This is a genomic window from Pseudomonas sp. R11F (genome assembly GCF_050312575.1).
GTDB classification, from domain to species: domain Bacteria; phylum Pseudomonadota; class Gammaproteobacteria; order Pseudomonadales; family Pseudomonadaceae; genus Aquipseudomonas; species Aquipseudomonas palleroniana.
Genome location: NZ_JBNPJU010000063.1, coordinates 1 through 89,675, shown reverse-complemented (window position 1 = coordinate 89,675; position 89,675 = coordinate 1). Strand labels below are relative to the sequence as shown.

The following is an 89,675-nucleotide window of genomic DNA, read 5'->3' as shown; positions in this document are numbered from 1 at the left end:
GGTGTGTCATCCACCGCAAGCATCGTTGATAGACCGCTATCGGGAGCAAGCCCCCTCCCACAGGTCGGGTTGACAAGCTGGGGGGAGCGTAAGGATACTCGAGACAAGTCATACGACAACCTACAACAATAATGGAATCCACATGACCACAATCACCTCGCCCACACCCTTCAACCGCCTGCTGCTCACCGGCGCCGCCGGTGGCTTGGGCAAAGTCCTGCGTGAACGCCTGCGCCCCTATGCCCGGGTGTTGCGCCTGTCGGACATCGCCCCGATGGCCCCGGCCGCCGACGCGTCTGAAGAAGTGCAACCCTGTGACCTCGCCGACAAACACGCCGTGCATCAGTTGGTCGAAGGTGTCGACGCGATCCTGCATTTTGGCGGCGTGTCGGTGGAGCGCGCCTTTGAAGAGGTACTCGGCGCCAACATCTGCGGGACTTTCCACATCTACGAAGCCGCCCGCCGCCACGGCGTGAAGCGCGTGGTCTTCGCCAGTTCCAACCATGTGATCGGCTTCCACAAACAAGGCGAAATCCTCGACGCCCACTCCCCTCGCCGCCCGGACAGCTACTACGGTCTGTCCAAATCCTACGGCGAAGACCTGGCCAGTTTTTACTTCGACCGTTACGGCATCGAGACCGTGAGCATCCGTATCGGCTCCTCGTTCCCCGAACCGCAAAACCGCCGGATGATGCACACCTGGCTGAGCTTCGACGACCTCACGCAACTGCTGGAACGTGCGCTCTACACCCCCAACGTCGGCCATACCGTGGTGTACGGCATGTCGGATAACCTCGACACCTGGTGGGACAACCGCTACGCCGCGCACCTGGGCTTTGTGCCCAAGGACAGCTCCGAAGTGTTCCGCGCCCAGGTCGAAACCCAGCCACCCGTGGCTGAAAACGACCCGGCCAAGGTCTACCAAGGCGGTGCGTTTTGCGCGGCCGGCCCCTTCGGTGACTGAACCATGCCCGCTGAATTGATCGTCGACGCCCGCAACACCGTGGGCGAATGCCCAGTCTGGGTACCCGAGGAACAGGCGCTGTATTGGGTCGATATTCCCAACGGCGGCCTGCAACGCTGGAGCGCCGCCACCGGCCACCTCGCGGCCTGGAAAGCCCCGCAAATGCTTGCCTGCATCGCACGTAGCGACGCCGGCAACTGGGTTGCCGGCATGCAAACCGGGTTTTTCCAACTCACCCCGCACAACGACGGCAGCCTCGACACCACCCCCTTGGCGACCGTCGAACACCCGCGCGCGGACATGCGCCTGAACGATGGCCGCTGTGATCGCCAGGGCCGCTTCTGGGCCGGCAGCATGGTCTTGGACATGGGCCTTGGGGCCGCCGAAGGCACTCTTTATCGCTTCGCCGCAGGTGCAACGCCGCAGGCTCAGCTAAGCGGGTTTATCACCCTCAACGGCCTGGCCTTCAGCCCCGATGGGCGCACGATGTATGCCTCGGACTCGCACCCGTCGGTGCAGCAGGTCTGGGCGTTCGATTACGATCTGGAGAGCGGCACACCGTCCAATCGCCGCGTGTTCATCGACATGCACGCGCACCCCGGCCGCCCCGACGGCGCGGCCGTCGACGCCGACGGCTGCTATTGGATCTGCGCCAACGACGCAGGACTGGTCCACCGTTTCACCCCCGAGGGCCGCCTCGACCGCTCGCTCAGCGTGCCGGTGAAAAAACCCAGCATGTGCGCGTTCGGCGGCAGTCGCCTGGACACCTTGTTCGTCACCTCGATTCGTGACGACCACAGCGAGCAGTCCCTGGCCGGCGGCGTGTTCGCCCTCAACCCCGGTGCCCAGGGGTTACCCGAACCTACGTTTGCGTGTCGCAAGCCTGGGTGACGCTGGCACCTGTTGAGCGGCGTGGTCTCAAGGCGGGCTGTTTTTCAAGCGCCCCGCGGTGTCGATACTGACGACCACCGACAACCCCGGCCGCAGCCGCTCGCTCTCGGCCTGGTCGGGGTCGACCGTGATCCGCACCGGCACGCGCTGGGCGATCTTGACGAAGTTGCCGGTGGCGTTATCGGCCTGCAACAGGCTGAACTCCGAACCGGTCGCCGGGGAAATATGCTGCACAGTGCCATGAAACTTGCGGTGGTTCAGCGCATCCACGGTGAAGGTCACCGGCTGGCCGACCTGCACGTTGTCCATCTGGGTTTCTTTCATATTGGCGATCACCCACAACTGCGGGGGCACCAGGGCCATCAACTGCGCGCCGGAATTGACATAGGCGCCAAGGCGCACGCCAATCTGCCCCAACTGGCCATCACGCGGCGCGGTGATGCGGGTGTTGGACAGGTCGATGCGCGCCAGCTCCACCGCCGCCTCGGCACTGGCCACGGCGGCCTCCAGGGAACCGCGATTGACGATCACGGTTTGCAGATCCTGCCGGGCAATTTCCAGGCTGGCCTGGGCTTGGGCCACCGAGGCGATCGTCTGCGCGTTCGCCGCACGGGTCACGTCCAGCTCGCGCTTGGACACGGAACCGTCGCCGATCAGTTCTTCATTGCGGCGCAGGTCAGCAATGCTCTTGCGCGACTGCGCCTGGCTATCCGCCAACGCGGCCTGGCGCAGCTTGATGGTGGCTTCGGCGCTGTTGCGCTGCTGCACTACATTGGCCAACGCGGCTTTCTGTACCGCCAGTTGGGCCAGTGCCTGGTCGAGGCGCTGCTTGTAGATGCGGTCGTCCAAGCGCACCAGCAGGTCGCCGGCTTTCACGTACTGGAAGTCCTGCACCGGCACTTCGAATACATAACCGCTCAGTTGCGGGCCGATGATCGTCACTTGGCCGCGCACCAACGCATTTTCAGTGGTCTCCACGGCGCTGCTGAACGGCGGCAATTGCCAGGCATACAACACGATCAGCACACCGACGATGGCAATCGCGGCAAAGCCCAGCGAAGAGACGATGCGCACCCGCAACGAGCGCGGTTCGGTAATGGTCGAGCCCGGTGGGGTGCTGCCTTCCGGGGTCGAGGCAATGGCGTTGGTGGTCGTGGTTGTCGAATCGGTCATGAAGAAACGCCGCTGGGTTGAACGGGAGGAGTGGCTGCTCGGGTGGTGCTCATCAGCCATAGGCTGCGCAAAAAGATCCAGGTCATGGTCAGTATCGCGATGATCGCGATCAGCATGAAGACATCGTTGTAAGCCATTACGTTCGCCTCCCGGGTCGCGGCCGTGGCGAGGCTGCGGATGCCCATCAGGTTACGCAATTCCGGGTCGGCGACGATACCGCCATAGGCCGAACCGCCGCTCTGTACCCGTGCGGCCACGCGGGGGTCGAGCAAGGTCAAGTGCTCGACGATCATGCTTGAATGATACTTTTCGCGCACGATCTGGAAGGTGCCGAGCAACGCTGCGCCGATCAGGCCGCCGAGGTTCTGGCAAATGCCGAACATCACCGAAAAACTCACCAGGTTGCGCGGGTTGGTCAGCACGTTCTTCGTGCCCAGCACCATGGTCGGCCCCAGGAAGAACGTACCGCCAAAGCCCAGCAGGAACTGACTGATATACAGGTTCTGCGGCCGGGTCAGGTTGCTGGAAAAACTGTCCATCACCGACCCCGTGGCCATCAGCGCCAAGGAAATCACCAGCGGCATCAGCAGGTGCGCGGGGTTGATCGTCAACGCGCTGACCACCAGCCCGGCAATCGCTCCGGCCAGCATGACCACATACAGCGTGTGCATCTGTTGGTAGCTCATGTTCAACATCTGCATGAACCCCACCGCACCGGTGGACTGTTCGGACAGCACCATGCGAATCAGGATCACCGCCAGCGCCAGGCGAATCATGGTGCCGCTGCCCAGCCAGCGGGTCATCAGCATCGGGTTGGCGCGGTTATGTTCGATGGCCAGGCCAGCCATGATCAGTATCAGCGAGGCGGCCGAGGCGATGCCGATCCACGGCGCTTCCAGCCACCAGTCGATACGGCCCAGGGACAACACCGCGCACAGCAGCGCCACGCCGCTGGCGAGGATGGCGAAGGTGAGGAAGTCGAGTTTTTCAAAGGTCTTGAAACGGTCGCCCGGTGGCAGCTTGAGCAGGAACACGCAGCCCAGGCAGATCAGCGCCAAGCCCAGCTCGAACAGGTACAGGCCGCGCCACTCGGCAATCTGCAGCAAGTCTTCGGAGAACAGTCGCGCCAGCGGCAAGGCCAACTGCGCGGTGCCCAACCCCAGGACCAGGGCTTTGAGGCGCCACTTGGCCGGGAATGCCTGGATCATGTAGTACAACCCCAGGGAACTCAGCGCCGCGCCGACCATGCCGTGCGCCGCCCGCACCGCAATGGCCGAACTGAGGTCGTTGACGAACAAGTGGCCGAAAGTCACCAGCGCATACAGCACCAGGAACACTTCGGTGAACGCGCGCAGGCCGAACTGCTGGCGGAACTTCACCAGCAGCAGGTTCATGCACACGTTGGTCATCACATAGGCGGCGGGCAGCCAGGCCATTTCGGCGGTGGTCGCCCCCAGTGCGCCTTGCAGGTATTGCAGGTTGGCGATGACCAGAGCATTCCCCAGCCCCCCGGTGATTGCCACCAGCACGCCCACCAGCGCGAACAGCCAGCGTCTGTGGGTGGGGTGCAGCGGTGTCGACGGCGAACCGGGCAGGCTCGGGCGCTCGTGGGGTTCCCAGGTGTGTGGGGTGTATTTGTCCATTCGATGACCTAGATGAACCGACGGTTGAGGTCGGTAAAAGCACGACTCAGGGATAGTAAACCTGAGAGCCGCTCATCTTGCCATCTTGGGGTGGGGTTCCAGCCAGTCTGTGGCTGCTCGATGCCTATAAAGCGCACTCCTGATCAGATCCAGCCTAGCCAACTCCAGTAAGTCGCTGCAAATACCAGCATCAACCCATACCCCACCAGCGTTACCCAGACCCCGACCTTGGCGAATTGCCTGGCCGTAAACGTCGCCGTGCCCAGGCACACCATGTTCTGCGGCGCATTGATCGGCAGGATAAACCCATAGCTCATGACAAACCCCAGCAGCATGGTCATCCCCAACCGGTTGAACTCCCCCGGCAAGGTCTGCAACACCGCAATCAGGATCGGCAACAACGCCGAGGTCAGGGCCGTGGCGCTGGCGAAGCCTAGATGGATCAGGATCAGGAACGCGCCAAGAATCGCAAACACGCCCAGCGGCCCCACCTGATCCAACCCGGTGTGCGCCACCACCTGCGAACCCAGCCATTGCCCGGCGTGGGTGGTCAACAGCGCCGTGCCCAGGCTGATGCCCACGCCGAACACAATCACCGTGCCCCACGGAATGCGCGATTGCACATCCTTCCAGGTCATCACGCCCAGGCCCGGCAACAGCAGGCATACCAGCCCGGCGTAAGTGGTCGAGGTGGTGTCGAAATTGTGCAGGCGCCCTTCCGTGGCCCAAGCCAACAACAGCAATACCGACACGGCGAGCAAGCGTTTCTGCGGGCCGCTCATGGGGCCGATGTCCAGCAGCGACTGCGCCACCGCTTCTTTACCGCCGGGGATGCTGTCGGTTTCCGGCGGCAGCAGCTTGAGCACCAGGTACAACAACACGGCCGACATAATCAGCGCCCACGGCGCGCCGGCGATCAGCCAGTCGATCCACGACACGCGCTGGCCGAGCATCTTGTCCATGAAGCCGACGCTCAGCAGGTTCTGCGCCGCGGCGGTCTGGATACCGACGTTCCAGATGCTGGTGCCCTGGGCCACCACGATCATGATGCCGGCGGCGATGTTCGAGCGTTTATCCACGCCAAAGGCGGCGATCACCCCCATCATGATCGGCACCACACAGGCACTGCGCGCCGTGGCGCTGGGCACCACCAGGCTGAGCAGGATCGTCACGGCAATCGCGCCGAGCAGGATGCGCCGGGTACTGGTGCCGACGCGGCTCAGGGTCACCAACGCAATGCGCCGGTCCAGGCCGGTGTGGGTCATCGCCGCCGCAATGAACAACGCGCCCGCCACCAGCGCCAGCGCGGGGTTGGAGAAGCCGGTCAGCGCCATGCTGATGGCCGGGCTGGAGCCGATCAGCTGCGTCGGGTCTTGCAGCGAGGGTGCGGTGCCGAGCAAAAACGCCATGAGCGAGGTGATCATGATCGCGCTGGCTTCATAGGACACCGCTTCGCTGATCCACACCACCACGGCAAACGCGAGGATCGCCAGCATGCGCTGCCCAGCCACGGGCAGGTCGGCCGGCAGCGGCAACCACAGCACGCCGACCATCACCAATACGGCGACCACCAGGCCCAGGGGTAACTTGAAGGATGCAGCGGTTGTAGCAGGGGCGTTCATGGGCGGCTCCGGGCCTCTGGATCGGGCCTGGAGCATGAGGCAAAGCGTCGCGTGGCGTGTTGACAGGTATCAACACCCTAGGCCAATAACTGGCTCAACACTGCGCGCAACTTGCCCGGCTTGACCGGCTTGTTCAGCAACGGCGCATCCAGCCGGCGCAACGCGCGGCGGCATTGGTCGGTGCGGTCGGCGGTAATGATCACCGCCGCAATCTTCTGCCCGAAATGCTCGCGCAGGTGCTTGACCACCTCGCACCCCAGCACCCCATGGTCCAGGTGGTAGTCCGCCAGGATCAGCTCCGGCGCCCTGCCCTGCAACGCCAGCAATGCGCCCGCCTGGTCGGTGGCGGTCAGCACTTCGCAGCCCCATTGGCCGAGCAATGCACGCATGCTGTCGAGGATGCTCACTTCGTTGTCGATCACCAGTAAACGCCGCCCCGGCAGCGGGTTGCCGGTCGTCGCTTGCACCGGCAGTTGGCTGATTGCCGCAGGCATCTCGGCGCTCATCGGCACCTCAATACTGAACATCGAACCGCGCCCCGGCCAGGACCGCACCGCCACCGGGTGGCCGAGGATCTCGGCGATCCGCTCGACAATCGCCAGGCCCAGCCCGACGCCCTTGCGGTCCGCCGCACGGCCGACGTCGAGCTGGTTGAACTCCAGGAAGATCGCCTCCAGCCGGTCCGCCGCAATACCACGCCCGGTATCCCACACCTCGAGGCGCAGGCGATCGCCCCGGCGGCGCGCGCCGAGCAGGATGCAGCCCTCATCGGTATAGCGGCAGGCATTGCTCAAGAAGTTACGCAAGATGCGCGTCAACAACCGCAAGTCGCTGCGGATCGCATAGCGGCCGGTGTGCACCCGCAGGTTCAGCCCCGACGCCTGGGCCACCGACTGAAACTCCGAAACCAGCGGCGCAAACAGCTCATCGAGCCGATACACGGCCATGTCCGGCTTGACCGCCGCCTGGTCCAGGCGCGAGATATCGAGCAAGTCAGTCAGCAGGTCCTCGGCGCCTTCCAGCGCCTGGTGCGTACGTTCCACCAGCACCTGCTCGACGCTGGGCAACTGCCGTTCGCGCAACGTGGCGATCAACAAACGGGCGGCATTCAGTGGCTGCAACAGGTCATGGCTGGCGGCGGCGAGGTATTTGTCCTTGCTGCGGTTGGCGGCTTCGGCGGCGTCGCGAGCGTCGCGCAGGTCCTGTTCGATCCGTTCGCGCTGGGCGATCTGCTGTTGCAGGTTGTGGTTGGCTTCCAGCAGCTCATCGGTACGTGCGGCGACCCGCTGCTCCAGCTCGTCGTTGAGACGGATGTAGCGCTTGCGTTCGGCCTCCAGCTCATCCAGGCGTGCAGTGAGTTCCGGGTAATGGCTCTTGCGCGCCGACTGGTCGCCAAGGCCCAGCAACCCGGCGAGGGCGCGCTGCTGGTCGTCAGAGAGCTTCGCCATAGACGACCTCGACGTCACGCTGGCTCGACTCCCGAGGGTTGGTGAGGATGCAGGGGTCGTGCATCGCATGGCGCGACAGGAACGGAATATCCGCCACACGCACCCCATGCAGGCCCAGGGTTTCGTGGAAGCCAATCGCATGTTTCAGCGCGATCAGATGGTCCACCAAGCGCCCGCAGATCTGTCGATGGTTGAGCCCCCGGCAGTCGATCCCGAACGTCTCGGCGATCACCTGGAATCGCTCCGGCGCCGAGTTGTAATTGAACGCCACCACATGCTCCACCAGCACCGCGTTGCACAGGCCATGGGGCAAATCGAGAAACCCGCCCAGGCTGTGGGACATGGCATGCACCGCGCCGAGGATCGCATTGGAAAACGCCAGCCCGGCCTGCATGCTGCCGAGCATGATCTTCTCGCGCAGGGCGATATCGCCGGGGTTGGCGATCATCTGCACCAGGTTGCCGTTGATCAGGCGCATCGCTTCCAACGCGTGAGGATCGGTGAGCGGGCCGTGGCCGGTGGAGACGAACGCTTCGATGGCATGCACCAACGCGTCAATGCCGGTACAGGCCGACAGGAACGGGTCCATGCTGGCAGTGGTTTCCGGGTCGATCAGCGACACATCCGGCACCACCGCCTTGCTGACGATGGAGAACTTCATGCGCTCCTGCTGATTGGAGATGATCACGAACTGCGAGACATCCGCCGAGGTGCCGGCGGTGGTCGGAATCAGGATCAGCGGCGGGCTGGGCACGCGGAGGGTATCCACGCCTTCGAAATCTAGGATGCTACGGCCGTGGGCGACCACAATGCCGATGGCCTTGCCGCAGTCCATCGGGCTACCGCCGCCGATGGCGACAATCACGTCACAGTGGTGTTCACGGTACACCTCGGCACCGAGCATCACTTCCTCGACACGGGGGTTGGGCGAGACGGCGCTGTACAGGCAGTAATCGATGCCGAGCGCTTGCAGGCTGGCTTCGACATCGGCCACCCAACCGGCGGCAATCACGCCGGGGTCGCTGACCACCAGCACCTTGCGTGCGCCGAAGGTCTTGGCGTAATTACCGACGTTGTGCCGGCAGCCGGCACCAAAGATGATTTCAGGAGAAACGAATTTACGCAGCGGGCTCAGAGTCTGGCTCATGGGTAAGCCTGTTTTTATTATTCTGGAAGATGCGCTCCACACTAACCCATCCGGCTGCGATTGCAATCAGACCAAAGGGGCATCCTCCACACAGCACCGGCCAGCACAAGGCTGGCCGGCGGTGAATCAACGGCTGGCGAAGTACATGGTCACTTCGAAGCCGATACGCAGGTCGGTAAACGCGGGTTTAGTCCACATGGGCATGTCCTCTTGTTGTGCCGGAAGATCCCGGTGGGGTCATTAATGCATGGGGGGTGTGGGCGGCGAATGCTACTTTCGAAGTAGCGGCTGCAGTGCATTAGTCGCGGATGCTGGAAAATCAAAATGGGAGATGCAGAGCCCGCCATGACCCAATGCCACTACCCCGACCAATCCCAACATTGAAATACGGTCCATGTGGGAGGGGCGGTGCGACGATTCGACTTGCTCCCGATAGCAGTGTGTCAGTCAACACCTATGCCACTGACACACCGCTATCGGGAGCAAGCCCCCTCCCACCATGAATTGCATTGCAAATTTGAGGGTTAGAAGAAGCCCAGCGGATTGATGTCGTAGCTCACCAACAGGTTTTTGGTCTGCTGGTAGTGATCGAGCATCATCTTGTGGTTCTCACGCCCCACGCCCGACTTCTTGTACCCGCCAAACGCCGCATGCGCCGGGTACAGGTGATAACAGTTGGTCCACACCCGCCCGGCCTTGATCGCGCGGCCCATGCGGTAGGCGCGGTTGATGTCGCGGGTCCACAGGCCGGCGCCCAGGCCGAATTCGCTGTCGTTGGCGATCGCCAGTGCTTCGGCCTCGTCCTTGAAAGTGGTCACGCCCACCACCGGGCCGAAGATTTCCTCCTGGAACACGCGCATCTTGTTGTGCCCCTTGAGCAAGGTCGGCTGGATGTAATAGCCGCTGGACAGGTCTCCTTCCAGACGCTCGGCCGCGCCGCCGGTAAGCAGTACGGCGCCTTCTTGCTGGGCGATCTCCAGGTAGGACAGGATCTTGTCGTATTGCTGCTGCGACGCCTGGGCGCCGACCATGGTTTCGGTGTCCAGTGGGTTGCCGCGCTTGATCTTGACGATCTTCTTCATCACCTCGGCCATGAACGGCTCGTAGATCGACTCCTGCACCAACGCCCGCGACGGGCAGGTGCACACCTCGCCCTGGTTGAAGAACGCCAGCACCAGTCCTTCGGCGGCCTTTTCAATAAAGGCCGGCTCGGCGCTCATAATGTCTTCAAAGAAGATGTTCGGCGACTTGCCGCCCAGCTCGACGGTGGACGGGATGATGTTCTCGGCGGCGGCATGCATGATGTGCGCGCCCACCGGGGTGGAACCGGTGAAGGCGATCTTGGCGATGCGCTTGCTGGTGGCCAGCGCCTCCCCCGCTTCGCGTCCAAAACCCTGCACGATGTTGAGCACGCCCGGCGGCAGCAGGTCGCCGATCAGCTCGGCGAACACCATGATCGACAGCGGCGTCTGCTCGGCAGGTTTGAGCACAATGCAGTTACCGGCCGCCAATGCCGGTGCCAGTTTCCACGCGGCCATCAGCAGCGGGAAGTTCCATGGAATGATCTGCCCGACCACGCCCAGCGGCTCGTGGAAGTGATAGGCCGCAGTGTGCTCGTTGATCTCGGCGGCGCCGCCTTCCTGGGCGCGGATGCAACCGGCGAAGTAACGGAAGTGGTCGGCGGCCAGGGGCACGTCGGCGTTGAGGGTTTCGCGCACGGCCTTACCGTTGTCCCAGGTCTCGGCCACGGCCAGCACTTCGAGGTGTTGCTCAATACGGTCGGCGATTTTCAACAGCACCAAAGCACGATCCTGGGCCGAGGTTTTGCCCCAGGCATCGGCGGCGGCGTGGGCCGCGTCCAGGGCCTTGTCGACATCGGCGGCGCTGGAGCGTGGGAATTCGGCGATCACTTCACCGGTGACCGGCGAGGTGTTGGTGAAATACTCACCCTTGAGCGGCGCGACGAACTCGCCGCCGATGTAATTGCCGTAGCGCGGCTTGAACGTGACGATAGCGCCGGGGGTGCCAGGTTGTGCGTAGATCATGATGAGGCCTCTGTCGGGGTCCGAGCCTGTCGGTCAACAGGCGATGAACCGATGGTAAAGAGCCCTCGCTGCCGGGCGAATGCGCCGTTGGCAGGAGGGCCCTGATCATTTGGTCGTAGAACTAGTGCTTGGCCACCAACTCCTTGGGGAGCTTGAAGGTCCAGAGCATGCCGCCCTGGTTGAAGTCCTTGACCCGCTTGGCCACCTCGCCGCCCCACAGCGGCACCGCGCCGCCCCAGCCGGAGAGCACCGACACGTACTGCTCGCCGTCCATCTCCCAGGTCACAGGTGAGCCGAGCACGCCGGAGCCGGTCTGGAACTCCCAGACTTTTTCCCCGGTCTTGGCGTTGAAGGCTTGCAGGAAGCCTTCCGGCGTACCGGTGAAGACCAGGTTGCCCTTGGTGGTCAGTACCCCGCCCCACAGCGGCGCGAAGTTCTTGTGGCGCCAGACTTCCTTGCCGGTTTTCGGGTCGATGGCGCGCAGCACGCCGATATAGTCTTCATTCAGCGGTTTGATGGTGAAGCCCGCGCCGAGGAACGCCGCGCCTTTCTTGTAGGCGATGCCTTCGTTCCAGATGTCCATGCCCCACTCGTTGGACGGCACGTAGAACAGCCCGGTGTCGCGGTTGTAGGCCATCGGCATCCAGTTCTTCGCCCCCAGGAACGCCGGGGCGACAAACACCGAGGTGCCTTTGGTTTCGCTGCCGGGGGCGCCGGGGCGGCTGGCTTCGTTGTAGATCGGCCGTCCGTCTTTATCCAGGCCGCTGGCCCAGGTGATCTTGTCGACAAACGGGAAGCCGCGGATGAATTTACCGTTGGTACGGTCGAGCACGTAGAAGAAGCCGTTGCGGTCGGCGGTGGCCGCCGCCTTGATTTCCTTGCCGCCTTCGCTGTAGTTGAAGGAGATCAATTCGTTGACGCCGTCAAAGTCCCACCCGTCATGCGGCGTACTCTGGAAATGCCACTTGATGCTGCCGTCATCCGGGTTCAGCGCCAGGCGCGAAGAGGAATAGAGGTTATCGCCGGGGCGCAGGTGGGAGTTCCACGGTGCCGGGTTGCCGGTGCCGAACAGCAGCAGGTTGGTCTCCGGGTCGTAGTAGCCGCCCAGCCAAGGCGCGGCGCCGCCGGTTTTCCATAGGTCACCGGGCCAGGTCTTGCCCGGCGCACCGCCGGAAATGCCGTTTTCCACGGCCTTGCCGTCCTTGTACACGTAGCCCATATGCCCTTCTACCGTGGGCCGGGTCCACAGCAGGTCGCCGTTTTTCGGGTCATATGCTTCGATCTTGCCCACCACACCGAACTCGCCACCGGCCACGCCGGTAATCAGCTTGCCGTTGATCACCAAGGGCGCGGCGCTGATGGAGTAGCCTTCCTTGTGATCGGCGACTTTTTTACTCCATACCACTTTGCCGGTGTCTTTGTTCAGCGCCACGAGTTTGGCGTCGAGCGTGCCGAAGAACACCAGGTCGCCATACAGTGCCACGCCCCGGTTGATCACGTCGCAGCACGGGCGAATGTCATCGGGCAGGCGCGCGTCGTATTGCCAGAGTTTCTTGCCGGTGCGCGCATCGACCGCGAATACCCGCGAGTAGGAGCCGGTGAGGTACATGACCCCGTCCTTGACCATCGGCTGCGCCTGCTGCCCGCGTTGTTTCTCGCCACCAAAGGAAAACGCCCAGGCCGGGCGCAGGTCTTTGACGTTGTCGACATTCAGCGTATCGAGCGGGCTGTAGCGCTGGCCCTGGACGCCCAGGCCATTGGTCACGATCTGGCCGGGGTTTTTCGGGTCCTGGAGAATATCCTGATCGGTCACGGCGGCATGGGCCTGGCCGGCCAGCAGGAGGGCACCGAGCAACACACTCAAGGCGAAGGGTTGGCGGCGTGCGGGTTGGGTCATGACGGCTACCTCTGCGGTTTTTTGTTATACCCGGGAAATTTTCCCGGTCTGCCGGCGATTCTTGAGCGCAGCGGCCGCCGTCACAATTGACCGCTGTATCGAGATTGCTAGTTCCTTAGTAGCGGGGCCGGCGTGTCGACCCGTTGCAATTGCTCGCGTTCGTAACGCGGGTACAGGTGGCTGACGCTGCGGATCAGTTCGTAGCGGTTCAGGCTGATCGCGGCGAAACGCTCGGGGATCGGGCTGCGGATCAGCTCGGCCATCTCGCTGCCCTGTGCAGCGCCGTCGCGCAGCAGCTGGTCGAGCCAGGTCAGGTAGTCGCGCATTTGCTCAAGGGGTCGCGCATCGCCGGCGACCGGGCCGTGGCCGGGCACCAGCAGGGTCCAGGGCAAGGCCTGCAGACGTTCGATATCCGCCAGCCAGGCCGCCAGCCCCGGGCTGTTGGGAGTGGTGAGCGCACGTTGGTAGAACACCAGGTCGCCGGCGAACAGCACACCGGTCTTGCTGTCGAGGATCGCCAGGTCCGCGCCGGTATGCCCGGTGAACGCCAGCAAGCGCAGATCATGGCTGCCGACGCTCAGCACACCCGGTTCGAGCACCTGGGTAGGCAGCAGCACTTCGGTACCGCGCATCCAGTCACCGACCAGGCGATAGAGGTTTTCAGCCATGCCATCGCCCTGCTCGTGGAGCAAGCGCGTGGTGTCGGCCAGGGCGCCGATCGGCACGGACTTGAACGCCTGGTTGCCCAAGGCATGGTCGGGGTGATGATGGGTCAACAGCACCTGGATCACCGGTTTGGCGGTGACGCCGGCAATCGCCTGGCGCAGCGCTTCGCCGTAGCGCCTGGACGGCCCGGTGTCGATCACTACCACGCCAGCTTCGGTGACGATGAACGCGGTGTTGACGATGTTGCCGCCATTGGCCTTGTTGAAGTTGTCGGTGCTGCCTTCCAACAGCCAAGTGTCGTCGGCAATCAGACGGGGCTTGAGCGCGTAGTCGAAATCCGCCAGCGCGGGCAGGCTCAGGCACAGGCAAAACAGCAGTATCCAGCGCATACCGCGCTCCTTGAGGTCAGGGGATGGCGGCGTCGATCTGGTTGCCGCTGTTGTCCCGCAGCAGCAGGCGCGTCGGCCCCGCCCTTTGGATGTCGAATGCCAGGTTGGGGTTTTCGCTGACCGCCGGGAACAACTCAAGCTCCGCCAGTACCTGGTCCTGAGCGTCGCGCAGTTGGGCGTGGTTGAGATAAAACTCCGGGATACCGCTGACCAGGCCATTGTCCATCGGGTGTGCCACCTGCACGCGCACGCGGCTGAACTCACCACGCGGATAGCGCCCGCCCAGCACCTCGCCGATATGCTCTTCCCAGCCTGGCTGGGTGCGCACCACACTGGGTGCGGTGCAACCGCCACCGGCCGCGTCGATCAGGGCCGAGCCGACATGCCACACGCCATCATCGGTGAGCACCGCCGCGCGCAGCGGCGTGGCTTGTTCGATACGGATGCGGATCGACAACCACGGCAATACGCCGGCCTTGGGGTGGAAGTCGACGATCTTCGGCAACGGGTTGAGTTCGGCCCAAGCCAGGATGTTCACCACGTGGCCATTGAAGGCGCGGGCGTCAATCTCCAGTGGCACCTGCCGCGCATCTTCGGCAAACGGCGGTGCCAGCAGCTTGACCCGCTCGTCGAACACGAACGGTGCATCGCCCAAGAACTGCTGCTGATAAAACGCCCACATCACCGACGGCACCGGGTCCACCTGCGTGGCGTGGGCCGCAAGCGGCAGCCAGCACGCCAACATCAGCCTCAGGCGCCAGTTCATTGGTACATCTCGGGCACTTCATAGCGCAGGCCGTAATGCTGGTAGATGGCTTGCAGCGAGCCGTCGCGGATCAAGCCTTCCAACGCCTCCTCCACGGCATAGGCCAACTGGCGGTTGCTTTCATGCACCGCCATGCCGATCTCCCAGCGTTGTTTGCCCATATTGGGGTAGGCGTTTTCAGCCAAAGCCAGTTGCGGGTCGTGGGCCTCATGCACCTGCCAATCGATTTCACCGCGCATGGCCATCACCGCGTCGACCTTCCCGGCCTTCATCGCCGCAAAGGCCTGGGGTACGCCCGGGTAATGATGGGTCTTGCCGGCGAGCATGCCGTTGAACACCGAGGTGAGGTAGAACGACGGCACGCTGTCGACTTCGACGCCGATGGGGTGCTGTTCGAATACCGCCACACTGGCGACGCTGTCCAGGCGCCGACGGTCATAGGCCACCTGCCATTGTTCGTTCTGGTAAGGGCCGAACATCACCACCTGGCCGTTTTCCAGTTCGCCCTGGTCGTTGCGCCTTTGCGCATAGTCGTGATCGTAGGGCGCACGCAGCATCAGGTCGGCCAATTGATGATGGTGCAACGGGCTGCCGCGCCAGATGTAGTCGCGCAGGTCGTCGTCGAGCTTCTCCCCGGCGGGCGCCCAGATCAGCGTCAACCGTACGCCCAGGGCCTTGGCCAGCGCCTGCGCGAGTTCCACATCGACCCCGCGCGGCGTTGTGCCCTGTTCGAAGCTGTAGGGGGCGAAGTTTTTGTACACCGCCACTTTCAGCTCACCCGCGGCGATGATCTGGTCATAGCTGCGCACCTGCGCCTGGGCGATCTGGCCGCACAGCAAGCACAGGCCCAGCAGCGCTGCGAACAGGCGCATGGCTTACTCCTCGACGCGCACGGAGTCCAGGTAAGTGCGCACCGCCCACAAAGCCTCCTGGCTCAGGTAGTCGGCCATTTTCGGCATGTACACCCGCCCGTCACGCACTGCGCCATTGCGCACGCGCTCGACAAACCACTCATCCCCCGCCTCGCCGGCGTCCAGCAGGCGCAGGTCAGGCGCGATACCACCGGACTTGGCTTCCAGCCCATGGCACGCGGCGCAGTTCTGGTTGTAGGCGGAGGCGCCGATCTCCACGGCTTTATCGTGCTCGGGCGAGGTGCGATAAGGGTTCACGGCAGCCCAGCCGTCAGCGTCGACCGCCACCCCGGCATCCTTGATCGCCGTCAGCCCTTTGGTCTCCACCGCTTGCGGCACCACATTGCCATGGGCCAGCGCGGAACCGGCAGCGATCACACCGACCAACAGCCCGGCCACGAGCAAGGCATTGCGTTTTGTTGTCATTATTTTTGCCCTCAGGATTGCACGCAAAACCTCATGGTTCGAGGTTATGGCAGGCATCTTAAAAACCCTGGGCCACGGGCCGTATGCTGCTTTGGTGGCCGCGCCCTCCTCCCTTGGTAGTAGGGCTTGTGGGGCATGTCTGAAACAGCGGCGCTGCGGGACGTCTTGCCGGCCTCGGCGGACTTGCGGGCTACTACCTTGGTACTGGCTCAGCGGTACTTTCTGCATATTTGCAGGGGGAACGGGGCTTTCTATGCTGGCGCTACCTGTCATGGAGTGCCTTATGCGCCAGCTTGCCCCCTACGCCGTGATCTGCCTGCTGGCGATGGTGTGTGCCCCTGGCAGCCAGGCCGCCGAGGCCCCGTTGCCGGTGCCCATCGGTTACCTGGGGTATCGCCTCGACCCGGGGCCGTTGCTGTCCAATGTGATCGGCGAACCCGCCGACGCCGGGCAACGCGGCGCTGAATTGGCGATCATCGACAGCAACAGCACCGGCGCCTTTCTCAACCAGCATTACAGCCTCACCAGCGCCACGGTCGACACGCCCGAGGCCCTGCTCGCCGCCGCCAAGGCCCAGCATGACCAGGGCCTGCGCCTGTTCGTGGTCAACGCCCCCGCCGCCAGCCTGCGCCAACTCAGCGCCGCATTGCCCGACAGCCTGCTGTTCAACGCCGGCAGCCCCGATGACCGCCTGCGCAGTACCGACTGCCTGGGCAACGTACTGCACAGCCTGGCGAGCCGCGCGATGCTGGCCGATGCGCTGATGCAGTTTCTGGTGGTGCGCAAATGGCAACGGGCGCTGCTGATCGTCGGCCCGACCGAGGATGACCAAGCCTATGCCGCCGCCCTGCGCCGCGCCGCCAAGCGTTTCGGCGTGCGCTGGGTCGCGGAAAAAGCCTGGCGTTTCGATAACGATCAACGCCGCAGCGCCCAGGCCGATATGCCGCTGTTCACCCAGGCGGATGACTATGACGTGGTACTGGTGGCCGACGAGCGCGGCGACTTCGGCGAATACGTGCCCTACCAGACCTGGTACCCACGCCCGGTGGCCGGCACCCAGGGCCTGACCCCCACCGGCTGGCACAAAACCGTGGAGACCTACGGCGCTGCGCAATTGCAAAAGCGCTTCGAAGCCCTGGCCGGGCGCTGGATGAACGACCGCGACTTCGCCGCCTGGATGGCGGTGCGCAGCGTCGCCAGCGCCGTCAGCAAGCTGCGTCAGGCCGACCCCATGGCGATCCGTCAATTGTTGCTGGGCGAGCAACTGCCGCTGGATGGTTTCAAGGGCCGCAAGCTCAGTTATCGCCCCTGGAATGGCCAACTGCGCCAGCCGATCCCCATCGTGCAACCGCGTGCGCTGGTCAGTACCTCGCCTCAAGAGGGTTTCCTGCACCCCTTCAACGAAATGGACAGCTTGGGCTATGACCAGCCCGAGGTGACCTGCCGCTATCCCTGAACACATAAAACAATAAGGAATCCGCCATGCGCCGCACCCTGCTTTCATGCGCCCTGCTGCTTGCCGCCGGGCACGCCGTGGCCAGCACCGCCTGGGTCTCCAACGAGAAAGACAACAGCCTGAGCCTGATCGACATGCAGACCCTGCAAGTCATCGACACGCTCAAGGTCGGCCAGCGTCCACGCGGCCTCCTGCTGTCCCATGACAATAAGCTGTTGTACATCTGCGCCAGTGACTCGGACCGGGTGCAAGTGATGGACGTGGCCACCCGCAAGATCATCAAGGAGCTACCCTCCGGCAAAGACCCCGAGCAATTTGCCCTGCACCCCAATAACCGCTGGCTGTATGTGTCCAACGAAGACGATGCACTGGTCACGGTGATCGACACCGAAACTGCCAAGGTGCTGGGCCAGATCAACGTCGGCGTCGAACCCGAAGGCATGGCGGTCAGCCCCGACGGCAAGTGGGCAGTGAACACCAGCGAAACCACGAACATGCTGCATTGGATCGACACCCGTACCCAGACGCTGGCCGACAGTACCCCGGTGGACCAGCGCCCGCGCTTTGTCGAATTCAGCCACGACGGTGCGCAGCTCTGGGCCTCGGCGGAAATCGGCGGCACCGTGACGATTCTCGACGTGGCCAGCCGTGCGATCCTCAAGACCCTGACCTTCAAGATCAAGGGCGTGCACCCGGACAAGGTGCAACCGGTGGGCATCAAGCTCAGCGCCGACGGCAAGTACGCGTTTGTCGCCCTGGGCCCGGCCAACCATGTGGCGGTGATTGACGCCAAGACGTTCGAGATCCTCGACTACCTGGTGGTCGGCCGCCGCGTCTGGCAACTGGCATTCACGCCCGATGAGAAACAGTTGCTGGCCACCAACGGCGTGAGCGGCGATGTGTCGGTGATCGATGTGGACAGCCTCAAGGTGGTCAAGTCGATCAAGGTCGGGCGCTACCCATGGGGTGTGGTGGTGACACCATGAACGCGTTGGACGTCAGCCGGCTCAGCTTCGCCTATGGCCCCCGGCAGGCGTTGCAGGCGGTGAGTTTCAGCCTGGCGCCGGGGCAGTTTGCAGCGTTGCTGGGGCCGAACGGGGCCGGCAAGTCGACCTTGATCGCCCTGCTCACGCGCTTGTACGACTTGCAGGCCGGTACGATCCGGGTGGGCGGGCATTGCCTGGCCCAGGCCCCGCGTGCGGCATTGCAGCAACTGGGGGTGGTGTTCCAGCAAAGCACCCTGGACCTGGATTTGAGCGTGGAACAGAACCTGCGTTATCACGCCGCGCTGCATGGCCTGTCGCGTCGCGAGGCGGCCGCACGGGTCGACGCCGAGCTGGCTCGCCAGGCCCTTGGCGAACGTCGCCGGGAGCGGGTGCGCGAACTCAATGGCGGCCACCGGCGCCGGGTGGAAATCGCCCGCGCATTGCTGCACGGACCGCGCCTGCTGTTGCTCGACGAAGCCAGCGTGGGCCTTGACCCGGCCAGCCGGCTGGCGCTCAACCAGCATGTGCGCAGCCTGTGCCTGGACCAGGCCATAAGCGTGTTGTGGACCACCCACCTGCTCGATGAAGTGCGCGCCGAGGATGCATTGCTGATCCTGCATCAAGGCCGCTTGGTGGCCAACGGGCAGGTCGACACGCTGATACGCGGACAAGGCGGCGACCTGGGCAGCCTGTTCGCCCGCCTGACACGCCCCACGCTGACGGGAGCTTTGGCATGAACGCTTACTGGCAATGTCTGCGCGGCATCGTGTTGCGCGAATGGCTGCGCTTTGTGCTGCAGCGCACGCGGTTTCTCAGCGCCCTGGTGCGCCCGCTGCTGTGGCTGCTCGTATTCGCCGCTGGCTTTCGCGCCGCCCTGGGGATCTCGGTGATCGAACCCTACGACACCTATATCCCCTACGAGGTGTACATCATTCCGGGGCTGGCCTGCATGATCCTGCTGTTCAACGGCATGCAGGGGTCGCTGGCGATGGTGTACGACCGCGAAATGGGCAGCATGCGCGTGCTGCTCACCAGCCCGTTGCCGCGCACGTTCCTGCTGTGCAGCAAACTGATGGCGACCGCTTTGATTTCGTTGTTGCAGGTGTATGGGTTCCTGGCGATTGCCTGGGTCTACGGTGTGCGACCGCCGGCCATGGGCCTGTTGCTGGCGTTGCCGGCGTTGCTGCTGGTGGCCCTGATGCTCAGTGCCCTGGGCCTGTTGCTGTCGAACGCGATCCGCCAGTTGGAGAACTTCGCCGGGGTGATGAATTTTGTGATTTTCCCGTTGTTCTTCCTGTCGTCGGCGCTGTACCCGCTGTGGAAGATGCGCGACTCCAGCGAGTGGCTGTATTGGTTGTGCGCAGTCAACCCGTTCACCCATGCAGTAGAACTGGTGCGTTTTGCCTTGTACGAACGCTTCGCCCCCCTGGCCCTGGCGGTGTGCCTGGGGCTGACCCTGACGTTCGCGCTGCTGGCGGTACTGACGTTCAACCCTCAGCATGCGGCCCTGCGCAAGAAAGGCTGAAAACTACTACTTTGGTACTGGTTTTCGTGTCTATCGTCGCATTCCCAAGGGCTCGGGACTGGCGTGTAATGGCGGCATAACGATAAGGACTACCCTGCCATGCTGCCCGCTCGATTGCCCCTGTTGTGCCTGTTTGTCGCCCACGCCCAGGCCGACACGCCGCTGTTTTCCGCCGACGGCATGCGCATCAGCCTGTATCGCAGCCCGACTCCCGAGCAGGTGAACGGCGCAACGACCCTCGACACGCCGGCCCTGCAAGCCCTGCTCACCCAGACCCCGCCACCGGTGTTGATCGACGTTTACCGCCGCCCCTGGCTGCAAGGCCGCTTCATTGAAGACCAGCCTCACGCCAACCTGCCCGGCAGCCACTGGCTGGCCAATACCGGCGACGGCGACCTCACGCCTGAGTGGCAGGGATATTTCGTGCGCCACTTGTACCGCTACACCGCCGGCGACCTGACACGAGCGCTGGTGTTCTATTGCCGCTCCGATTGCTGGTTGAGTTGGAACGCGGTAAAACGAGCCGCCAACCTGGGCTATACCTCTGTGTACTGGTATCGCGACGGCCTGGACGCGTGGGAAGCGGCAAACCTGCCGGTGGCAACGGCACAACCAGAACCCTTCCAATAATCAGAATAAAAAGGTGAACGGCCATGTACAAAATCCTGATTGCCGACGATCACCCGCTGTTTCGCGAAGCGATCCACAACGTCATCAGCGATGGTTTCCCCGGCAGCGACATCATGGAAACCGCCGACCTGGACAGCGCCCTCGCCCTGACCCAGGACCACGATGACCTCGACCTGATCCTGCTGGACCTGAACATGCCGGGCATGCACGGCCTCAATGGGCTGATCAACCTGCGCAACGAGTCGCCGACCATCCCGGTGGTGATCGTCTCGGCCGAGCAAGACAAGCAGATCGTGCTGCAAGCCATCACCTATGGCGCGGTGGGCTTCATCACCAAGTCTTCGCCGCGCCAGCAAATGACCGAGGCAATCCAGCAGATCCTCAACGGCAACGTATACCTGCCGTCGGACATCATCCGCACCCAGAAAAACACCGGGCAACGACGCATGCACGACAACCCGGGCTTTGCCCCGGAATTGCTGCAGGCGCTGACACGCAAGCAATTGCTGGTACTGGAGCGCATGACCAAGGGGGAGTCGAACAAGCAGATCGCCTATACCCTGGAGATTGCCGAGACCACGGTGAAGGCCCATGTGTCGGCAATCCTGCGCAAGCTGAATGTGCACAACCGCGTCCAGGCGATCCTCAGTGCCGGGGACATTGATTTCGGCTCATACCTGCGCCGCTGACCTCACCCCACGCCAGGGGTTTCTTGTAGGAGCGAGCTTGCTCGCGAAAAACTCACAGGCGCCGCGTTCATTCAGGCAACACGCGTTATCGTTGACGTTTTTTTCGCGAGCAAGCTCGCTCCTACAGGGCCGGGCCGAGCAGGTGGCTCATGGCGGTCTTGAGTTTCATGGGGCGCACAGGCTTGTGCATCAACGTGTACCCCAACTCACGGATCTGCAGCTTCAACTCATTGCTGTAGTTGGCGGTGATCATCATGGCCGGGATCGCACTGCCGCGCCGGGCGTTGATGCGGGCCACGGCGTCCACGCCGTTCTGATCGTCGTCCAGGTGGTAGTCGGCGATCAACAGGTCGGCCTCGGCGTGGTAGTTATCCACCTGCCGCGCCAGGTCCTGCTCCGACAACGCCGTGATGACCCGGCAGCCCCACCCTTCCAGTAACGTGCGCATACCGGCGCAGATCGCCGCGTCGTTATCCAGCACCCACACCCGCGCACCTTGCAGGCGCTCCAGCAACGGTTCGCTCATCGCCACCATCGGCAGCGGCCTGGGCGCGGTAGCGCTGAGCGGCACCTCCAGCGCAAACATCGAACCCTTGCCCGGCCAGGACCGGACGCTGATGCGATGGCCGAGTATCCCGGCGATCTTTTCCACGATCGCCAACCCCAGGCCCAACCCCCGGTCCTGGTCCGGGCGCTGCACATCGCCGCGCTTGAACTCCTGGAAAATCTCCTCCAGGCGCTCCTCGGCGATGCCCATGCCGCTGTCCCACACCTGGATCGACAACCGTTGCGGGTGGCGCCGGCAACCGAGCACTACGCGGCCCTTATAGGTGTAGCGAAGCGCATTGCTCAACAGGTTGCGCAAGATCCGCGCAAGCAACTGGATATCGCTGCGTACCAGCGCCGAGCAGCCGATAAAGCGCAGTTCCAACCCTTCGGCGCGGGCCAACTGGGTGTACTCGGCAGCCAGGTTGTCCAGCAGTTCACTGAGGGCAAAAGGCGCGATGTCCGCCTTGATCACGCCGGCATCCAGCTTGGAAATATCCACCAAGGTGCCCAGCAGGTTCTCCACATCTTCCAGGGAGTTGCTCACGTTACGCACCAGGGTTTCGCTGGGGCGTTCGAGCAAGGCGCTGGTAAACAGCCGAGCGGCATTGAGCGGTTGCAGCAGGTCATGGCTGACGGCGGCGAGGAATTTGGTTTTCGACAGGTTGGCCTGCTCGGCCTCCAGCTTGGCTTCGCGCAGGCGGGTCTCCATGCGCCGCCGTTCATCGATCTCCTTCAACAGCTGGTCGTTGAGTGCGGTCAGTTCCGAGGTGCGCTGGGCGACGCGCTGCTCCAGATGTTGATAGGCCTGGTGCAAGGCTTCGGCCGTGCGGCGGCGCTCGGTGATGTCGCGGATCAGCACAAAGATCCCGACCACTTCGCCCGTGGCCAACACGTTCGGCACATAGGAACGCAGCATGTAGCGTTCCTGGTTATTGATATTGGTTTCGGCGAATTCGAAGGTCACGCTCTCCCCGGCCAGGGCGCGGGCGACATACGCGTCCAGCCGCTGGCAATGCTGCTCGCTGTGCACTTCGCGCAGGCTTTGCCCGAGCATCATGCCGCGCGGCCAGCAGTACCACTCTTCATACACCTTGTTGGTGAATTCGTAGACCAGGTCGGCGTTCAGGTAGCCGATCAGGGCGGGCACGTTGTCGGTGATCAAGCGAATCCAGCGCTCGCTTTCCTGCGCCTTCTGCGCCGCGACCTGTTCGCCGCGCAAGGTTTCGGCGCGCAGCCGGGCGTTGATCAGCAAATGGTTGCTGGCCTTGAGTTCGGCCATCGCCTGGTTGAGTGCATCGGTGCGTTCGCGCACTTGCTCGGCCAACACCACCGAATGCTGGAAGGTGGTGTAAGGGCTGTTGCCCTGGGGCAGGCCCGACTCGATGCGCTCGATCAGCGCCGCATTGATGCGCGCCAGCTTGTGGTTGTCCTGTTGCAACCGGGCCACCTGGGCGAGCAGTTCAGCGTCGGCCCCGGGCAATGGCGACCCCGGTGAAGGTCTGGTTGATGTGCATGCCATTGAACTGTTCTCCGTAGGTGTTGAAGCCCATCACCCGGTGGTCACGCAGGAACGTGCCGATCGGCTCCAGGTCGCCGTTGTCTTCCAGCTCCAGGCGGCGCAGGAAGCAATCGCAGCCAATGGTCAGCAGCAGCTCGCCGAGACGCGATTGCAGGCCGTCGAACAAGGTTTCCAGGTTGGGCAGGATCGGCCCTGGTGTCATCGCGGTGAGCACGATGCCGTTTTCCACCGCGCAGTAGAAACTCAGGCTCAGGTCGTCATGCACCTGCTGGATCGCGCGCACGTAGTAATAGTCGTGGATACGTACCGCCAACGGGTGCGCAGCGAAGATGCGGTGGTCAAGGTCGGCCACCGCGACGCCGATATGGCGCGCGTACTCTTCGGCGGCGGGCTCGGCGTTGAGCTCGAACACGCGACGCGACGGGCTGTCGGCGCCGGTCACCACCAGTTTCTCGGTACGCGGCTGGATGTGGTGGGTGGTGAACACCTCGAAATCCAGCCAGGTATTGACCAGCACCACCACCGCCGCTCCGCTGTGGAAGACGCCGTTGAAGTACACGTGGGTATGCAGGAAATTGTCGTCGCCGGCCGAGCCGCCGAAGTGCGGGATATCGCCCAGGGCGGCGCTGAGGGCAGCCAGTACCATTTCTTCGCGGCTAGACAGGCCGTCGAGCAAGGTCAAGGCGAAGGTGTTGCCCTTGATCGGCGCCAGGGTGTTGCTGCGACAGCCGCCGACCAGACGCTCGACCATGTCCTGGGCGTTGATCAGGCTGAAGTGTTCCACCTGGTCGATCAGTTCGGTGGCGATGGAGAAATGCGCGTGGTTGAACCCTATCGCGGTGATGCAGTTACGGCCGTAGCCCTGGGGCGTGATCTCGCCCGCGCTGGTGCACCCGACCACGCGCACCGTGCCGAAGCATTGCTGCAAGGCATTGCCCAACGCCTGCAGATCGTACGACGCCGAGCAAAAAAACAGCACAAACCCCAGGTACGGATGCAGCAGCTGTCGCGCCAACTCTTCGGCGGCCTGCCCGGCATCCATGGCCTGGGACATGGCACTGACTACGCCTTCACTGTTGTACATCGTGTGCTCCCCCTCTGAGGCATGAGTGTACGAAGGGTCGGGGGTGGCACCTATGCTACTTGGGTACTGGGTGGGGGGATGCGATGGGATAAGGCTTGCAAGCGCGCACGCTGCCTTTGGGGGCAAAGCGCGGGTGCTTTGGGCGGGCCACGGGTGCCCGGCAAGTTGGGTGTAAGACGGGCCCGGTCGCAGGCCCGCCACTCAGGACGTAAGACCGGCCTTGAACAACATGCCAACCGCGACCAGGACGCACAGGCCGGCAAAACCCACCTGCAAGGCGCGCGCCGGAACCCGCGCGCACAGGCGCCGACCGACCAGCATGCCGATGATACTGGCAGCGATGAACGCCCAGCCCAGCGGCTCTATGCGCACACCCGCGTGGAACGCGCCCGCCACACCAATCAGCGAGATCAGACTGATCACCATCAACGACGTGGCGACGATGCCGCGCATCTGCACATCGGTGAGTTGCTTGAAGGCCGGTACGATCAGAAAGCCGCCGCCCACGCCCAGCAGGCCCGACACCGCCCCGGTCACAGCGCCCAGCGCCGCTAGCGTGGCGCTGCACTTGGCGGTCCAGGCCAGGCGCCCGGTCTGTTGGTTGAGCATGCAGTTTTTCTGGCCCCAGGACGCGCTGCCATGATCACTCGGCCCGGCCGCGTTTTTTTCACGCTGCAACATGCGCCAGGCCACCAGCCCCATCAACCCGCTGAACAGCGCCATCAGCAGGTGTTCCGGTAGTTGATGGGCGAGGAACACCCCCAAGGGTGAAAACAGCCCGCCGAGCACCGCGATCAGCAACGCGGCGCGATAGCGCACCAGGCCATGGCGCAACCCATCGATCGCGCCGACGGCCGCAGCGGCGCCGACGGCGAGCAGCGATACCGGCGCGGCCTGGGTCATGCTCAAGCCCAGCCCCAGGACCAACGCCGGCACCCCGAGGATCCCGCCGCCCGCGCCGGTCAAGCCCATTACCACGCCCATCAGTAAGCCCAACACACTGGCCAGCAACATTCAGTCCACCTTGCTCAGGCGGGTCAGCCATTCACGGCCCTTGAGCATGCCGTTCCAGTAGAACCACGGCAGCAGGGTCGCCTTGAGGAACCACATCGAGCGCCGCGCCCGGGTCGGGTCGAGGGGAAAAGTCGGCAGCAGCTTGCCGCCGTAGCCGAATTCGGCCAGCACCACCTTGCCCTTCTCCACCGTCAGCGGGCAGGAACCGTAGCCGTCATATTTGAGCGGCAGCGGTGCCTGCTTGCGCAGGGCCAGCAGGTTTTCGGCGACCACCACGATTTGCTTGCGCACCGCCGCGGCGGTCTTGGCGTTGGTGGTGGAGCACACATCGCCCAGGCCGAAGATATGCGGGTAACGCAGGTGTTGCAGGCTGTGCGGGTTCACTTCGCACCAGCCGGCGGCATCGGCCAGGGCGCTGTGGCGGATAAAGTCCGGCGACACTTGCGGGGGCACCACATGCAGCAGGTCGAAGGTTTTTTCCTGGAGCGTGACGTTACCCTCGGCGTCTTTGACTTCGAACCAGGCCTTGCGGGCCGGGCCGTCGACTTTCACCAGGTTGGAATTGAACGCCAGCCGGGCGTTGTACTTTTCCACGTACTTCATCAACGGCGGAACAAAGGTCGCCACGCCGAACAACGCCGCGCCCGCCAGATTGAACTCCACCTCCAGGATGTTCAGGCGGCCCTGCTTGAGCCAGTGATCGCAGGACAGGTACATGGCCTTCTGCGGCGCACCCGCGCATTTGATCGGCATGGCCGGCTGGGTAAAGATCGCCTTGCCGCCCTTGAGTTGCTGCACCAATTGCCAGGTGTAGGCGGCATGTTCATAGCTGTAATTGGAGGTGACGCCGTTCTGGCCGAGGGTCGCTTGCAGGCCCTCGACCTTCTCCCAGGCCAGGCGCAGGCCGGGGCACACGATCAGGTTGTTCCAGGTCACGCGCTGGCCGCTGTCGAGCACCAGGGTCTGTGCGTCCGGCAGCAGTTCGGTGACGGCGGCCTGCACCCAGGTGACGCCATTGGGCAGCACGTCGGCCAGGGGGCGGCGGGTCTTTTTCACGTCATAGGCACCGCCGCCCACCAGGGTCCAGGCCGGCTGGTAGCTGTGGTGAGCGTTCGGTTCAATCAGGATGATGTTCAGCTGTGGGTCGCGCTTGAGCAGGCTGGCCAGCAGGCCGATGCCTGCCGAGCCGCCGCCGATGACTACGATATCGCCACTGATGGTTGGGCCACAGTGTTGGTCATTCATGGTCGATCGCCTTCTTGTTGCATGCACACAAGGGTCGCTGCCGGATGGCGTCACGCCCAGCTTTTCATGACCGCGCCGCAGTACAGCCCGGACAGGGTTTTCATCACTTGAATCACTTCGTGGCTGGCCAGGCCGTAGAAAATGTATTTGCCTTCCCGACGGGTAGCGACCAGCCCTTCATCACGCAGGATGCCCAACTGTTGCGACAGGGTGGGCTGGCGTACGCCGGTCATGGTTTCCAGCTCACCGACGTTGCGTTCACCTTGGGTCAACTGGCAGAGAATCAACAAACGATCCTCGTTGGCCAGCGCCTTGAGCAACGTGCAGGCCTTGGACGCCGATGCACGCAACTGGGCGACTTCGCCTTCACTCAACGTAGATTCCATTTGCCTCAGGTCCTTTGTGTCACTTAAGCTCAAAACATTATGTGTAAATGTAAAGTGATTGTAATCACTTTTTTCAGCATCAGGGACAGCCGTCATGTCAGCGTTGATTCAATCCTTTCTGGACGAGGCGTCGTCGACCTACACCTATGTCGTCTATGAAGCCGACGGCGGACCCTGCGCCATCGTCGACTCGGTGCTCAACTACGACCCCGCGTCCGGGCGCACCGATACGCGCCAGGCGGACAAAGTGATCAGCTTTGTACGGGAACACCACCTGCAGGTGCAGTGGCTGCTGGAAACCCATGCCCACGCCGATCACCTGTCCGCCGCGCCCTACCTGCGCCGGACCTTGGGCGGCAAGATCGCCATCGGCCAGTGCATCAGCAAAGTACAGGGCGTGTTCAAGAACCTGTTCAACCTGGAGCCGGAGTTTCGCGCCGATGGTTCACAGTTCGATCATCTGTTCGCGCCGGATGAAATCTTCTCTATCGGCGGGCTGAAAGCCCAGGCGCTGCATGTGCCCGGTCATACACCGGCCGATATGGCTTACCTGATCGACGAGCGCCTGATCCTGGTGGGCGACACCCTGTTCATGCCCGACGTGGGCACCGCCCGCTGCGACTTCCCTGGCGGCGATGCGCGGCAGTTGTATGCGTCGATGCGCAAGCTGTTGGCCTACCCAGCGGATACCCAACTGTATGTATGCCACGACTATCCGCCTGCCGGTCGGGAGGCCAAGTGCCTGACAACCGTGGCGGAACAACGCGCTGGGAATATCCATGTGCATGACGGCGTGGATGAAGCGGCGTTTGTAGCCATGCGCACCCAGCGCGATGCCGGGCTGGGCATGCCGACGCTGCTGTTGCCGGCGATCCAGGTGAATGTGCGGGCGGGCAACCTGCCGCCCGCAGAAGATAACGGTGTGGTGTACCTGAAGATTCCACTCAACCAGCTCTGACGCGCACTTACTCGAAGTACGACGCTCGGGAGGGTGCGAGCCCCGACCACAATTCGTCGACATGCTTGAAGCCCCAGTCTTCGGCGTTTTCACGGCCGATGATCTTGTCCGGTTGCTCAGCCAGGTTGACCACCGACTGAGGAATCGGCAAGCGTGAACGCACCGAAAAAAACACTTTGACCTTGGGCGCCAGCAGCGACTTGGGGCTTTGTTCGACCACCACGCCAATGCGACCACTTTCCAGGCGCACCAAGGCGCCAACGGGGTAAATGCCTACGCACCGAACAAACGCCTGGAACACCCGCGCATCAAAATGGCCCTTCCACTCCGCCATTCTCTGGATCGCTTCGGCGGGGCCCCAGCCTTGCTTGTAAGGGCGATCAGAGGTGACCGCGTCATACACGTCACACACCGCACCCATCTGGGCGAACAGACTGATCTGGTCCTGCGCCAGCCCATTGGGGTAACCGCTGCCATCATGTTTTTCATGGTGATGCAGGCACACATCCAATACCAAGGCGCTGATCTGCGGGCATAACCGTAACATCCGAGCGCCTTCCTCCGGGTGCCGGCGTACCGTGCCGAATTCCGTCTCGGTCAATTGGGCGGGCTTGTTCAAAATATCTTCGGGAATCGCCATTTTCCCGACGTCATGAAACAACCCCGCCAGCCCCGCTTCCTGGACCAACTCGGGCGAAAGTTCCAACTGCCGCGCCAGTGCGATCATCAAGCCACTGACGGCGACGGAGTGCATGTAGGTATACTCATTGGCCTTTTTCAGGCGCACCAGGCTGAGCAAGGCATGGGGGTGACGCAGCACGGAGCGGGAGATCTCCTCCACCAGGCTCGCCACCTGAGGCACATCCACCGCCTGCCCCATGCGCAGTTCGCTGAACATACGGATGACGGCACGTTTGGCGACCGCGCACACCTTCACCGCCCGGGCTATCTCGTCCTTCATGTCCACCGCAGTCGCCACCACCGGGCGCACTATCCTTGTGTTATTGAGGGTAACCGCAGCCGGTCGAACACGTGGTGGCTCATCGCAGCCCTTGGCCGTGTCGATCCAGACCCGCTGGACCTGCGATATCAGCAAACGCTGCAGGTCCTCCTCGCGCTCCAGTAAAAAGCTGCTTCTCCAGAACCCGTGGTCGATCCATGGGCCCTCCAGCTTATGAATGTGCATGCCCAGAATTACCCGTGAGCACGGAATGCACTTCAACATTTGTCCATCCCCCAACGCCTGACTGCCCCCGCAATCAACTCACGGAGAACTTCGCCACGATCTGTTTCAGATCCACTGCCAGTCGCGACAGTTCCTGGCTGGCGATGGACGTCTGGCCGGCAGCCGACGAACTCTGGATGGACAGGTCGCGGATGCTGATCAGGTTCTGGTCAACCGAACGCGCCACTTGGGCTTGCTGTTCCGAGGCGGTCGCGATCATCAGGTTGCGTTCGTTGATGTCGGTAATGGCTTGGGTGATCTGGGTAATGGCCACGCCGGCTTCATGGGCAACCTTCAAGGAATCCACCGCCTCGTCGCGATTGAGCGCCATGGACGCCACCGCCTCGCTCGAGCAGCTCTGGATCCTGGCAATCATCTGTTCGATTTCCTGGGTCGACGTTTGCGTCCTATGGGCCAACGCCCTGACTTCGTCGGCCACGACCGCAAAGCCTCGCCCCTGCTCCCCGGCCCGTGCGGCCTCAATCGCCGCATTCAAGGCGAGCAGATTGGTTTGCTCGGCAATCGAACGGATCACTTCGACCACCCGGGCAATGTCCTGGGCCTGCTTGGCCAGCCCTTCGACTTCCACCCCGGTCTGCTGCACCGTGGAACTCAACTTTTCAATCGATGCAATGGTTTGCGTCACACGCTCCTGGCCCACCTTGGCCGAGCGCTGGGAGTCCTGCGTCGACTGGGAGGCAGACACCGCATTCCTCGCGACTTCCTCCACCGCTGCGGTCATCTCATTGACCGCCGTGGCGGCCTGATCAGTCTCCATACTCTGGCGTTCAATGCCGGCGGTGGACTCGCGAGTGATCGCACTCATTTCCTCCGCTGCCGAAGCCAACTGGCCGGACGCTTCGGATATATGCTGCAGGGTGCTTTTCAGGTTCATTTGCATGGCGGCGGTCGACTTCTGCAGGTCGGTCAATTCGTCCTTGCCGCTGATGGCAATGGCCAGGCGCAGATCACCGTCGGCGATTTTGCCGGTCGATATCAACAACTCACGCACCGGGTGGATGATGCTGCGGGTAAACAGCCGCGCGACTACCACGGTGATCAGCACCGAGCAGACCATCAGCACCCAGGTAAACAAGCGGGCGATCTCATGTTCACGGGCAGCGAATTGCACCGTCGATGTAGAGCCCTGTTCATTGATCGCTATCAACTCGTCCAGGGCCTTCTGCGCCTGAAGCCCAATCGGGCCGTTGACGTCACGCAAGTACGCCGCCATCTGCTCAGGAGAAAAGCTGGAAGCCTGGGCCAGGAATTCATCCATTTTCTGGCTGTAGCTCTTTATGTTGCTGAGCACTTCGTTGTACTTGGCCTGCTCTTCAGGGCTCGTCACCCTGGTGGCATAGCTATTGGCAACTTGCAGCGCCTCATCGCGCACGGCCTTGACCTTCTCAAGGGAAGCGGGGTCCTTGGCGCCGTATTCCATGGCATAACGGCGCAAATCGAGACGTAGCTTGTAAAAAGCGGTGTCAATCTGGCCCGCCAGGCGAATGCTGGGAAGCCAGTTGGTATCTATTTCGACCGTCGACGAATACACCTGATCGACTTTTATGAGGGTCATTGCGCCTTGTATCAACAGCAGGAAACAGACCACACCGAAGCACAGTGTGGTACGAAAGTTCAGTTTCAAGGATCTCATGGACATGCGGCTCACCCTTCCCTTGGCCGCGTAGGACGCGGCCTGACGAGTACGACTGTGTACAAGTGAAGGTGAAAAAAGTGTGACTGTCCAAGTCGTTTTTTATTGAAACCGCCCAATAAAAAAGTGCGATTATTTACTTAGCTAAACATCAAAAAACCGGCTCTTGCGGTTATTAACCGTCACACCATCAGCCCATCCCGCGGCAATGGCAGTGCCGTTTTATACCGCACTTGTTTGAGGGCAAAACTGGAGCGGATATTGGCTACGCCCGGTACCTTGGTCAGAAAGTCCATCATGAAACGCTCCAATGACTGGATCGTCGGCACCAGCACCCTGATCAGGTAGTCCGGATCACCGGCCATCAGGTAACACTCCATCACTTCCGGACGGTCTGCAATCGCCCCTTCGAACTGCTGCAACGCCAGTTCATTCTGCTTTTCCAGGCTGACATGAATGAACACATTCACGTGCAGCCCCAGCAGGTCGGCGTCGAGCAACGTGACCTGCTCGCGAATCAGCCCCAGCTCCTCCATCGCCTTCACCCGGTTGAAACACGGCGTGGGCGACAGGTTCACCGAACGCGCCAGGTCGGCGTTGGTGATGCGAGCGTTCTCCTGCAATGCGTTGAGAATGCCGATATCGGTACGGTCCAGTTTGCGCATGAGACAAAATCACCTGTTTATTATGTTTATGTAGTTTTTTTATCCGCAAATGATCTCGGGTGCAATGAAACAGAGATAAATATTCTTCTACGCCACGCCTATGATTGTTGTAGGACAAGATTTCTCCTACCCGGAGTCTGACTGTCAGCTAGCGCGCCCACTACAAGAAATTCACAAGATAGAGCGTAGAAAGCCATGACCCAGCAGTACGAACCGCTGCGCCTGCACGTTCCCGAACCCTCGGGCCGCCCAGGCTGCAAGACCGACTTTACCTACCTGCGCCTGAACGACGCCGGCCTGGTGCGCAAACCCGCCATCGACATAGAACCCGCTGACACCGCCGACCTGGCCAAAGGCCTGATCCGTGTGCTCGACGACCAGGGCCAGGCGCTTGGCCCGTGGGCCGAAGACGTCTCGGTCGAGATCATGCGCCGCGGCATGCGTGCCATGCTCAAGACGCGGATTTTCGACAACCGCATGGTGGTCGCCCAGCGTCAGAAGAAAATGTCGTTCTACATGCAAAGCCTCGGCGAAGAAGCCATCGGCAGTGCCCAGGCCCTGGCCTTGAACATCGACGACATGTGCTTCCCCACCTACCGTCAGCAAAGCATCCTGATGGCCCGCGAAGTGCCGCTGGTGGACCTGATCTGCCAACTGCTATCCAACGAGCGCGACCCACTCAAGGGCCGCCAGCTGCCGATCATGTATTCGGTGAAAGATGCCGGTTTCTTTACTATTTCCGGCAACCTCGCCACCCAATTCGTACAAGGCGTGGGCTGGGGCATGGCCTCGGCGATCAAGGGCGATACCAAGATCGCGTCGGCCTGGATCGGCGACGGCGCCACCGCCGAGGCCGACTTCCACACTGCTCTCACCTTCGCTCACGTGTACCGTGCGCCCGTGATCCTCAACGTGGTCAACAACCAGTGGGCCATCTCCACCTTCCAGGCCATCGCCGGCGGTGAAGCCACGACCTTCGCCGGACGCGGCGTCGGCTGCGGTATCGCCTCGCTGCGCGTGGACGGCAACGACTTCATCGCGGTGTACGCCGCCTCCGCCTGGGCCGCCGAGCGTGCGCGGCGCAACCTGGGGCCGACCCTGATCGAATGGGTCACCTACCGCGCCGGCCCGCACTCGACCTCTGATGATCCGTCGAAATACCGCCCTGCCGACGACTGGAGCCACTTCCCCCTGGGTGATCCGATTGCGCGCCTCAAGCAGCACCTGATCCGGATTGGCCAGTGGTCCGAAGAGGAACATGCGGCGGTCAGCGCCGAACTTGAAGCCGAAGTGATCGCCGCGCAAAAACAGGCCGAACAGTACGGCACCCTCGCCGGCGGCCAGATTCCAAGCGCCGCGACCATGTTCGAAGACGTCTACAAAGAGATGCCGGAGCACTTGAAGCGCCAGCGTCAAGAGTTGGGGATCTGACATGAACGATCACAACAACAGCATCGAATTGGAAACCGCCATGACCACCACCACCATGACCATGATCCAGGCCCTGCGCTCGGCCATGGATGTGATGCTTGAACGTGACGACAACGTGGTGGTGTTCGGCCAGGACGTGGGTTACTTCGGCGGCGTGTTCCGTTGCACCGAAGGCTTGCAGAACAAGTACGGCAGTTCGCGGGTGTTCGACGCGCCGATCTCGGAAAGCGGGATTATCGGCGTGGCCGTGGGCATGGGTGCCTATGGCCTGCGCCCGGTGGCCGAGATCCAGTTCGCCGACTACGTCTACCCCGCCACCGACCAGATCATCTCGGAAGCTGCGCGCCTGCGTTATCGCTCGGCCGGCCAGTTCACGGCGCCGCTGACCATGCGCATGCCCTGCGGCGGTGGCATTTACGGTGGCCAGACCCACAGCCAGAGTATCGAAGCGGTGTTCACCCAAGTCTGCGGCCTGCGCACGGTGATGCCTTCCAACCCTTATGACGCCAAGGGCCTGCTGATCGCCTCGATCGAAAACGATGACCCGGTGATCTTCCTGGAGCCCAAGCGCCTGTACAACGGCCCGTTCGATGGCCATCACGATCGTCCGGTCACGCCGTGGTCGAAACACCCGCAAGCACAAGTGCCGGACGGTTACTACACCGTGCCGCTGGACGTGGCCGCCATCGTGCGTCCCGGCTCTGCCGTGACCGTGCTGACCTACGGCACCACCGTGTATGTGTCCCAGGTCGCCGCCGAAGAAACCGGCATCGACGCCGAGGTCATCGACCTGCGCAGCCTGTGGCCGCTGGACCTGGACACCATCGTCAAGTCGGTGAAAAAGACCGGCCGTTGTGTGGTGGTGCATGAAGCCACGCGCACCTGCGGTTTTGGTGCCGAGTTGGTGTCACTGGTGCAAGAGCATTGCTTCCATCACCTGGAAGCGCCGATCGAACGCGTCACCGGTTGGGACACCCCCTACCCGCACGCGCAGGAGTGGGCGTATTTCCCAGGGCCGTCTCGAGTGGGCGCGGCGTTGAAACGGGTCATGGAGGTCTGAATGGGCACGCACGTTATCAAGATGCCGGACATTGGCGAAGGCATCGCAGAAGTTGAACTGTCGGTCTGGCATGTGAAGGTCGGCGACCTGGTGGTTGAAGACCAGGTGCTGGCGGATGTGATGACCGACAAGGCGATGGTGGACATTCCCTCGCCGGTACACGGCAGGGTGATTTCCCTCGGTGGCGAGCCGGGCGAGGTCATGGCGGTGGGCAGTATCCTGATCAGCATTGAAGTGGAAGGTGCGGGGAACGCCAAGGACGCGCCGGCAGCGGCGGAGCCGGTCAAGGCGGCGCCCGCCCCCGTTGTCGAGGCCAAGCCGGCACCCGCTGCCGCTGAAACCAGGGCGGCGGCCAAGCCTGCGCCCGCGCCCGTCGCCCGCGAAGCCGGTGAGCGCCCCCTGGCCTCCCCTGCCGTGCGCAAACATGCACTGGATGCGGGTATCCAACTGCGCCTGGTGCAGGGCACGGGCCCGGCCGGCCGGATCCTGCACGAAGACCTCGACGCCTACCTGCAACAAGGCACGGCAAAGGCATCGACGGCCGCCAACCCCTACGCCGAACGCCACGACGAAGCACAGATCCCGGTGATCGGCATGCGCCGCAAGATCGCCCAGCGCATGCAGGATGCGACCCGCCGCGCCGCGCATTTCAGCTATGTGGAAGAAATCGACGTCACGGCTCTGGAGGAGCTGCGCGTGCACCTCAATGAGAAGCACGGCGCGACTCGCGGCAAGCTGACCCTGCTGCCGTTTATCGTGCGTGCGATGGTGGTGGCACTGCGCGACTTCCCGCAGATCAACGCACGCTACGACGACGAAGCCCAGGTCATCACCCGCCTTGGCGCGGTGCATGTGGGCGTCGCCACGCAGAGCGACGTGGGTTTGATGGTGCCGGTGGTGCGTCACGCCGAGGCGCGCAGCCTGTGGAGCACTGCCGAAGAAATCGCGCGTTTGGCCACCGCCGCACGCAACGGCAAGGCCAGCCGCGATGAGCTGTCCGGTTCGAGCATTACCCTGACCAGCCTGGGTGCATTGGGCGGCATCGTCAGCACCCCGGTGCTGAACCTGCCGGAGGTGGCGATTGTCGGCGTCAACCGCATGGTCGAGCGGCCGATGGTGATCAAGGGCCAGATCGTGGTGCGCAAGATGATGAACCTTTCCAGTTCCTTCGATCACCGTGTGGTCGATGGCATGGACGCGGCGCAATTCATCCAGGCCATTCGCGGCCTGCTCGAACAACCCGCCAGCCTGTTCCTGGAGTAAGGGCATGACTCAGACATTGAACACCACGCTGCTGATCATTGGCGGCGGCCCCGGCGGTTATGTGGCGGCGATCCGCGCTGGCCAACTGGGCATCCCGACCATTCTGGTGGAAGGCCAGGCCCTGGGCGGCACTTGCCTGAACATCGGCTGCATCCCGTCCAAGGCGCTGATCCATGTGGCCGAGCAGTTCCAGCAAACCGTGCACCACAGCCAGGGTTCGCCGTTGGGTATCGAAGTGGATGTGCCGACCCTGGACATCCGCAAAAGCGTGGAATGGAAAGACGGCATCGTCGACCGCCTGACCACCGGCGTCGCTGCACTGCTGAAGAAGCACAAAGTGCAGGTGATCCACGGTTGGGCCAAGGTGGTGGACGGCAAGACCGTCGAGGTGGGCGAGCAGCGTATCCACTGCGAACACCTGCTGCTGGCCACCGGCTCGAAAAGCGTCAACCTGCCGATGCTGCCGATTGGCGGCCCGGTCATCTCCTCCACCGAAGCCTTGGCGCCCACCCGTGTGCCCAAGCGCTTGATCGTGGTCGGTGGCGGGTACATCGGCCTGGAGCTGGGGATTGCCTACCGCAAGCTCGGCGCCGAGGTCAGTGTAGTCGAGGCGCAAGACCGCATTCTGCCGGCCTACGACGCCGAGCTGACGCAACCGGTGCACGAATCCCTCAGGCAGTTGGGCGTGAAGCTGTACCTCAAGCACAGCGTCACCGGTTTCGAGCACAACCGCCTGCAAGTGCGTGATCCGAATGGCGACACGGTGTCGCTGGAGACGGATCAGGTGCTGGTGGCCGTAGGTCGCAAACCCAACACCCAAGGCTGGAACCTCGAAGCGTTGAATCTGGACATGAACGGCGCGGCGATCAAGGTCGACCGGCATTGCCAGACCAGCATGCGCAACGTGTGGGCTATCGGCGACCTGAGCGGCGAGCCGATGCTGGCGCATCGGGCCATGGCCCAGGGTGAGATGGTCGCCGAACTGATCAGCGGCAAACACCGCGAATTCAACCCGGCGGCGATCCCTGCCGTGTGCTTTACCGATCCTGAATTGGTGGTGGTCGGCAAGACCCCGGATGAGGCCAAGGCGGCGGGCCTGGATTGCATCGTGTCGAGCTTCCCGTTCGCGGCCAATGGCCGGGCCATGACCCTGGAGTCGAAAACCGGCTTCGTACGGGTGGTGGCACGGCGTGACAATCACCTGATTGTCGGTTGGCAAGCCGTGGGGGTCGGTGTGTCCGAATTGTCCACGGCCTTCGGCCTGAGCCTGGAAATGGGGGCGCGCCTGGAAGACGTGGCCGGCACCATCCATGCTCACCCGACCCTGGGTGAAGCGGTACAGGAAGCGGCGCTGCGGGCCTTGGGGCATGCCTTGCACCTTTGACCGGAACGGTTTCCGTGGCGAGGGAGCTTGCTCCCGCTGGGGTGCGAAGCGCCCCCAAAAGCTGGCGACTGCTACGCAGTCGAGCGGGAGCAAGCTCCCTCGCCACCATCAGCCCGCTCCCACACACAGCCAGAATGCAGTATTGTTGTGCCCATTCAGAAAAAAACCGACTTGACCAGAGATTAGAGGGTGTCATGGGTAACGAGAGCATCAATTGGGACAAGCTGGGTTTTGACTACATCAAGACCGACAAGCGGTTTCTCCAGGTCTGGAAAAACGGCGAATGGCAAGAAGGCACCCTGACCGACGACAACGTGCTGCACATCAGCGAGGGCTCCACTGCCCTGCACTATGGCCAGCAGTGCTTCGAGGGCCTCAAGGCCTACCGTTGCAAGGACGGCTCGATCAACCTGTTCCGCCCGGACCAGAACGCCGCCCGCATGCAACGCAGCTGTGCACGCCTGCTGATGCCGCATGTACCGACCGACGTGTTCATCGAAGCCTGCAAGCAAGTGGTCAAGGCCAACGAGCGGTTCATCCCGCCGTATGGCAGCGGCGGCGCGCTGTACCTGCGCCCGTTCGTGATCGGCACCGGTGACAACATCGGCGTGCGCACCGCACCGGAGTTCATCTTCTCGGTGTTCTGCATCCCGGTCGGCGCCTATTTCAAAGGTGGCCTGACGCCTCACAACTTCCAGATCTCCAGCTTCGACCGCGCCGCGCCACAAGGCACCGGTGCCGCCAAGGTCGGAGGCAACTACGCCGCCAGCCTGATGCCAGGTTCCGAAGCGAAGAAATCCGGCTTCGCCGACGCGATCTACCTGGACCCGATGACCCATTCGAAAATCGAAGAAGTCGGTTCGGCGAACTTCTTCGGGATCACCCACGACAACCAGTTCATCACGCCGAAGTCGCCTTCGGTACTGCCAGGCATCACCCGCCTGTCGCTGATCGAACTGGCCAAGACCCGCCTGGGCCTGGAAGTGGTCGAGGGCGAAGTGTTCATCGACAAACTGGATCAGTTCAAGGAAGCCGGTGCCTGCGGTACCGCCGCCGTGATCTCGCCAATCGGCGGTATCCAGTACAACGGCAAGCTGCATGTGTTCCACAGCGAGACCGAAGTCGGCCCGATCACCCAGAAGCTCTACAAAGAGCTGACCGGTGTGCAGACCGGTGATGTTGAAGCGCCGGAAGGTTGGATCGTCAAGGTTTGAAAATGACCTGAACGTTCCGTTTCAGAAAAGGCCCGTTCCCCTCTTTCGGTGGATGGGCTTTTTTTATGTTGTGAAGCACTGGATACCTAATCACCTGTGAAGTCTGACAGTAGACAGTAAAAATCGCCGCGCCTAACTTGGGTCTCCCTTCTAAACCAAGCAGGAGCCTATTATGGCGATCTATGAATTACGCGTTTCGGCAGAGGATTTCGAGAACGACGGTAGCAAGGAAATCGTTATGGAAACGTACATTAACGGCGATCTGGATTGGGCGGTTTACGCGTCGTCCAGCAAACACGACGGTAACTACGACACCGCCTCGGCGCCGGATGACGTCGACGGCGATGGTGACTACGATGACGATGACAAGGCGCATTACCTCCATGTCGCCAACGCTTTCGCCAAAATGACAGCCTATGCCATGAAGAAACGAAAAAAGGCGAAAAAATAAATATCACCCGGCATGATCAGGTTGCCGTCGATCATGCGCCTCAACCGTTGATGTTTTCCGTAATCTTCTTGCCCATGCTGATCCTCGATTCCACCCCATACCCCAGCGCCTCGTAGAACCCCACCACCGCATCATTACCGCCGGTGATCTGCAGGTTGATCTTCATGCAGCCCAACGCCGTCAACGCCTGCTCCGCATGGCGCACCAGCGACGACCCCAGGCCATGACGCCGATAGTCCGCGTGCACCGCCACCGAATACAGCCAACCACGATGGCCGTCGTAGCCGGCAAGCACAGTCCCAATCACGGCCTTTTTGTCTGTCGCGACGAAGAACAACCCATCATTGACCGCCAGCTTCTTATCGATCGCCAGGCTCGGCAGGTTATGCGCAGTGTCATAGCCAAACGCCTCCTGCCACAACGCGATCACCTGTGCGCGGTGCTGACGGTCACGGTACAGCCCGATGGGGTGGCGTGATAACAGGGTTTTCTCCATCACCAGCGTGCGCTCGTTGCCGTGGTAAACGTCGCGCACCGTATGAAACCCCAGCTTGGTGTAGAACGGCTCGGCGGTCAGCGAGGACGGCACGCTCAGGGTCGTCACCCCGGCTTCGCGGGCACGCAGTTCGATTTCAATCATCAATAGCCGGCCAATGCCCTGCCCTTGCAGTGCCGGGTTGACGAACACCGAGCGCACCACATTGGCGTCGAGGGCAGCGGTGGCGACGATCATTTGATCCTGGACCGCCACCAGCACGACGCGGCGCTTGAGCAGCTCCAGCACGGCATCCGGTGTGAAGTTGCTCGCCACGCGAGCGATCACATCCGCCGGGTAATCCCGTGCATTGCTGCTGTGCAAGGCGGCGAGGATGACCTGGCTGATGCCTTCGGCATCTGAGGCTTGAGCGAGACGAACGGCGGTAGACATGATTCCTCCTGCCTGACACGGCTATGACAGACGCCACAATACCAATGTCGCACCGGCCCTCCCACCGTTTGAGCGCATTTCACTCCAACAGCCGATTCGGCTGCCACACCCCGCCTTTCAGCTTTCCCGGCTGGGCCACCTGGTTGTTTCAGCCGGGATTCACCCAGCACAACGCACAAAATAGCGTCACCGCTCACCCCATGGATTTCGTGCCCCCATGCAAACCACCAACACCGTCCTGATGATTCGCCCGGCGCGCTTTGCCTTCAACCCGGACACCGCGATCAACAACCACTTCCAGCGCCCACCCCTCGACCCATCAGGCGCGCAGCACAAAGCGCTGGAAGAGTTCGACGGTTATGTCGATACGCTGCGCCGGCATGGCGTGGAGGTACTGGTGGTGCAGGACACGCCGGCGCCCCACACGCCCGACTCGATTTTCCCGAATAACTGGTGGAGCAGCCACGCCGACGGCAGCCTGGTGCTGTACCCGATGGAAGGCCAGAACCGACGACTGGAACGCGACAAGGGTGTGTTGCAGATACTGGAGCAGCGTTTTGCAATCCACCACACCATTGACCTCAGTCACCTGGAACAACAGAACATTTTCCTCGAAGGCACCGGCAGCATGGTGCTCGACCGCCAGCACCGCATCAGCTACGCCTGCCACTCCGGGCGCACGCACCAGGACGCCCTGCGCCAGTTCGCCGAACGCCTCGACTACCGACTGTGCGTGTTCCACGCCGTGGACCGTCACCAGGCGCCGATCTACCACAGCAACGTGATGATGAGCGTCGGTCGCGACCTCTCGGTGGTGTGCCTGCAGGCCCTGCCCGACGCCACTGAACGCCAGGCCCTGGAACGCTCCCTGCGCGACACCGGCAAAGACATCCTCAGCCTCGACTTCGACCAGCTCGAAGCCTTCGCCGGCAACATGCTCGAAGTGCATGACCGTGACGGCCAGCCGCTGCTGGTGATGTCCGCCAGCGCCTGGGGCGCGCTGCAACCGGCACAGCGCCAGCACGTGGAGCGCCACACGCGCCCCGTGGTGGTGAACATCGACAACATCGAACGCATCGGTGGCGGCAGTGCCCGCTGCATGCTGGCGGAAGTGCACTTGCCTGCCCGCCCCTCATTTCAATAAGGAGTCTTGCCATGACCCGTTACATCGACGTCAACGACCTCTGCTACCTGGTCTCGCAGAAGGGCCTGCCCACCTGCATCAGCGAAATGGCCGAGTACATCCGCGCCGACTACCTGCGCTGGCCGGATTTCGAAAAATGCGCACGCCTGGCCAACCACTCGCCGGACGGCGTGATCGAGTTGATGCCGGTGTCCGACGCCTCGCTGTACGCCTTCAAATACGTCAACGGCCACCCGAAAAACACCCTGGCCGGCCTGCTCACCGTGATGGCCTTCGGTGCCCTGGGCGATGTGGATACCGGCCAGCCGGTGCTGCTCGCGGAAATGACCCTGACCACCGCCATCCGCACCGCCGCCACCTCAGCGCTGGTGGCGCGCTACCTGGCTCGCGACAACAGCCGCAGCATGGCGTTGATCGGCAACGGCTCACAAAGTGAATTCCAGGCCGTGGCGTTCCACGCCATGCTCGGCATCAATGAAATCCGCCTGTTCGATATCGACGCCCAGGCCACCGCCAAACTCGCCGCCAACCTCAAGGCGTTCCCGGCGATCAAGGTGATCCTGGCCGGCAGCGTGGCCGAAGCGGTCAAAGGTGCGGACATCGTCACCACCGTGACCGCCGACAAGGCCTACGCGACCATTCTCACCGACGACATGATCGAACCGGGCATGCACCTGAATGCCGTGGGCGGCGATTGCCCGGGCAAGACCGAGCTGGACCGACGTATCGTCGAGCGCGCCCGGGTGATCGTCGAGTACGAACCGCAGAGCCGCATCGAAGGCGAAATCCAGCAAATGCCGCAAGATTCGCCGGTCACCGAACTGTGGCAGGTGATCAACGGCCGGCAGCCAGGCCGCGAGAACGCGCGCCAGGTCACCCTGTTCGATTCGGTGGGCTTTGCCATCGAAGACTATTCGGCGCTGCGCTATGTGCTGGATGTGGCCAAGGCCCAGGAGGTTGGCCGTGAACTGGAGCTGGTGCCGGACCTGGCCGACCCGAAAGACCTGTACGCACGGCTGGCCCAACAACCGGCGGCACAGCAGAAAAAGCGCGCCTGAGACCGCTCTGGCCTGCCGCTTCACGCCCGAGGCAGGCGAGAATTCCAGCTTTGACAAGCCGATTCAGCCCGTGCAACAGCCGATTCCGCTGCATTGCACTTTTTAACAGCGCAATTTGCGCTTTATGCAGGGGGTAAACGACACAAAAAACGCACCACCATGGAGCATTCTCTGCGCCGACGAGAAGGATGTTTCAACTTTATGACTGCCCCTGACATCAATTACAAAACATAGGGACTCCACCATGACTTCACTGCGATCACTCTTCGCTGCATTGCTGTTGCCACTGTGCGCCACCGCCGCCCATGCGCAAGACTGGAAAGAAATCCGCTTCGGCGTGTTCCCCGAGTATCCCCCCTTCGAGTCCGTCGCCGCCGACGGCAGCCTGCAAGGCTTCGATATTGAATTGGGCAATGCGATCTGCGCCAAGCTCGAGGTCAAATGCACCTGGGTGCATAACGAATTCGACGGCATGATCCCGGCCCTGCGGGCGCGCAAGTTCGACGCAATCATGTCGTCCATGGCCGTGACCCCGGCCCGCGAGAAGGTCATCGACTTCAGCGACCGGCTGTTCCTCAGCCCGACCTCGGTGATCACGCGCAAAAGCGCCGACTTCGGCGACACCCCGCAATCATTGAAGGGCAAGCAAGTGGGCGTGCTGCAGGGCTCGCTGCAGGAAGCCTATGCCCGTGCGCAGTTGGCCAAGCTGGGGGCGCAGATCAAGGCGTACCAGTCCCAGGAGCAGAACTACGCCGACCTGCAAAACGGTCGCCTCGATGCCACCCTGACCGACAAGCTCGAAGCCCAGCTCAACTTCCTGTCCAAGCCCGAAGGCGCCGACTTCAAGACCGGCCCGGCCTTCAAGGACCCGACCCTGCCCCTGGATATCGCCATGGGCCTGCGCAAGAACGATCAGCAGTTGCGTGAGCTGATCAACAAAGGCATCGCCGCGGTGCAGGCTGATGGCACCTATGCGCAAATCCAGAAGAAGTACTTCGGCGATCAGGACATCTACCACGAGTGATGCCAACCCCGACCCTGTGAGAGAAGGCTTATGTGGGAGGGGGCTTGCCCCCGATGAGGACATGCCAGTCGACACATGCATTGACTGACCCACCGCTATCGGGAGCAAGCCCCCTCCCACAGAAGCCCGCTCCCACGAGGGTATGTCCGGGCCCTTTAGAGACCTCCCCCATGAACGAATTCCTCAATTTGCAGGGCTACGGCCCGATGCTGGCTCAAGGCGCGTGGATGACGCTCAAGCTGGCGTTCCTGGCACTGGCCCTGAGCCTCACCCTCGGCCTGATTGCCGCCGGCGCCAAACTGTCCAGCGCCCGATGGCTGCGCGTGCCGGCCACGCTGTACACCACGCTGATCCGCAGCGTGCCGGACCTGGTGCTGATCCTGCTGATTTTCTACAGCTTGCAACTGTGGCTCAACGACCTGAGTGAAGTGTTCGGCTGGGACTACTTGGAAATCGACCCGTTCACCGCCGGGGTGATCACCCTGGGCTTTATCTACGGCGCGTATTTCACCGAAAACTTTCGCGGTGCGATCCTCAGTGTGCCGGTCGGTCAGTTGGAAGCCGCGACCGCCTATGGCTTGAACCGCTGGCAGCGTTTTCACCTGGTGCTGTTCCCGCAGTTGATGCGCTTCGCCCTGCCGGGCCTGGGCAATAACTGGCTGGTGCTGCTCAAATCCACGGCGCTGGTGTCGATCATCGGCTTGTCGGATCTGGTCAAGGCCGCCCAGAACGCCGGCAAGACCACTAACGAACCGTTGTATTTCCTGATCCTCGCGGGCTTGGTGTATCTGGTGATCACCACCTTGTCCAACCGCGTCCTCAAGCGCCTCGAACGACGCTATAACCTCGGCATCAAGGGGATGGCACGATGATCGAACTGTTCCAGCAATACGGCCTGGCCTACCTGTTCAGCGATGGCACGGGCCTGTCCGGCGTGGCCATGACCTTGTGGCTGTTTATTGTTTCGGTGGTGCTGGGCTTTGCGCTGTCGATACCCTTGGCACTGGCTCGCGTTTCGGAGCACTGCTGGTTGCGATGGCCGGTGGAGGTCTACACCTACCTGTTTCGCGGCACACCGCTGTATATCCAACTGCTGATTTGCTACACCGGGCTTTACAGCCTGGAAGTGGTGCAGGACAACGCGCTGCTCAACCAGTTTTTCCGCAATGCGCTGAACTGCACCCTGCTCGCCTTCGTACTCAACACTTGCGCCTACACCGTGGAGATTTTCGCCGGGGCGATCCGCAATATTCCCTACGGTGAAATCGAAGCGGCCCGCGCCTATGGCCTGCACGGCTGGCGGCTCAATCTGTTTGTGGTAGTGCCGGCGGCATTGCGCCGCGCATTGCCGGCCTACAGCAACGAAATGATCCTGATGCTGCACGCCACCTCACTGGCGTTCACCGCCACCGTCGCCGACATCCTCAAGGTGGCCCGCGACGCGAATGCCGAGACGTTCCTGACGTTCCAGGCGTTCGGCATCGCCGCTCTGCTCTACATGCTGCTGTCCTTTGCACTGGTGGGCCTGTTTCGACTGGCCGAACGTCGCTGGATGCGCTTCCTTGTTTCTACCCGAGGCTAACCCATGAATCAGTCCGCACAGGCCCTGGCCGCTTACCCGCTCGATGTACCCGTTGCCACACCCGCAACCGCGGCTATCAAGTTGCAAGTCGAAGGCATCCACAAACGCTACGGCGAACACGAAGTGCTCAAGGGCGTGTCCCTCAACGCCCGCAACGGCGACGTGATCAGCCTGATCGGCGCCAGCGGCTCGGGCAAGAGCACCCTGCTGCGGTGCGTCAACTTTCTCGAACAGCCGGACGCCGGGGTGATCACCCTGGACGGCATCAGTATCAAAATGCAGCCCGGCCGCGCCGGCACCCGTGCGCCCCACCCGGCGCAACTGCATAACCTGCGCACACGCCTGGCCATGGTGTTCCAGCACTTCAACCTGTGGAGCCATATGACGGTGCTGGAGAACATCACCATGGCCCCGCGCCGGGTGCTGGGCGTCAGCGCTGCCGAGGCGCAACAACGCGCGCGTCTGTACCTGGACAAAGTCGGCCTGCCGAGCCGCGTGGCAGATCAATACCCGGCATTTCTGTCGGGTGGCCAGCAGCAACGCGTGGCCATTGCTCGGGCGCTGGCGATGGAGCCCGAGATCATTCTGTTCGATGAACCGACCTCGGCGCTGGACCCAGAACTCGTAGGAGAAGTCCTCAAAGTCATACAGACGTTGGCCGAGGAAGGCCGTACCATGCTGATGGTCACCCACGAAATGGGCTTCGCCCGCCAGGTGTCCAGCCAAGTGCTGTTTTTGCACCAGGGGCGGGTCGAGGAACAAGGCGGAGCCGACATCCTCGATCACCCCAGCAGCGAACGCTTGCAGCAATTTCTTTCCAACCGTTTGAAGTGAACTCATGGATACCAAGGCCAACGGACCCCATTCTTCCCCTGCGCTGGATCGCATCGATGAAGCGATCATCGATGTATTGCGCCACCAGGGGCGCATCACCTACGAAAAGCTCTCGTCGCTGGTGCACCTGACGCCCAGGCCCTGCCTGGAACGGGTGCGCAAGCTGGAGCGACGCGGGGTGATTCGCGGGTACGGGGCGATCATCGATGTACAGATGGTCTCGCCGGGGTTGTCGCTGCTGGTGCTGGTAGCCTTGTCCAACCAAAGCGGGCGCTCGGCGCAGAAGGCGTTCGAGGCCTGCGTCAAAGCCTGCCCGCAGGTGTTCGAATGCCAGTTGATCAGCGGACCGTTCGACTACAGCCTGCGCATGCGCTGCCGCGATATGGAGCATTACCGGGTGTTGACCGAGACCTGGTTGAACAACGATGAGTTGCACATCGACAAGTTGGTGGCACATCCGGAGTTGGCGGTGGTGAAAAACACCGCCATCGAGCTGACCTGATGTAGTGAGCGGGCTTGTCCTAATCCAGTCAGTTAAGGATTAATGCGGTCACTGTGGGAGTGGGCTTGCTCCCGATAGCGGTGGGTCAGTCGATAAACTGCTGACTGGCACACCCTCATCGGGAGCAAGCCCCCTCCCACAAGTTATTCATCGTCCGTTCTATCGCTTAACTGACTGGCATTAGGGCTTGCCCCGCGCTGGGGGGCGAAGCCGCCCCAACAAGGACGCCGTGGTGTTTCAGGAATACCCAGGTGTGCGGATTTGGGGCGGCTGTGCCACCCAGCGCGGGGCAAGCCCGCTCACTACAAGGCAATGCGTTTGCCGGGGCGGGTGCTGATCGGCGCGGCCTGTCCGTCCTTCTGTTTGCCCGTTCGCGCTTCGCTGATCAGTCCCGGTATCAATTTGCCCTCCGGCAGGTTCTTCCAGAACCGACTCGGCAAGTGCCCTTCCATGACTTTGGGGTTCAAGCGCGCCGGGTTGAAGATATGGCTGTAGTAGGTCAGCCACATGTCGCTGTGCGGGTCTTCGACAGTCTGCGCCAGTTGCCGCCACGCCTCGGGGCATTCGCGTTGATGAATCAACTGCTCGCCGTCGTAGTACACCCCGTCCAGAGGCGTGGCGATCATCCAGCGATGGCGCCCCATGCGTCCGATAAAATGCTGGCTGGCACTCTCGAGAATGTCATGGGCCGGCTCATGCCAGGCGACGTACTCCGGCAACTGCGGCCCCGCCTCGGCCGGCAGTGCAATGAACCGTACAAAGGCATGCAGGTGATGGGCTTCACGGCTCACCTGCTTGATCCGCCGCTGCAACTCGCTGCCCAACTTGTCCCCCGCCAGCATCGCCGTACGGTCACCATGGCTGACCCGCCATAGCACTTCGTACAGCAGGCTCCAGCGCTGGTCACCGTGGTAACGGGCCGCCGACTCCAGCAACACCAGCAGTGCCTTGGGAATGCGCGCCTGGAACGGCCCCAGCCCGGCAGGGATCGGTTCATCGGTGGCAAACAGGTCCGCCACCTCTGCCTCGCCCCAGCTCACCTGGCTCGGGTCGACCTGATGGCTGAGCAACCAGCGCGCCTGTTCGCGCCAGGTGCTGAACAGGTTGTCGCATTCCAGGCTGATCATCCCCATAACCCCATTTGTTGCGGCTGCGGACGGTCGCGCAACTGCTCGCGCAGCAGCACACTGCTGCTGTCGGCCTGTTGCGGGTGATAGTCACTGGTGATGAAGAACGGCTTGGCCTTGGCCAGCACGCACCGCATGCGCGCCAGGTCTTCGAAACGGATCTTGCGTTCACGTCGCAAGTCCACCAGGCGCTGGGTGGTGCGCAAGCCAATGCCGGGGATGCGGGCGATCAACGTGGGTTCGGCGCGGTTCAGGTCCAAGGGGAACACTTCGCGGTTGTCCAGGGCCCAGGCCAGCTTGGGGTCGATATCCAACGCCAGGTGGCCTGGGCCTTCAAACAGCTCGTTGGCGCTGAAACCGTAGCTGCGCAACAGGAAGTCGGCCTGGTACAAGCGGTGCTCGCGCATCAGCGGGGGTGCGGCCAGGGGCACGCTTTTCGGGCTGTTGGGAATGGGGCTGAACGCCGAGTAATAAACGCGGCGCAGCTTGAAGTTGCCATACAACGCCTCGGCGCCATGCAGGATGGTGCTGTCGTCAGTGTCATCGGCGCCGACGATCATCTGCGTGCTCTGCCCGGCCGGGGCAAAACGCGGCGCCCGGGGCTCATTGAGGACGGTCTGCTCGCCGGTGTAGATGGTGCGCATCGCCTGCTTGATCGAGCCGATCTGTTTCTCCGGTGCCAGGGTTTGCAGGCTGGCATCGGTGGGCAATTCGATATTCACGCTCAGGCGATCCGCATAGCGCCCCGCTTCGGCGATCAGCGCCGGGTCGGCTTCGGGAATGGTCTTGAGGTGGATATAGCCGCGAAAGTCATGCTCTTCGCGCAGCAGCTTGGCCACGCGCACCAACTGTTCCATGGTGTAGTCGGCCGAACGGATGATGCCGGAGCTGAGAAACAGCCCGCTGACGCAATTGCGCCGGTAGAAGTCCAGGGTCAGGGTGACCACCTCCTCCGGGCTGAAGCGTGCGCGGGGCACGTCGCTGGAGCGGCGGTTGACGCAGTACTGGCAGTCGTAGAGGCAGAAGTTGGTCAGCAACACCTTGAGCAACGACACGCAGCGACCATCCGGGGTGTAGCTGTGGCAGATGCCCATGCCATCGGTGGAACCCAGCCCGGCCTTGCCCTCGGAACTGCGCTTGGGCGCGCCACTGCTGGCGCAGGAAGCGTCGTACTTGGCGGCGTCGGCGAGGATGCTGAGTTTTTCGATCAACTGCATGGAGGGCTACCGATACTGGTTTTTTGTACAGTATCAGGAGCCGGACGGCGTTGCCAGTACCGTCTGTAGGAGCGAGCGTGCTCGCCCCTACGGCAGACGATCAGCTCGCGGTGGCGAGGAGCAGGTCCTGCACCGAACGTCCTGTGCCACGATGGCGGTCATGCTCGAACAACGAGCTCGCAATTTCGTCCGCGCGAATCGGCAGTACCGACAGCAAGGTATCGCTCAAGCCATGGCTGGCCTGGCTGAAGCCCTGGATGTAGACGCCCGCCTTGCAACGTTCATCGGTGATGATGCGGTAATCGCGGGCCACTTCGAAGTCGCCCATATAGGCCTGCAACGGCGCCAACAGTTCGCGGTGTTGCTGGCGCTCATACCCCGTGGCGAGGATGACCGCGTCGTAGTGGTTGACGCTGGTTACGCCGCTGGCGTTGTCGCGCAGGATCAGTTCAATGCCCAGCGCGCTGGCGCTGGCTTTCTCCACCACGGTCAGGGGGCGGAACGCCTGGCGGGCGATGCCGGAGACTTTCTGGCGGTAGAAGATGCCGTAGATACGCTCGATCAGGTCCAGGTCCACCACCGAGTAGTTGGTGTTCTGGTACTCGGCAACCAGCCGCTCGCGTTCGGCACCGACTTGCTGGAACACCAGGTCGGTAAAGGCCGGCGAAAACACTTCGTTGACGAACGGGCTGTCATCGGCGGGCTTGAGTGCCGAACCGCGCAGGATCATGTCGACCTGCACCGACGGGAAGCTGTCGTTCAAGTCGATAAACGCCTCGGCTGCACTCTGGCCACCGCCGATGATCGCAACACGCATCGCCTTGCCTTCGACACACGGCTGGGTGGCCATGCGCTCCAGGTAGTGAGAGTGGTGGAAGACACGGCCATCATCCTTGAGGCCCTTGAACGCTTCGGGCACGCGCGCGGTGCCACCAGGGCTGACCACCACGTTGCGGGTGGTGCGTACATGCTGCTCGCCCACCGCATCGCGGGAAATCACACGCAGCGCTTCAACCTGCTGCTGATGCAGGATCGGCTCGATGGCCAGCACTTCTTCGCCGTAGCGCGCCTGGGCCTGGAACTGCCCGGCGACCCAGCGCAGGTAGTCGTTGTACTCCATGCGGCACGGATAGAAGGTGCCCAGGTTGATGAAATCCACCAAACGGTCGTGGGCTTTCAAGTAATTGACGAAAGAGTAAGGGCTGGTGGGGTTGCGCAAGGTCACCAGGTCTTTGAGGAAAGAGATCTGCAACTCACTCTGGGTGACCAGGGTATTACCGTGCCAGCGATAGTCGGCCTGTTTGTCGAGAAACAGCACGTCCAGTTTGCCCTGGGCCTTTTCGCGCTCCTGCAGGGCGATGGCCAGCGCCAGGTTCGAAGGGCCGAAACCGATACCGATCAGGTCGTGAACCGCAGCCGAAGCAATTGCCTGTGTCATTCCAGTGTCCTCTGGATAAGCCCCTGGCGGTGGGGCGGGAATACCTTCGCGACCCGCACATCAGGTCGTGTGTTGATAGGAAACGAGGACAGTGAAATAAAATTTAACTGATCAGCGATCAGTGTGCTTCCCACTCGCGCATTCGCACCCGGCAATGCTTCATGGCATTGACGATGTGCTTTTCTACCAGGGCGCGGGAAATGTTCAGGCGCTCGGCGATTTGCAGGTGAGACAAGCCGTCGAGTTTGCGCAGCAGGAAGCTGTCGCGGCAGGCGGCCGGCAATTCGGCCAGGGCACGCTCGAGCATTTCCAGGCGCTGCCCGCGGTCGTGACTGATGTGCGGCGAGTCCGTGGCGAAACGCTCTTCGCTGTCCAGCACCTCCAGGGGTTCGGCCTGACGCAGGGCATTGCGTCGATGGCCGTCGATCACCAGGTTCAGTGCCGTGCGGTACAGAAACGCGCGCGGCTGCTCGATCGGCGTGTCACTGGAGCGTTCCAACACCCGGACATACGCGTCATGCACCACATCCTCGGCCACCTGGCGGTTGCCCAGCTTGGCGTTGAGGAAACACACCAGCTCGCGATAGTAGTTTTCCAACATGACTCCCGACAGACCCGTGGCGGCATTAGGTGCGCGCACCGGCAAGTGCGACTGTTCAGTGATAGCAGTTTGAGAGCGTGCAATTTATAGTAATTCTCATCTACTTTTAAACAGCTCTCGCCTCAACGGTCATTTTTTTTCTTCACCGAACCTGTAACTGCTTGTGTAACCGGCTAAATCTCCGGCCAATTTCCTCGTTTAACTGTCAGCTCTGCGCGACTGCGCCCCGATCTTGACTGGCTGGAACACAAGCATGAAACGCCCTCGACCTGCCCGACGCGCCCTGCTTATCGCAGCGTGCCTGATTCCCATCATCGCGGCCGCAGCCTGGCAGGCCCTTCCCCCGGGCCGTGACACTTACGCGACCGTCACCGTCACCCGCGGCAGTATCGAAAACAGCGTCACCGCCCTCGGCACCTTGCAACCCCGGCGCTATGTCGACGTTGGCGCCCAGGCTTCCGGGCAGATCCAGAAGATCCACGTAGAAGCCGGTGATCAGGTCAAGGCCGGCCAACTGCTGGTGGAGATCGACCCGTCCACGCAAAAAGCCAAGCTCGATGCCAGCCGCTACGCCATCGAAAACCTCAAGGCCCAGTTGCAGGAACAAACAGCCCAGCATGCCCTGGCACGCCAGAAGTACCAGCGTCAGCAACGCCTGGCCGCCGGCAACGCCACCCGTGAGGAAGATGTGCAAACCGCCCAGGCCGAACTGAGTGCCACCCAGGCGCGGGTCGAGATGTTCCAGGCGCAGATTCGCCAGGCCCAGGCCAGCCTGCGCAGCGACGAAGCCGAGTTGGGTTACACGCGGATCTTCGCGCCGATGGATGGCACCGTGGTCGCCGTGGACGCACGCGTCGGCCAGACGCTCAATGCCCAGCAACAAACACCCTTGATCCTGCGGATCGCCAAGCTGTCGCCGATGACGGTGTGGGCTGAGGTTTCAGAAGCCGACATCGGCCACGTCAAGCCCGGCATGACGGCCTACTTCACCACGCTGAGCGGCGGCAATCGACGCTGGACCAGCACCGTGCGACAGATCCTGCCGATCCCGCCCAAGCCCCTCAATGAGACCAGCCAGGGCGGTGGCAGCCCCAGCAGCACGAGCAAAAGCGGGAGTGGCCGTGTGGTGCTGTATACGGTGCTTTTGGATGTGGACAACGCCGACAACGCGCTGATGGCCGAGATGACCGCCCAGGTATTTTTCGTCGCCGGCCAAGTCAAGGATGCGCTGACCGTGCCCGTTGCCGCCCTGCAAGGCACCGCCAGTGCCGACCGGCAGATCGCCCGGGTCGTGGCGAAAAACGGCGCTATCGAGGACCGCGAAGTCCGCCTGGGCATCAGCGACCGCCTGCGTGTCGAGGTGCTGGACGGCTTGCGCGAAGGCGAGCACCTGTTGATCGGCCCCGCCGACAGCAACGGGGGCTGAGTTGAGCACGCCCCTGATCGAACTCAAGCACATCCGCAAATCCTACGGCGGCGGTGACAGCCCGCAAGTCGACGTGCTGCGCGGCATCGACCTGTCGATTCATGCCGGGGAGTTCGTCGCCATCGTCGGTGCGTCCGGTTCCGGCAAATCCACGTTGATGAATATCCTCGGTTGCCTCGACCGACCCACCGAAGGCGAGTACCTGTTCGCCGGGGAAAATGTCGCGCACCTGGACAGCGACGCCTTGGCCTGGCTGCGCCGCGAGGCGTTCGGGTTTGTGTTTCAGGGTTATCACCTGATCCCGTCGGGCTCCGCCCAGGAAAACGTCGAGATGCCGGCGATCTACGCCGGTATCAGTGCCGATGAACGCCATGCGCGGGCCCATGCCCTGCTCACTCGCCTGGGCCTGGCCGAGCGCACCGGCAACCGTCCGCACCAGCTTTCCGGTGGCCAGCAGCAACGCGTGTCGATTGCCCGGGCACTGATGAATGGCGGGCATATCATCCTCGCCGACGAGCCCACCGGCGCCCTCGACAGCCACAGCGGCGCCGAGGTGATGAGCCTGCTGGACGAGCTGGCGAGCCAGGGCCACGTGGTGATCCTGATCACCCACGACCGTGATGTGGCCGCACGCGCCAACCGTATCATCGAGATCCGCGACGGCCTGATCATCAGTGACTCGGCCGAGGCCGACAGCTCCGCCCCCACTCTTACGGCCGGCGCCCTGCAAGCGGTGGACCTGCGCCAGCGCCTGGCCGACGGCGCCGAACACAACGGCGCCTGGAAGGCCGAGCTGCTCGACGCCGTACGGGCGGCGTGGCGGGTGATGTGGATCAACCGATTTCGCACGGCCCTGACCTTGCTGGGGATCATCATCGGCGTCGCCTCGGTGGTGGTGATGCTGGCGGTGGGCGAAGGCAGCAAGCGCCAGGTGATGGCGCAAATGGGCGCATTCGGCTCGAACATTTTGTATGTCAGTGGTTCGTCGCCGAACCCGCGTACACCGCTGGGCATCATTACCCCGCAGGACGTGGCGGCGCTGGCCACGCTGCCGCAGGTCAAGCGCATCATGCCGGTCAACGGCGCCGAAGCCGGCGTGCGCTTCGGCAATATTGACTACATGGCCTATGTGGGCGGCAACGACACGCAATTCCCGGGCATTTTCAACTGGCCGGTCGTGGAAGGCAGCTACTTCACCGAAGCCGATGAACGCAACGCCGCCACGGTGGCGGTGATCGGCGCCCGCGTGCGCGACAAGTTGTTCAAAGGTTTGATCAACCCCATCGGCCAATACATCCTGATCGAAAACGTGCCATTCCAGGTGGTGGGCGTACTTCAGGAGAAGGGCTCCAGTTCCGGCAACAAAGACAGTGACGACCGCATCGCCATCCCCTACTCCGCCGCCAGCATCCGCCTGTTTGGCAGCTACAACCCGGAATACGTGGTGATCGCCGCCGCCGACGCCAGCCGGGTACACGACGCCGAGCAGGCCATTGACCAATTGCTCAAGCGCCTGCACCACGGCAAGCCCGACTATCACCTGACCAACAACGCCGCGATGATCCAGGCCGAAGCGCGCACGCAGAACACCCTGTCGCTGATGCTGGGCTCGATTGCCGCCATTTCGCTGCTGGTGGGTGGCATCGGCGTGATGAACATCATGTTGATGACCGTGCGCGAACGCACCCGTGAAATCGGTATCCGCATGGCGACCGGTGCGCGCCAGCGCGACATCCTGCGCCAGTTCCTCACCGAGGCGGTGATGCTCTCGGTGGTCGGCGGCCTGTGCGGTATCGGCCTGGCGCTGCTGGTGGGCGGCGTGTTGGTGCTGGCGCAGGTGGCGGTGCAGTTTTCCCTGGTGGCGGTGGCGGGTGCGTTTGGCTGTGCGCTGGTCACCGGTGTCGTATTCGGCTTTATGCCGGCCCGTAAAGCAGCCCGGCTCGATCCGGTTAAGGCGTTGACCAGTGAATAAACCCTTCCCGCTATCCGTGCTCAGCCTGTGCCTGGCGCTCAGCGCCTGCGCCGGCAGCCCGCCGGCCGTGGACAACGGCATCGCGCCGCCGACTGCCTGGCAGTACGCGGAACGTGAGGCCGCGCAAGCAAGCAACCAGCGTTGGTGGACGCAGTTTGGCAGCGTGTCACTCAACCGGCTGATCGATCAGGCGCGCCGTGACAGTTTCGACGTGGCCGCCGCCATGGCACGGGTGCGCCAGGCGCAGGCCAGTGCCGTAATAGCCGGGGCGCCGTTGTTGCCTGAAGTTAAATTCAACCTGAGCGCCAGCCGTGAAAAACTGCTGCACGGCAGCGGTAACTCGTCGCTGGATGCTACCGAAAACAACAACACCGTGGACAATTTCGGCGCCAACCTCACCGCCAGTTATGAGCTGGACTTCTGGGGTGGCCGCGCCGCCGCCCGGGACAGTGCGCTGTACACACTGCGCGCCAGTGAGTTCGACCAGGCCACCGTGGAACTGACGCTGCTCAGCAATGTGGCCGACCGCTACGCGCAAACCCTGGCCGCACGCCAACGCCTGCAGATCGCCGAGCTGAACCTGGCGAATGCGCGCAACGTGCTGAACCTGGTGCAAACCCGCTTTGACTCAGGCTCCGCCACCGCCCTGGAACTGGCCCAGCAGAAAAGCCTGGTGGCCAGCCAGCAGCGGCAGTTGCCGTTGATCCAACAACTGGCCGAGGAATCCCGGATTACCCTCGCCGCGCTGCTCGGCCAGCCGGTGCAAACCCTGGACCTGGGCAACGAAGCGTTCCAAAGCCTGACTTGGCCGGCCATCGGCGCCGGGGTGCCCAGCCAGCTATTGAGCCGCCGTCCCGATCTCGCCCAGGCGGAAGCGCAACTGGCGGCGGCCAGTGCCGACATCACGGTGGCCCGCGCGGCGATGCTGCCCACCGTGACCCTGGGCGCGACCCTGGGCTCGGGCTCGTCCAAGGCAGAAGAGATTCTGCGCAGCCCGTTCTACAACCTGACCTCCGGGCTGGTCGCACCGATTTTCAACCATGGCCGTCTGACCGCCGAACGCGACAAAGCCCGCGCGCGCCAGGATGAGCTGCTGCAGGCTTACCGAGGCGCGATCATCAACGGCTTTGCCGATGTGGAAAAAGCCCTCAGCAGCATCACGCGCCTGGACCAGCAGCGCCAGTGGCAAGCCGAAGAACTGCAACAGGCCCAGACGGCCTTCCAGATCTCGCAAAGCCGCTACCAGGCCGGCGCGGAAGACCTGCTGACGGTTCTGGAAACCCAACGCACGCTGTACGCCGCCCAGGACTTGAACGTGCAACTGCGGCTGTCGCGCGTGCAAGCCAGCATTGCCTTGTACAAAGCATTGGGTGGCGGATGGAGTACAGATATCCGATAAACGAAACTCCTGTTTCTTACACAAACCGTTTTCTCTGCCTACATTTTATGACCCCAGGTCCTTGGTAAAAAAGCCGCCATCACATGGCTGCCCGGGACCTCTCGATGAAACCCAGTGTTCTTGTAACCAGCCTGGCGGGTGCGTGCTTGTGGCTGATGGCAGCAGTGCCCCATGCGCAACCGCTGATCGCGCCCACCGCGATTGACTGGCTGCTGGACTGCCCCCTCCCGGCTTTTGAACGACTGGATCCCGAGGTGCTTGAACGCACCCAATGCGGCCAGGTGAGCGTCCCGCGCGACCACGCCGCCCCCGCACGTGGCCGTGTGCGCCTGAACCTCACCCGCGTCGGTGCGCGGCAACCGCTCAACCGTGAAGGCGTGGTCTTCATCCAGGCCGGCGAGCCGCAAACCTCCAAGCGCACCACGTTTGCCCAGCAGTTGGCCAGCCGCTGGGAGTCTTATGCCACCCCGGCCTATCGCACACTGGTCGACCGCTATGATGTGATCGAATTGAGCCTGCGTGACCTCAACGCCCCGAACGCAATCGAACAGGCCGCGCGAGACCTGGAGTATGTGCGCGAACAATTGGGCGAGGCCCAACTGCATTATCTGGGCAACGCCCAGGGCACCCGGCTCGGCAATCGTTACGGCGCGCTGTTTCCCGAGCGCGTTGCACGCATGGTGCTGGTCAACACCCGGCCGGGAGAACCGGGCGTTACGGGTGTCGAGCAGTTGCTGCTCAAGGAGACGGCCCGATCCGGCAGCGATGGGTGTGTGGCCCGTTGGCTGGGGGATTTTCTGGTTTATGGCAAGCACCCGCCGCCTTCGGCGCGTTGCCTCGACACTGGCCATTGGGAGTAACCCCACGACAGCGTGCGTTGACCTGCCACTGATCAGTTCTACAATGCCCCCCATTCTTTCCCGGGAGCCTTCATGGATATCGAACTGGCACGCACCTTCCTCGAAATCACCCGCTGCGGCAGCCTGGCCGCCGCAGCCGAGAAGTTGCACGTTACCCAGACCGCCATTACCGCCCGGGTCAAAAGCCTGGAGAGCCAGTTGGGCAGCACGCTGTTCGTGCGCAATCGCGCCGGTGCGCGGTTGACCGCTGATGGCGAGGCGTTTGTGGTTTACGCCAACCAGTTGCTGCAAACCTGGGAAGCGGCGCGGCGCGACCTGCCGTTGCCCGACGGCTATCGCAACGTGCTGCATATCGGTGGCGAGGTCAGCCTGTGCACCCCGTTGATGCTCGGCTGGGCGCGGGTGCTGCGCGAACAGATTCCGGGGTACGCGCTGCGTACCGAAGTAGGCGAAGGCGACTACCTGCTGCGTCAACTGGAATTGGGCGTGCTGGATGCCGCCCTGGTATTCCAGCCGCAGTACTGGCCGGGTTTGCAGGTGGAGCAGGTGCTGGAAGAGAAACTGATCCTGGTGCAACTGGTGAGCAAGCCTGCGCCGTACGTGTATATCGACTGGGGCCCGGGCTTTCGCCAGCAGCACGACGCCGCTCTGCCCGACAAGGCGCGTGCCGCCTTGAGCTTCAACCTCGGGCCACTGGCGCTGCAATACATCCTGGAAAATGGCGGCGCCGGCTACTTCCGCACCCGCGTCGTGCAGAGCTACCTGGACAGCGGCGTGATGCAACGCGTGCCCAAGGCGCCGGAGTTCAGTTTCCCGACTTACCTGGTGTATTCACGGGCGCGGGATTCGGCGGTGTTGCAACAGGCGCTGGAATTGTTGCGCGGGGTGGTCAAGGTCGAAAGTGACTGGTCGCAGCGCTGGGACCCACTGATGTGAATCAACCAATACCTGTAGCTGACACACCGCAATCGGGGGTAAGCCCCAATGCCGGTCAGTCAAGCGAGAGAGCGGACAACGGGTAACCTGTGGCGAGGGAGCTTGCTCCCGTTGGGCCGCGTAGCGACCCCAGCTTTGGGTTTGAAAAGACTGGGCCTGCTGCGCAGTCCAGCGGGAGCAAGCTCCCTCGCCACAGTGACAGCGTTGCGCCTCAACTGACCGGTTGGGCAAGCCCCTCCCACACTCCGATCGCGTCACCTGCAAAAACTCGCACAATTTCGAGCACCAACTAAGCTGACGTTCCAACAAAAAACACCGAGCTGCCCACCATGGCCCATCCCACCGAAGCCTTCCGCGCCCGCTACCGTGCCGGAGTCAGCCGCCATTACCACCCCTGGCTGCACGCCGGTTTCGTGTTGGGCTACGGCATTTTCTGCATCATCCTGGCCGGGGCCTCCCTCGAGCGTATCAGCCCGCTTGAATGGCTGACCGTCCCGCTGACGCTGGTGTTCTTCAACCTCTGCATCTACCTGGTCCACCGTCACCTGGGCCATCACAAGCACGCCTTCGCCCGGCTGTTCTACGCACGCCATACGGGCGATCACCACAGTTTCTTCACCCCCGGCTTCATGACCTACAGCAGCCCCAGGGACTGGCGCGTGATCCTGTTCCCGGCCTGGCTGATCGTGCTGCACAGCCTGGTCATCACTCTCCCCGCCTGGTGGTTGCTCACACCACTGAACCCCAACGTCGCCGGGCTGTTTGCCGCCTGCATGATCCTTGGGTATTTACTTTACGAAGTGTTTCACGCCTGCGAGCACCTGCCCGCTGCCCATCCCATCGCACGCCTACCATGGGTGCGCCAGATGCACCGGCTGCATGCCCTGCATCATCGCCGTGAGTTGATGCAGGGGCGTAATTTCAACATTGTGCTACCGCTGATGGACTACCTGTTCGGCACCCTGCATTGGGAGCCGGCCCCCCACGACAACCAGGAATCGTCATGAGTACCCGTCCCAAAAAACTGCGTCATCTGCTGTTCGTGCTGGTTCTGGCGGTGATCGCTTTTCTGCTGCTGATGCCGACCAAAGTCCAGCCGGTCAACTGGACGCCGCCCAAGGCGCCTTCATTGAAAGACGGGGTGTATGCCGAAAACCAGCGGCTGAAGCATGTCCAGAAAGTCGGCGCACAAAACATCCCCGGGCCCGAGGCTTTGGTGCTGGATGCCCAGGGTTTGCTGATCAGTGGCTTGCATGACGGACGGATCATTCGTACCGCGCCCGACAGCCAGACCCTGGAAGTACTGGCCAATACCGGTGGGCGACCGCTGGGCATGGCGCTGCACCCGGATGGGCGCTTAATCATTGCCGATGGCATCAAGGGCCTGCTCGCCCTGGATGGCGCCCGCCAACTCACGACCTTGAGCACCAGCGCCAATGGCGTGCCCTTGGGTTTTACCGATGACGTGGTCGTGGATGCCGAAGGACGTTATGCCTACTTCAGCGACGCGTCGAGCCGCTGGGGTTACGGCCAGGATGGCGAAGCGGTGATTGAGCACGGCGCTGACGGGCGCCTGCTGCGTTATGACTTCAGCCACGGCACCACCGAAGTGCTGCTCGATCACCTGCAGTTCGCCAACGGCGTGGCATTGGGCCCGGACGAAAATTACGTGCTGGTCAATGAGACCGGTGCCTACCGCATCAGCCGCTATTGGCTCAAGGGCGAACGCAGCGGCAGCCACGACCTGTTTATCGACAACCTCCCCGGCCTGCCGGACAACCTCAGCTTCAACGGTCACGAGCGCTTCTGGGTCGCCCTGTATTCACCGCGCAACCCTTTGCTGGATGCTTTCGCCGGCTATCCCTCACTGCGTAAAGTGATGGTGCGTGCCCTGATGGTGGTGCCCAAGCCCGTCGAGCGCAAAGCCTTTGTGCTGGGGCTGGATACCGAGGGCAAGGTGATCGCCAACCTGCAGGATGGCAGTGCGGGCAACTATTCGCCCATCACCACCGCGCGGGAATATGGCAACTGGTTGTACCTGGGTTCGTTGACGAACACGAGCCTGGCGCGCCTGCCCCTGAAACTGGCACTCAACCCCGAATGACAAAAAAGGGGCAGCCCGCCAAGGCTGCCCCCTTTTGATTGACGCCGTGGGATCAGTGAATAATGGTCTGGGTGCAGATATGCCCCAGGCTCACGTATTGCACATTGTTCCCGCCCACGCCCACACCGGGGAACTCGGCCAGCTCGATGCGCCAGCCACCCTGGTTATAGGTGGTCGCCCACTTGTACGGAACGCCGGTGCTGCTGTCGTTGATCACGGTGCTGTAATCACCGAAGCAGGTGCCGATGTTGGCCGAAGCCTGGGACACGCCGGCGCTGTTGGTGGTCGCGGTGTAGTCGACCCAGCGGTAGTTCAAGTCGATGAAGTGGTTATCCACGCGCAGCACCGGGGTGACACCGAGCAGCGGCGCACCGGTGGAGTCCGACCATTTGGTCGACCAGTTCAGCACGCGAGCGGTTTGCGTGGCCAGCGGCATCTCACTCACCGGCACTCGCACGATGTTGTCACCCTTCACGTCGTGCGTATCCAGACGGGGCGTGGAACCCAGGCTCAGTTGGTAATACTTGCTCGGGTCCTGCGCCACGGCCGGGTTGGCACGTACCCGCACCTTGACCGTGGTGCCGGGCGCAACGCTCGGGTAGGTAGAGGTGGAACCGGCCGGTACAGGCACCCAATTCACCCCGTCGAAGCGGTCGAAGATCCACTGGTTGCGGCTGCCGCTCTCATCGCCCGCCAGGTACATGCTCACGCTCTGGCCACGCACGGCCTTGAAATCGAAATAATCGACATCGCTGGCGTTATCGAGGTTGCCACTGACCTTGTTCATCGAGTCCGGCAATACAAACGCAGTCTGCGCGGTGTCGTTGGGTTCGAAGGCGTCGATATTGGTGTCCACCGCCACGCCGAAACTGAACTGCGCGTTGTTGGCGGTCTTGGCCAGCATGAACCAGTAGTAATCACCGGCCGGCAGGATGCCGGTCAGGTATTCATCGGCGCTGCCTGGGTTGTCGGACGTTGCCACCAACTGCGGGTTGCCCTGGCCGTCATCCACGAACAGGCTCAGCGACATATCGGCACCGGCGCTCTGGTCGATCAACTGCACCACCGCCCGCGCGTTTTGCGGCAGGTTGAAGTGGTAGGTGAAATCCTGGCCCGTCTGCACTTGGTCAATGGTGTAGAGGGTGTTGATGTCCAGGGTCGGAAACAGCGGTACAAAATCGGCAACGGCCGCGCTTTTCAGCTGAGCCTGGCTCGGCTTTTTCAACTCGCCGACGGCGGTGTTGAACGGTGCGGCTTTGGCGTTCTTGGTCACCGCCTTGGCCTTGCCCTTCATCGCGTCCAGCAGTTTTTGCCGAAGCTCGGCCGAGACCGGTACCGCCTCGATCTTGCCGCCAGGTTTGAGCGCGTCAACCACAGCTTGGTTGACCGTACCAGGGGTCAGTTTAGGAAGGGTTACGTCGGCCAGGGCAGAGGCCGAGGTGAAGCAGGCAGCCATCATGGCCGCGCCCAGGATCAGGCTTTTTTTCGATTTCATTTTTTATCCATCCATAGTTAAAAAATTGAAGCTCAGGTGACGGGTGACGTCCTGTCACCTGGAATGGACTGTAGGACAAAACTGTATGGATGTACAGTATTTTTCTGAATGCATCGTAGGAGGCTTTCCTTCGAACTTGCAGGAGACTTCACTCAATACCCGGTCATCTCCAGATACCCCGCCCCACCCTCTAACTTCACCGGCCCTTCCCAGTACGGAATACTCAGGTTCATCCATGCCTTGGGGTTGACCGCTTCAAGGGTGATATCCAGCTGTTTGCCGGGGATTTTCAGCGACCAGCGTGTGGGAATCCGGCGCCCGTCGATGTGGGTGGTGTTCAGCGGGGTGAGTTGGATATCGGCGTTGTGCAAAGTCTGGGTGCGGCCCTGTGAATCGATCCAGGTGCCGGTCAGGTAGCCCGCGCCGTCTGTCTGTCGAACGCGGAACACCATCAACTGCTCGCCTCGGTCCAGGTGCAGGGAGAACCAATCCCAGCCGGTCTGGCTGGCGGCCAGGGGCTGGCTGCTCCATTCGCGATCAAGCCAGGCGGGGCCACTGACCTGGTAGGTTTTGCCGTCGAGGGTGACACGGCCGTCAGCCATGAAAAACGGTTGGCTGTAGTAGTAAGAGGCTTGGCCCTGGTCGGATTTGCGGCTGTAGCCGTTGTCGCCTTGCAGCACCAGCGGGCGTTGGCTGGTCAGGTGCAGGTCGTAGGCGAATTGCGCACCACTGGCCTGGAGCTGCATCTCTGCCAGCGCGCTCGCCACGCCAGGGCGGGTGGCGAAGTTCCAGTCGTCGATCCAGGCGCTGAACGGCACAGCCTGGGCGCCCGCCTGGCCGACGCCGCCACGGGCGAAACGTTCGGCGGCGTAATGCCGGGTAGCGGTGGTGACGGCGGCGTGGCCAAGCCAGATCGTCGAGTCGTGCCAGCCCGGCTCGGTGGGGCCTGCTTTCAAGGCGTTGCGAAACAGCGTCCATTGCACGCCGAACACGTTGCCTTGCGCGTCCTTGAGGTTGGCGGTGACGTACCACCATTCGATGCGAAAGCCTGGGTGGGGGCCGTGATCCTCGGGAAAACTGAAGACCTTGCCGGGCACCACTTGGGCAAAATCCGCCGCATCGCTACCCAGGCCGGCGAAACTTTCTTCGGGCGCGGGGGCTTTATCGCACGCACTCAACAGGAGCAACGCCGCCCACAGCCACGCTCTAATCTTCATCGGCAAAGGTCCTCAATAAGTCCGCCGGGCGGCTGCGATACAACTGCCAAAGAGGCCAGGCCGACGCCAGCAAGGTCGCGAACAGCGCCAGCCCGAGCAACTGCGCGAGCTGCCCCGGGAACACCTGCAACGGCAGGCGCCAGCCGAACGCCTGCACGTTGATCACTGCATCCAGGCACCACGCCAGCAGCAGCCCCAAGGGCAATGCCAGGATCAACGTGAGTACCGCCAGCAACCAGGTCTGGCCCAGGTTGAGCAACATCAGTTGCCTGCGTGTCACCCCCAGCGCCCACAACGGTGCAAGCTGGCCCAGGCGGCTTTGACTCTGGGTCAGCAGGCTGATGAACAGCGCCACGCCCGCCACCCCCAGGGTGAGGCTGTTCAGCGCGGCGGTCGCCGCGAAGGTGCGTTCGAAGACCTGGCTGGACCAGCCCTTGAGTTGCTGTTGGTCAACGATGCGGCTGTCGTCGAGGCCAAATTCGCGCTGCACCGCCTGCACCAGCGGCGTCACGTTGTGCGGTGCCACACGCAGGTTGAAGCGTGCAGGCGACAGCGTCGGCCAATGCGCCAACAGGTGCTGGGCATTGACCAGCACATGGCCCTTGGGGTTGCCGTAGTCGGCGTAGATCCCCACCACTTTGGGTGACCACAGACCCTGCGGCGTGGGGATGTCAACGGCGTCGCCCAACTGCACGTGCAGGCGCCGCGCCAATTGTTCGCTGAGCATCAGGCTGTTGTCCTGGTGCAAGTGGTTCCAGGGTTCGTTCACCGCCTCCAGCAACGGCCAGTGCTGGCGATAAGTCGGGTCATCGACCACGCCGAACACATCCGCCGGCCAGCCTTGCAATTGCACCGCGACCTGCCAGGTGGGCAGCACTGTCTGCACCAGCGCCTGTTGCGCCAGCCAGGTGCCCAGTTGCGAAGCCTGGGCCGGGGTTTGCGGGTTGATGTACAGCTCGGCGGTCAGGCGTTGTTCCAGCCAGTTGTTGAAAGTATGGCGAAACCCCGAGGTCATGGAACCCGCGCCGATGTTCGCCGCCAGGGCCAACAGCAATGCCATCAGTGCCAGGCTCAAGGCCGGCAGCTGCTGGCGACAATCGGCGAGAAACCACTGGCCGAGCACGGAACGGCTGCGCCCCAGCACGGCCTTCAACACCCCATTGAGCAGCACCGGCAACCCCAGCGCGGCGCCCAGCAGCAAGGCCGCCATCAGCACAAAGCCGGCGGCCAGGCTGTCACCCAACCACAGCGCCAGCAGTGCGATCAGCAGCGTCGCCGCCGCGACCCAACCCTGGCGTCGCAGCCAGCGCCCATGGGCCTCATGCCAGGCTTGGGCGTTGGCCAATGCCAACAGTGGCAAGCGCGCCGCCCGCCACAGGCTGCCGGCCCCCGCGAGCAAGGCCCCCATCAGGCTCAAGCCCAACCCGCTCAACCACCAGGCCGGGCTCAGGCTCAGTTGCCCCGCCACTTCGGCGCCATACAACCCACGCAAACTGGCGGCCACATCCGGCAGCAACAGGCTGGCCAGCAGATACCCGCTGGCAACGCCCAGCACACCGCCGAATAACGACAGCACGCCAAGTTCCACGCCGAGGCTGACGAGTAACATCCGCGCGCTGACCCCACAGGCGCGCAAGGTGCGCAGCAGACCACGGCGCTGTTCCAGGGCCAGGCCGATGGCGGCGTGGACGATAAACAAGCCCACGACAAACGACAAAAAACCCAGTGCGTCGAGGTTCAGGTGAAAGCTCTCGGTCAGGCGTGCGAGGTTGTTATCTTCACCTTGCTTGAGCTGCAATGGGACCGGGGGCGTGGGATGGGTTGCGGCGAAGTGCTTGTCCAACAACAAACGCGAGAGTCGCCCAGGAATCGCCAGCAACGGTTGGGCAAACCCGATATCGGTCAGCAGCATGCCGGGGGCCATGTCCGGCTGCACCTGTAACGGCGGCAGCGCTTGCCCGTCTGCCGTCAGCGGCTGCGCGCCCTCGTGCAAGCCGAGCGCCTGCAAGGTTTGCGCGGCAATCCAGGTGCGCCCCGGCGGCTCGAAGAACGCGAGCATTTGCGCCTGGCTCAAGTGTTGCCCGGCCACGCTACCACTGCCGGGCAACGACAACGGTTCAATGCCCATCAACTGCAGGCGCTGGCTTTCATGCCCCTTGAGCACCACGCGCCCCTGCACCACCGGCGAAACCGGCCAGCCGGCACGGCGCAGTTCGGCGAACAATGTCTGCGCAAAACCGCTGCCGTCCAACGCGCTCAAACTGGCCTGGGGTTCGCCGCCGATCAGTTGGCTGGCGCGGGCATAGCTGTCCCGCGCCTGACTGTTAAGCGCCTGCACCCCAGTCAGTAACGCAGTGGCCAGCCACAAGCCGGTCAACACGCTGAAGAACTGCACGGGATGACGTCGCCAATGGCTCAGCAGTGCGCGCAACGCCCAATAAAACACGGCCATCTCAACGGGCGTCCGCGGGCACGACGCGGCCGCGATGCAGCACCACTTGGTGCTCGAGCCGTGCAGCGATGCGTGGGCTGTGGGTGACCATCAACAGGCTGGTGGAGCTGTCACGCAGCAGGTCCAGGAGTAATTGCAGCACCTCATCGCTGGTGGCTTCATCCAGATTGCCGGTCGGCTCATCGGCCAGCAGCAAGCCCGGTCGAGAGGCCAGCGCCCGTCCCACCGCGACCCGTTGTTGCTGGCCGCCGGACAATTGTTCGGGGTAACGCTTGAGCAAATCGCCCAGGCCCAGGCGCTCTACCAACTGCGCCTGCCAATGCGGATCAAAACGCCCAGCCAGACGCGCCTGGAACGCCAGGTTGTCCTCCACGCGCAAACTGCCGATCAAGTTGAATTGCTGGAACACCAGGCCGATTTCGGTTCGACGCCACTGGGCCAGTTGCCCTTCACTGAGTTGCTCCAGGCGCAATCCACCGACCTCAATCCTGCCCGCGTCGACGCGATCCAGGCCGGCTATCAGATGCAGCAAGGTACTTTTGCCACTGCCCGACTCGCCCATCAACGCCAGGCTGCTACGCTCAGTCAGGCATAGGTCCACCCCGGCCAGTACCGTCAGCGGTCCTTGGGGCGTGGCGTAGTTTTTGCGAACACCTTGCACCTGCAACATAAGAACGCTCGTTTGAAGGATTCCAAACGAGAATAACGGCTGCCTGCGTGCCTCACGCAAATTTTTCACATGGATTTCACTGCTTGCCCACCCTCACCTCTCTAAATTGCCCGCCAAGCGTCAACTGCCGGCAACTTGTTAGTTGCTGCCATCGACCCTTCTTAACATCTACGTGTTCAGCTAAAAGACAGCAGCCCTGTGACAGGCTTTTGCTCCACTACGGGCACCCGCCGATTAGTTGCGCCTGTTTTTTACAACACAATAATAGTGACGATGGTGAACAGCGTGGCTGACGTAACCCTGAGCAAATCCCAATCCAATGGGGCAATGTTAAAGCGCTGGAAAAAAGCTCGATTGTCATTGGCCTGTGTCGCCGTTATCGGCCTGCTGCTGGCCGGCTTCCTGTTCTGGCCTACAACCCCTGTTGACCTTGGCGTCGGCAACCGCCTGGTGACCTCCGGGGTCCTGGCCAGTTGGCGCAACGGCGACCTGATCGTATTGGTACGCCATGAAGAGCGCTGCGATCGCTCCAGCAACCCGTGTTTCGGACCGGCCGAAGGCCTGACGATCAACGGCAGCCAACAGGCGACCGCCCTGGGCAAAGCCTTCAATACCCTGGGCATGGAAAATACCGATGTGCTCGCCAGCCCCGCGACGCGCACCGCACAGACCACGCAATTCATGTTCGGCAAGGCAACATTGTCATCGACCCCTTCGGCCATCTGCGGCAAAGCCATGGGCGAAGAATTGCTCACTCATAAACAGCCTGGCCGCAACTTGATCATGGTGACCCACAGTGGCTGCATCAGCGATCTCCAGACAGAGCTGGGTTACCCCCACGCCGATGCGGCCGAGTATGGCAGTGCACTGTTCGTAGAGGTCTTGCCAAACGGCAAGCTCAAGGCGGTGGGTTCGATGAAAACTGAGGAATGGGCGGCGGCTCTGAAACAACTTTAAATACACTTTTTTACATATTCGCACCTGTTGTGTTCAGCCAAACGACAGCCCTCTTCTGGCATGTTTAATCGCGCCCGTTAGTTAAGGACGTTATGACTTTCCCCCACCGCTTAGTGAACATTGTGATGCTTTGTTCTATGAATTCATTACACTCGTGGCCCGCCATTAAACGTCAAGGAGCGACGTGTTCATGACCCGGTTGAAACCTCTGCCGCTGTTTTTGCTCGGCTTTGCCATTTTCTTTTTGTTGCCGCTGGGCTTGCACGGCCTGTGGATCCCGGATGAGACCCGCTACGGCCAGGTGAGCCAGGAAATGCTCATGAGCGGCAACTGGGTATCGCCGCACTTCATGGGGTTGCGTTATTTCGAGAAACCGGCCGGCGGTTATTGGCTGATCGCCATCGGCCAGGCCGTGTTTGGCGAAAACCTGTTCGGTGTGCGCATCGCCTCGGTGCTCACCACGGGCCTGAGTGTGTTACTGGCCTACTTGATCGCCCGCCGCCTGTGGAATGACCCACGCAAGAGCTTCGCCTGCGCCCTGCTCTACATGAGCTTTGGCCTGGTGGCCGGTCAGGCGGGCTACTCCAACCTCGATCCCCAATTCACGTTCTGGGTCAACCTGAGCCTGGTTGCCCTGTGGTTTGCCCTGGACAGCCGCACTACTCGCGGGCGGCTCGGCGCCTGGGCATTGCTGGGCGTCGCCTGTGGCATGGGCTTCCTGACCAAGGGTTTCCTGGCGTGGCTGTTGCCGGTCCTGATCGCCGTGCCATACCTGGTGTGGCAGCGCCGTGTAGGCGAGCTGTTGCGCTATGGCCCGTTGGCGGTGCTGGTCGCCGCGTTGGTGTGCTTGCCCTGGGTATTGGCCGTTCATGTGCAGGAGCCTGACTTCTGGCGCTTCTTCTTCTGGCACGAGCACATCCGCCGCTTCGCCGCCGACAACGCCCAGCATGCGCGCCCGATCTGGTTCTTCCTGCCGATCATGGTAGTGGCGTGCCTGCCTTGGTCGGCGCTGTTGCCGGCCACGCTGCTCAAGACCTGGAAGGAAAAAGGCCAGCCGGCGATTGCCTTCCTCGCCTTGTGGATGTTGCTGCCGCTAGCCTTTTTCAGCCTGAGCAAGGGCAAGCTGCCGACCTACATCATGCCGTGCCTGCTGCCCCTGGCCCTGTTGATGGGCCACGCCTTGATCGACCTGGTCAAGCAAGGCAAGACACGTTCGATCCTGGTCAATGGCGTGGTCAACGCCCTGATCGGCCTGACGGCGATGGTGGCGCTGATCTACCTGCAAGTCAGCAACCCGGTGTACGGCAACAGCCATGCCGAGATGTTCAGCCTGTCCCTGACCTTTATCGTGCTGCTGGGCTGGATTCTGGCCAACCTGCTGCAAGTGGTGCGCCCGCTGACCTTGTGGGCGATGCCGGCCCTGGGCATTGGCTTGCTGGTGGCGCTGTTGCCGGCGGGCATGCCGGCGATGATCACGGATAACGAAATGCCCGACCAGTTCGTGGCGGAGCATCTGGATGAATTGCAACAAACCCATGCTTTGCTGAGCAACGAATTGGGCTCGGCATCGGCGTTGTCGTGGCGCCTGCGTCGCCCGCAAGTGATGATTTATGACACCGAAGGCGAGTTGCGCTATGGCCTGCGCTATGACGACTCGGTGCACCGCAAGGTCGACCTGGCCAGTGTCCAGGGCTGGTTGGCCGATGCACGTAAACAAGGCTCGGTCGGCGTACTGATGCGGGTCAAGAACACCAGTGAACATCTCGAGGAAGGGCAATTGCCACCCGGTGGCAAACGCTATCGCAAGGGCGACCTGCTGATGATCATCTACCCACAACAACCTTGATGCAGTGCCTGCCACGGGAATAACCGATGAATTTCTGGAAAACCGAACGTGGCGCGCTGGTGCTGCTGCTGAGCGTTTCCGCCCTGCTCCTGCTGCTGGGACTGGGCGCACGCGAGCTGTGGGGGCCGGAAACCCGCTGGGCCAACATCGCCTTGCAGATGCTGCAAAGTGGCGATTACTTCGACCCCTACCTCAAGGGCATGCCGTATTACGACAAACCCCTGCCCTCCTATTGGCTGATCACCGGCTTTGCCAACTTGATGGGGGGCCTGGGCCCTTGGTCGTTGCGCCTGTCGTCAGTCATCTCGGCCTGGTTGAGCATCTGGCTGGTGTACCTGATCGGTGAACGCCTGTTCCGCAAAGGCACCGGGCTGATTGCCGGCTGGATGCTCGCGACCACGTTCTACTTCCTGTTCTGGGCCCGCGTGGCCACGGCGGATGTGCTGACGGTGTGCGGCGTGCTGGCGGCAGTGTGGTGGTACTGGCGCGGGCCGGATGACACTCGCCTGGGACGCTATACCGTGTTCTTCCTGCTGCTGGCGGCGACCTCGCTGTTCAAAGGCTTGATCGGTTTTGTGCTGCCGGGCCTGGTGCTATTGCCGCACCTGCTCAGTGAGCACCGCTACAAGCGCCACCTCAACCTGCGCCTGGTGGCAGCCATCGTCATCGCCGCAGCGTTCTACGCCATTCCGTTTGTACTGTCCCACCTCTACGGCGCACCGACCTACGGCGCCAGCGGCCTGGAGCTGGTGTTTCGCGAAAACGTGGTGCGCTTCTTCGATCCCTTCGACCATATGGGACCGATCTACACCTACCTGATCTACCTGCCGGTCTACACCCTGCCCTGGGCACCTTGCTGGGTGCTGGGCCTGTGGCTGGCCGTGCGCAACTGGCGCCAGACGCCAGCCAATGTGCGCTGGCTGGTGTGGGGCCTGGGCCTGCTGTTCGTATTCTTCACCGCCAGCGGCAGCCGCCGCAGTTATTACGTGCTGCCGCTGGTGCCGTTTGCGCAGTTGCTGGCCGCCTGGTGGTTGAGCGAGCGCCTGGAGAAAAAGCCGGCCCGTTGGCCGCGCTGGCAAAAAGGTTTCGGCTTCACCGCAGGCTTGCTGCTGTTGGTACTGGGTGTGATCTACCCCTGGACCACCGGCAACGGCGGCGTAACCCGTTTCGCCGAAGACGTGCAAGCCGAGGCCGTCAAAACCGCGCCGTGGGACCAATGGCAGATGGTGTTGGTAGAAGTGGACAACAAACTGCCGATGTACTTGCAGAACGGCAGGCAAAACGGCGCCAAACCCTTCTACTACGTCAGCGAAACCCAGGACTTCCCGCGCCAGGGCGACAGTGCCGCGTTCATGGCCTGGCTGAAAAAAACCAGCGGCCAGGACTTCGATCCGCAACGCACAATCATTGTCGCCCAGTATTCCAAGGAAGACCCGACGCCGCTGGCGTTTTTGGGGGCGGACCATCAGGTCATCACTACCCAGCCGGACAATGGCGAACGGCTGTTTCAGAAGCGTTCGGGGGGCAGTGTGGCGTTTGTCCCTGCGCCTCAGTAGCACGTCATGGTGATTGCCATGACCACTACAAATGCCAGTTAGTTAAGGATTAACGCGGTCACTGTGGGAGGGGGCTTGCTCCCGATAGGCCGCGCAGCGGCCTCAAAAATGGGCCTGCTATGCAGGCCATCGGGAGCAAGCCCCCTCCCAAACTGCATGCCAATCCTCAGATCCGGCGACGACGATTGAGCTGGGGGATGGCCGTTTGGGGGGCTTCCACGCGCTGCACGCTGGCCGTTGTACGGGCCGCCAGTTGCGCCAGGGTCGGCTGGCTGAACAAGCTGCGTGCATCCACCTCCAACCCGGCCTTGCGCAAGCGTGCCACCAGACTCACCGCCAGTAAGGAATGCCCGCCCAGCTCAAAGAAATGGTCGTGGCGCCCTACCCGCTCGAGTTTCAAGACGTCGGCCCAGATGCCCGCCATCACGGTTTCCACCTCGCCCTGCGGCGGCTCATACGCACGGCTGACCACGGCATCCAACCCCGGCTCCGGCAGGGCCTTGCGGTCGAGCTTGCCGGCGGGGTTGAGGGGCAATTCACTCAATTGCACAAAGGCGGCCGGTACCATGTATTCCGGCAATCGCTCCAGCACATGGGCACGCAAGGCCTCCAGGCTCGGCGCCGGGGCGCGCAGGGTGAAATAGGCGACCAGGCGTTCATCGCGAATCAGTACCGCCACTTCACGCAGTGCCGGGTGCGCCGCCAGGCAGGCTTCAATTTCGCCCAACTCCAGACGCACGCCGCGCAGCTTGATCTGAAAGTCATTGCGCCCCAGGAACACCAGGTTGCCGTCCGGCAGGTAACGCACCAGGTCGCCAGTGCGATACAACCGATCACCGGGTACGAACGGGCTGTCGATAAAGCGCTCGGCGGTCATTTGCTCCAGCCCCAGGTAGCCTCGTGCTACGCCGACGCCGCCGATATGCAGCTGACCGCTGACACCCAGCGGTACCGGCCTGTCGTGCTGATCCAGCACATAAAGGCGGGTGTTACTGATGGCCCGCCCGATCGGCAACTGCAGGGCAGGCACCGGCGCATCGGGTTGCAGGGTCCAGATGCAGCTGTCGACCGTGGCTTCGGTGGGGCCATAGACGTTGTGCAAGCGTACCTGGGGCAAGCGCGCCCGGACGCTGCGGGCCAAGGCTTCGGTGAGTTCACCACCGCCGCAAAAGACGTCGGTGAGGCAGCTGCACAACGCCGACGCTTCCAGTTCGAGAAATTGCTGCAGCATGGCCGGTACAAATTGGATCACGGTGATGCGCTGCGTGCGAATCACCTCAGCCAGGTAAGCCGGGTCGCGATGACCGTCAACGCGTGCCAGCACCAGGCGCATGCCATGGGTCAACGGCCAGAACAGCTCCCACACCGAGCCATCAAAACTGAACGGAGCCCTTTGCAGCAAGGCGCCTCCCGCAGCGTCCGGGCACAATCGGCAAGCCCACTGCATCAGGTTGCACAGCCCGCGATGCTCGACCATCACGCCCTTGGGCGTACCGGTGGAGCCGGAGGTATACATCACATAGGCCAGGTTGGCGCCGCTCAGGCCGGGAACCAAGGGGTTGCCGGTCGGTGCGTGGCTCCAGGCACAACGGTCGAAGTCGATGACCGGGAGCGAGACTTCACCCAATAACTCGCGCGTAGCCGCGTGTACCAGCAGCGCTACGGGTTGACTGTCTTTGAGCATGTAGGCCAGGCGTTCGCTTGGAAAGCCCGGGTCCAGCGGCACATAGGCGCCACCGGCCTTGAGAATCGCCAGCAAGCCCACGACCAGTTCCAACCCGCGCTCGACGCACAACGCTACCCGCGAATCCGCTTGCACCCCACGCTCGCGCAGGTGAAAAGCCAATTGGTTGGCGCGCTCGTTGAGCTCGCGATAAGTCAGTTGGCCGGCATCGGCCTGTACCGCAATGGCCTGCGGAGTGTGTCGCGCATGGGCTTCAAACAACCCTTGCAGGGTGGCAGTCGTGGGGGAGTCGATGTTGCCGGGGCTGAACTCCACCAACAGCTTGCGCAACTCGCTGGCGGGTAACACCGGCACCTCGCTCAAAAGCGTTTGCGGGGCGTGCTCAAGTGCCTGCGCCAGCCCGTTCAATACGGTGTCGAGATAGTCCAGCAAACGCTCGGCACCGACCTCGCGTGGCGCCATCGCCTTGAGCTGAAAACCGCTCGCGGTATCGTCCACGCTGATCATCAGCGGATAACTGACGATGTCTTCACTGCTGACCAGGGCGACGCCCGGCACCAGGTCAAAGTCCTTGTCGCCAGGGGTATGCCGATAGTTGAGCAGGCTGTTGAATAGCGGCGTCACGCTGCTGCAACGTTGCGCCAACGCCAGGGACGCTTGCTCGTGAACGAGCAAGGCGCTCAGTTGCGCATGGGTGTCGCCCAACGCCTCGACCACGGTCTTGCCGGCCAGGCACGCCCGCAACGGCAAGGTATTGATAAACATACCCAGTGCACGGTCAGCGCCCTCGCCCGCCTGCAAGCGGCCCAGCAGCACCGTACCGAACACCACGTCATCGCGGCCGGATATGCAACCCAGCACCTGGGCCCACGCCAAGTGGAACAGGCTCGCGGCGCTCACACCCAGCGCACTGGCCTGCGCCCGCAAACGCCGGTTGAGGGGGGCCGTCACCGAGCGTTCGAAGGCTTCGATTTCAGTACGGTCCAGCTGATGTTCCTGTAAACCGAACGCCAGGGTCGGCTCGCTGACATCCGCCAACCGCTCGCGAAAAAACGCCTCGTGGGCGGCCTGCTGCGCCGCACAGCGACTCTGTGCCACGACGTTGCGATAAGGCACCGGCGGCGCAAGCTGCGCCTGTTGCCCGAGCATGTGGGCGCGGATTTCGTTGGCCAGGACCGTCATCGAGGTAGCGTCATTGACCAGGTGATGGAAGCGTAACCTCGCCGTCCAGCCTTGCTGCCGAGGGTCTTCGGCATACTCCAGGGCCATCAGCGGCGCCTGGCGCAAGTCCAGGGGCTCACACTGTTCACGCAGTGGTTCGACGCGCAAGTGAGCCTGGCGCCACACCACTTGCATCGGCTGCTCAAGGGCCTCCCACACCAGGCTGGTGCGCAGGATGTCGTGGCGGTCTATCACCTGTTGCAGGGCCTGGGCAAACGCGTCCAATTGCTCGCGCCGGGCAAAGCTGAATATCGCGTGTTGCTGGTAGGGGTCGTGTTCGTCGGTGATGTGGTGGTAGAGCAAGCCTTCCTGCAGCGGCGCCAGCGGGTAGATTTCCTGCACATTGGCGGCGCCTCCCGGAATACCGGCAACGATGCGCTCCAGACTCGCCTGGTCCAGCTCGGCCAGCGCGAGCATGTCCGGGGTGATCTGGGTGCAGTGCGCTGCAATCCGGTTGGCCGGTACCTCGCTGTCACTGGCGGCACTCGCCGCCGCCAGTGCGGCCAGGGTCGGCTGGCCGAACAGCACCTGCACATCGGCCCGCAACCCGGCCTGGCGCATGCGCTGCACCAGTTGCACCGCCAGCAATGAATGCCCGCCCAGTTCGAAAAAGTGGTCGTGACGCCCGACCTGTTGCACGTGCAAAAGGTCGGCCCAGATCTGCGCCAGGGTGGTTTCCACGCCCTCATGCGGCGCCTCGAACGCGCGCGTGATGAAAGCAGCCTGGGTCGGCGCAGGCAGCGCTTTACGGTCGAGCTTGCCATTGGCGGTCAGGGGCAACCCGTCGAGCTTCACGTAGGCCGCGGGCAGCATGTAGTCAGGCAGCGACCCTTGCAGATGCGCGCGCAACGCGTCGATATCGACCGGATGCCGCGCAACGAACCACGCCAGCAATTGCCCCTCGCGATACAGCACCACCGCGTCCTGAACCGCCGGATGCATGGCCAGGGCAGATTCGATTTCCCCCAGTTCAATACGCACGCCACGGATTTTCACCTGGTCGTCGTTGCGCCCCAGGTATTCAAGGTTGCCATCAGGCAACCAGCGCGCCAGGTCGCCGGTGCGGTAGAGGCGACCCTCGTCGAAAGGGTTATCGAGAAAGCGCTCGGCACTCAGTTCGGGACGGTTCAGATAGCCACGCGCCACGCCTTTACCGCCAACGTACAACTCCCCCGTCGCGCCGACGGGCACCTGGCGCTGTTGCGCATCGAGCAAGTACACGCGGGCATTGGCAATCGGCCCGCCGATATGCAGCGACCGGCCCACTTCGACACGCCCGCTGGTGGCGACCACCGTGGCTTCAGTGGGGCCATAGTTGTTGACCACCTCGAAGGTTTGCGCTCGGCTGTACGTGCGCAGACGGTCGCCACCAATCAACAGGGTGCGCAGGGTCGGGTGTTCCAGCTGCTGGCTGAAGGCGTACTCGGCCACCGGCGTGGGCAGGAAGCATACGTCCAGAGGTTGCGCACGCCACCAGTCGAGCAAGGCATCAATGTCTTCAGCCCCTTCCTGGGGCGGTGGCAGGTGCAGCGTCGCGCCCACACACAGCGCCGGCCAGACCTCCCAGGCCATCGCGTCAAAACCGAACCCGGCCACGCTGGCGGTGTGGCTGCCGGCCCGTAGCTTGAACGCCTGGCAATGCCAGTCCACCAGGTTGGACAGGGTGTGATGCTCGACCATCACGCCCTTGGGCAACCCCGTGGAACCGGAGGTGTAGATCACATAGGCCAGGTTCGACGCGCCGGCCGCCCCCCGCGGGTTGTCGCCCAAGTGCACCGTCGGCCGATCAAGCAACAGAACCGGCACGTCCAGGGCTGGCAGCCGATGCAGCAGAGCGTGCTGGGTCAGCACGGCCACCGGGGCACTGTCCTGCAACAGGTAGTTCAGACGCTCGGCGGGATGGGCCGGGTCTATCGGCACATAGCAGGCGCCGGACTTGAGGATCGCCAGCAGCCCCACCAAGGTATCCAGGCCACGTCGGGCCACGATCGCCACGCGATCATCCGGCTCCACACCGTGCGCCAACAGTTGATGGGCCAAGGCATTGGCCTGCTGGTTGAGCTGCTGGTAGCTCAGTTGCCGCCCTCGGCACACCGCCGCGACGGCCTGGGGCGTAAGTGCCACCTGGGCTTCGATACGCCGGTGCAGGGTCTGCGGCGTGGTATTGGGCTGCGCGGTGGCATTCCAGCGTTGCAGCTGTGCCTGTTCGGCCGGCGTCACCAATGAGAACTGCGCGAGCGTCAACTCGGTGTTTTCCAGCCCCTGTTCCAGCAGCCAGGTGAAGCGCTGCGCCAACGCCTGTACCTCGTCGTGCTGGAAGTACGCCTCGTTGTAGACGCAATGCAGGCACGCCGTGTCCTGGTAGCGGTTGCTGCGCAGATGAATGGCGATCGGCAACGGTTCGTGATGGTTGGAGACCTTGATCGCCCGGGCCTGGACCTGGCCATAGCGCAGGTCATGGTCGTCCTGTTCGAAGGACACCGACAGGTCGAACAACTGGCCGCGATCGGTGCGGCGCAGGCCCAGTTCGCGGTTCATTTCACTCAAGGGGAAACGCTGGTGGCGAAAATCCCGCTTGAGCTGATCGCGCACACCGCGCACCAGTGCGCTGAACGGCAACTGCTCACTGAACTGAAAACGCACCGCACTCACCTGGGTGAACAAGCCCACCGTGGAACGAAACCGTGCGTTGGAACGATTAAGAATCGGCAGCCCCACCACCCAGTCATCACGCTGATGGGTGCGGGTGAAATACACATATAACGCCGCCAGCAACACGTGAAACGCCGAGGCCTGGTAATGGTTGGCCACGCGTTCCATACGATCGAGCAGCGACACCGGGAAGGGTTGCAGCAGGGTGTTGCTCGGTGACGGGGTATTCAACCGGGGGGTGAGCAGCGGCTCGGGCAGCAGTTGGTATTTGTCCAGCCAGTAGTCCCGGTCACGGGCGTAGCGAGCGGATTGATGGTAGTGCAGGTCAGCCTCGATGAAGTCGATATAGGACGGCGCTCGCAGCTCAGGTGACCGGCCGTGCTGCAGGTCGGTGTACAGCCGAGCCAGGGATTGCAGCATCTGGCCAAAGCCCCAACCGTCGAGAATCAGGTGATGCGCCTGAGTGCCCAGGCGATAGTGATCATCGTCCAGCTTGACCAAAAAAAAGCGAAACAGCGGCTCGCCGGTCATGGCGTAGGGCCGAGACATCGTGGCCTGCATCAGGGCCTGGGTCGCCGCCTTGGGGTCGGGCAGCGCAGAGAAGTCATGCAGCGTCACTTCGGTCGTCAAGGCGGTGGCGAAGGTTTGCCGGGGCAAGCCATTGCCATCGCTGTGCAGTTGCGTACGCAACGCATCGTGCTTGGCCACCAGCAACTCGACGGCACGCTGGATCAAACCCGGCACCACCGGGCCTGCAAAATCGACATAACCGCCGATGTTGTACAGCGGCGAGTCGCCCACCCGCAGCTGGTCGAGCCAGATGTCTTGTTGGGCGGCGGTGAGGGGGTAACTGACCGGCAGGCTGTCGAGATACTTCATAAGATCCTTCTCATGGGGTCAACACTGGCCGCGCAGGAAGTCCATTACGACGAATTGTCCGGATTGGAGCACGCAGGGCCGGGCACGTCTGTCACCCCAAACCCGGACATTCCTGCACGCCAACGGACCTCGCTGATGGTTCATTACTGAAACGATTAAAGCTCTGTAGGACATTGGCTATATCCGGCCGATGTCACTTGTCTAAAATTTCTATTTAAAATTAATATTTCACTTAAATATCAAGTAGTTAAATAACTCTAAAAATCACCTCCGGCTTTTTTCTGTCGGAATACACCTTCAGAAACGTCGAATTAATGACACCGTTTTTATGGCAGGTTGTGTCCCTCGTTTCCGCTACATACGTAGGACAATTCGCTATGGCTAAATAAAATCTCGAACTCCGAGCTGCGTTCAATGAGTACGGCACGTCCCTCCAGACCCGGGGCGTCCGTTGACGGTTTTCGACATCAAGGATGAGATGGCTATGAGTCTGCCCCGTAGTATTGGCAACACGGAAAACCCGCATTTCTATGCTGAATTGGGTGAGTTGATTTCCAACAGCGGCCACACGAACTTCGCCGCCAACATGCTGCACCTGTTGGACAAGTGGGTACCGATTCACATGGTAGACCTGAGTGAATGGACCCTCGATGAACTGCGCGACAACGTGCTGGATATCACGTTGCTGGGCAGCGCCGGCCTGCAACAAGACCTGTGCGCGCCCCAGCCCTTGCAGCCGCTCAAGGATCATCCGCTGCTGCGCGAGATGCTGCGCATGCAAGACCCGCTGCTGATCCAGTTGAAGGCCAAGGCCGACAGCACTCATCCGCTGGGCACCTCGCACCAGTGCAACCTGGTGTCGCGCCAGGGCAATCGGCGCTGCGTGATTTCACTGTATCGCCAAGCGACCCAGCGTGGATTTTCCCTGGCCGAATTGTCGTTTCTCAAGAGTCTGTCAGACACCTTGCTACCGCTGATGGAGCGGCATGCGCAACTCCTGCGCCAGGCACCCGACACCGAGGCCGAGCCGAGCCACAACCTGATGGAGCAGTCACAGTTGCAGCGTGAGTTCTACAAGCGCTTGTCGCTCAGTGACATCACCCTCTCCGCCCGGGAGCAGGAAGTCTGCCTTGGCCTGTTGACCGGCGGCACCGTGCCGCAAATGGCGGAAAAACTCAGCGTGAAAAACAGCTCGATCGAAACGTACCTCAAGCGTGCCGCCGCCAAGTTGGGCGTCAGCGGCCGCCATGGCCTGGCCAAATGGATGGTTGGCGCCTGATGAGCTGATGGACTTTCGCCGCGCTGGGCATGGCGCGTGGAGCATCAACGCAAACCCGACTGCCGCAACCGGTATTCCCCCGGAGTCAGCTGTGCGTAACGAAGGAAAAACCGGCTGAAATAGGCCGGGTCCTTGAACCCCAACTGGTAGCAGATTTCATTGGCGGAGCTGCCGGTAAACAGCAACAGGCGCTTGGCTTCCTGCATCAGGCGCTCCAGGATCAGGCGCTTGGACGGCAGGTCGGCCAGGCGCCGACAGACCTCATTGAGGCGCGCTTCGGTGACGCCGATCCCCTCGGCGTAACGCGCCAACGGCCAGTGCTCCAAATAGTGGGCTTCGATCAGTTCGTTGAAGCGATGGAAGATGCGCAGATCCTCATGCCGCGTCGGGCGCGCCGGCAGCGAGTGGGCGCACAGCCGCAGCAGGCGAATCATGATCAGGCGGGTCAGGCTATCCAGCGCGGCGGCGCGCCCTGCCCATTCGGCGTTGATTTCGCTGCTCAAGGCTTCAAACAGTTGATCCAGCCCTTGGGCATCCTCCGTCAACGTGACGCAGGCGGCACCTGAGGCCAGGCTGGGGTCGGCTTCCATCAAGGCCCAGACCAATTGCTGGCGCACCGTCAACACATGCCCATCGGCATCGGCTTCAGTGACAAAGGCATGGGGCACCGTGGGCGGCGTGAGGAAAAACATCGGCCCCGACTCGACGAACTGGCGGTCATCCAGATACACCCGCACCGCGCCACTTTTCACGTAATGCACCTGGAAAAACCGGTCATGCCGATGCACAGGCATGTTGCGCCCGAAAAATCCCGCCAGGTTGGCGAGCTTGTCGTAATGCACCTCGGCATCGCTGTAACGCTGGTCGTAGACCTGCCCGATATTGATATTGGGAATCGGCTTCACGCTGCTCTCTTCTTGTTATTGAGCGGTCGCTGGATTTTGCCACGCTTGACGGTAGTTAACATATTAATTATAACGTTAACAAATTAACGAACGGCCGATGCAGCCGTCGCCACCGTCAGGAGAAACGCATGAGCCGTACCCTGCATGATGTTGCCAGCGGCACCCTGTTCGGCGTTGCGCTGAACTACCAGGGCCTGCTGGACCAGCATCTCGCCGCCTTCGAACAGGCGCCCTACCAGAAGCCGCCGTCCAAGCCGGTGCTATTCATCAAAACCCCCAATACGCGCAATGAGCACGACGGTGTCGTCCTGCATCCCGCAGGAGAGCGCCTGCAACCGGGGCCTGCGCTGGGTGTGGTGATCGGCCGACCTGCCAGCCGCGTCAGCCTGGAAAACGCCATGGCCCATGTGGCCGGGTATGTGGTGGTCAATGAGTTCAGCTTGCCGGAAGACAGTTACTACCGCCCTGCCGTTAAAGCCAAATGCCGCGATGGCTTCTGTGCCTTGGGGCCGCAGGTGGTGCCACGGGATCAAATCGCCAACCCCAATCAGTTGAGTCTCAAACTCTGGGTCAACGGTGAGCTGCGCCAGGAAAACTCCACGTCCAACTGGGTGCGGGACATTGCGCAATTGATCGCCGAGATCAGCGAGTTCATGACCCTGCACCCGGGCGATGTGCTGATCACCGGCACCCCGCAAGGCCGTGTGGATGTGCAGCCAGGCGACCGGGTTGAAGTCGAGATCGAGGGCGTGGGCCACCTGGTCAGCCATGTCCAAGCGGAGAATCAAGCATGAGACACGCCCACATCCGCTTTGAAGGTCAAACCCACGCCGTCCAGGTCGAGGCCGATAACAGCGTGCGCCTGAACGATGGCCGCCGGGTCGCGGAAGATCAGGTGCAATGGCTGCCGCCGGCTACCGGCACCATGTTCGCCCTCGGCTTGAACTACGCCGACCACGCCGCCGAGCTGGCCTTCAAGCCGCCGACCGAACCCCTGGTATTCATCAAGTCCGTGGGCACCTACACCGGCCATCGTGAGGTCACCTGGCGCCCGGACAACATCGCCTACATGCACTACGAGTGCGAGCTGGTAGCGGTCATCGGCAAGACCGCACGCAACGTCAAGCGCGCCGAGGCCCTGGACTATCTCGCGGGCTACACGGTGTGCAACGACTATGCGATCCGCGACTACCTGGAAAACTACTACCGCCCCAACCTGCGCGTGAAAAACCGCGACGCCACCACGCCGGTCGGCCCGTGGATCGTCGATGTGGCCGACGTGCCCGACCCCGGCAACCTGACCCTGCGCACCTGGATCAACGGTGAACTGCGCCAGACCGGCAATACCCGCGACATGATTTTCGATATTCCCTACCTGATCGAATACCTGTCCAGCTTCATGACCCTGCAGCCCGGCGACATGATCGCCACCGGCACGCCCGAGGGCCTGGCCGACGTAGTGCCAGGCGATGAAGTGATGGTGGAAGTCGAAGGCGTAGGCCGCCTGGTCAACCGAATTGTCAGCGAGGCGGACTTTTTCTCCGCCCGGAAAGAGGCGTGAACCGCATGATCAAACATTGGATCAACGGCCGTGAGGTCGAAAGCAAAGACACCTTCATCAACTACAACCCGGCCACCGGCGAGGCCATTGGCGAAGTCGCCAGTGGCGGGGCCGCAGAGGTCGCCCAAGCGGTGGCGGCTGCCAAAGAGGCGTTCCCCAAGTGGGCCAACACCCCGGCCAAGGAGCGCGCCCGGTTGATGCGCAAGCTCGGCGAATTGATCGAGCAGAACGTACCGCGCCTGGCCGAGCTGGAAACCCTCGACACCGGCCTGCCGATCCACCAGACCCGGAACGTGCTGATCCCACGCGCTTCGCATAACTTCGACTTCTTCGCCGAAGTCTGCACACGCATGGACGGCCATAGCTACCCCGTCGACGATCAGATGCTCAATTACACCCTGTACCAGCCGGTGGGCGTGTGCGGGCTGGTGTCGCCGTGGAACGTGCCGTTCATGACCGCCACCTGGAAGACCGCACCGTGCCTGGCGCTGGGCAATACGGCGGTGTTGAAGATGTCGGAGCTGTCACCGCTGACCGCCAATGAGCTCGGGCGCCTGGCGGTGGAAGCCGGGATTCCCAACGGGGTGCTCAATGTGATCCAGGGTTATGGCGCGACTGCCGGCGATGCGCTGGTGCGCCACCCGGACGTGCGCGCGATTTCCTTTACCGGGGGTACCGCCACCGGCAAGAAAATCATGCAGACCGCCGGCCTGAAAAAGTACTCCATGGAGCTGGGCGGCAAGTCGCCGGTACTGATCTTTGAAGATGCCGACCTTGAACGCGCCCTCGACGCCGCGCTCTTCACCATCTTTTCCCTGAACGGCGAACGTTGCACCGCCGGCAGCCGGATCTTTATCCAGGAAAGCGTCTACCCGCAATTCGTCGCCGAATTTGCCGCTCGTGCCAAGCGCTTGATCGTCGGTGACCCACAAGACCCGAAGACCCAGGTCGGCTCGATGATCACCCAGGCACATTATGACAAGGTCACCGGCTACATCCGGATCGGCCTCGAAGAAGGCGCCACCCTGCTCGCCGGAGGCCTGGAGCGTCCGGCCAACTTGCCTGCGCATTTGAGCAAAGGCCAGTTTATCCAGCCGACCGTCTTTGCCGATGTGCACAACAAGATGCGCATCGCCCAGGAAGAAATCTTCGGCCCGGTGGTGTGCCTGATTCCCTTCAAGGATGAGGCCGAGGCGCTGCAACTGGCCAACGATACCGAATACGGCCTGGCCTCTTACATCTGGACCCAGGATATCGGCAAGGCCCATCGCCTGGCGCACGGAATCGAGGCCGGCATGGTATTTATCAACAGCCAGAATGTGCGGGACCTGCGCCAGCCGTTCGGCGGGGTCAAAGGCTCCGGCACCGGGCGCGAAGGCGGCCAATACAGCTTTGAAGTGTTTGCCGAGATCAAGAACGTGTGCATTTCCATGGGCAGCCATCACATCCCGCGTTGGGGCGTATAGCCACCGACGTTTGCACTCCAACAAGAATAATGACTCAGGAGAATCATCATGGGCGAAGTGGTTCTGGCAGCGAAAATCTGCCATGTACCGTCGATGTACCTGTCGGAACTGCCCGGCAAACATCATGGCTGTCGCGAAGCGGCGATTGCCGGCCATAAGGAAATCGGCCGTCGCGCTCGAGCATTGGGCGCCGACACCGCCGTGGTATTCGACGTGCACTGGCTGGTCAACAGTGGGTATCACGTCAACTGCGGCGCACAGTTCCAGGGGACCTACACCAGCAACGAGCTGCCGCACTTCATCAAGAACATGGACTACGCCTACCCCGGCTGCCCTGAGCTGGGAGAGCTGATCGCCGCCGAGGCCAACCTGGCCGGTGTGCGCAGCATGGCCCATAACATCCCCAGCCTGGAACTGGAATACGGCACGCTGGTGCCCATGCGCTACATGCACATGGACGTGCCGGAGGCTGAAAAACTCCAGGTCATTTCCATCGCCGCCTGGTGCGCCTGGCATCGCCTGGAGGACAGCTTCACGTTCGGCGCCGCCGTGCGCCGAGCCATCGAAAAGAGTGACCGCAAGGTCCTGGTGCTGGCCTCCGGCTCGCTGTCGCACCGTTTCTCGGACGACCGCGAGGCCGAAGCGAATATCCACAACTGGACCCGCGAATTCGACAAACAGATGGACCTGCATGTCGTGGAAATGTGGAAGCAAGGCCGCTTCAAGGAGTTCTGCGCGATGTTGCCCGATTACGCCGAACACTGCTTCGGCGAAGGCAAGATGCACGACACCGCCATGCTCCTGGGCCTGCTGGGCGGACCGGAATATGCCCAGCCCGCCGAGATCATCACGCCGCCGTTCGGCAGCTCGGGCACCGGTCAGATCAACGCGATTTTCCCGCTGTAAACCTGGGAGCAAGCCATGCCGCACTTTATCGCCGAGTACACCGACAACCTCGAACAACAGGCAGACCTGCCCGGCCTGTTTGAAAAAGTCCACCGCGTGCTGGGAGACAGTGGCGTGTTTCCCCTTGGCGGTATCCGCAGCCGGGGTGTGCGCCTGGACACCTGGCGCATGGCCGATGGCAAGCACGACTACGCCTTTGTGCACATGACGCTCAAGGTTGGCCACGGCCGCGACTTGGCCACGCGCCAGGCGGTGGCCGAGGCGGTCTTTGCGCTGATCACCGCGCACTTCGCCGAGCTGCAGGCGCAGCGCTTGCTGGCGCTGTCGTTCGAGATGGTCGAGCTGCACCCACAGCTCAACTTCAAGCAGAACAACGTGCATGCGTTCCTGAACAACCCGGCGAACTGAAACGGACGCAGTCCTTGCAGGAGCGAGCTTGCTCGCGAAGATCCCACAAGCACCGTGGGTAACCAGGGGTACTGCGTTTTGTTGAGGTTTTTCGCGAGCAAGCTCGCTCCTACAAATAAAAAGTACAACATCATGAGCACAGCCCATTCCACTGCCAGCCGCGTACTGGCCGAGCACGACCGCACCCATCGTTTAGTCACCTGGCGCCTGATGCCGCTGTTGCTGGTGTGTTACCTGTTCGCCCATCTGGACCGCATCAACATCGGTTTTGCCAAGATGCAGATGAGCAGCGACCTGCACTTCAGCGATACGGTCTATGGCTTCGGCGCCGGGCTGTTCTTTATCGCCTACGCGCTATTCGGCGTGCCGAGCAACATGGCACTGGACAGGGTTGGCCCGAGGCGCTGGATCGCCAGCCTGATGATCGTGTGGGGGCTTTTGTCCACCGGCATGTTGTGGGTCGAGAGTGCTCGTGGCTTCTATGTGCTGCGTTTTCTGCTGGGGGTGGCCGAGGCAGGGTTTTTCCCGGGCATCCTGGTGTTTCTCAACCGCTGGTATCCGGCGCGCCGTCGCGCTCAGGTCACCGCGCTGTTTGCGATTGCGGTGCCCATGGCCGGAGTCCTGGGTGGGCCGATTTCCGGTGCCATCCTGGAAAATTTCCACGACGTAGGCAGCCTGCGCGGCTGGCAGTGGATGTTCCTGATCGAAGGCGCGCCGGTGGTGCTCCTCGGGCTGGTGGTACTCAAGTGGTTGCCGGAGGGTTTCGATTCGGTGGACTGGCTGACGCTCGAGCAAAAACAACAACTGCGTGCCCAACTCAGCAGCGAAGAACAGCGCAAGACCATCACCTCATTCGGCGGCATCCTGCGTGACCGGCAAGTGTGGCTGCTGGTGGCGGTGTATTTTGCGGTGATGCTCGCGGTGAACACCCTCGCGTTCTGGATGCCCACCCTGATCCACGGCGCCGGTATTGGTCGCGACAGCCAGGTCGGCTTGTTGAGTGCCGTGCCGTATCTGGCCGGCTGCTGTTTCATGATCGGCTGCGGGCGGTCTTCCGACCGTCATCGCGAGCGCCGCTGGCACCTGTGCATACCGCTGCTGATGGCCGCCGTCGGCATTGCCGTCGCCGGCCTGGCGCCGGGCAACCCGTTGCTGGTGATGAGCGGGTTGGTGGTGGCCGGCATGGGCGCCAGTGCGGCCCTGCCGATGTTCTGGCAGTTGCCGCCGGCGTTTCTGTCCAACACCACCCAGGCGGCCGGCATTGCCATGATCAGCTCGTTCGGCAGCATCGCCGCGTTCCTCGCGCCCTACCTGATCGGCTGGATGCGCGACGCTACTCAGAGCGCCAGCCTGGCCCTGTATGGACTCGCCCTGTTTATCGCCTTCGGCGGCCTGCTGGTGCTGCGCACCCACGCCGCCATCGTCAACCCACACTAGAGACCATTGCCATGCTCGACTCCCAGCAAATCCTCGAGGCGGCCAACCGCCTGGACCAAGCCGAACGCAGCCGTGAACAGCTACGCCAGTTTTCCCTCGACTACCCGGGCATCACGATCGAGGATGCCTACGCGATCCAGCGCGCCTGGGTCGCACAGAAGACCAAGGACGGGCGCACCTTGAAGGGTCACAAGATCGGCCTGACTTCGCGCGCCATGCAGGTCTCGTCGAACATCACCGAGCCCGACTACGGTGTGCTGCTCGATGACATGTTTTTCGACGAAGGCAGTGACATCCCCTTCGAACGCTTCATCGTGCCGCGGGTGGAGGTCGAACTGGCATTCATCCTCGGCAAGCCCCTCAAAGGCCCGAACTGCACGGTGTTCGATGTACTCGACGCCACCGAGTGGGTGATCCCGGCCCTGGAGATCATCGACGCACGCATCCAGCAGGTCGACCCCCACACCCACACGACCCGCAAGGTGTTCGACACCATTTCCGACAACGCCGCGAATGCCGGTGTGGTACTCGGCGGCCGCGCCGTGCGCCCCACCGAGATCGACCTGCGCAAGGTGCCGGCGGTGCTGTACCGCAATGGCGTGATCGAGGAATCCGGCGTATCGGCGGCGGTGCTCAACCACCCGGCCAAGGGGGTGGCGTGGCTGGCCAACAAACTGGCGCCGTACGACGTCACGCTGCTGCCGGGGCAAATCATCCTGGGGGGCTCCTTTACCCGGCCGGTGGCGGCCAACCCTGGCGATACCTTTCATGTCGACTACGACCTGCTCGGGTCGATTGCCTGCCGTTTCGTCTGAGCCCTGGAGGATTGCCATGGACATGCCCATCAACCGCTTCAAACACCGCTTGCTCAACGGCGAAGTACAGATCGGCCTATGGCTCGGCCTCGCCGACGCCTACTGCGCGGAACTGGCCGCCAACGCCGGTTTCGACTGGCTGTTGATCGACGGCGAACACGCGCCCAACCCCTTGCAGGGCATGCTCGGTCAGTTGCAGGCCGTGGCGCCCTACCCTGGCCAGGCGTTGATTCGCCCGGTGATCGGTGACAGCGCGCTGATCAAGCAGCTACTGGATATCGGCGCCCAGACGTTACTGGTGCCGATGGTGGAAAGTGCCGCCCAGGCCCGGGAACTGGTACGCGCCATGCGCTACCCGCCTCAGGGTATTCGCGGGGTCGGCAGTGCCTTGGCCCGGGCGTCACGCTGGAACAGCATCCCCGACTACCTCGACAAAGCCGATGAGCAAATGTGCCTGTTGGTGCAGATCGAAAACCGCGAGGGCCTGGCCAATCTGGACGCGATTGCCGCCGTCGACGGCGTCGACGGTGTCTTTATCGGCCCGGCGGACTTGAGCGCATCGATGGGACATCGGGGCAATCCTGGGCACCCTGAGGTGCAGGCGGCGATCGAAGACGCCATCGTCCGCATCGTGCAGGCGGGTAAAGCGGCGGGGATTCTCAGTGCCGATGAACGCCTGGCGCGACGCTATATCGAACTGGGCGCTACGTTTGTGGCGGTGGGGGTGGATACCACGGTGTTGATGCGCGGGTTGCAGGCGTTGGCCGGAAAATTCAAAAGCATTCCAGCGGTCGCAACGCTTGGCGGGGTGTACTGATAATCCCGTGTGGGAGGGGCGGTGCGACGACTCGACTTGCCCCGACAGCAGTGTGTCAGGCACCGGGTGCTTGGCTGAACTACCGCTATCGGGAGCAAGCCCCCTCCCACATTTTGCTTCTCAGTGGGAGGGGCAATGATTCAGCGCTTGAGGTTGATGTTCTTCAAGTCTTCCAGCAGCCCCAACAGGGCCTCGAACTTCTCTTCGCCCAACTGATCCTGCAAGCGCTGATAGTTGGCCTCCATGCACTGGCTCATGGACTGGAAACTCGCTTTGCCCTTGTCGGCCAGCGTCACCAGTACGCGGCGCTGGTCCTGCTCGGCCTTGCGCCGATGCACCATGCCGGCGGCTTCCATGCGCACCAGCACGCCGGTCATGCTCGGCTTGAGGATGCAGGCCAGTTCCGCCAACTGGTAAATCTCCAGCTCACCATATTGCTCAAGGATGCGGATGATCCGCCATTGCTGTTCGGTCAGGCCGTGCTCATTCAAGGACGGGCGGAAGAAACTCATTGCGGCTTCGCGGGCTTGCAGCAGGGTCAAGGTCAGGGACTGGCGAGGTTTGGACATAGGGATCAGGGTCACGAGGTATTTAGTTAATAATTTAACGAAACTCTAGCATTCCCTGCCGACGAGCGCGCTATAACTTGTTGATCGCACCGCCCGTGGCGCTCTGAATCAAATGCCTGGGCACGCAGCGTCAAGACTTCCATCCCGTCTGGGGCCCTAATGGAGGCATCCGCTTTAGAGCCTTCCTTCACTTTTTCAGGCTACGCCATGATCAACATCGAAACCCCGACGTATTACACCGCGACCAAGAAATACAACCTCAGCTTCCCCACCCTGGAACAGGATATCGACGCCGATGTGGTGGTGATCGGCGGGGGTTTCTCCGGCATCAACACGGCCCTGGAACTGGCGGAAAAAGGCATCACCAACATCGTCGTGCTGGAGGCACGCTACCTGGGCTTCGGCGGCACTGGCCGCAACGGCGGGCAGATCATGGCCGGCATTGGCCACGACCTGGAGAAGATCAAAAAGGATGTCGGCGAAGACGGCCTGCGCCAAGTGTTCGAGATCAGCGACCTGGGTGCCGACATCATCAAGAACCGTATCGCCAAGTACAACATCGATGCGGATTTCTGCCACGGCTACGGCTACATGGGCTTCAACGCCCGCCAGGAAAAAACCCTGCGCGCCTGGGAAAAAGACTTCAAGTCGATCAACAGCCAGCACGAGATCCGCTTTCTCGGCGGCAGCGATGTGCAACAGATCATCGGCTCCACCGCCTACACGAGCGCCCTGCTGCACATGGGCGGCGGGCATGTGCACTCGCTGAACCTGCTGCTGGGCGAAGCCACCGCCCTGGCCGGCCATGGTGTACGGATTTTCGAGAACAGCCCGGCGCTGGAAGTCCGCTATGGCGAGCGCATCACCGTGCGCACCGGGCGCGGTTCGGTACGCGCCAGCAAGTTGTTGTGGGCCTGCGACAGCTTCCTCAACAAGCTGGAACCGGAGCTGCATCGCTCGACCATCAACACCTACGCGTTCCAGATGATGACCGAGCCGTTGCCCGAAGAGTTGATCCAGCGCATCAGCCCGATTCGCGGGGCCTACAGCGACATCCGCCCGGTGATCGACTACTACCGCGTGACCAACGAGAACCGCCTGCTGTTCGGCGCCGCCACCCCGCTGGTGGAACATATTCCCCGCGACCTAAAGGCCTGGAACCGGCACCTGATGCTGAAGATTTTCCCCTACCTCAAGGACGTGAAAATCGACCTGGCCTGGGGCGGCCCGATGGCGTGCAGCCCCAACCTGTTTCCGCAGATCGGCACCTTGCCGGGGCGCAGCAATGCGTTTTTCGTGCAGGGCTACTCAGGCTTTGGCGTAACGCCCAGCCACATCATCTGCAAGGTTTTAGCCGAAGGCATGAGCGAAGGCTCGGCGCGCTATGACCTGGTCAGCTCCATTCATCGCCCCACCATCATCGGCAAGGACGCTATCCGCCCATTGCTGCTGACGGCGGGCAAATCCTGGCACCAACTTTCCGGTTACTGGAACGGGCGCCGCTAATCCCCCTTTTTACTCATCAGGAGCAACTGCCATGACCCTTACCACCCTCAAACACGACGTCCAGCTATCGGCACTCGACGCCTGGGGCAGTGTGGCCGACCTCGGCTCGCAGATTCTCGAAGGCGAAGTACGCGCCTTCGGCAAGATGACATTCGGCGCGCCGACCGACCCCGTCAGCAGCGCTTATTTCGGCACGACCCAAGGCAAGTTCCGCATGATCTACCCGTTCGCCGAACAAGCCACCCTCCTGACCGGCGAGGTGATCCTGACCGATGAATCCACCGGCCAGTCGGCGCGCTACAAGGCCGGAGACAGCTGGTTCGTGACCAAGGGCACGCCGGTGTTGTGGGAAGTGGTCAGCGAGAGTTTCGTCAAACACTACTTCGCCGTCGTGTAAGGAGGCGTTGCCATGACGAGTTCTACCGATTGGATCACCGTCGGCGCGCTGGCCGACGGTTTCGCCCCGCACGCCTTTATCCTGCCGAACCTGGCCGAACTGGCCGGCCAGACCTTCACCCTGCACTTCGCCAATGGCTGGCAGATCGAGCACCGTTTCGAGCCGGAGCGCCTGGCCTGGCATGCCGCCGATGGGCACTCCAGCGGCAGCGCGCCCTACCGCGCCACCTCGATCCGCCCAGGGCTGTACCTGGTGGATTTCATCAAGCACGAAGCCGGGCAAAGCTGGTCGATCAGCCTGGTGCTGGATGTTGCGGGAGCGTCGTTCACGGCCGTGATCGGCAGCCTGCCCAGTCCACAGCAGACCCAGGAAGGCCTTTACCATCGTGCCCTGGCCGGCAAACCGCTGACCTCGGTGCAGGTCGACTTCCTCCACGGCAGCCTCGACCGCCCCTGGCAGGACGGTCATTGCCTGCACGCACCTACCGCCGAGCTGGTGGGGCTGCGCAACCAATATCGCTACAGCCCCAGCGAAGTCTATGAGCACATCTACCTCAACGAGCGCTTCTACGCGTGGCAGTGCCTCAAAGGCGTGGAGCAAGGCCTGTGCGACACCGACCGCTGCCATTACTACAAGATCGCCGAACAGCTGTACCTGTTTGTATGGCAGGAGAAGATCGTGCCCACCCTCGGCCTGGTGCTGATTGATCTGCAACAGCACCGCAGCGACGGCAAGATTTTCGGCTATGCCGGGACGTCGTTCGATGCGCTGTCGAACTTCCCGGTCAGCTCGTACTGCCAGGTCCTCAACCGCACGGAATACCCCCGTGACTGAGCCGCGCACGGTGCTGATCACCGGCGCCGGCAGCGGCATCGGCGCGGCCTGCGCGCGGATGTATGCCGAGGACGGCGCACGCCTGGTGCTGGTCGGCCGGCGTCGTGAGCCGCTGGAGCAGGTGGCACGCGAAACCGGTGGGCTGATCCTGGTGGGCGACGCCGCCTGCCCGGACACCTGGGACGGCTTTATCCAGCAGATCCATGAGCATTACGGGCGCCTCGACGTGCTGCTGGCCTGTGCCGGTGGCCATGGCCAGGGCAGCGCGACCCAGACCCGCCCCGCCACTTGGGCAGACGCCCTGCGCAGTAACCTCGACAGCGCGTTCTACAGTGCCCGCGCCTGTTTGCCGTTGCTGCAGGCGAGCACGGGCAACATCGTGCTGATCGGCTCCATCGCCTCGTTGGCCGCAGGGCCTGAAGTGTGCGGCTACACCACGGCCAAACATGCGTTGCTCGGGCTCAACCGCTCCCTCGCGCGCGATTACGGGCCGTACGGCGTGCGGGTGAACGCGGTGTGCCCGGGCTGGGTACACACGCCCATGGCCGATGCGGAGATGCAAGCGTTGATGGACGCTTATGGCGATACCTTGCAGCAGGCCTATGCCCGCGTATGCACCGACGTCCCTTTGCGACGGGCCGCCCAGCCGGAGGAAATCGCCAAGGTGTGCCGCTTCCTGGCGTCCAGCGATGCCTCGATCATGACCGGCGCCACCGTGGTGGCCGACGGTGGTTCCAGCATCGTCGACGTTCCCACGCTGGCTTTCGCACACTTGGAGAGCGCCCATGAATGACCTGGAATTCAGCGGGCAAGTGGTGCTGGTCACCGGCGGCGCCCAAGGCATCGGGTGTGGCATCGTCGAGGCTTTTGCCCGGCACGGCGCACGGGTGGTGATTGCCGACCGCCTGCTGGCGCAGGCCCAGGCAGTGGCCGCGACACTGTGCACGCAGGGTTATGACGTCCAAGCGCTGGGTGTGGACCTGGCGGAGGCCGAGGCGGTGCGGGACTGCGTCCAGGCGCTGCCCCGGCTGGATACCGTGGTGCACAACGCCGGGTATTTTCCATTGACCGCCCTGGAAGACATCACCCCGGCACTGCTGCAGCGCACCTTGGCGGTCAACCTGTCGGCGCTGTTCTGGCTGACCCAGGCGGCGTTGCCGATGTTCCGCGCACAAGGCCGGGGCTGTGTGCTGGTCACGTCGTCCGTCACCGGCAATCGGGTCGGCTACCCGGGGCTGAGTCATTACGCGGCGTCCAAGGCCGGGGTCAACGGTTTTATCCGCAACGCCGCACTGGAGCTGGCACCGCTGAACGTGCGGATCAATGGCGTGGAACCCGGCATGATCGCCACTGCGGCGATGGGTAATCTGGGCGACGCTTCGGTGACTGACAGCATCGCCCGTCGCGTGCCCCTGGGGCGCCTGGGTGTGGCGGCGGATATTGCCGGGGCCATGCTGTTCCTGGCCTCGGATCTGGCCAGCTACATCACTGGGCAGACCCTGGTGGTGGACGGTGGCTCGACCTTGCCGGAGGTCTGAAACCCGATCCAAATGTGGGAGGGGGCTTGCTCCCGATAGCGGTGGGTCAGTCAATACAAGGACTGACTAATCCACCGCTA

Annotated in this window: 78 protein-coding genes; 46 read left to right on the top strand and 32 right to left on the bottom strand. The window is 62.5% G+C overall.

Annotation, left to right across the window (positions count from 1 at the left end; all coding sequences use genetic code 11):
* Positions 1-142 precede the first annotated feature (142 nt).
* Positions 143-964: an NAD-dependent epimerase/dehydratase family protein gene (locus ACQRBV_RS18085; RefSeq protein WP_244699633.1), complete on the top strand. Its 822-nt coding sequence runs from the start codon at positions 143-145 to the stop codon at positions 962-964.
* A 3-nt stretch (positions 965-967) separates the two neighbouring features.
* Positions 968-1,855 carry an SMP-30/gluconolactonase/LRE family protein gene (locus ACQRBV_RS18080; protein ID WP_411985053.1) on the top strand — a complete coding sequence of 296 codons (888 nt, stop codon included), beginning with the start codon at positions 968-970 and terminating at the stop codon, positions 1,853-1,855.
* A gap of 27 nt (positions 1,856-1,882) precedes the next feature.
* Here the strand turns inward: ACQRBV_RS18080 and ACQRBV_RS18075 are convergent, their stop codons facing one another.
* The 12 genes from ACQRBV_RS18075 to pedF all read right to left on the bottom strand — a co-directional run bounded on the left by ACQRBV_RS18075 (position 1,883) and on the right by pedF (position 15,988).
* Positions 1,883-3,028, bottom strand: a complete 1,146-nt coding sequence (locus ACQRBV_RS18075; protein ID WP_411985052.1) for an HlyD family secretion protein — start codon at positions 3,026-3,028, stop codon at positions 1,883-1,885.
* Complete coding sequence (locus tag ACQRBV_RS18070) at positions 3,025-4,671, bottom strand: MFS transporter (protein ID WP_411985051.1); 1,647 nt, start codon at positions 4,669-4,671, stop codon at positions 3,025-3,027. The genes ACQRBV_RS18075 and ACQRBV_RS18070 overlap by 4 nt, the downstream gene beginning before the upstream one ends.
* Before the next feature lie 143 nt (positions 4,672-4,814).
* Complete coding sequence (locus ACQRBV_RS18065) at positions 4,815-6,293, bottom strand: DASS family sodium-coupled anion symporter (RefSeq protein ID WP_411985050.1); 1,479 nt, start codon at positions 6,291-6,293, stop codon at positions 4,815-4,817.
* Positions 6,294-6,370: 77 nt separating this feature from the next.
* Positions 6,371-7,741 (bottom strand): ATP-binding response regulator, encoded by a 1,371-nt coding sequence (locus tag ACQRBV_RS18060; protein WP_060756784.1) that lies wholly within the window; start codon positions 7,739-7,741, stop codon positions 6,371-6,373.
* Positions 7,725-8,888, bottom strand: coding sequence for an alcohol dehydrogenase-like regulatory protein ErcA (gene ercA, locus ACQRBV_RS18055; protein WP_104994217.1), 1,164 nt, complete (start codon positions 8,886-8,888; stop codon positions 7,725-7,727). Before ercA ends, ACQRBV_RS18060 begins: the two co-directional genes overlap by 17 nt.
* A gap of 126 nt (positions 8,889-9,014) precedes the next feature.
* Positions 9,015-9,086: a pyrroloquinoline quinone precursor peptide PqqA gene (pqqA, locus tag ACQRBV_RS18050; protein ID WP_010209364.1), complete on the bottom strand. Its 72-nt coding sequence runs from the start codon at positions 9,084-9,086 to the stop codon at positions 9,015-9,017.
* Positions 9,087-9,412: 326 nt separating this feature from the next.
* Positions 9,413-10,933, bottom strand: a complete 1,521-nt coding sequence (gene exaC / locus ACQRBV_RS18045; RefSeq protein WP_411985049.1) for an acetaldehyde dehydrogenase ExaC — start codon at positions 10,931-10,933, stop codon at positions 9,413-9,415.
* A 121-nt stretch (positions 10,934-11,054) separates the two neighbouring features.
* On the bottom strand, positions 11,055-12,830 hold the full coding sequence (locus ACQRBV_RS18040) for a PQQ-dependent methanol/ethanol family dehydrogenase (RefSeq protein WP_060756787.1): 1,776 nt from the start codon (positions 12,828-12,830) through the stop codon (positions 11,055-11,057).
* Between the two features lie 107 nt (positions 12,831-12,937).
* Entirely contained in the window at positions 12,938-13,885 is a 948-nt protein-coding gene (locus ACQRBV_RS18035) for a quinoprotein relay system zinc metallohydrolase 1 (protein WP_060756788.1), read from the bottom strand.
* A gap of 16 nt (positions 13,886-13,901) precedes the next feature.
* The gene (locus ACQRBV_RS18030; protein WP_060756789.1) at positions 13,902-14,651 is read right to left on the bottom strand and encodes a quinoprotein dehydrogenase-associated SoxYZ-like carrier; all 750 of its coding nucleotides are present in this window, start codon (positions 14,649-14,651) and stop codon (positions 13,902-13,904) included.
* The gene (locus ACQRBV_RS18025; RefSeq protein WP_060756790.1) at positions 14,648-15,523 is read right to left on the bottom strand and encodes a substrate-binding periplasmic protein; all 876 of its coding nucleotides are present in this window, start codon (positions 15,521-15,523) and stop codon (positions 14,648-14,650) included. The genes ACQRBV_RS18030 and ACQRBV_RS18025 overlap by 4 nt, the downstream gene beginning before the upstream one ends.
* A gap of 3 nt (positions 15,524-15,526) precedes the next feature.
* Positions 15,527-15,988 (bottom strand): cytochrome c-550 PedF, encoded by a 462-nt coding sequence (pedF, locus tag ACQRBV_RS18020; RefSeq protein WP_060756791.1) that lies wholly within the window; start codon positions 15,986-15,988, stop codon positions 15,527-15,529.
* Positions 15,989-16,271: 283 nt separating this feature from the next.
* On the opposite strand from pedF, the gene ACQRBV_RS18015 reads away from it, so the two are divergent.
* The 6 genes from ACQRBV_RS18015 to ACQRBV_RS17990 all read left to right on the top strand — a co-directional run bounded on the left by ACQRBV_RS18015 (position 16,272) and on the right by ACQRBV_RS17990 (position 21,274).
* Entirely contained in the window at positions 16,272-17,444 is a 1,173-nt protein-coding gene (locus tag ACQRBV_RS18015) for an ABC transporter substrate-binding protein (protein ID WP_060756792.1), read from the top strand.
* A 26-nt stretch (positions 17,445-17,470) separates the two neighbouring features.
* A complete protein-coding gene (locus ACQRBV_RS18010) occupies positions 17,471-18,430 on the top strand; it encodes a YVTN family beta-propeller repeat protein (protein WP_060756793.1) in 960 nt (319 codons plus the stop codon).
* Positions 18,427-19,167: an ATP-binding cassette domain-containing protein gene (locus tag ACQRBV_RS18005; protein ID WP_060756794.1), complete on the top strand. Its 741-nt coding sequence runs from the start codon at positions 18,427-18,429 to the stop codon at positions 19,165-19,167. The genes ACQRBV_RS18010 and ACQRBV_RS18005 overlap by 4 nt, the downstream gene beginning before the upstream one ends.
* Positions 19,164-19,955 (top strand): ABC transporter permease, encoded by a 792-nt coding sequence (locus tag ACQRBV_RS18000; RefSeq protein WP_060756795.1) that lies wholly within the window; start codon positions 19,164-19,166, stop codon positions 19,953-19,955. The genes ACQRBV_RS18005 and ACQRBV_RS18000 overlap by 4 nt, the downstream gene beginning before the upstream one ends.
* A 99-nt stretch (positions 19,956-20,054) precedes the next feature.
* Positions 20,055-20,585, top strand: coding sequence for a PQQ-dependent catabolism-associated CXXCW motif protein (locus tag ACQRBV_RS17995; protein WP_411985048.1), 531 nt, complete (start codon positions 20,055-20,057; stop codon positions 20,583-20,585).
* A gap of 23 nt (positions 20,586-20,608) precedes the next feature.
* Positions 20,609-21,274: a response regulator transcription factor gene (locus ACQRBV_RS17990; RefSeq protein WP_060756797.1), complete on the top strand. Its 666-nt coding sequence runs from the start codon at positions 20,609-20,611 to the stop codon at positions 21,272-21,274.
* Positions 21,275-21,395: 121 nt separating this feature from the next.
* On the opposite strand, the gene ACQRBV_RS17985 is transcribed toward ACQRBV_RS17990, so the two are convergent.
* The 5 genes from ACQRBV_RS17985 to ACQRBV_RS17965 form a co-directional block, all read right to left on the bottom strand.
* Entirely contained in the window at positions 21,396-23,342 is a 1,947-nt protein-coding gene (locus ACQRBV_RS17985; protein ID WP_411985047.1) for a PAS domain-containing hybrid sensor histidine kinase/response regulator, read from the bottom strand.
* Positions 23,284-24,426 (bottom strand): nitric oxide-sensing protein NosP, encoded by a 1,143-nt coding sequence (gene nosP, locus ACQRBV_RS17980; protein ID WP_060756799.1) that lies wholly within the window; start codon positions 24,424-24,426, stop codon positions 23,284-23,286. The genes ACQRBV_RS17985 and nosP overlap by 59 nt, the downstream gene beginning before the upstream one ends.
* A gap of 201 nt (positions 24,427-24,627) precedes the next feature.
* Complete coding sequence (locus tag ACQRBV_RS17975) at positions 24,628-25,440, bottom strand: sulfite exporter TauE/SafE family protein (RefSeq protein WP_411985046.1); 813 nt, start codon at positions 25,438-25,440, stop codon at positions 24,628-24,630.
* Positions 25,441-26,685: an NAD(P)/FAD-dependent oxidoreductase gene (locus tag ACQRBV_RS17970; protein WP_411985045.1), complete on the bottom strand. Its 1,245-nt coding sequence runs from the start codon at positions 26,683-26,685 to the stop codon at positions 25,441-25,443. It lies immediately after the preceding gene.
* Positions 26,686-26,735: 50 nt separating this feature from the next.
* On the bottom strand, positions 26,736-27,071 hold the full coding sequence (locus tag ACQRBV_RS17965) for an ArsR/SmtB family transcription factor (protein ID WP_060756802.1): 336 nt from the start codon (positions 27,069-27,071) through the stop codon (positions 26,736-26,738).
* A 94-nt stretch (positions 27,072-27,165) separates the two neighbouring features.
* Here ACQRBV_RS17965 and ACQRBV_RS17960 point away from each other — a divergent pair, with 94 nt between their 5' ends.
* Positions 27,166-28,029, top strand: coding sequence for an MBL fold metallo-hydrolase (locus ACQRBV_RS17960; protein ID WP_411985044.1), 864 nt, complete (start codon positions 27,166-27,168; stop codon positions 28,027-28,029).
* Between the two features lie 7 nt (positions 28,030-28,036).
* Here the strand turns inward: ACQRBV_RS17960 and ACQRBV_RS17955 are convergent, their stop codons facing one another.
* The 3 genes from ACQRBV_RS17955 to bkdR form a co-directional block, all read right to left on the bottom strand.
* Complete coding sequence (locus tag ACQRBV_RS17955) at positions 28,037-29,254, bottom strand: HD-GYP domain-containing protein (protein WP_411985043.1); 1,218 nt, start codon at positions 29,252-29,254, stop codon at positions 28,037-28,039.
* Between the two features lie 34 nt (positions 29,255-29,288).
* Complete coding sequence (locus ACQRBV_RS17950; RefSeq protein ID WP_411985042.1) at positions 29,289-30,914, bottom strand: methyl-accepting chemotaxis protein; 1,626 nt, start codon at positions 30,912-30,914, stop codon at positions 29,289-29,291.
* 176 nt (positions 30,915-31,090) lie between these two features.
* The gene (gene bkdR, locus ACQRBV_RS17945) at positions 31,091-31,573 is read right to left on the bottom strand and encodes a Bkd operon transcriptional regulator BkdR (RefSeq protein ID WP_060756806.1); all 483 of its coding nucleotides are present in this window, start codon (positions 31,571-31,573) and stop codon (positions 31,091-31,093) included.
* 195 nt (positions 31,574-31,768) lie between these two features.
* Between bkdR and ACQRBV_RS17940 the strand changes: the two genes are divergently transcribed.
* From ACQRBV_RS17940 to ACQRBV_RS17915, 6 genes are all read left to right on the top strand, one after another.
* Positions 31,769-33,004 (top strand): 3-methyl-2-oxobutanoate dehydrogenase (2-methylpropanoyl-transferring) subunit alpha, encoded by a 1,236-nt coding sequence (locus ACQRBV_RS17940; protein ID WP_060756807.1) that lies wholly within the window; start codon positions 31,769-31,771, stop codon positions 33,002-33,004.
* 1 nt (position 33,005) lies between these two features.
* Positions 33,006-34,064 carry an alpha-ketoacid dehydrogenase subunit beta gene (locus ACQRBV_RS17935; RefSeq protein WP_090370010.1) on the top strand — a complete coding sequence of 353 codons (1,059 nt, stop codon included), beginning with the start codon at positions 33,006-33,008 and terminating at the stop codon, positions 34,062-34,064.
* Entirely contained in the window at positions 34,065-35,327 is a 1,263-nt protein-coding gene (locus ACQRBV_RS17930; protein ID WP_411985041.1) for a dihydrolipoamide acetyltransferase family protein, read from the top strand.
* A gap of 4 nt (positions 35,328-35,331) precedes the next feature.
* On the top strand, positions 35,332-36,711 hold the full coding sequence (lpdA, locus tag ACQRBV_RS17925; protein WP_411985040.1) for a dihydrolipoyl dehydrogenase: 1,380 nt from the start codon (positions 35,332-35,334) through the stop codon (positions 36,709-36,711).
* A 194-nt stretch (positions 36,712-36,905) separates the two neighbouring features.
* Positions 36,906-37,925: a branched-chain amino acid aminotransferase gene (locus ACQRBV_RS17920; RefSeq protein ID WP_090370004.1), complete on the top strand. Its 1,020-nt coding sequence runs from the start codon at positions 36,906-36,908 to the stop codon at positions 37,923-37,925.
* Between the two features lie 172 nt (positions 37,926-38,097).
* Complete coding sequence (locus tag ACQRBV_RS17915; RefSeq protein WP_161549231.1) at positions 38,098-38,376, top strand: hypothetical protein; 279 nt, start codon at positions 38,098-38,100, stop codon at positions 38,374-38,376.
* A gap of 40 nt (positions 38,377-38,416) precedes the next feature.
* Here ACQRBV_RS17915 and ACQRBV_RS17910 read toward each other — a convergent pair whose 3' ends face one another.
* Complete coding sequence (locus ACQRBV_RS17910; RefSeq protein WP_411985039.1) at positions 38,417-39,304, bottom strand: GNAT family acetyltransferase; 888 nt, start codon at positions 39,302-39,304, stop codon at positions 38,417-38,419.
* Positions 39,305-39,521: 217 nt separating this feature from the next.
* On the opposite strand from ACQRBV_RS17910, the gene ctlX reads away from it, so the two are divergent.
* From ctlX to ACQRBV_RS17875, 7 genes are all read left to right on the top strand, one after another.
* Positions 39,522-40,448, top strand: coding sequence for a citrulline utilization hydrolase CtlX (gene ctlX / locus ACQRBV_RS17905; protein ID WP_090369999.1), 927 nt, complete (start codon positions 39,522-39,524; stop codon positions 40,446-40,448).
* 11 nt (positions 40,449-40,459) lie between these two features.
* Positions 40,460-41,506 (top strand): ornithine cyclodeaminase, encoded by a 1,047-nt coding sequence (locus ACQRBV_RS17900; protein ID WP_411985038.1) that lies wholly within the window; start codon positions 40,460-40,462, stop codon positions 41,504-41,506.
* Between the two features lie 244 nt (positions 41,507-41,750).
* Positions 41,751-42,530, top strand: coding sequence for an ABC transporter substrate-binding protein (locus ACQRBV_RS17895; protein ID WP_060756814.1), 780 nt, complete (start codon positions 41,751-41,753; stop codon positions 42,528-42,530).
* Positions 42,531-42,700: 170 nt separating this feature from the next.
* Entirely contained in the window at positions 42,701-43,402 is a 702-nt protein-coding gene (locus tag ACQRBV_RS17890; protein WP_205343568.1) for an ABC transporter permease, read from the top strand.
* Positions 43,399-44,112 carry an ABC transporter permease gene (locus ACQRBV_RS17885; protein WP_060756816.1) on the top strand — a complete coding sequence of 238 codons (714 nt, stop codon included), beginning with the start codon at positions 43,399-43,401 and terminating at the stop codon, positions 44,110-44,112. The genes ACQRBV_RS17890 and ACQRBV_RS17885 overlap by 4 nt, the downstream gene beginning before the upstream one ends.
* 3 nt (positions 44,113-44,115) lie before the next feature.
* Entirely contained in the window at positions 44,116-44,946 is an 831-nt protein-coding gene (locus ACQRBV_RS17880; protein ID WP_411985037.1) for an ABC transporter ATP-binding protein, read from the top strand.
* Between the two features lie 4 nt (positions 44,947-44,950).
* Positions 44,951-45,448: an Lrp/AsnC family transcriptional regulator gene (locus ACQRBV_RS17875; protein WP_060756818.1), complete on the top strand. Its 498-nt coding sequence runs from the start codon at positions 44,951-44,953 to the stop codon at positions 45,446-45,448.
* A 302-nt stretch (positions 45,449-45,750) separates the two neighbouring features.
* Here ACQRBV_RS17875 and ACQRBV_RS17870 read toward each other — a convergent pair whose 3' ends face one another.
* The 4 genes from ACQRBV_RS17870 to ACQRBV_RS17855 form a co-directional block, all read right to left on the bottom strand.
* Entirely contained in the window at positions 45,751-46,575 is an 825-nt protein-coding gene (locus tag ACQRBV_RS17870) for a TIGR03915 family putative DNA repair protein (RefSeq protein WP_060756819.1), read from the bottom strand.
* Positions 46,572-47,792, bottom strand: a complete 1,221-nt coding sequence (locus ACQRBV_RS17865; protein WP_060756820.1) for a putative DNA modification/repair radical SAM protein — start codon at positions 47,790-47,792, stop codon at positions 46,572-46,574. Before ACQRBV_RS17865 ends, ACQRBV_RS17870 begins: the two co-directional genes overlap by 4 nt.
* Positions 47,793-47,892: 100 nt before the next feature.
* Complete coding sequence (locus tag ACQRBV_RS17860; RefSeq protein WP_060756821.1) at positions 47,893-49,230, bottom strand: lysine N(6)-hydroxylase/L-ornithine N(5)-oxygenase family protein; 1,338 nt, start codon at positions 49,228-49,230, stop codon at positions 47,893-47,895.
* Between the two features lie 118 nt (positions 49,231-49,348).
* Positions 49,349-49,831, bottom strand: a complete 483-nt coding sequence (locus ACQRBV_RS17855; RefSeq protein WP_090369987.1) for a sigma-70 family RNA polymerase sigma factor — start codon at positions 49,829-49,831, stop codon at positions 49,349-49,351.
* Between the two features lie 253 nt (positions 49,832-50,084).
* On the opposite strand from ACQRBV_RS17855, the gene ACQRBV_RS17850 reads away from it, so the two are divergent.
* From ACQRBV_RS17850 to ACQRBV_RS17820, 7 genes are all read left to right on the top strand, one after another.
* Positions 50,085-51,257, top strand: a complete 1,173-nt coding sequence (locus ACQRBV_RS17850) for an efflux RND transporter periplasmic adaptor subunit (protein ID WP_104994235.1) — start codon at positions 50,085-50,087, stop codon at positions 51,255-51,257.
* Position 51,258: 1 nt separating this feature from the next.
* Positions 51,259-53,229, top strand: coding sequence for a MacB family efflux pump subunit (locus ACQRBV_RS17845; RefSeq protein ID WP_244699673.1), 1,971 nt, complete (start codon positions 51,259-51,261; stop codon positions 53,227-53,229).
* Positions 53,222-54,628: an efflux transporter outer membrane subunit gene (locus tag ACQRBV_RS17840; RefSeq protein WP_411985036.1), complete on the top strand. Its 1,407-nt coding sequence runs from the start codon at positions 53,222-53,224 to the stop codon at positions 54,626-54,628. Before ACQRBV_RS17845 ends, ACQRBV_RS17840 begins: the two co-directional genes overlap by 8 nt.
* Positions 54,629-54,732: 104 nt before the next feature.
* Positions 54,733-55,488: an alpha/beta fold hydrolase gene (locus ACQRBV_RS17835; RefSeq protein ID WP_411985035.1), complete on the top strand. Its 756-nt coding sequence runs from the start codon at positions 54,733-54,735 to the stop codon at positions 55,486-55,488.
* 72 nt (positions 55,489-55,560) lie between these two features.
* Complete coding sequence (locus ACQRBV_RS17830) at positions 55,561-56,424, top strand: LysR family transcriptional regulator (protein WP_198762074.1); 864 nt, start codon at positions 55,561-55,563, stop codon at positions 56,422-56,424.
* 329 nt (positions 56,425-56,753) lie between these two features.
* Entirely contained in the window at positions 56,754-57,431 is a 678-nt protein-coding gene (locus tag ACQRBV_RS17825; RefSeq protein WP_411985034.1) for a sterol desaturase family protein, read from the top strand.
* The gene (locus tag ACQRBV_RS17820) at positions 57,428-58,528 is read left to right on the top strand and encodes an SMP-30/gluconolactonase/LRE family protein (RefSeq protein ID WP_060756829.1); all 1,101 of its coding nucleotides are present in this window, start codon (positions 57,428-57,430) and stop codon (positions 58,526-58,528) included. The genes ACQRBV_RS17825 and ACQRBV_RS17820 overlap by 4 nt, the downstream gene beginning before the upstream one ends.
* A 52-nt stretch (positions 58,529-58,580) precedes the next feature.
* Here the strand turns inward: ACQRBV_RS17820 and ACQRBV_RS17815 are convergent, their stop codons facing one another.
* The 4 genes from ACQRBV_RS17815 to ACQRBV_RS17800 all read right to left on the bottom strand — a co-directional run bounded on the left by ACQRBV_RS17815 (position 58,581) and on the right by ACQRBV_RS17800 (position 64,362).
* Positions 58,581-60,023: a hypothetical protein gene (locus tag ACQRBV_RS17815; protein WP_090369972.1), complete on the bottom strand. Its 1,443-nt coding sequence runs from the start codon at positions 60,021-60,023 to the stop codon at positions 58,581-58,583.
* A gap of 152 nt (positions 60,024-60,175) precedes the next feature.
* Positions 60,176-61,240, bottom strand: a complete 1,065-nt coding sequence (locus tag ACQRBV_RS17810; RefSeq protein ID WP_411985033.1) for a lipocalin-like domain-containing protein — start codon at positions 61,238-61,240, stop codon at positions 60,176-60,178.
* Complete coding sequence (locus ACQRBV_RS17805) at positions 61,230-63,692, bottom strand: ABC transporter permease (protein WP_411985032.1); 2,463 nt, start codon at positions 63,690-63,692, stop codon at positions 61,230-61,232. The genes ACQRBV_RS17810 and ACQRBV_RS17805 overlap by 11 nt, the downstream gene beginning before the upstream one ends.
* Before the next feature lies 1 nt (position 63,693).
* Positions 63,694-64,362 carry an ABC transporter ATP-binding protein gene (locus ACQRBV_RS17800; protein ID WP_198762080.1) on the bottom strand — a complete coding sequence of 223 codons (669 nt, stop codon included), beginning with the start codon at positions 64,360-64,362 and terminating at the stop codon, positions 63,694-63,696.
* Positions 64,363-64,638: 276 nt separating this feature from the next.
* On the opposite strand from ACQRBV_RS17800, the gene ACQRBV_RS17795 reads away from it, so the two are divergent.
* From ACQRBV_RS17795 to ACQRBV_RS17785, 3 genes are all read left to right on the top strand, one after another.
* Complete coding sequence (locus tag ACQRBV_RS17795; protein ID WP_411985031.1) at positions 64,639-65,319, top strand: histidine phosphatase family protein; 681 nt, start codon at positions 64,639-64,641, stop codon at positions 65,317-65,319.
* Between the two features lie 190 nt (positions 65,320-65,509).
* On the top strand, positions 65,510-67,165 hold the full coding sequence (arnT, locus tag ACQRBV_RS17790; RefSeq protein ID WP_104994243.1) for a lipid IV(A) 4-amino-4-deoxy-L-arabinosyltransferase: 1,656 nt from the start codon (positions 65,510-65,512) through the stop codon (positions 67,163-67,165).
* Between the two features lie 26 nt (positions 67,166-67,191).
* Positions 67,192-68,721, top strand: a complete 1,530-nt coding sequence (locus ACQRBV_RS17785; RefSeq protein WP_411985030.1) for an ArnT family glycosyltransferase — start codon at positions 67,192-67,194, stop codon at positions 68,719-68,721.
* 166 nt (positions 68,722-68,887) lie between these two features.
* Here ACQRBV_RS17785 and ACQRBV_RS17780 read toward each other — a convergent pair whose 3' ends face one another.
* Positions 68,888-75,157: an amino acid adenylation domain-containing protein gene (locus tag ACQRBV_RS17780; RefSeq protein ID WP_411985029.1), complete on the bottom strand. Its 6,270-nt coding sequence runs from the start codon at positions 75,155-75,157 to the stop codon at positions 68,888-68,890.
* Between the two features lie 484 nt (positions 75,158-75,641).
* On the opposite strand from ACQRBV_RS17780, the gene ACQRBV_RS17775 reads away from it, so the two are divergent.
* On the top strand, positions 75,642-76,436 hold the full coding sequence (locus ACQRBV_RS17775; protein ID WP_060756838.1) for a helix-turn-helix transcriptional regulator: 795 nt from the start codon (positions 75,642-75,644) through the stop codon (positions 76,434-76,436).
* A 44-nt stretch (positions 76,437-76,480) separates the two neighbouring features.
* Here ACQRBV_RS17775 and hpaA read toward each other — a convergent pair whose 3' ends face one another.
* A complete protein-coding gene (hpaA, locus tag ACQRBV_RS17770) occupies positions 76,481-77,341 on the bottom strand; it encodes a 4-hydroxyphenylacetate catabolism regulatory protein HpaA (protein ID WP_060756839.1) in 861 nt (286 codons plus the stop codon).
* A 128-nt stretch (positions 77,342-77,469) separates the two neighbouring features.
* Between hpaA and ACQRBV_RS17765 the strand changes: the two genes are divergently transcribed.
* The 8 genes from ACQRBV_RS17765 (at position 77,470) to hpaI (ending at position 84,751) form a co-directional block, all read left to right on the top strand.
* The gene (locus ACQRBV_RS17765; RefSeq protein WP_411985028.1) at positions 77,470-78,135 is read left to right on the top strand and encodes a fumarylacetoacetate hydrolase family protein; all 666 of its coding nucleotides are present in this window, start codon (positions 77,470-77,472) and stop codon (positions 78,133-78,135) included.
* Complete coding sequence (locus tag ACQRBV_RS17760; RefSeq protein ID WP_411985027.1) at positions 78,132-78,902, top strand: fumarylacetoacetate hydrolase family protein; 771 nt, start codon at positions 78,132-78,134, stop codon at positions 78,900-78,902. Before ACQRBV_RS17765 ends, ACQRBV_RS17760 begins: the two co-directional genes overlap by 4 nt.
* Positions 78,903-78,907: 5 nt before the next feature.
* Positions 78,908-80,368, top strand: a complete 1,461-nt coding sequence (gene hpaE / locus ACQRBV_RS17755; protein ID WP_090369951.1) for a 5-carboxymethyl-2-hydroxymuconate semialdehyde dehydrogenase — start codon at positions 78,908-78,910, stop codon at positions 80,366-80,368.
* A gap of 48 nt (positions 80,369-80,416) precedes the next feature.
* Positions 80,417-81,274, top strand: coding sequence for a 3,4-dihydroxyphenylacetate 2,3-dioxygenase (hpaD, locus tag ACQRBV_RS17750; RefSeq protein ID WP_090369949.1), 858 nt, complete (start codon positions 80,417-80,419; stop codon positions 81,272-81,274).
* A gap of 15 nt (positions 81,275-81,289) precedes the next feature.
* A complete protein-coding gene (locus ACQRBV_RS17745; RefSeq protein WP_104994248.1) occupies positions 81,290-81,682 on the top strand; it encodes a 5-carboxymethyl-2-hydroxymuconate Delta-isomerase in 393 nt (130 codons plus the stop codon).
* 132 nt (positions 81,683-81,814) lie between these two features.
* Positions 81,815-83,119 carry an MFS transporter gene (locus tag ACQRBV_RS17740; RefSeq protein WP_244699694.1) on the top strand — a complete coding sequence of 435 codons (1,305 nt, stop codon included), beginning with the start codon at positions 81,815-81,817 and terminating at the stop codon, positions 83,117-83,119.
* Between the two features lie 11 nt (positions 83,120-83,130).
* The gene (gene hpaH / locus ACQRBV_RS17735; protein WP_411985026.1) at positions 83,131-83,934 is read left to right on the top strand and encodes a 2-oxo-hept-4-ene-1,7-dioate hydratase; all 804 of its coding nucleotides are present in this window, start codon (positions 83,131-83,133) and stop codon (positions 83,932-83,934) included.
* 16 nt (positions 83,935-83,950) lie between these two features.
* A complete protein-coding gene (hpaI, locus tag ACQRBV_RS17730; RefSeq protein WP_411985025.1) occupies positions 83,951-84,751 on the top strand; it encodes a 4-hydroxy-2-oxoheptanedioate aldolase in 801 nt (266 codons plus the stop codon).
* A gap of 140 nt (positions 84,752-84,891) precedes the next feature.
* Here the strand turns inward: hpaI and hpaR are convergent, their stop codons facing one another.
* Positions 84,892-85,320 carry a homoprotocatechuate degradation operon regulator HpaR gene (gene hpaR, locus ACQRBV_RS17725; RefSeq protein WP_104994252.1) on the bottom strand — a complete coding sequence of 143 codons (429 nt, stop codon included), beginning with the start codon at positions 85,318-85,320 and terminating at the stop codon, positions 84,892-84,894.
* A gap of 207 nt (positions 85,321-85,527) precedes the next feature.
* On the opposite strand from hpaR, the gene ACQRBV_RS17720 reads away from it, so the two are divergent.
* The 5 genes from ACQRBV_RS17720 to ACQRBV_RS17700 are packed head-to-tail and all read left to right on the top strand — an operon-like array spanning position 85,528 to position 89,595.
* The gene (locus ACQRBV_RS17720) at positions 85,528-86,826 is read left to right on the top strand and encodes an NAD(P)/FAD-dependent oxidoreductase (RefSeq protein ID WP_090369937.1); all 1,299 of its coding nucleotides are present in this window, start codon (positions 85,528-85,530) and stop codon (positions 86,824-86,826) included.
* Between the two features lie 31 nt (positions 86,827-86,857).
* On the top strand, positions 86,858-87,223 hold the full coding sequence (locus ACQRBV_RS17715) for a cupin domain-containing protein (RefSeq protein WP_090369935.1): 366 nt from the start codon (positions 86,858-86,860) through the stop codon (positions 87,221-87,223).
* A 12-nt stretch (positions 87,224-87,235) separates the two neighbouring features.
* Positions 87,236-88,057, top strand: coding sequence for a molybdenum cofactor biosynthesis F family protein (locus ACQRBV_RS17710; RefSeq protein WP_060756849.1), 822 nt, complete (start codon positions 87,236-87,238; stop codon positions 88,055-88,057).
* A complete protein-coding gene (locus ACQRBV_RS17705) occupies positions 88,050-88,850 on the top strand; it encodes an SDR family NAD(P)-dependent oxidoreductase (RefSeq protein ID WP_411985024.1) in 801 nt (266 codons plus the stop codon). Before ACQRBV_RS17710 ends, ACQRBV_RS17705 begins: the two co-directional genes overlap by 8 nt.
* Positions 88,843-89,595: an SDR family oxidoreductase gene (locus ACQRBV_RS17700; RefSeq protein WP_411985023.1), complete on the top strand. Its 753-nt coding sequence runs from the start codon at positions 88,843-88,845 to the stop codon at positions 89,593-89,595. Before ACQRBV_RS17705 ends, ACQRBV_RS17700 begins: the two co-directional genes overlap by 8 nt.
* Positions 89,596-89,675 lie beyond the last annotated feature (80 nt).

Coding starts and splice junctions, on each gene's coding strand:
- ACQRBV_RS18085 (WP_244699633.1), top strand. CDS start 143: ATGACCACAATCACCTCGCCCACACCCTTCAACCGCCTGCTGCTCACC.
- ACQRBV_RS18080 (WP_411985053.1), top strand. CDS start 968: ATGCCCGCTGAATTGATCGTCGACGCCCGCAACACCGTGGGCGAATGC.
- ACQRBV_RS18075 (WP_411985052.1), bottom strand. CDS start 3,028: ATGACCGATTCGACAACCACGACCACCAACGCCATTGCCTCGACCCCG.
- ACQRBV_RS18070 (WP_411985051.1), bottom strand. CDS start 4,671: ATGGACAAATACACCCCACACACCTGGGAACCCCACGAGCGCCCGAGC.
- ACQRBV_RS18065 (WP_411985050.1), bottom strand. CDS start 6,293: ATGAACGCCCCTGCTACAACCGCTGCATCCTTCAAGTTACCCCTGGGC.
- ACQRBV_RS18060 (WP_060756784.1), bottom strand. CDS start 7,741: ATGGCGAAGCTCTCTGACGACCAGCAGCGCGCCCTCGCCGGGTTGCTG.
- ercA (WP_104994217.1), bottom strand. CDS start 8,888: ATGAGCCAGACTCTGAGCCCGCTGCGTAAATTCGTTTCTCCTGAAATC.
- exaC (WP_411985049.1), bottom strand. CDS start 10,933: ATGATCTACGCACAACCTGGCACCCCCGGCGCTATCGTCACGTTCAAG.
- ACQRBV_RS18040 (WP_060756787.1), bottom strand. CDS start 12,830: ATGACCCAACCCGCACGCCGCCAACCCTTCGCCTTGAGTGTGTTGCTC.
- ACQRBV_RS18035 (WP_060756788.1), bottom strand. CDS start 13,885: ATGCGCTGGATACTGCTGTTTTGCCTGTGCCTGAGCCTGCCCGCGCTG.
- ACQRBV_RS18030 (WP_060756789.1), bottom strand. CDS start 14,651: ATGAACTGGCGCCTGAGGCTGATGTTGGCGTGCTGGCTGCCGCTTGCG.
- ACQRBV_RS18025 (WP_060756790.1), bottom strand. CDS start 15,523: ATGCGCCTGTTCGCAGCGCTGCTGGGCCTGTGCTTGCTGTGCGGCCAG.
- pedF (WP_060756791.1), bottom strand. CDS start 15,988: ATGACAACAAAACGCAATGCCTTGCTCGTGGCCGGGCTGTTGGTCGGT.
- ACQRBV_RS18015 (WP_060756792.1), top strand. CDS start 16,272: ATGCGCCAGCTTGCCCCCTACGCCGTGATCTGCCTGCTGGCGATGGTG.
- ACQRBV_RS18010 (WP_060756793.1), top strand. CDS start 17,471: ATGCGCCGCACCCTGCTTTCATGCGCCCTGCTGCTTGCCGCCGGGCAC.
- ACQRBV_RS18005 (WP_060756794.1), top strand. CDS start 18,427: ATGAACGCGTTGGACGTCAGCCGGCTCAGCTTCGCCTATGGCCCCCGG.
- ACQRBV_RS18000 (WP_060756795.1), top strand. CDS start 19,164: ATGAACGCTTACTGGCAATGTCTGCGCGGCATCGTGTTGCGCGAATGG.
- ACQRBV_RS17995 (WP_411985048.1), top strand. CDS start 20,055: ATGCTGCCCGCTCGATTGCCCCTGTTGTGCCTGTTTGTCGCCCACGCC.
- ACQRBV_RS17990 (WP_060756797.1), top strand. CDS start 20,609: ATGTACAAAATCCTGATTGCCGACGATCACCCGCTGTTTCGCGAAGCG.
- ACQRBV_RS17985 (WP_411985047.1), bottom strand. CDS start 23,342: ATGGCATGCACATCAACCAGACCTTCACCGGGGTCGCCATTGCCCGGG.
- nosP (WP_060756799.1), bottom strand. CDS start 24,426: ATGTACAACAGTGAAGGCGTAGTCAGTGCCATGTCCCAGGCCATGGAT.
- ACQRBV_RS17975 (WP_411985046.1), bottom strand. CDS start 25,440: ATGTTGCTGGCCAGTGTGTTGGGCTTACTGATGGGCGTGGTAATGGGC.
- ACQRBV_RS17970 (WP_411985045.1), bottom strand. CDS start 26,685: ATGAATGACCAACACTGTGGCCCAACCATCAGTGGCGATATCGTAGTC.
- ACQRBV_RS17965 (WP_060756802.1), bottom strand. CDS start 27,071: ATGGAATCTACGTTGAGTGAAGGCGAAGTCGCCCAGTTGCGTGCATCG.
- ACQRBV_RS17960 (WP_411985044.1), top strand. CDS start 27,166: ATGTCAGCGTTGATTCAATCCTTTCTGGACGAGGCGTCGTCGACCTAC.
- ACQRBV_RS17955 (WP_411985043.1), bottom strand. CDS start 29,254: ATGTTGAAGTGCATTCCGTGCTCACGGGTAATTCTGGGCATGCACATT.
- ACQRBV_RS17950 (WP_411985042.1), bottom strand. CDS start 30,914: ATGTCCATGAGATCCTTGAAACTGAACTTTCGTACCACACTGTGCTTC.
- bkdR (WP_060756806.1), bottom strand. CDS start 31,573: ATGCGCAAACTGGACCGTACCGATATCGGCATTCTCAACGCATTGCAG.
- ACQRBV_RS17940 (WP_060756807.1), top strand. CDS start 31,769: ATGACCCAGCAGTACGAACCGCTGCGCCTGCACGTTCCCGAACCCTCG.
- ACQRBV_RS17935 (WP_090370010.1), top strand. CDS start 33,006: ATGAACGATCACAACAACAGCATCGAATTGGAAACCGCCATGACCACC.
- ACQRBV_RS17930 (WP_411985041.1), top strand. CDS start 34,065: ATGGGCACGCACGTTATCAAGATGCCGGACATTGGCGAAGGCATCGCA.
- lpdA (WP_411985040.1), top strand. CDS start 35,332: ATGACTCAGACATTGAACACCACGCTGCTGATCATTGGCGGCGGCCCC.
- ACQRBV_RS17920 (WP_090370004.1), top strand. CDS start 36,906: ATGGGTAACGAGAGCATCAATTGGGACAAGCTGGGTTTTGACTACATC.
- ACQRBV_RS17915 (WP_161549231.1), top strand. CDS start 38,098: ATGGCGATCTATGAATTACGCGTTTCGGCAGAGGATTTCGAGAACGAC.
- ACQRBV_RS17910 (WP_411985039.1), bottom strand. CDS start 39,304: ATGTCTACCGCCGTTCGTCTCGCTCAAGCCTCAGATGCCGAAGGCATC.
- ctlX (WP_090369999.1), top strand. CDS start 39,522: ATGCAAACCACCAACACCGTCCTGATGATTCGCCCGGCGCGCTTTGCC.
- ACQRBV_RS17900 (WP_411985038.1), top strand. CDS start 40,460: ATGACCCGTTACATCGACGTCAACGACCTCTGCTACCTGGTCTCGCAG.
- ACQRBV_RS17895 (WP_060756814.1), top strand. CDS start 41,751: ATGACTTCACTGCGATCACTCTTCGCTGCATTGCTGTTGCCACTGTGC.
- ACQRBV_RS17890 (WP_205343568.1), top strand. CDS start 42,701: ATGAACGAATTCCTCAATTTGCAGGGCTACGGCCCGATGCTGGCTCAA.
- ACQRBV_RS17885 (WP_060756816.1), top strand. CDS start 43,399: ATGATCGAACTGTTCCAGCAATACGGCCTGGCCTACCTGTTCAGCGAT.
- ACQRBV_RS17880 (WP_411985037.1), top strand. CDS start 44,116: ATGAATCAGTCCGCACAGGCCCTGGCCGCTTACCCGCTCGATGTACCC.
- ACQRBV_RS17875 (WP_060756818.1), top strand. CDS start 44,951: ATGGATACCAAGGCCAACGGACCCCATTCTTCCCCTGCGCTGGATCGC.
- ACQRBV_RS17870 (WP_060756819.1), bottom strand. CDS start 46,575: ATGATCAGCCTGGAATGCGACAACCTGTTCAGCACCTGGCGCGAACAG.
- ACQRBV_RS17865 (WP_060756820.1), bottom strand. CDS start 47,792: ATGCAGTTGATCGAAAAACTCAGCATCCTCGCCGACGCCGCCAAGTAC.
- ACQRBV_RS17860 (WP_060756821.1), bottom strand. CDS start 49,230: ATGACACAGGCAATTGCTTCGGCTGCGGTTCACGACCTGATCGGTATC.
- ACQRBV_RS17855 (WP_090369987.1), bottom strand. CDS start 49,831: ATGTTGGAAAACTACTATCGCGAGCTGGTGTGTTTCCTCAACGCCAAG.
- ACQRBV_RS17850 (WP_104994235.1), top strand. CDS start 50,085: ATGAAACGCCCTCGACCTGCCCGACGCGCCCTGCTTATCGCAGCGTGC.
- ACQRBV_RS17835 (WP_411985035.1), top strand. CDS start 54,733: ATGAAACCCAGTGTTCTTGTAACCAGCCTGGCGGGTGCGTGCTTGTGG.
- ACQRBV_RS17830 (WP_198762074.1), top strand. CDS start 55,561: ATGGATATCGAACTGGCACGCACCTTCCTCGAAATCACCCGCTGCGGC.
- ACQRBV_RS17825 (WP_411985034.1), top strand. CDS start 56,754: ATGGCCCATCCCACCGAAGCCTTCCGCGCCCGCTACCGTGCCGGAGTC.
- ACQRBV_RS17820 (WP_060756829.1), top strand. CDS start 57,428: ATGAGTACCCGTCCCAAAAAACTGCGTCATCTGCTGTTCGTGCTGGTT.
- ACQRBV_RS17815 (WP_090369972.1), bottom strand. CDS start 60,023: ATGAAATCGAAAAAAAGCCTGATCCTGGGCGCGGCCATGATGGCTGCC.
- ACQRBV_RS17810 (WP_411985033.1), bottom strand. CDS start 61,240: ATGAAGATTAGAGCGTGGCTGTGGGCGGCGTTGCTCCTGTTGAGTGCG.
- ACQRBV_RS17805 (WP_411985032.1), bottom strand. CDS start 63,692: ATGGCCGTGTTTTATTGGGCGTTGCGCGCACTGCTGAGCCATTGGCGA.
- ACQRBV_RS17800 (WP_198762080.1), bottom strand. CDS start 64,362: ATGTTGCAGGTGCAAGGTGTTCGCAAAAACTACGCCACGCCCCAAGGA.
- arnT (WP_104994243.1), top strand. CDS start 65,510: ATGACCCGGTTGAAACCTCTGCCGCTGTTTTTGCTCGGCTTTGCCATT.
- ACQRBV_RS17785 (WP_411985030.1), top strand. CDS start 67,192: ATGAATTTCTGGAAAACCGAACGTGGCGCGCTGGTGCTGCTGCTGAGC.
- ACQRBV_RS17780 (WP_411985029.1), bottom strand. CDS start 75,157: ATGAAGTATCTCGACAGCCTGCCGGTCAGTTACCCCCTCACCGCCGCC.
- ACQRBV_RS17775 (WP_060756838.1), top strand. CDS start 75,642: ATGAGTCTGCCCCGTAGTATTGGCAACACGGAAAACCCGCATTTCTAT.
- ACQRBV_RS17765 (WP_411985028.1), top strand. CDS start 77,470: ATGAGCCGTACCCTGCATGATGTTGCCAGCGGCACCCTGTTCGGCGTT.
- ACQRBV_RS17760 (WP_411985027.1), top strand. CDS start 78,132: ATGAGACACGCCCACATCCGCTTTGAAGGTCAAACCCACGCCGTCCAG.
- hpaE (WP_090369951.1), top strand. CDS start 78,908: ATGATCAAACATTGGATCAACGGCCGTGAGGTCGAAAGCAAAGACACC.
- hpaD (WP_090369949.1), top strand. CDS start 80,417: ATGGGCGAAGTGGTTCTGGCAGCGAAAATCTGCCATGTACCGTCGATG.
- ACQRBV_RS17745 (WP_104994248.1), top strand. CDS start 81,290: ATGCCGCACTTTATCGCCGAGTACACCGACAACCTCGAACAACAGGCA.
- ACQRBV_RS17740 (WP_244699694.1), top strand. CDS start 81,815: ATGAGCACAGCCCATTCCACTGCCAGCCGCGTACTGGCCGAGCACGAC.
- hpaH (WP_411985026.1), top strand. CDS start 83,131: ATGCTCGACTCCCAGCAAATCCTCGAGGCGGCCAACCGCCTGGACCAA.
- hpaI (WP_411985025.1), top strand. CDS start 83,951: ATGGACATGCCCATCAACCGCTTCAAACACCGCTTGCTCAACGGCGAA.
- hpaR (WP_104994252.1), bottom strand. CDS start 85,320: ATGTCCAAACCTCGCCAGTCCCTGACCTTGACCCTGCTGCAAGCCCGC.
- ACQRBV_RS17720 (WP_090369937.1), top strand. CDS start 85,528: ATGATCAACATCGAAACCCCGACGTATTACACCGCGACCAAGAAATAC.
- ACQRBV_RS17715 (WP_090369935.1), top strand. CDS start 86,858: ATGACCCTTACCACCCTCAAACACGACGTCCAGCTATCGGCACTCGAC.
- ACQRBV_RS17710 (WP_060756849.1), top strand. CDS start 87,236: ATGACGAGTTCTACCGATTGGATCACCGTCGGCGCGCTGGCCGACGGT.
- ACQRBV_RS17700 (WP_411985023.1), top strand. CDS start 88,843: ATGAATGACCTGGAATTCAGCGGGCAAGTGGTGCTGGTCACCGGCGGC.